The organism is Streptomyces sp. SD15, from assembly GCF_054462255.1.
On the sequence record NZ_JBTLMO010000007.1, the window covers coordinates 169832 to 263192 of the forward strand.

Sequence of the window (93361 nt, forward strand, 5' to 3'; positions counted from 1 at the left end):
CATGGCGTCACGGTAGGACGCACGGGTGACCCGGGGACGGACTCGCCGTGAATCACAGGGAGTTCAGCGCGTTCAGGGGTTCAGGGGGCCAGGGGAGTCAGCTCGCGAGGTCCTTGTGGATGGCCTTGGCGACGCCCTGGATCGTGGTGATGCCGTAGTTCATGGTGCTGTTGCCGTGGGTGAGCACGGTGATCATGTAGTCGTGGCCGCCGCCCTTGAAGGTGCCGACGCTGTGCACGCGCCAACCGTGTGTGGACCGCGACAGCCAGCCGTTCTTGACGTGTACGGAGACGCCGGAGGGCACCCCGGCCGGCGTACCCCAGCGCTGCGAGGAGATGACCTGGCCCATCAGCTTGAGGATGTACGCGCGGGAGTTGTCGCTCAGTACCGAGTTCTTGGCGGTGATGAGCTGGAGCAGCTTCTGCTCGTCGCGGACGGTGATCTGGGTGAGACCCCAGTAACCATTGGCTCCCGGCTTGGTCTGCGTCATCCCGGCGGCGGTGAGGAAACCCTTCACCTTGGTCACGCCGAGTTGCTTCCACAGCGTGCTGGTGGAGGCGTTGTCCGACTTGGTGATCATGGCCGTGGCGAGGCTCTGCTCGCGACTGGTCAGATACCGGTTGTGCTTCTTGGCGTCCCACAGCAGCGTGGCCAGAACGGTGACCTTGACAATGCTGGCGGAGTCGTAGGCCGTACTGCCGCGCAGACTGCAGCTCGTTTTCGTCGTACGGTCGTACAGGCCGACGGCGACCGTGCCCTTGCGGCTCTCGAGCGCCGCGGTGATGTCCTTCTGCAGCTTGGTGGCCAGGCCCGCCTTGCTCGACGTACAGCTGACCGTGGGCGTCGTGGCCGCGGCGGCGGGCGTGGCGGCGGCCACCAACGGCACGAGCACCCCGGCACCGAGGCCCGCCGCGAGCACCCGGGCGCGCCGGGGTATTCGGTGAGTCATGGAGGCTTCCCATCCCCTCGAAGCGATACGAATGCGCCAAGGGCGCACTCGCATCCCATGACTCGCCGCACTGGCCGAAAGTTGTACGTGTGTTCGCGAGACGGGGCTCAGGTTACGAAGCGACCTGGCCGCCGGGACGCCGGTGGTCGCCGACCCGCCGGCGAGCTGCCCGCCTGAGCAACTGTGCTCGGCCAGTATGGGGGGTACCTCCAACAAACCGTGAGCACTCCCACCCCCACCGTTCACATGCCACTCATTTGAGCGCTTGAATGACATTTCCCCCTCAACCGCTCACGCTTTTTTCCACCATAGGTGTCATGAGCCCGGGATACGCGTACGACCACCACCCGCACAGCACAGGCCAGGTGATCTCCACGGTGCGCACACTCATGCGCACCGACGGCCTGGACGTGTCCCTCACCGCCATCGCCCGAAGCTGTGGCACGTCACGCAACTTCCTCTACGACAACTGGAAATCCGCCTTCCGACTGTGCCTGCTCGCACTGAAGGCCGAACTCGGGCACGCCTTCGACACGGCGAACCGCACCTGCCCCAGCGACGGCTCCGTTCCAGGGATCAGCGACCACCTGACCCACGTCGTGCGCGGGATCCGCCGCCATCCGACCACGGCCGCCGTCGCGCGCTCCTCTCCCACGGCGTTCGCCACCGCGCACGCGGCGATCGAGGGTCCGCTGGTAGAGCTCGTGCTGGGGCGGATCAGTGATCTGCTTCACCCGCTCGTTCCTCACGGCGGCGTCTGGGGCGACCCCGCGCTGCACTCCAGGCCCTGGAAGATCCTCTGGATCGCCCGCCCCGCCGCCCTCTGCCCCGAAGCCGTGGGAGACCAGCACCGGGAGGACGCCCTGGACGGCGCCTTCACCGAGTTGCTGAGCGACCTGCTCGCCCCCTGGTCCACCTGAGCCCGGCCCCCTACCAGCCCCCTCCAAACCCCTCCCCGACTTGGGCCACAGCCGACCCGATACACAGCTCACGCCCAGCAAGACCACAGTGCGCACCCATCGCCCCCCGGCACGGTTCAGTGGTGACGTCTGCCACCGATCCGCATCCCCACGCCCCCGTGTCCCCCGCGGCCGATTCCGCCTCGCCGCCGCCCGAGCGGTCCGGGCCGCCGGAGAAAGCGCCCCACTGGTCACTGCCCGCCCTGATCGCGATCATGGTGCTGGCCACCGCGCTGTACTCCTGGAACCTGTCGTCCGACAGCCTGAACAGCTTCTACAGCGCCGCCGTGCTCAGTGGCACGGACAGCTGGAAGGCATGGTTCTTCGGCTCGTTGGACGCGGGAAACTTCATGACCGTCGACAAGCCGCCGTTCACGCTCATGGTCATGGGCCTGTCCTGCCGGATCTTCGGCTACGGCACCTGGCAGATGATGCTGCCGCTGATCGCCGCCGCGGTGGGCACGATCTGGATCCTGCACTCGTCGGTGAAGCGAGTGTTCGGACACGGCGCCGCCGCGATCGCGGCGCTCGTGCTCGCGCTGACCCCGATCACCGTCGCCATCAACCGCGACAACAACCCCGACTCCCTGCTGGTGCTGCTGATGGTCGGGGGCGCCGCCCTCGCGCTGCGCGCCGTCCACAACGGCAAGCTGCTGCCGCTGCTCGGCTCCGCGGTGTGCTTCGGGCTCGCCTTCAACACCAAGATGCTCCAGGGCTACATCGCGCTGCCCGCCGTCTTCGCGGTCTACCTGTACGCGACCCGCCTCGGCCTGGTGAAGCGGATCGTCAACCTGCTGCTCGGGGGCGTGGCCCTGGCCGTCGCCAGTTTCTGGTGGGCGGCGGCCGTGTCCCTGGTGCCCGCGTCGGAGCGGCCGTACATCGGCGGCTCGACGGACGGCACCGCGTGGAACCTGATCATGGGTTACAACGGCCTCGGCCGAGTCTTCGGCGGAGAGGGCAACGGCGGGGGCGGCGGCGGCAGCTTCGCCGGCACCGCCGGCATCGGCCGCATGTTCAACGACACCCTCGGCGGCCAGATCTCCTGGCTGCTGCCCTTCGCGGCGATCGCCCTCGTCGGCGGCCTGGTCCTGCGCGGCCGCGCCCCGCGTACCGACCTCACCCGCGCCGCGTTGATCCTCTGGGGCGGCTGGACCCTCTTCCACTACCTGACCTTCGCCATGGCCGAAGGCACGATGCACCCGTACTACACGACCGCGCTCGCCCCCGGGGTCGCGGCCCTGTGCGGAGGCGGCGGGGTGATGCTGCTGAAGGCGTTCCGGGCCGACAAGCGGTGGGTGTGGGTGCTGCCCGTCGCTCTGGGCGTCACCGGCATCTGGTCGATCGTGCTGCTGCGCCGAGCCTCCGGCTGGAACACCTGGCTGTGGCCGACGATCGCGGTGGTAATGGCGCTGGCGATCGCGGGCCTGATCGTCTTCCGCTCCGGCCGACGTATCCAGTTGCTCGCCGCTTCCGTGGCCGCCGCGATCGTGGCGGCCCTGGCCGGCCCGACCGCGTACGCCGCCTCGGTGCCCGCGGGCTCGGGCGGCGGCATGGGCGGCACCAACCCGACGGCCGGTCCCACGACCGGCGGCGGCATGGGCTTCGGCGGCGGTGGCGGCGGTGGCGGTGGCCGCGCGGGCGGCTTCCCCGGTGGCAACGCCGGGGGCGAGATGCCCGGTGGCCAGCAGCAGGGCGGCCAGACCGGCCAGGACGGCCAGGACGGCCAGGACGGCCAGATGGGTACGCCGCCGGGTGGTACCCCGAGCGGTGCCCCGAGCAGCGGGATGCCCGGCGGACAGCAGGGCGGAACCCAGCAGGAGGGCGCTCAGCAGGGCGGCGACATGGGTACGCCCCCGAGCGGTACCGGCACTGCCGGTACCCCGGGCGGCGGCACACAGGGCGGAGGCATGGGCGGCCGCGGCATGGGCGGCGGCGCCGACACCGAGCTGATCTCCTACCTGGAGAAGCACCAGGACGGCGCCAAGTGGCTGCTCGCGGTGTCCAGTTCGCAGAGCGCCGCGCAGCTGATCGTGAGCACCGGGAAGCCCGTCATCTCCATGTGGGGATGGTCCGGCACCGACAAGGCGATGACGCTCGCCAAGCTCAAGGAGCTCGTGAAGAAGGGCGAGTTGCACTACATCCAGCTCGGCGGCGGGGGCATGGGCGGCGGCATGGGCCAAGGCAACTCCGACAGCGTCAGCTCGGAGGTCACGGCCTGGGTGGAGAAGAACGCCACGGCCGTGAAGGAGAGCGCGTACAGCAAGAGCGCGACCTCCGAGTCGAGTTCGAGCACGGCCAACACCACCCAGTCGACGCTCTACCGCCTGGACCCGTCCGATCTGAACTGACGTCCACGCACACACCACACACGCACACGCGCGTCGCGGCCCCTGACCGGATTCCCGGTCAGGGGCCGCGACGCGTGTGGCAAGAGTTCCCAAGAACCGTCAAAAGCTGGGGACAACAACGACTTGCCCGTTCCCGACACACAACAGACACGTCACGTTCACTCAGTGAAACGCATGTCCATGCCACGCTCCGGGTTGTCCATTCATTCAACCCGCGTAGAACGGACGTCCCCACATGCCCGCCACGCAGATACGCCGCTGGAAGACGCTAGCGCTCGCCACGTCCGCCGTGCTCGTCGGCCTCACCCTGCCGACGGTGACCGCGAGCCCCGCCAGTGCCACGACGACCGCGTACGACACCACGTACTACAAGAACGCGATCGGCAAGACCGGCACCAGCCTGAAGTCCTCGCTGCACACGATCATCACCCCCCAGACCAAGCTCTCGTACTCCGCGGTCTGGGACGCGCTCAAGGTCACCGACCAGGACCCGAACAACAGCAGCAACGTGATCCTGCTGTACGGCGGCACCTCACGGTCCAAGTCCCTGAACGGCGGCGCCGTGGGCAACTGGAACCGTGAGCATGTCTGGGCCCAGTCCCACGGCGACTTCGGCACCTCGGCCGGGCCCGGCACCGACCTGCACCACCTGCGTCCCGAGGACGTGCAGGTCAACAGCACGCGTGGCAACAAGGACTTCGACAACGGCGGCAGCGCGGTCAGCGGCGCCCCCGGCAGCTACACGGACTCCAACTCCTTCGAGCCGCGCGACGCGGTCAAGGGCGACGTGGCACGCATGATCCTCTACATGGCGGTCCGCTACGAGGGCGACGACGGCTTCGCCAACCTCGAGCCCAACGACCTGGTCACCAACGGCAGCGTCCCGCTTCACGGCCGCCTCTCGGTCCTGAAGCAGTGGAACGAGCAGGACCCGCCGAACGCCTTCGAGGAGCGCCGCAACCAGGTCATCTACGACACCTACCAGCACAACCGCAACCCGTTCATCGACCACCCGGAGTGGGTCGAGGCGATCTGGTAGGCGACGGCCCGTTCCTGGCTGTCAGCTCCCGAGATGCGTAGGCGCGAACATCCGCAGTACCGCTGGGAGCAGCACCACCGAAGGCCCCGGTGTCGCCAGGGCCTTGGCCAGGTCCTCTTCGAGTGTCCCGGGGGTCGTACGGACCCCCGGGACGCCGAAGGACTCCGCGAGGGCCACGTAGTCCGGACGCGACAGCTCCGTGGCCGTCGCCTGGCCGAAGGCGTCCGTCATGTACTCGCGCAGGATGCCGTAGCCGCCGTCGTCGACGATCAGCCAAGTGACGTTCAGGCCGGACTGCTTGGCGGTGGCCAGTTCGGCGATTGAATACAACGCGCCACCGTCGCCGGAGACGGCGAGGACCGGGCGGGCGGGGTCGGCGGCCGCCGCGCCCAGCGCCGCCGGGAAGGCGTAGCCGAGGCCGCCGGCACCCTGGGCGGAGTGCATGAGGTTCGTCCCGCGCGGGTCGAAGGCCGACCATGCCCAGTAGGCCAGGATCGTCATGTCCCAGAAGGACGGGGAGGACGACGGGAGGGCTCGGCGGACGGACGCCAACACCTCCTGTTCCAGGGTGAGTTCCTGGCCGGCGATGCGCTCGGCGACCTTCGCCAGCAGGGTGCGTACGCGGTCTGCCGCCGTGGGGTCGGGGCGCTCCTCCACCGTCTCCAGGAGCGCGGAGAGCGCGAGCCGGGCGTCCGCGTGGATGCCCAGCGCCGGGTGGTTGGACTCCAGCTTGCCGAGGTCGGCCTCGATCTGGATGACCCGGCCGCGGGGCTTGAACGTGTGGTAGTTCGAGGAGAGTTCGCCGAGGCCCGAGCCGATCACGAGCAGGACGTCCGCGTCCTCCAGGAGGTCGGTCGTGTGGCGGTCCTCCAGCCAGGACTGGAGCGAGAGCGGGTGGTTCCAGGGGAAGGCACCCTTGCCGCCGAAGGTGGTGACGACGGGTGCGTTCAGCCGTTCGGCGAGTTGGCGCAGTTTGCCGGACGCGTCCGCTCGTACGACTCCGCCGCCCGCGATGATGGCGGGGCGGGCGGCGTGGGACAGCAGGTCGGCCGCGACCGCTGTCAGTTCGGGGCGCGGGACGACTTCCTCCGGTGTCGCGTCCATCGCCGTCACCACCGGCAGGTGCGTTTCGGCGAGAAGTACGTCCTGCGGGATCTCCACCCAGACCGGGCCGTGCGGCGCCGTCAGTGCCGACTCCCAGGCGGCCGCGATGGCGGACGGGATCTGGGACTGGCTGCGGACCGTGTGGACGGACTTCACCACGCCTCGGAACGACGCCTGCTGGTCCGGGAGTTCATGCAGATAGCCGTGGCGTCCGCCGCCCAGTCCCGCGGTGGGGATCTGGCTGCTGATCGCCAGCACGGGGGCGCTGGCCGCCGCGGCTTCCTGGAGCGCGGCGAGCGAGGTGAGCGCCCCGGGGCCCGTCGAGAGGAGCAGCGGAGCCGCCTCACCCGTGATCCGGCCGTACGCGTCCGCCGCGAAGCCCGCGTTGTTCTCCACCCGCAGCCCCACGTACTGGAGGGACGAGCGGCGCAGGGCGTCGAACATGCCCAGCGCGTGCTGGCCGGGCAGTCCGAAGACGGTGGTCGCGCCGAGACCGGAGAGGGTCTCCACGACCAGGTCTCCGCCGTTGCGGCCGGGGGGCGGGTTCAGCGCGGCCTCCGTCTGTGCGGCGGTGGGGCGGAGCACCAGGTCGTGGTCGTGAGTCACTTCGCTGCCTTCTCCTGCGCGATCTGGCGGGACATGATCGTGGTGAGTTCGTACGCCGTGTGGGACGCGGCCACCGCTGTGATCTCGGCGTGGTCGTACGCGGGGGCGACCTCGACGACGTCCGCGGAGACCAGGTTGCAGGAGGACAGTCCGCGCAGGATCTCCAGGAGTTCGCGCGAGGTCATGCCGCCGGCCTCCGGCGTCCCGGTGCCGGGCGCGTGCGCCGGGTCGAGGCAGTCGATGTCGATGGAGATGTACAGCGGGCGGTTGCCGATGCGCTGGCGCAGCTGGTCGGCGACCTCGTCGGCGCCGCGGCGGTAGATGTCCGCCGAGGTGACGATGCCGAAGCCCATCTTCTCGTCGTCGGTCAGGTCCTGCTTGCCGTACAGCGGGCCGCGGGTGCCGACGTGGGAGAGGGCCTCCGTGTCCAGAATGCCTTCCTCGACGGCGCGGCGGAACGGGGTGCCGTGCGTGTACTCGGCGCCGAAGTAGGTGTCCCAGGTGTCGAGGTGGGCGTCGAAGTGGAGCAGGGCGACGGGGCCGTGCTTCTTCGCGACGGAGCGCAGGAGGGGCAGGGCGATGGTGTGGTCGCCGCCGAGGGTCATGAGGCGGGCCCCCGTGCCGAGCAGCTCGTCGGCGGCGGCCTCCACCGTCTCGACGGCCTCGTTGATGTTGAACGGGTTGGCCGCGATGTCACCGGCGTCGGCGACCTGGGCGAGGGCGAAGGGGGAGGCGTCCTGGGCCGGGTTGTACGGGCGCAGCAGCCGGGAGGCCTCGCGGATCGCGTTGCCGCCGAAGCGGGCGCCGGGCCGGTACGAGACGCCGGAGTCGAACGGCACGCCGACCACGGCGACGTCGGCCGCGCCGACCTCGTCGAGGCGCGGCAGCCGGGCGAAGGTCGCGGGGCCCGCGTACCGCGGGATGCGGGACGAGTCGACGGGGCCGCGTGGCTGGTCGCCGCCTGCTGCCGGGTTCTCGGTGCTGCTCATCGTCGGACTCCTCCAGGTGGTGCGGGTACTGCGTCTTCCAGTGTCGCGGACCCCACGGACAGGGACCGCCCGGCCCGGCCGCCGTAAGGGTACGGACGGCCGGGTCGAAGTTGTTCGGGCGCGGGGCGCAGACACGTACGGCTGCGCCGCGTGGGCACAACCTGCCGCGGACTACCCGCCGCAGGTTGTGCACCGCGCCTGAAGCGGAGCGTTCACGCGCGCACGGCCGCCGTCTCCACCTCGGCCTCGGCCTCGGCGCTCGCGCCGCGCCCGGCCAGCCGCTCGCGCCAGGCGACCAGCACGGCCTCCTCGGTCGGCTTGGTGGCCAGGGACACCACCACGTAGGCGACCAGCGAGGACACCAGCCCGTAGTAGACGGGTTCGTTCGCGAGGATGCCGTACGTCGCCATGAGCCCGACGACCGCGAGCCCGCCGACGACGATGGAGGCGAGCGCTCCGGGCGCCGTGCCGCGCTTCCACAGCAGTCCGCCGAGGATCGGCACGAGCAGACCGCCGACCAGCAGGTTGTATGCGACGGTCAGCGCCTCGACGACGTTGTTGAGCGCGATCGCCGTACAGATCACCGCGATGCCCATGATGAGGATGAAGGCGCGGTTGCCCTTGACCTCGTCGTGGTCGTCGACGTCGCGCTTCACCGCACCGCGCACCCGCGACCAGATGTCGTTGTTGGCGACGGTGGCACAGGCGATGAGGGCGCCGGAGGAGGTCGACATCACGGCGGCGAGCGCCGCGGCGAGGACCAGCCCCCGCACTCCGACCGGGAGTTCGTCCTTGACGATGGTCGCGAAGGCGGTGTCGGCGCTGGGCAGCGTCGGGTAGAGGACCTTGGCCGCCGTACCGATGACGGCGCCGGCGACGGCGTACACCAGGCAGTACGTGCCCGCGACCGTGCCACCCCACTTCGCCGTGGTGTCGCTGCGGGCGGTGAACACGCGCTGCCAGATGTCCTGGCCGATGAGCATGCCGAACGTATAGATCAGGACGTACGTGAAGATCGTCTCGCCGCCGATGCCCAGCGGGTCGAAGTACTCGGTGGGCAGCTTGGCCTTCATCTCGCTGAACCCACCTGCCTTGACGACGGCGATGGGCAGGAGCAGGAGCAGCACGCCGACGGTCTTCACGACGAACTGCACCATGTCGGTGATGGTGATCGACCACATGCCGCCGAGCGTGGAGTACGCGACGACGATCGAGCCGCCGAGGACGATCGCGAGCGTCCGGTTCATGTCGAAGAGGACGTCGAAGATCGTGGCGTACGCGATGGTCGAGGTGACCGCGAGCATCAGGGTGTACGCCCACATGACAAGACCGGAGATGACGCCGGCCCGTCCGCCGTAGCGGAGGTCGAGCATCTCGGAGACGGTGTAGACCTTCAGGCGGGCGATGCGGGCGGAGAAGAAGACGGAGAGGGCGAGGAGGCCGAGGCCGATGGTGAAGACCATCCAGGCCCCGGACAGTCCGTACTGATACCCGAGCCCGACGCCGCCGATGGTGGACGCGCCGCCGAGGACGATCGCGGCCATGGTGCCGGAGTACATCGCGGGCCCGAGCCGCCGCCCGGCGACCAGGAACTCGCTCTTCGACTTGGCGCGGCGCATGCCCCACCAGCCCATGGCCAGCATGCCGAGCAAATAGACGACGATCACTGTGTAGTCGACGGCCATGGGTCTCCTCCGTGCGCTCGGTGGCGTGTCGTGCGGGTGGTATGGGGGGTGTCCGTGAGGACTGGCCGGTGGCTGATCGCGGGGACATCCGCCCGTACCCGCGGCTACCGGCGGTCACGACCCTAGGTGGCCGGAAGGCGACTCTGAAGTGTACGTTTCATCCACTGTCGCTGAACCGGATGGAGGGAATGTCCACCATGCCGGACCCGTCCGCGCCTCCTGTCCCGCCCACTCCCCCGGTACTGCTCAGCGCCCTCCTGGCCCGGGAGGACCTGGCCCTGCGCCAGATCGCGGGCCCTTCCACTCCGGACACGGTGATCCACTGGGCGCACACGTCCGAGATGGCGGACCCGTACCCGTACCTGCTGGGCGGCGAACTGCTGCTGACCGCCGGGGTGCACATCCCGGAGGCGGCGGGCTCGGGCACGTACTTCGACGACTACGTGTCCCGGATCGTGGCGGCGGGCGGCGCGGCGCTGGGCTTCGGCCTGGCGCCGGTGCACGACACGGTTCCGCGGGCGCTGGTGGCGGCCTGCGACGCGTACGGCCTTCCTCTCCTCGAAGTCCCGCCCCAGACCACTTTCTCGGGCGTGGCCCGCGCCGTCTGGCAGTTGATGGCCCAGGCCCGACTGGCCGAGCTGCGGCGTGTCACGGAGGCCCAGCAGAGCCTGGCGGCGGCCGCGGCCCGCCCGGACCCGGTACCGGCGGTACTGCGACAGCTGGCCCAGCGGGTGGGGGGCTGGGCGGTGCTGTACGGGCCGGACGGGGCGGAACTGGCCGAGGCGGGGAGGATGCCGGAGGGGACGGCCGCACGGCCCCCTGCCGCATCGCGCGCGCCGGAAGCGACCACCGTGCGCGCGCCGCTCGCGCCGGTCGCGCCGCTCGCGCCGGTCGTGGCCGTCGCGCGGGCGCCGGTCGCGGAGGCACTCGCCGAGCTGGCCGCCGTCGTGCGCCCCGGGGAGGCACGGGGCCCCGCCCCCTCCTCCGCGACCGACACCGTCAAAGGCGCCCACCTCGCCGCCTACGCACTCGGCGGCGGGCAGGGTTTCGTCCTCGGCGTCGCCGCGCCGCGCCGCGACCCCGGGGACCACACCATCGCTTCCGTCGCGGCCGTCCTGCTCGCGCTCCTCACCGGGGAGCAGCAGAGCGGGAGCGGCGCGGCGCGCTCGGCGGCGCTGGTGCGGCTGCTGCTGGGCGCCGCACCGGATGCGGTCGCGCCGCTGCTGGGCGGCGAGCGGTGGTTCGTCGTGCACGCGCGGCCCCTCGGCGACGGCCCCGCGCCGGACGCCGTCGCCGCGTCCGCGCTGGGTGCGGCGCTGGGCTCCGCGCTGGTCGACGCGGGCCGTGACGTCGTCCGTGTCCTCGTCCCCGGCGACCGCGAGCCCACCGCGCAGGCGGGCTGGACGTGCGGGGTCAGCGCGCCCGTCACCCCGCACGAGTGGGCGACCGCCGACACGCAGGCCGCCCGCGCGCTGGCCCGCGCCCGCGCGACCCGTACGCCCCTCGTGCGCCACGGCGAGCGCCCCGCCCTCGCGGACCTCGTCCCGCCGGCCGACGCCCAGGCCCACGCCCGCGCCCTCCTCGGGCCCATCGCCGCCACCCCCGCCCTCACCGAGACCCTCCGCACCTGGCTCTCTCTGCACGGCAGTTGGGACCGCACGGCGGTGGCCCTGTCCATCCACCGCAACACCGTCCGCCAACGCATCGCGCGGTGCGCGGCGTTGCTGGACGCGGACCTCGACGATGCCGACGTGCGGATGGAGTTGTGGTTCGCGCTGCGGGACGGGTGACGCACAGCTCCGGGCGGGGCGGCAGAACGCGAGTGACCCGTGTCCCAGGGCTCGGGACACGGGCGCCCCGGGCGGAGCGCCCCGGCACAATGGGAGGCATGCCGATACCCGGGACGCCCAGCCGCGCCGAACTTGTCGACCATCTCGTACGGACCCGTATCGCGGGCGACGTCGCCACGCCCCGCGAGAACAACCTTTCCCACTACCGCAAGCTGGCGAACGGTGAGCGCAACTGGTGGCTCGGTCTGGAGCTCGGTGACCGCTGGACCGACGAGCAGGACGTGCTCGCGGTGATGGCGGAGCGGTGCGGCGTGAACGACGACCCGGAGCACCGCTACGGACAGGACACCATCGACCCGGAGCTGACGGTCGACGCCCTGCACCGGATGGCGGCCCGGCTGCGCAAGGCGGCGGCGGGCAAGGAGCGCGTGCTGTTCGCCACCGGCCACCCCGGCGGGCTCCTGGACGTGCACCGCGCGACCGCCGCCGCCCTGCGCACCGCCGGCTGCGAGATCGTCGTCATCCCGGACGGGCTGCAGACGGACGAGGGGTACGTCATGCAGTTCTCGGACGTCGCGGTCCTCGAGCACGGGGCCACGCTGTGGCACACCCATTCGGGCGAGCCGATGCGCGCGATCCTCACCGGCCTGGAGCGCGAGGGCCGTCCGCTGCCCGACCTGGTCGTCGCCGACCACGGATGGGCGGGCTGCGCCGGTCAGCTCGGCATCGACTCCATGGGCTACGCCGACTGCAACGACCCGGCCCTGTTCATCGCCGAGGCCGAGGGCACCGTACAGGTGACGATCCCGCTCGACGACCACGTCACCAGCCCGCGATTCTACGACCCGATGACCGCCTACCTGCTCTCCGAGGCGGGCCTGGTGTAGTCACGGCCAGGAGTTCAGCCCCACCTCCCGGCGCTGGGCATACCCCGGCGCCGGGTCGTAAGGGGCACACGGGACCAGTGATCCGAGTCGTGCACTCTCCTACCGTGCACCCAGCGGCTCACCTCGGGACCCGGACCACGCCCTCCTGGATCACCGAAACGGCCAGCCGGCCGTCCTGGGTGTAGATGCGGGCCTGCCCGAGCCCGCGCCCGCCGGACGCCGACGGCGACTCCTGGTCGTACAGCAGCCATTCGTCGGCGCGGAACGGGCGGTGGAACCACATCGCGTGGTCCAGCGAGGCCCCGACGACGTCGCCGGTCACCCAGCCGCCGCGCCCGTGCGCGAGCAGGATGGAGTCGAGGAGCGTCATGTCGGAGACGTATGTGGCGAGGACGACGTGCAGGAGCGGGTCGTCGACCAGCTTGCCGTTGGTGCGGAACCACACCTGGGAGTGCGGTTCGCGGATCTCGCCGACGGTGCCGTAGGGCGGCGCGTCGACGTAGCGCAGGTCGACGGACTCGCGGGCTTCCAGGAGGCGCTCCACGACATCCGGGTCGGCGATGACGTCGGCGTACCGCGGCAGCAGCTCGGCGGCCGTGGGCAGCGTCTCCGGATCGGGCGCGGGCGGCATGTCGGCCTGGTGCTCCAGGCCCTCCTCGTACGTCTGGAAGGACGCGGAGAGATGGAAGATCGGCTGTCCGTGCTGGACCGCGACCACCCGTCGTGTGGTGAAGGAACGGCCGTCGCGGATGCGGTCCACCGAGTACACGATAGGTGCGCCGGGGTCCCCGGTACGCAGGAAGTACGCGTGCAGGGAGTGTGCGAACCGGTCCTCGGGGACCGTGCGCCCCGCGGCGACCAGCGCCTGTGCCGCGACCTGTCCGCCGAAGACGCGCGGGATGACAGCGGCCCGGGACTGGCCGCGGAAGATGTCCTGCTCGATCTGCTCAAGGTCGAGGAGATCGAGCAGGGACTGAAGTGCCTGACTCATGCAGTCATTTCTACTGGCCAGTAATTTCGGGAACCTTACAGGCCCATGTCCTTCGCGATGATCGACTTCATGATCTCGCTGGTTCCGCCGTAGATCCTGTTCACGCGGTTGTCGGCGTACAGGCGGGCGATCGGGTACTCGTTCATGAAGCCGTAGCCGCCGTGCAGCTGGAGGCAGCGGTCGATGACGCGGTGCGCGACCTCGGTGCAGAACAGCTTGGCGCTGGCGGCCTCGGCGGGGGTGAGCTCGTTCGCGTCGAGGGCTTCGAGCGCGCGGTCGACGACGGCCTCGGCCGCGTCCACCTCGGCCTGGCAGGCGGCCAGCTCGAACTTGGTGTTCTGGAAGTGGGCGACCGGCTTGCCGAAGACGGTGCGCTCCTGCACGTACTCCTTGGCGAACCGGACGGCAGCCTTGGCCTGCGCGTACGCGCCGAACGCGATGCCCCAGCGCTCGGAGGGCAGGTTGCCGCCGAGGTAGTAGAAGCCCTTGTTCTCCTCGCCGAGCAGATCCTCGACCGGCACCTTCACGTCGACGAACGCCAGCTCGGCGGTGTCGGAGGTCTTCAGGCCGAGCTTGTCCAGCTTGCGGCCGACGGAGTAGCCCTCGGACTTGGTGTCCACGGCGAACAGGGAGATGCCGAAGCGGCGGTCCTCGGCCGTCGGGGCGGACGTACGGGCGCAGACGATGACCTTGTCGGCGTGGACGCCACCCGTGATGAAGGTCTTGGCGCCGTTGAGGACGTAGTGCGTGCCGTCCTCGGAGAGCTTCGCGGTGGTCTTCATGCCCGCGAGGTCGGAGCCGGTGCCCGGCTCGGTCATCGCGAGGGCCCACATCTCCTCACCGGAGACGAACTTCGGCAGCCACTTCTTCTTCTGCTCATCCGTGGCGAGCATCTTGATGTAGGGCAGGCCCAGCAGCACGTGCACGCCGGAGCCGCCGAAGGAGACACCCGCGCGGGCGGTCTCCTCGTACATCACGGCCTCGAACTTGTACGAGTCGATGCCCGCGCCGCCGAACTCCTCGTCCACGCGGATGCCGAAGACGCCGAGCTCGGCGAGCTTGTAGTAGAAGTCGCGCGGCGCCTGGCCCGCGGCGAACCACTCGTCGTAGACGGGAACGACCTCGGCCTCTATGAAGGCCCGCAGGGTCTCCCGGAACGCCTCGTGATCCTCGTTGAACACCGTACGGCGCACCGCCGCACCTCCTTGCGCCTAAGCCGGCGCCGCTCTCGCGTATGTGGTTGCTCGCCGTTGGGGTTCCTCAATTGATGGTTGCAGCCCAACGACTAAGCGCTTGCTCAGACCAACCGTACCGGCGAGTACATACCGGCGTCCAGGGGGGTGGAGCCGTAACGCTCGTCACGTCGATTCCCGGAGATCCGCCGGATCCGGGGCGAGCGGCCTACTCCGTGCCGCCCGCCGCCGCGAAGGCCCCCCGGGCCATCCGGTGCAGCAGCGCCGCCGTCGCCCCGCGTCCCGGCACCGAACCCGGCCGCCCCAGGTGAGGCGTCGAATTCAGCAGCCCGAACACCGAGTGCACCGCCGAGCGGGCGGTGGGTTCGGCGAGCTCCGTGTACACCTCCCGGACCACCTCCACCCACAGCTCGACGTACTGCCGCTGGAGCTGCCGTACGAGCTTGCGGTCGCTGTCCCGGAGGCGGTCCAGCTCGCGGTCGTGCAGGGTGATCAGGGGGCGGTCGTCGAGCGCGAAGTCGATGTGCCCCTCGATGAGCGAGTCGAGGACCGCCTCAGGGTCACCGTCGGCCTCCGCCGCCCGGCGCCTGCCGCCCGTGAGGAGCTGCCCGCTGATCCCCACCAGCAACTCGGCGAGCATCGCGTCCTTGCCCGCGAAGTGCCGGTACAGACCGGGGCCGCTGATGCCGACGGCCGCCCCTATCTCGTCCACCCCGACGCCATGGAAGCCGCGCTCGGCGAAAAGCCGGGCGGCCTCCCTGAGGATCTGCTCGCGTCGGGTGGGGGCGTCGGTTCTCGTGGCCATGGAAGCAATTCTAGACAGGGGGGTTAGCGGTCGTTAACCTGGAGGACATGCGTTAACGCTCATTAACTCGGTTCATCGACTGCCGACAAGACCGCTGACCGGACTGCTGACGACTGGGTGAGGGGACCGCAGGATGCATGAGGCACTGGAGCTGACGAGCGCGGCCGATCCCGCGTCGGAGGCCTGGCGGGCCAACGAGGCGGCCCATCGCGCTCTCGGGGACGAGCTGCGCGGCAAGCTGGCCGCGGCCCGGGCGGGCGGTGGTGAGCGGGCGCGCGACCGGCACACCGCACGCGGGAAGCTGCTCCCGCGCGACCGGGTCGATGCGCTGCTGGACCCGGGGTCGCCCTTTCTGGAGCTGGCTCCCCTCGCCGCCGACGGGATGTACGACGGTCAGGCACCGGCGGCGGGCGTCATCGCCGGCATCGGCCGGGTCAGCGGGCGCGAGTGCGTGATCGTCGCCAATGACGCGACCGTCAAGGGCGGCACGTACTACCCGATGACCGTCAAGAAGCACCTGCGCGCCCAGGAGGTGGCCCTCGAAAACCGCCTCCCCTGTATCTACCTCGTCGACTCCGGGGGCGCCTTCCTGCCCATGCAGGACGAGGTCTTCCCCGACCGCGAGCACTTCGGGCGGATCTTCTACAACCAGGCGCGGATGTCGGGGGCGGGGATTGCGCAGATCGCGGCGGTGCTGGGCTCGTGCACGGCGGGCGGGGCGTATGTGCCCGCCATGAGCGACGAAGCCGTGATCGTGCGCAATCAGGGCACGATCTTCCTCGGCGGCCCGCCCCTGGTGAAGGCCGCGACGGGAGAGGTCGTCACGGCTGAGGAACTGGGCGGCGGCGAGGTCCACGCGCGCGTGTCGGGCGTGACCGACCACCTCGCGGAGGACGACGCGCACGCGCTGCGGATCGTACGGAACATCGCGGCCACGCTGCCCGCGCGCGGACCCCTGCCGTGGGCCGTCTCCGAGACGGTCGAGCCCAAGGTCGACCCGTACGGGCTGTACGGCGCGGTGCCGGTGGACTCCCGCACCCCCTACGACGTGCGCGAGGTCATCGCGCGCGTGGTGGACGGCTCGCGTTTCTCGGAGTTCAAGGCGGAGTTCGGGCAGACCCTCGTCACCGGCTTCGCCCAAATCCATGGCCACCCGGTCGGGATCGTCGCCAACAACGGCATCCTGTTCTCCGAGTCCGCCCAGAAGGGCGCCCACTTCATCGAGCTGTGCGACCAGCGCGGCATCCCGCTGGTGTTCCTGCAGAACATCTCCGGGTTCATGGTGGGTCGCCAGTACGAGGCGGGGGGCATCGCCAAGCACGGCGCCAAGATGGTGACGGCGGTGGCGTGCACGAGAGTCCCGAAGCTCACGGTCGTGATCGGCGGCTCGTACGGCGCGGGCAACTACTCGATGTGCGGCCGGGCCTACTCGCCGCGCTTCCTGTGGATGTGGCCGGGCGCCAAGATCTCCGTGATGGGCGGCGAGCAGGCCGCGTCCGTTCTCGCGACCGTCAAGCGCGACCAGTTGGAGGCGCGCGGCGAGTCCTGGCCCGCCGAGGACGAGGACGCCTTCAAGGCACCGATCCGCGCGCAGTACGAGCGGCAGGGCAGCGCCTACTACGCGACGGCCCGTCTCTGGGACGACGGCGTGATCGACCCGCTGGAGACCCGGCAGGTGCTGGGGCTTGCCTTGACCGCGTGCGCCAACGCGCCCCTGGGTGAACCCGGGTTCGGCGTCTTCCGGATGTGAGGGTGGGAATGTTCGAGACAGTCCTTGTCGCCAACCGGGGCGAGATCGCCGTCCGGATCATCCGTACGCTGCGGTCGCTCGGCGTGCGCTCCGTGGCCGTCTTCTCCGACGCCGACGCCGACGCCCGGCACGTACGCGAGGCGGACACGGCGGTACGGATCGGTCCGGCGCCGGCCGCCCAGAGCTATCTGTCCGTGGAGCGGCTCCTGGAGGCGGCGGCACGGACGGGCGCACAGGCGGTGCACCCGGGGTACGGCTTCCTCGCGGAGAACGCGTCCTTCGCGCGCGCGTGCGCCGAGGCGGGGCTGGTCTTCATCGGCCCGCCCGCCGAGGCGATCTCCCTGATGGGCGACAAGATCCGCGCGAAGGAGACGGTGCGGGCGGCCGGGGTCCCGGTCGTCCCCGGCTCCTTCGGCAGCGGGCTCACGGACGCGGAGTTGGCCGAGGCCGCCCGGGAGATCGGCATGCCGGTGCTGCTGAAGCCGTCGGCGGGCGGCGGCGGCAAGGGCATGCGGTTGGTGAGAGCTCCGGAGAAGCTGCCCGACGAGCTCGCCGCCGCCCGCCGCGAGGCCCGCGCCTCCTTCGGCGACGACACCCTCCTCGTCGAACGCTGGATCGACCGCCCCCGGCACATCGAGATCCAGGTCCTGGCGGACGGTCACGGCAATGTCGTCCACCTGGGCGAGCGCGAATGCTCCCTCCAGCGGCGCCACCAGAAGATCATCGAGGAGGCGCCGAGCGTGCTCCTCGACGCCGGCACGCGCGCCGCGATGGGCGAGGCGGCGGTCCAGGCGGCCCGCTCCTGCGGGTACGAGGGCGCGGGCACGGTCGAGTTCATCGTCCCCGGCCGCGACCCCTCCTCGTACTACTTCATGGAGATGAACACCCGCCTCCAGGTGGAGCACCCGGTCACCGAGCTGATCACCGGGCTCGACCTGGTGGAGTGGCAGCTGCGGGTGGCGGCGGGCGAGCGACTCCCGTACGGCCAGGAGGACATCTCGCTCACGGGGCACGCGGTGGAGGCGCGCATCTGTGCGGAGGACCCCTCCCGAGGCTTCCTTCCGTCCGGCGGCACGGTGGTGTCCCTGCGCGAACCGCAGGGCGACGGCGTGCGCACCGACTCGGGGCTGAGTGAGGGCACGGAGGTCGGCAGCCTGTACGACCCGATGCTGTCCAAGGTGATCGCGTACGGCCCGGATCGCGCGACCGCGCTGCGCAGGCTCCGGGCCGCCCTCGCGGAGACGGTCACGCTGGGGGTGCAGACGAACGCGGGGTTCCTGCGCCGACTGCTGGCCCATCCGGCGGTGGTGGCGGGCGAGTTGGACACGGGCCTGGTGGAGCGGGAGGCGGACAGGCTGGTCTCCGGTGCGGTGCCCGAGGAGGTGTACGAGGCTGCCGCGGCCGTACGGTTCGATGCGCTCGCGCCCCGGGGAGGGGGCTGGAGGGACCCGTTCTCCGTGCCCAGCGGATGGCGGCTCGGGGGCGAACCCAGGCCGGTCGGCTTCACCTTGCGGGTACCGGGGCTCGAACCGGTGGCGTACGTCCCCCGCGGCGCCCACTCCCTCACCGCTGACCGAGTGTCCGTCACCCTCGACGGCGTACGCCACACCTTCCACCGCGCCGGCGACTGGCTCGGCCGCGACGGCGATGCCTGGCACGTGCGCGACCACGACCCCGTGGCCGCCTCCCTCAGCGGCGCGGCGCACGCCGGTGCCGACTCGCTCACCGCGCCCATGCCCGGCACGGTGACCGTCGTGAAGGTGGCCGTCGGGGACGAGGTGACCGCCGGGCAGAGCCTGTTGGTGGTCGAGGCGATGAAGATGGAGCACGTCATCTCCGCCCCGCACGCCGGGACCGTCAGCGAACTGGACGTCACCCCGGGCACCACGGTCGCCATGGACCAGGTGCTGGCCGTGATCGCGCCGCACGAGGAGGCGGAATGACCGCGCAAAGGCTCCCCATGGTCGTACCGGCCCAGGATCTGCCCGCCCGGGTGCACATCCACGAGGTCGGCCCGCGCGACGGCCTGCAGAACGAGAAGGGCGCGGTCCCCACGGAGGTGAAGGCGGAGTTCATCAGCCGCCTCGCCGACGCGGGCCTGACCACCATCGAGGCCACCAGCTTCGTCCACCCCAAGTGGGTGCCCCAGCTCGCGGACGCGGAGCAGTTGTTCCCGCTCGTGCGGGAGCTGCCGGGCGTGCACCTTCCCGTCCTCGTACCGAACAGACGCGGTCTGGACCGGGCGCTGGCCCTCGGCGCCCGCCGCGTGGCCGTGTTCGCCAGTGCGACCGAGTCCTTCGCGAAGGCCAACCTCAACCGCGGCCTCGACGAGGCCCTGGCCATGTTCGACCCGGTGGTGTCCCGGGCCAAGGCGGACAAGGTGCACGTCCGCGGCTATCTCTCGATGTGCTTCGGCGACCCCTGGGAGGGCGCCGTCCCCATCCACCAGGTCGTGCGCGTCTGCAAGTCCCTGAGGGACATGGGCTGCGACGAGCTGAGCCTCGGCGACACGATCGGGGTCGCGACCCCGGGCCATGTCCAGGCCCTCCTCGCCGAGTTGAACGAGGAGGGTGTGCCGACGTCCGCGCTCGGCGTGCACTTCCACGACACCTACGGCCAGGCACTCGCCAACACCCTGGCCGCCCTCCAGCACGGAGTCACGACCGTCGACGCCTCCGCGGGCGGCCTCGGCGGCTGCCCCTACGCCAAGTCCGCCACCGGCAACCTCGCCACCGAAGACCTCGTGTGGATGCTCCAGGGCCTCGGCATCGACACCGGAGTCGACCTCGACCGCCTCACCGCCACCAGCGTGTGGATGGCCGAACAACTGGGCCGACCCAGCCCGTCCCGCACCGTCCGCGCCCTCTCCCACCAGGAGTGATCCCCATGCCCTTGGACCACCGCCTCTCCCCCGAACTCGAGGAACTCCGCCGCACGGTGGAGGAGTTCGCGCACGACGTCGTGGCGCCGAAGATCGGCGACCTCTACGAGCGGCACGAGTTCCCGTACGAGATCGTGCGGGAGATGGGCCGCATGGGCCTGTTCGGGCTGCCGTTCCCGGAGGAGTACGGCGGCATGGGCGGCGACTACTTGGCGCTCGGCCTGGCGCTGGAGGAACTCGCCCGTGTGGACTCCTCCGTGGCCATCACCCTGGAGGCGGGCGTCTCGCTCGGCGCGATGCCCATCCACCTCTTCGGCACGGAGGCGCAGAAGCAGGCGTGGCTGCCCCGCCTCTGTTCCGGCGAGATCCTCGGCGCGTTCGGCCTCACGGAACCGGACGGCGGCTCGGACGCGGGCGCGACGCGCACGACGGCCCGCCTCGACCCGGAGACCGACGAGTGGGTGATCAACGGCACCAAGTGCTTCATCACCAACTCCGGTACGGACGTGACGGGTCTGGTGACGGTCACCGCGGTGACGGACCGGACGCCCGACGGCAAGCCGCTGATCTCCGCGATCATCGTCCCGTCCGGCACACCGGGCTTCACGGTCGCCGCACCCTACTCCAAGGTGGGCTGGAACGCCTCGGACACCCGTGAACTCTCCTTCGCCGACGTCCGCGTCCCGGCCGCGAACCTGCTCGGCACCGAGGGCCGCGGCTACGCCCAGTTCCTCCGCATCCTGGACGAGGGCCGCATCGCGATCTCGGCCCTCGCGACCGGCCTCGCGCAGGGCTGCGTCGACGAGTCGGTGAAGTACGCCAAGGAACGCCACGCCTTCGGCCGCCCGATCGGCGCGAACCAGGCCATCCAGTTCAAGATCGCCGACATGGAGATGAAGGCCCACACCGCCCGCCTCGCCTGGCGCGACGCCGCGTCCCGTCTCGTCAGCGGCGAACCCTTCAAGAAGGAGGCGGCCCTGGCCAAGCTCTACTCCTCCACCATCGCCGTCGACAACGCCCGCGACGCCACCCAGATCCACGGCGGCTACGGCTTCATGAACGAGTACCCGGTGGCCCGCATGTGGCGCGACTCCAAGATCCTCGAAATCGGCGAGGGCACGAGCGAGGTCCAGCGGATGCTGATCGCGCGGGAGTTGGGGCTGGTGGGCTGAATCGTCCGGCTCGCAGGGGGTACGGCGGCCCTCGCCGGGCCGCCCCGCATCAGTGTGCCTCCGCGTGATGCTCCCGCAGTTCGACGTTGCAATCGGACACCCCGCTGTAGTCGCTCTTGGAACGCGCGTTCTGCCTGGCGACGACGAGAGGCAGGCAGACAGCGCAGCCCGGCACCGCGGCGGGTTCGACCGGCAGCTCGGTCAGGCGGTAGTCCTGCGGTTTCTGCATCTCCATGGGGGCCTCCTCGGCTGGTTCGCTCGGTGCAACGAACCTAGGAAGAGGGAGCGTTGCTGGTCCACGGTGTTGCATGGGATTGCATGGCAATCACCCGAGCGAGTCCATGGCCGCCGTGATCAGCGCACGGGCGCTCCCGCCGTAGACGGCCAGGTCGGCCAGCTCCGCGAAGGTGTCGGCGTACGCACTCACCTCGCTGGGCTGCGTGATCGTGAGATGGCCGGAGACCAACTCGACGTTGACCTGTTCCGTGTCGAAGATCCAGAAGCCCTCTACCGGCATCCTGGAACGATCCGGCCCCATGGGCACCACACCCAGGCTGACGTTGGGCATTGAGCCGACCGTGAGCAGGTGACCGAGCTGTCCGATCATCGCGTCTGCCCCGCAGAGTCCGTTGCGCAGGACCGATTCCTCGACGAGGAACGCGAACCGCCGGTCCCCCTCGTACAGCACACGCTGACGTTCCATGCGGACGACCACCGCCTCGGACACGTCATCCACCTCGACCCTGCGGCGCTGAACAGCCCGCAACACGGCTTCGGTGTAGCCGTACGTCTGGATCAGGCCCGGCACGAGCCAGGACGAGTACGAACGAAAACGGTGGGTGCGCTCGAACAACGGCAAGCGTGCTGCCTGCGCCTGCCTGAGCCCGGCGCGCTCCATACGCCGCCAGCCGACCCACATGCCCTCGGCTGTCCGCAGCGAGGCAATCAGATCGGCGGTCTGATCCTCCGCCCCGCACGCTCGGCACCATGCCCGGATGTCGTCCGCCGATGGGGGCGTACGGCCGTTCATGATCCGGGACGACTTGGACGGATGCCAGCCGCAGCGTTCCGCCACAGCACGCCCGGACAGCCCAGCGTCCCGGCACAGCTCAGCGAGGCGATCAGCCAGAGCCTGCCGGGCCTGCTGAGCGCTTGAGGAAGGGGAGACAGCCATGGTCGCGACAGGTCAGCGGGGCCGGTACTCCTCATGAGGGATCGCTCGTTGCCACACTGCCTCGAAGGCATCGGCGCACAGCTTCACCCGGGTGGGATCGTCCGCGTACTCCCGACCGTCCTCGTCCAACTGCCCATCCCCGGTGAAGTGGTGAAAGAGCGCCTGTGCGCCGTCGAACACCCAGAAGTCCGTACCGGGCAACGCAAGATCGGTCGCATCCCGCCTCGGCAGCCATCGCACCAGCTCACCCGCAGCGATGTTGGTGAACGTGCCGTCGTACTCGTACCGCACATAGTCACTGATCGGCTCAGAGATGATGCGGGCACGCCGGACCACTACGCCGCGGGTGACCGCATCGCGCACCGCGTCATGCCAGCCGCCCCACCACGAGGAGCGGTCACCGGGATCGAGGCGCTTGCCCTGCCGCCACGCGATGAACTCGGGGTCGTCCAGCATGTAGCTGTCGCGCAACTCAAGGTGCACGGCTGAGTGTCGGGCCTTCGCCAGGGCGTTACGCGCTGGTGGTTGCACTTGCCGTCTCTCCCTTGCCGTCGTCCGGGCGGGGGATGTACTTCAGCATGACCGCCGGAAGCCTGACGATCGTCTCGTGGTCCGGTACGTCCGTGGAGTGACCGGGGATCGAACCAACCTCCTGGCACTCCTTCACCTCCTCCTCGGTCGCCTTGTACGACTGGATCAGAAGATCTCCCGTCTCCTCGTGGAGCCAGATCGTCGGAGACTCGTCGGTCGGCGTGTTGGGGATGATGCCGAGGAACTTCAGGGCCATGGACGCTCCCGCTGTCGAGGTGGGTTGCACCGGCGTGCACGAGTCTCAACGTCTCGGTTCATCAGCGTCCAGTGAGCAAGTACGGCGCGTGGGAGCACGGGACGCTCGACCGCTCACTGTCGCTCGGCTTTGAAATGACGTATCAGGGCCAGCAAACCCCCGGGGGCCAGGGCGAGTACGTCGCCGGGCTCATCACTCTCACGGAGGAGGAGATGGGGTTCGCGGCGGGCGAGTTCGACGCAGTTTTCGGCATCCACTCCCGAGAAGGACGACTTCTGCCACTGCGTGGACATTCCAGGACTCCTCACAGTTCTCTCGCGATCTGGTGGATGTACTTCCGGGATTCCGGCTCGCTCAGCGCGACCTGCTCGGCGATGTCGAGCAGGCCGACGAACCTCTTGAGCTGAGCAGCCGCGGTGACGAAGAAACCGCCCACAGGGCCATCCATCTGAACCGTGTCGAGCTGTGGCACGACTCCGCCCGCGTACAGCAGGGGATACGTCGCCTCAATGAACTCCTCGCAGGTGAATGGAATGACCCGAACCGTCACCGCCGGCCGCTCTGAGGCTTCGAGCAGGTAGTCGAGTTGCCCCTTCGCAACCTTGCGCCCACCGAAGCGCGTGCGTAGTGCCGCTTCGTGGACGATGGCCTGAAACGGGGGCGGTACGTCCCGCTCGAAGATGTCCCGACGCTTCATCCGGAACTCCACCCGGACGTCCACCTCCTCGGCAGGCAGCGTCGGCGTGTAGCTGCGGTGGATCGCCCTCATGTAATCCTCGGTCTGAAGAACGCCCGGCACGTTCATCGCCTGGACGCCACGCAAGTACGTTGCGTGGTGCTCGAGTTCGGCGATATCCAGAAAGCCGGGTGAGAGCATGCCCCGGTACTCATCCCACCAGCCCTGGCCGCGCGATTCGCGGGCGATGGTGCACAGCGCCTCGATCAGATGCCGGTCATCGCACGCATAGAACACGGCCAGCCGCCGGATCCGTTCCTCGCTGATCCCGATGCGGCCCGCTTCTATGTGGCTGATCTTGGCCTGATCGGTAGAGAGCAGACCGGCAGCCTCACGGGCCGTCTTCCCCGCGAGCTCTCGCAATTTCCGCAGCTCAGTGCCCAGTCGGACCTGTCGGGCGGTTGGGTTGTCTCTTGGCGGCATGGTTCCTTCCCCTTCGGCATCCGAGTCTGCCGGGTCGCGCGTCGCGGGTCCACTCACTCGGGTGAACCCTGATCGACAACCTTGCCCCGTGGCAATCATGCCACTACCTTCGAAGCGCAAGGTGCGGTCCGCCAGTGAATCCGCAGAGCAGGCACCCCAAGGTGTCCGAGCCACGGTGACCGACCACACAACACACCGGCACACAAAGAGAGTTCACTCATGAACGGCACCACCCCCATCACCCCGGGGACCTACCACCTCACCACCCCCAACTCCCCCCTCACACCCAAGATCTGCCGCGACACCGTCGCCATACTCCTCGCCGCGAACGGCCACGCCCCCGCGCTCGCCGACACCGCCCGCACCCTCGTCTCCGAGGTCGTCACCAACGCCGTACTGCACACCACCTCCCCCACCATCGACATGGAGACCGCCGTCCTCCCCGACGGCGTACGGGTCGCGGTCTACGACGACAACCCGGCCGTCCACTTGACGCCGCTCGACACCACCTGGGAGGGCGAGTGCGGACGAGGGTTACTCCTGGTCCAAGTTCTGGCACAGGCGTGGGGCGTCACACCGGCCCCTCCCTACGGCCGAAAGCATGTCTGGTTCGAGCTCCGCAGCCACCACACCAGTGACTGACCTCCGCCCCCCGCGTCCCCGAGCCTTCGTCGGCACAGCAGCAGCACTCATCCGCCACCACCGCCCGAGCAGGTGAACAGCACCCGCCGCAAGGAACGCTGGACGAAGATGAGTCGCATGAACAAAGCCGCTGAGCACGAAGCCGCCGTGGCCCCTTTGTGGCAGGAACACCTGCACGCGGCTTTCCCCGCCGGACTGCGCGGTGCGGACCGGGCAGGCATCGACATGCTGCTGCTCGACGCCAGCGTCGCGATGGTCCGCGGCAAAGAAGCTGAGCTTCGTGCCCGCGGTGCCCGAAACCGCCGTACGGCACGCGATGATCTGACCGTTGGCCGCGTAGTACCGCGTGACCGACAGCGTCTTCGCCGTCCCCGTGACCGTCAGGTCCAGCGGATACTGATCGCACGGAAGTTGGGGCTGGTGAGCTGAGCACTCTACAGGTTGAGGCACTCGTGCATTCAGAACCTCACATGTCCACGGCCATACCCATACCCTGAAAGTGATGAAGCTGCGCGAGGAGGGCAAGGCCGTGAAGTCTTCTGACGCTACTCCAGACCCGTATGGCGATCCGCTGGTGTTCGGCCAGCGACTTCAGATCTTGCGCACACGCAAGGGGATGACCCGTGATCAACTGGGCGGTCTGTTGGGCAAGTCCGCGTCGTGGGTCAAAGGCGTCGAGACCGGACGCCTGAAGACACCGAAGCTCGACATGATCCTCCGTATCGCCGAACTCCTGCGTCTCCGAAATCTGTCCGACCTCACCGGAGACCAGACCGTGCACGTCGACCTCTTCGCCGGCCCGGGCCATCCGCGCCTCAGCGCGGTCAGGGCCGCCGTCGACGCCTTCCCTCTCACCACGCAACGCAAGGCTCCCCCGGCTGCCCATCTGTCCGCGCGGCTGGCGCGTGCATGGGCGGCGCGCCACTCCGCGCCGAACCATCGTGAGGTCATCGGTGCGCTGCTGCCAGACCTGATCCGGGACGCCCAGCTCGCCGTACGCCAAGCCGAGCGCGCCCCAGAACGCCGGGCAGCCCAAGCCGCGCTCGCCGAGGTCTACTCGCTGTCTCAATTCTTCGTGGCGTACCAACCGGACGCCGCCCTGCTGTGGCGTGTTGCCGAGCGGGGGCTCGTCGCCGCGCAGGAGAGCGAGGACCCGCACGCCATCGGTGTGGCCGCGTGGCTGACCACTCAGGCGCATCGCGACGCGGGACATGCTCACTTCGACGCCGCCGACGCGGTGAACCTCCAGACGCTGGCCTATCTCGAACCGATGCTGCCGGACGCGTCAGACGCCGTCCTCGCCATCGCGGGCGCGCTCACCTTCGAGGCCGGATACACAGCCGCTCGGCGCGGCGAGACCGGCACGGCTTGGCGCTACTGGGACCAGGCGCGCGCCATGGCCGATCACCTGCCCGCGGACTACTACCATCCCGTGACGTCGTTCTCACGCGCCATCATGGGCGCGCACGCTGTCACGGTCGCCGTCGAGTTGCATCAGGGCAGCGAGTCAGTGCGCCAGGCCGCCGCCGCCACGATTCCCTCCCGGCCGCGCCGGGCCCGGCACCGCATCGAAGAGGCTCGCGGCTACCACCTCGACGCACAGCCGGACGCGGCACTGGCCACGCTGAGCCAGGCGCATGAGGCCGCTCCGGAGACGATCAGGTACAACGGCTACGCGAAGCGGATCGTGCTGGAAGAAGCCGAGTCCAAGAGTCCGGCCCGGCGCCGTCGCGCATCCGAACTCGCCGTGAAGCTAGGCCTCTTGGCTGCATGACGGTAGGGGCACAATGTGTGCCCCTACAGCGCTCTCGGTGTACCTACGGTCATGGCTGCAAGAAGACCCCGGCGACCGCTGACACGGCCCCGGGGCGTGGCCAACGCTGCTGAGGAGCGTCAACATGCGACACGCTACAACCCACCCGCCAGCTACCGAAGACCGGGATTCCCGCCCGTTGGACGTGACGACAATGCGCGCCGGCGCAAGCCGTCTGCTCGCGCCGGACGCAGAGCCGCCTGACTTCGACGAGCTGGAAACGCTGACGCTCCGGCTCCGTGGACACATCATGGTCGCCATCCCCGAAGTCGAGGGTGCCGCGCAGAAGCTCCCCGAGGACGACGTGCCCCGCGCGTGCGCACTCGCCTGCGTCGGCGAGGCCCGTACGCGACTCGGCCTCAAGCCTGGCCACGGGTTGCCCGCAGGAATCGCGCACGCACAGCGACTCGCCCGATCCCTGAACGCCCTGTGCGACCACTACGAGAACCTCGACGGCGAGTGACCGCGCCCCCGCACGTGCGTCGCCGCCTCGATGGGCTGCTCGCCGACAAGGCGGGCGCCACCGCAGTCACAGGCGACCGACTCGAGGCCCGGCTGGATGGTGTGGAAACACCAGGCGCACGCGCACCTCGCACACCCCGACACTCGCCTGCTTGCCTTGACCTACAACGATCGGCTGCTCAGTTGACAACCTGAGCCGCCGATCTGGCGTATTACTCAGAGCTGCAATACCGACGGAACCTTCTCTGGGTTTCCGTAGGTCAGAACTCTACGTAGTCCACCGCGCAGGCTCTCCATATCAGACTCCGGCGCGATATAGCCGATGCTCGCGCTGACCGGCAAGGCCCGCCGCTGGCAACCCAGGAAGCTCCGCTTCCGCCTGTTCTCCGCCGCCGCCCAACTCGTCACCACCGGCCGCCGCCGCTGGCTCCGCATACCCGCACGATGGCCGTGGACCACCGTCATCAGCCACACGATCGACCGGCTCCATGCACTGCCGAACCCCGGCTGACCAGCCACATCGACCGTCCCGACAACCCGCACCACCACACCGGGAAAGTGGAACCCGGCGCCCACCCGACGCGAGAGCCGGGCCCTCAACCTGCCCCAGCCCCGAAAAGACCGCACCACACAAACGCAGAGTCCCCGTCAGCAAACCGACGAGGACTCATGAACGATCGAGGCTCACGGTCCCCGTCGGAGACGGCCAAAGGCAGAGCGACACGCATACGCCATTCAACCGCACCCGACGCCACTGTCCAAGAACTTCATTCACACGACATTAGATTCAGCCTCGGTAGTTTTTGCGGATTTCCGTATGTGAGGACGCGATGGAGTCCGGCCCTCAGCTCATTGAAGTCAGCCTTCGACGCAATCCCCAACGGAATGAGATTGGAGGGCAAGCTCAGCACCTTAACGGCTTCGTCGTCAAAGCTTAGAGTCAGGAGGCCAGGCAATAGAGATACTCCTTTAAGGCCGCCATAGTGAACACCTCCACTCTCATTTACGACACAGTAGCTATCCGTTCCATTCCTGACATTCTGCTCGTCCGGTTGCTCGTCCAGAAAACGCTGGAGGTCAAAGTAGTAACCGTTCGCCGCCGCGTCGTCTCCGTCACCAATGAAGACCGAGAAAGTCACACCGGGAACTTCTTCCCCGACCACCAGTGCCGCGATCTCCCAATAGGGGGAAATGCCACTCATCCACTCCAACTCCATTCCTTACCGCTGTTCTTGTACACAAAGGTCACTCCCATTTCCTGTGCCGCTTTCTGCATCTTTCCTTGACAGGAGGGGCACGGAGGGTTCAGCCCGTGAATGGTAACCGTGTCGCCTCGGTTGATGGGTGCCAGCTTCGAGTAGGGACCGCCGTTGATATCCATGCTGGTGGCCCCAGACATCCGGATGACACGGGCTTCGGTGTGGCTCGAAGACTGACTCTCTCCAGGGGTCATACTGCCGCTTTTTAGTTAGAGTCACCCCATTTCGCAACCAGCCTGGATTGCCGTGTCAGCCTCATAGTCAATCGCATGAGCCAACAGGGTCATTCCGCAACAGACTTCATTTGGATCAATTACTAGGTGGCGCCCTATTTACTAGTTTCATTACTGATGCCATTCCACCGCAGCCAGGCTTCAAACAGTTCTACTGCTAGCCAATGGCCGTTCACAAACGCCATATGGTGAGCCGACACGCCCCCTCCCCCATGTGAACGCCGCACAGGATCAGCACCTTTGGAGAGGAGTAGTGCAGTGGCGTCAACATGCAGGGGGTCACCCGTTTGCACATGCCCCTCTATCTCTCCATCAATAGCAGCATGAAGCAACGTAAATCCGTTGGTTTCTTCATGAACATCCCACCCGGCGTCCAGCAATCTCCGCAACTCCGGAAGGTCATCCTGCTCAAGGGCCAGCCTGGCCGGAGACATCTCCATCGCACTACTCCAGATTTCAGGTCAATTTTATTGACAGCCTAGCATGGCGACAATTACCCAGGCTCTGCCCGCCCGACGCAGGCGGACAGAGCCTGGGTAATGAATAATGTCACCCCTCGGTCACAACGATCCTAATGTTCGGGTAGTCACTCTGGAACGATCTCATTACACCGTCACACGAGTCGCACATGACCCTTTGAGAATGGAGCCCAATCGTCCCCGATGCGTAATCATTGGGTGGCCCTAGCTTGTCAGCAAGATAGTTGAAAATCTTCTGCTCGGAGTCAGAAGCCCGACCAACAGGTACGTATCGCTGCGGATATCCACCCACAGCATCAAGAGGGCTCGGAACCATCCCCTTTCGTGCTTCTCGACCGCTCGTTGCGACGAGGACCATGGGGCTGAGCCCTCTGACATCGACCGTGGCCGCAGCTACGTTCACCGCCTTCTTTATCCGACCAGTGGCCAGAAGAGCATCGACCACCGTCTTGGGATCAATTCCACGAACGTGACGCGCGCTTTTCCACGCTGTCTGAAGGCTGTCGAACTGCTTTCCCAGCTTGCCAAAGTCCCCAATGGGCAGGAGTCCGGAAGTACGCCACCAAGTCCGCCGACGCCTCCGGCGCCCTTGACCGCGCCCTGTTCTGCCGCCCCTGCCAGGGACGCGGCGCCACTGTCCTACCCCAAGGGACGCCGCTCCCGTGCACCGCCTGCGGCGGCACCGGGCAGGCCCGGCCGCTGCCCCGGCTCGCCGTCACCCGCCACGTCCGGCAGATGATCCGCACCTGCTGGGAGCTGGGCAATGCGTCGGCCGGCTTGCCGAGGAAGGCCTTGTCGTCGGGCCAGGTGGTCGCCTTCGTACCGCGCGATGCACCGAAGGGCGTGCTGTAGCGCTTCGTGATCGCGTACGTGCTCGCGTCCCAGGCAACGTTCGACGTGCCGTGGTGGTCCGTACGCGAGATCACGGCCTTCGGCACCGACGCCGAATTCACCGACCAGGCCGTGGCCGCCTACGTGGCGAATCGACGGCACTGACGCACGTCGGCGCTCGCGCGCGGCATGTAGTTGGATCCCGATACTAGGGGGCGGCTGCGACGCCTACGATGTCAAGCGCTCAGCCGACGACGGAGACAAACTCGGTTTAAGCTGCCGGAGTTCTCCCACCTCAAGCTCTGGAAGTGGGCACACATGCTCGGCTTCCGGGGCCACTTCTCCACCAAGTCCCGCAGCTGCTTCACCACCCTCGGCGCGCTGCGCGACGCCCGCCGCGCCTGGCGCACCGAACAGGCCCGCACCCACGCCGGACTGCCTGACATCGACCCGACCACCACTCTCGTCGTCGGGCACTGGGCCTACCACGGCTCGGGCTACAGCCCCGGCGCCGGAGTCCTCGCCGCCCACGTTTGGCACCGCAAAGAACTGGAACGGCAGTTCGCGGCCGAAGGGGGCTGCTGATGGCCTCGGCCCCTCTCGCCGTCCTCCACTCGGAAGCGGCACCGGTGCTGGATCTGCTCACGGTGCCGCAGGTGATGGCCCGTCTCCAGCTCGGCCGCTCGGCCGTCTACGACCTGCTCCGCTCCGGCCAGCTCGCCTCGATCACCCTCGGCCGCGCCCGCCGCATCCCCACCCACGCGCTCACCGACTTCATCCGCACCCGCCTCGAACAGGAAGCTTCCTAATGACACCCCGCCCCGCTCCGTCCCGCCGCTCCCGCACCCGCGAACGGAGACGGAACCGTCTACCAGCGCAAGGACGGACGCTGGGAAGCCGCCGTATACGTGCTGGCCCCCGGCAACACCCGCAAGCGCATCCGCGTCTACGGCACCACCCGCAAAGACGCGCTGTCCAAGCTCCCCGAGAAGATCGCCGCCAGCAACCGCGGCCTTCCCATCGCTGCGACCGACAGCACCGTGGGTGCCTACGTGACGTACTGGCTGGACAACGTCGCCGTCCATCACCTCCGGGAGAACACCCACACCCGCTACGCCGCCTGCATCCGCCTCCATCTCATCCCCGAACTCGGCGTCAAGAAGCTCGCCCGGCTCACCGCCCGCGACGTGCGCACCTTCCTTGACCGGCTCCGCACCACGTGCCAGTGCTGCGCCCAGGACCAGGACGCGAACCGACGGCTCTGCTGCGCCATCGACCAGTGCTGCGGCAAGTCGCTGTCGCCGTTGACCGTGACGTACGTTCACGCGGTCCTCAAGTCCGCCCTGGAGCACGCCGTCCGCGAGGACGAACTACCGCGCAACGTCGCCCGGAACGTCAAGACCGCCGCGCCCCGACCCAGACGCTTCCAGCCCCTCACGGCGGCCGAGGCCCGACAATTCCTGCAGACGGCCAGCCGTGACCGGCTGCACGCCCTGTACGAACTCGCCCTGCGCACCGGACTCCGCAAGGGCGAACTCCTCGGCCTCCACTGGGAAGACCTCGACCTCGACGGCGGCACCGCCACCATCCACCGCTCCCGCACTGGCGGCCTGACCACCCTGCACACCAAGACCCGCGCCTCCGAACGCCGCATCGCCCTCCCCACCGAATGCGTCCACTCCCTCAAGAACTACCAGGAACGCCAGCAGGAGGAACGTCGAGTCGCCGGGACTGCCTGGTCAGACAGCGGGCTCGTCTTCACCACCCCGACCGGCGGCCCTCTCGACCCCGCCAACCTCACCCGCCGCTTCGGCCGACTCCTCAACCGGGCCGGACTCCGCCGCATCCGCTTCCACGACCTCCGACACTCGACCGCGACCCTGCTCCTGGAACAGGGCGTCGACCTCGTCGTCATCAAAGAACTTCTTGGCCACGCCCACATCGGCGTCACCGCCGGCGTCTACGCCCACGTACGAATCCGCCTCCAACGCCAAGCCATCGACACCCTCAACGACGTACTCGGCACGGGCAACGACGACCGAGGAGACCCGCCCTCCACGACAACCATCCGCTGACGTTGCCGTCACCGTTGCCGTCAAACGACCGGGAGCCCCCACCAGGCACGCGCCTGGTGGGGGCTCCCATTTTGTACGCCGCCCCGAATTCAGGTAGACGTGGTGACCGGTACTTGATGGCGCTGCCGAGAGGCCGCAAGGCCCGCCGATCACTCCTACGTCAGGTTATGCCAAGCGTGGCTGCAACTTCCTCGACACTCCAGCTCTCTCCGCCGCGTATCCGCCACGACGAAAGTGGAAAGGAGAACACGAAACGCCTTCACATACTCAGCTTCAGGAAGATTAATAATTTTTCCCATTTGCTGGAGTAGCGGTTCCCTGACAATCAGAACAGCGGGATTTGCTGTCGGCTTCACTCCGGATCGCAAAACGCCCTCTCGGCCGTCCTCCGCCGTTGCGTGGGCCTGCATGGAGTAGCGAACCACTTCATGCAGTACCGCCTTTTGCTCGACCTGCTCCAGAGAAGAGAACCAGCTCACCCCCTCCTCCCAGTCAAGGAGTCCCTGGGCAACCTCGTTGATGATTCGTTCCGACGGTTTCAATTGATCACCGACTCCGGGGCTCGAATATGACATAGGGCTTACTCGGGTCCAATTCTGCATAGTCCGGACGACTTGGATTGTAGTTCTGCCAGAAGTCGCGCCCTCGGCCACTTCCTTCGCCATCCCCGGTCCCCCTTGGCAGGGAGCTCTGCTGACTATGCCGGGACCTCGACGGGCCAGACAAAATGTAATCCCAGTCCGATGCCGAGTTGGCGCTACCGTTCGCGCGGCTTCCAACTACGATGACCGGCTGCCCGGCCTTATCGGCAGCATTTTGGATACGCCGCGCGTCGTTCGGACTGATCCCGGCTTGTGATGCAGTTCTGAACCCCGGCGCGCGAAATCGAGGGCCTCCGGGCTTACCAGCATTCACAGATCCCGGGCGATGAGAAAAAATCGCCGCGAGAGCACTCGGAACCTGATACGCGTCGCTAGAAGTGTCATAGCCATAGCCAGCCACCCAGTTGTCGAACTGAGCGCCATAGTCGCAGCCCGGCGATCCGGGCCCACCGTTTCCTCGGCAGTCACCGTCGAAGATCCAGCCAGCGTATTCGGCCATATGCGGGGCGTTGCTTACTAGACCGTAGAACGATTCCCCAACGTCAGAGCAGAAGCTCGCAAAGAATCCCCACGATCCGCACCCCCCGGAATCTCCGGGGCCGGTTTTCGGACCGCCGCCACCACCACTGCTGGTGTGACCGGAACTGCCCGTGTGGGATGTTCCGCCACCGCCGCCACCGCCACCTCCAGAGGTCCCACATGCATCGGTCAACACGTAGTAGCAACCGCTACCGCCCACACCGCCGCTACCGCCCGGCTTGGTGGTGACGCCGCCGCAGGGGTCCGTGAGGACGAAGTAGCAGCCGGTGCCGTTCGAGCCACCGCTACCGCCCTGGTCAACGGGGTACTGCAGACCCGTGGGGTCGGATTGGGTTACGGGACTGTTTCCTGCGTAGCTATAGCCGTTGACCGACTGGTGCTGATCGATCGAGAGGATCGGGTCGACGCTGATGAACTGGCCGATTCCGGGGTCGTATTCGCGAGCGCCGACGTGCGTCAGTGCCGTCGATGCGTCGGCCGGCTTGCCGAGGAAGGCCTTGTCGTCGGGCCAGTTCGTCGCCTTCGTGCCCCGCGATCCGCCGAACGGCGTGCTGTAGCGCTTCGTGATCGCGTACGTACTCGCATCCCAGGCGACGTTCGATGTGCCGTGATGGTCCGCGGCAAGGAAGCTGAGCTTCGTGCCCGTGGTGCCCAAGACCGCGGTACGGCAGGCGATGGTCTGGCCGTTGGCCGCGTAGTACCGCGTGCCCGACAGGGTCTTCGTCGTCCCCTTGACCGTCAGCCGGACCTCGGTGCCACCGCCCAAGTAGAGGACTGTGTCCCCGTCGCCCTTGGCACGCCGAATCAGCAGTTCGCCGCCTGCGTCGTAGAGGTAGCTGGTCTCCTTCGTGTTCTCGGTGAGCCCCGCGAGCTTGCCCTCGGTGTTCCAGGCCAGCGTCTGCTGGGCTGTGGGGCCGGGGCGGGAGGTGGTGTTGCCCGTGCTGTCGTAGACGTAGTTGCCGGTCGTGGCGCCCGTCGTCTTGTCCAGCGTGTGGGGCTTGTTGTCCGTGGTGTCGTCGTACTTGTACGTGGTGGTCTTGTCACCCGATGACGTGTGCTGCGTCTCCGTCTGACGCTGACCGCCGCCGTTGTACGTGTACGACGTCCAGTACGGCGCCGCGCCGTCGATGTTGGTCATCGTGCGACCCGTCGCGGCACAGTCAGCGGTCTTGGGCGTCCAGGCCTCGGTCATGCGGCGGTAGCCGTCGTAGGCGAAGCACTGGTAGTCGGCCTTGGCGGTGCCGCCCTGGGTGGTGGTGTCGAAGATGGACGTGACGTTGCCCGCGTCGTCCTGGGTGAAGTTCAGGTCCTGGAGCGGGTAGCTGTGGACATCGTCCGTGACCTGGGCTCGGGTGAGGCGGCGGGTGCCGTCTTCGTAGAGCCACGTGGCGTAGGCCTTCTTCGCCGAACTGCTGCCGTCCATGCCCAGGGTGAGCTGGCGCAGGTCGCCCTGCGGGGAGAATTCCGCTCCCTGGAGGTAGCCCGTGGTTCCCTTCGAGGTGAGCTGCTGGCCGGTGGCGTTATAGGTGTAGGAGACCGTCTCCGCCGCGAGGCCGGCCACCGCCGGTGCGCTGGACTGGCTAACAGTGCCGTCCAGGTTGTAACCAGTAGTGAACGACAGGACCTTCGGTATGTCTGCGGTGAAATCGGTGTCGGGCAGGAGCAGCTGACTTCCGGTGACCTGGTAGAGGTTGTCGTACGACGTAACCTTCTGGGTGTACGCCTTGCCTGCGACCCCGCCGTCATAGCGCGTGGCGGTGTCTTGCTGGCCCTTGGCCAGGGCGTCGAAGCCCCAGGCCGCCAGCTTGTTGGCATCCGTCTTGTCGGTCTGCCACATGCCGGTCCTGCGGCCGAGATCGTCGTACTCATACAGCAGTGTGTTGTTCGACTTGTTGGCGTTGACGGTCTTCGTGACCTGGTCGAGAACGTTGTACTCGGTGGTAGCCCTGCCCTTGTCCGGATCTGCGGCCGCTGTCTGGCGTCCGAACAGGTCGTATTCGTAAGACCACTTGGACAGATCGGGGCCGGTGATCGTCTCCTGCTGGCCGGCCGGCCGGTAGGTGTAGCCGGTCGTGGTGTAGGCAGTACCGGTCGGCTTGGGGCCCGCGTACTCGCGGCGTTCCGTGGTCTGGCCCAGGGCGTTGGCGACCACCGTCGTCGCCTGACCGCCTGCCGGAGCGCTCGTGGACACCGTGTCACCGGTGTACGTGGTCTCGGTGGTCCATCGGGTCGCGCTGTGGACCTTGGTCACCGCCTTGATCGCACGCTCGGCGCCGTCGTAGGTGGTGTCCGTCTGGATCGGGGCCTGGCCCTCAGAGGTTTCCACCGGCGTGGACGCCGGCGTCGAGGTGCTGTCCCAAATGTCTGACTGCTGGGTGAACGCCAACCCGCGCGAGTCGTACAGGGCCAGGGAGATGAGCCGACCGCCCTCCGGGGTCGGGGACTGGGTCTGCCGGGTACGCAGCAGCGAGTCGTAGAAGGTGTAGCTGGTGTTGTACCCGGAGCCGTCGCCCTTGAGGGCGCCGGTGGACACCCAGGACATGGCCGAGCTTGTGATCTTGTAGTCGTAGACGTAATTCGGTGTCTTGCTCAGGGCCTTGGAGCGGTTGGGCAGCCACACCTTGGTGACGCGCCCGAGACTGTCGTACTCGGATTCCGTGACCTTGCTGTTGGGGTCCGTGGACTTCACCGTCGCACCGGTGGCGAAGTCCACAGCGGTGGTGGTCTTGTACCCCTTGAAATTGCTGGCGCTGGTGGCGGTCAGCGGTCCGCCGTCGGTCGGAACGTAGGTGGTGTCGGCGACGAGCTTGTCATTGGTGTCCTTGACCACGCGCAAGCGGCCCAGGCTGTCGTATGTACTCGTGGCGGTCTTCTGCCAGGTCGGAGCGTCGTCGCTGCCGTAGCCCTTGGCCCGGCCCGTCCACACCGCGTCGCCCGTTGTCGGCTTCTGGCTCGCGGACCAGGATGTGGCCGCGGTGTCGTCATAGATCGTGGCCGTGTCGGCAATGGCGTCGCCCGGACGCGACGAGTCCGCGGGCAGGTCGAGCGCCGAGTCGGCGGTACCACAGGTCTTGGCGACGGTACGGGTCCGGGAGACAAGGGAGTTGAGACCCTTGTCGTCGTTGCGGGCATACCAGGTGCGGGTGCACTTCTCGTCGCCACTGACCGCGTCGTCGCCCTGGTCCTCGACGGTGTCGGCCATGCCGTAGTCGTCGTAGGTGGTCTTCACCGTGCGCACCCGGTCGTACGGGGCGACCTTGCTGGTGATGTTCGTACGGGCGTGAGTGGCCCCCGTGCGCACGTAGTACGCCTCGGTGTCCGCGTACGACTTGTGCTGGGTCGCCGTCCGCTTCGACCAGGGGTCGCTGACCGCACCCGAGACCTCGGTGTCACCGTCATAGGTGGCCGATTCGCGGGTGAATCCCGCGTACTGGTCCGAGTCGGTGATGTCGGCGGCTTTGATGCCAGAGACCTTCACAGTCTTACGGGCGTCCGCGTCCGGAGTCTTCCCGTCCGAGCCCAGGACACGGTCACCGTTCATGCCACGCATGTACACGGTGACGGTCTTGCTCTGCGTGCGCCCGGAGATGCCGGTGAGGTGGGTGACCTTGCCGTAGCCGCGCCAGATGGACCAGGTGCGCTCCTTGGCCGGCGTCATCGGGTCCTCGTTGTAGTGCCAGGCGCCGCCACCGGAGTACTGGTAAGCGTGCTGCACGTCCTCGGAGCCGCCGTAGGTATCCGTGGAGGAAACCGCCGTGACCGGATACTTCTGGAACCAGTCGAGGATCGGGTCCTTCTCCCCGTTGGGGGACCAGTAGACGGGGTAACAGCGCTTGGTGTTCTCGTCGACCTTGGGCATGGTCTGACCCGCGACACAGTCGGCGTCCGCGTAGGTGACGATGGTCTTCGCGCCGGTCTCGGAGGTGACGGTCTTCAGCCGCGGCCTGTTGAGCGGCAGGATGTCGTCGGCCGCACCGTCGACGCGGTTGGGACGCATCTCGTGAGTGAACCTGACGGGGTCCAGAGAGAGATCGGTCCCGCGCTTACCAGTGTGCTTGATCTCATCGAGCCACAGCGACTGGTCGGTGGAGTCACCCGTGTCACCCGGGTCCAGGTACAACTGCTTGAGCGCCCAGACATCCACCGCCTCGAAGGCCGGCGTCGAGGCAGCCGCGTTCCAAGCGGAGGTGGTGATGGTGGTCAAACGCTTACGCGTGAAGAACGACGGGCCGACGTTGCCGGTGCACTTGTCGTCGTCCTTGCAGATGGTGTCGAACGGTACGTCGGGCCAGTTGTCCCGAGTGTCCGTCGTCAGCGCGTCGCAGCCGGTCCCGGAGGCCAGGCAGCGCTCGGAGTACGAGAACACGACCTTGTCGGACGCGGCGGGCGAGCCGGAGAACAGCGCGCTGGCGCGCTGGCCGTAGCGGATCTCCTTCAGATAGCCACCGCGGACGTAATCGGTGCCTGTGTTGTCGTCGCCGAGCTTGTCGTAGTTATTGTGCTCGGCCGTGTACCAGTACGACATCGCGTTGCCGTGGGTGTCCTCGACATAGTCGAGGTTCCAGCGCCAGGCCTGCTTCTTGTCCCGGCCGGAGAAGCTGGTGCCGTCGGAGTACCCGGGCTCCCCCTCGTCGTCCCCGAACACCGGTACGGTCCACACCGACTCGGTGCGGTCGTCGGCGCCCGCGCCATCGAGCTTGTTCAGGCCGAAGACGTACTTCGTGCCATCACCCGTGACGACCGTCCAGTACTCGCCGTTGTCGTCACCGTTGTCCGCGCTGGTGGAACGGGTGACCGTGGAGGCGTCGTCGTTCTTCAGCCGCCACTTGCCCGTGGTGTCGTCCTTGACCAGCTCAGTCGCCTTGCCGTTCAGGACCAAGGACGCGTTGTCGTACTTCCAGCACAGGTCGTACTTCTCGCTCTGCCCGTCGTCGTCGCACGAGCCGTACTTGCGCTCGATGAAGGACGAGGTCAGATCGAAACCCTCACCGATCTGGCTGCCCTGGTTGTTCGTGTTCGCGGTACGCCCGTCGACACTGCCGGAGTCGTACGAGATGGACAGGGCGGGCTCGGCTCCCGCTGCGGCGGGCGGCACTCGCAGCGGATACGACCACGTGAACGTGCCCGACGACCCCCCTGCCTCCCAGGTCGACGAAGCAGACAGCGGGGTCGCCTTGTAGTCACCGCTGCCCGACTTGGCGCCAGCTCCGGCCGCAAGAGCCACCATCATGGGTGCGCCGTTGGACGCGAGACTCAGCGGTGCCGAGATGCGGGCGTTCGCACGGTCGTTGCTGGAGTCGAGGCCGGTAGGCTTGCGGCACCCCGCCTTGGACGGATCGTCCAAGGCGCAGTCCGGCAGCCGAGAGAGTTGCAAGCGTCCGGCCCAGTCGCCGCCATAGGCAGAGGCAAAGGCCGAATAATCCAGGCCGAGGCGGGCCTTTCCGCCGCCTTTGGGGCCGGTGACTTTGAGGACCACACCCTTAACACCGAGCGACTGCGCCGCCTTCTGGTCCAGAACCTGCACCGTCAGAGACGTGGCCGCCTTGCCCTTGCCGGGCCTGGCCACCGTGACGGGCAGAGCACCCGGGGCCGCCTTGGCGGTGCCCTTCGCCGGAACCTTCAGGGACGTCCTGCCCGACGTGGGCCAAATGGTCCGCTGCTGCTGGTCATGGCGGGCTCGCGCTGACGCGGACTGATCCGCCTCGGCGGACTTCTTCACCGTGGCAGCGGCCCTTTTGTTCACCTCGGCCGTGAACGGACTGACCTTGGCTGCGCGTGGCGCCTTCAGTCCGGGGTTGCCCAGGGGATCAGCTTCCGCCGCGAAGGCAACGGGGGTGAGAAGGCCAGGAAGCAGGGCCAGGCCGCTAGCCGCAGCTATGTGGCGGGGCCAGCGTCTTCTGGTCCCGCCACCACGGCCCGATCCGGGCCGTGGCATGCCGAAGAGGTTCATGTGACTTCTTCCTACGCTCGGGCAGCCTCGTGCCCAGCGCATGCCGTTGAGTTGGGTGAGAGAAAAAAGAAGAGGGGCAGCGCACGCGCCACCGCCGCCAGGCGGCCGCGCTCACAGCGCGGGCCGCCCAGCTGTGGACGACAGGGGGCTCAGATGTTGTCGGGCGTGGCCAGGACCTGGGAGCGGACCTGATCGGCGGACATTGCCCCGGTCCAGATCCTCAGGTCCTGCAGACCACCGGGCAGATAGTTGCCCGTGCTACCGCCTGCGGTGCCGCGGCCGAGACTCAGCTCGCCGCTCCCTTGCTGCGGGGTGGTGAATCCAGCAACCCCCTCGGACGGCTGGTCGTACTCTCCGACATACATGTGGAGCTTTCCGTAGCGGGTTTCGGTGTTGGAGCCGTCGGACGGATCCGTCCATTCCCAGGACTCCTGGGCATCGAAGACACCCGTGAGCTGAACCCACGTGCCCGTCGCGGCCACATCCGCTGCTGGCACCTCCGCGCTCTGGGTGACCTTTCCGTCAGAGCCGACCGCGGTGCGCGTGAACTTCCACTGGTAGACACCGTCTGCGGGCTTGACCACCCAAAGGGCCCAGGACGACTCTCCACCCATGCGCTGCCCGGCGACCTGCGCTTGGTAGCCGACCGGCTTGGTGTTGAGCTTCTCTGCGTCCAATTGGACTGTCGCCGACGCGGTGAACGAGCCGTTCTCGTCGATCACCGGACCGGTGGTAGCGGCGTATCCAGCCGTGCCGTCGAGGAACAGTGCGTTGTCCTCCTGATCCAGCGTGCCGCCGGATGCCGACAGTTTCATCGACGGCAGGGGATACGCCGTTCCCTCAGGGATCTCAGCGCCCTTGGCGGACGTGGCGTCCCACTGTGCGACGAGCTCGTTGGCAGGCACACCGTCCTGCAACACCTGCGCCTCTTCGGCGACTTCTGCCGGATCGAGGAAGCGTTGCCACACTGCGACCTCGTCCAACAGACCGAAGTGGTAGTCGCCGTACTTGCCGCCCGCCTTGGACCGGCCGAACTGCAGGCCTCCAGTGGCAGCCCACGGCGTATACGTCGAGGCCGCCTTGGACAGGACCACCGGCTGGCCCTGGGGCCTGCCGTTGACGAACAGCTGGATGGTGTCGTTGGCCGGGTCGGAGTCCGGAAGGTTGTCGTCCCCCTCCGTCTTGAACACACCCGCCAGGTGCGTCCACACGTTCAGCGGCGGGTTCTCGTTGTCCGCAAGGGAGCGGACGTACACCGGGCTGGCCAGGTCCTTGTCCGTACGGTTGAAGATCCATTTCTTGTAGGAGGCGGAGTAATACAGTGCGAAAGAGCTGCTGTCCGTTCCGGGTGCGGACAGCACCACCCGGTTGGCCGAGGCATTGGACAGCTGAACCCAGGCAGAGACCGTGAACGAGCCCTGGGTGTTGATCGCAGGAGTAGAGGTCGCCGCGTATCCGGTCTGCTGCGCCGGATCCGTGGTGTCGTCGTTCAGACGAAGCGAGTAGTCGGCGTCCCCTCGCCGGGCCCGGCTCGACCAGCCGGTCCCCGCCTCCCCCACCAACGTCGCATCGTGACGGGCCCCGCCGGTGGTCGCGGTGTCCTTGGTCGTCATCACACCCGAACCCGGTCCACCGTCGAGGCGCCAGCGGCCCACCGCGCCCTGGGCGGGCTCCACCTTGAAGAGGAATTCCTGGTAAGCGCCCCACCGGTTGTAGACGTCCTTGGCCCGTACGGACAGCACCTGGGTGCCCGACAGCGGTGGCGTCACGTTCGGCACTGTGACTTTGGTACTGCCGGTGACCGCCTTGGCGGGAGTGGACAGCAACTTCCACTCATAGGACGTGACATCGGTATGGCCAGAGCTGTCAATGTCCGCGGTGTTCGGCTGGAAAGTAAAGCTGCCTGGCACTCCCGGACCCCCCTTGCCGTCGCAAATCGTGGCGCACTCGGTGTACGGGGAGCCAGCGGTGATCCTGGGCTCCTTCGGCGCCAATGAATCGATCTTGAAGTAGCACCAGGAGGTGTACGGGGACCAGAGCTCGCCACTCTTGCCCGCGTAGGACCAGTGCGACTGAGTCCGTGCCTTGTAGCGGTACAGACCGCCTTCGGCGCGGTTGGTGATGCGGAGCTTCTCCAGCGTGCCGTCTGGGTGCCAGCCGGTATCCGGCATGTGTCCGGTCCACACCTGGTGCCAAGCGGCGTCGTCACCACGCTCTACGACGTACTCGGCCTGCAAGGCCCCTTCCTCATCACCCTTGTGGGACTCGACCTGCGTCTGGATCCGAGCCTGCATCATCGGATCCTTGCGGGTGACGATGAGAGGATCGGACGAGGACTTCTTGCAGTACCCCGTCGTACCGTTGCCTGGAATGATGCCGACATCAGTCGCAATGCCGGGTTTGTAGGCGAAGGTGACCTGTAGTTCGGCGTTGTCGTCGAACCGCTTCCAGGCGCGCGGGTCCGACTCGTCCTTGGCTCGCAACATCAGCGTGAGGCGGTTGATCTTGCCGTCGGCGAAGGAGCGGACGGTGCTCTTCAGGTTCTCGTCCGACTCGTCGGGGTTGTCGTTGAACTCGACCCACTGGTCCGGCTGGTCCGGGCTGCACAGCGAGCCGCGACCCGCCGAGACATATCGATCGCCCATCTGGTCGATCTGCTTGGGCCCCGGCCAGCCGGTGCCCTCGGAGATGTTGTCGGTCCGCTCCAGATCCACCCAGTGCGGATCACAGTTGAACGACCACGTCTCACGCGCCCGGAACGTGGCATCGAGCACGTACTTGCCGGCGAGCTTGGTCGGCGCGAACTCGAAGTACATGCGGTCGACATAGCCGCCCCCGCAGTAATAGCCGTCCGCAGTACCGCACTTGCCGACGCCCTTATCCCCGTCGAACATCCAGAACTCGTCACCGTCGGAGGAGATCTTCGTGCGCTCCGAGACACCCAGGCCGACGGACGGGTCGATATAGACCGGGTAGACCGTGTTCTCGCCGCGTAGCAATGCCAGGTCAGGGTGCACGGCAACGGCGCCGTCATCCACCTTGACCGGCAGCACGGCACTGGCGTCCCCGTCACCGGGCTGCGAGGGGTCGTCCAGCGGTGCTCCACTTGCGGATAACGCTGCACCGGACGTCATGAGCTGAGTTCGCGGGCCGGCGTCGGCGTCACCGGCGGAGTCCCACATCTGTCCCGCGGGCCCGCGGAAGACCGCGTTCCCGTCCTCGTCGACAGCCCGAAGACCGCCACCGGCACCGGGCATCAGGGTCAGCCTATCCCCCGAAGCCGCGAGCTTGACCTGCTCCAACGCGGGGTTCTGCGCCGCCTCAGCCGTCTTGACGACGAGCACTTCGCGGTAGCCCTCCGCTGTGGCCGTCAGTTGGAGATCCACCCCGTCGAACACGTTGGCATAGGTGGCCGTTGCACCATCCAGTGTCGGCTGGGGCAGCGAACCGGACCACCCCAGAGTGATCGAGCGGCCATCGTCAGCGAGGTGGAGCATCTCCGAGCCTGGACCGCCGCCGGAGAAGGACAGGTCAACCACCGCGCCGGTAGGGGCGATACGACCATCAGGCCGCCGCTCCAGCGTGGGATCGACGGTGCCCCAAGTCCCGTCGCTGTTCTTCACGCGCTGGGGCGTGGTCGACTGCGTCAGCTTGAACGAACCCTCCGGATTGGCATGCGTCGTCGAGTACTCGGTACGGTCTGCCGTCACCTCCACCGGCTCGCCGGAAGCTTTCGCCTGGGCGAGCGCGGTCGACTCGTCCACCACGCCCGGTGCCACATCTGCTGCAGCCACGGACGCAACTGCCTCCACCGGCAGCGCGGGCAGAGCCGACAACACCAACGACGCGGCCACGCCCCCCAGAAGCACACCACGCGATCTTCGCGCCCTCCATACGGGCGCCACGAAGCCCCACCCCAATTTCACGGCTTCCACTCCACTCACAAGATCCTTACAGGACACGCAGAGTTGAATTGCCGTTACTTGAATTGGTCAACCTTTAGCGACGCAGGCCACGCCTTTGCCTGCCGAATATGCCCTGACCTGCCCCGATAGACGCCCTGCAATTGTCTTGTTCGACTCCGGTCATGGCTGAAATCAGCAAAAGGCATGCAGAGTTGGGCCCACCCACGCGACTTCCAGGCCGCACGCAGGGCAGAGCGATGGCGCGCGTGAGGCACAACGGGCGCTGATCAAGCGCGAGTTGAGGCTCGATCCATCGCCCGAGCGGTCGCGCAGGCGGCCCGCAACTTCAGGCACACCGCACCCGCCACCTGGACAAATAATGAGGTTAGGCTAACCTACCTTCGAACTTGTCCCGCGGGCGGCGCTCCGCCCCGTGCCGAAAGCAGCCACACCATGTCGAACGCCAGAGCCACCCACCTCACCCGTCGCGGCATCCTCGCCGCCGGCGGCGCCCTCGGCCTCGGTGCCGTGCTCACTGCCTGCGGCGACGACAGCGACTCGAAAAGCGGTGGCTCGGACTCGACGAAGGCCGCCACCGCCAAGTCCGGCCCCTGGACCTTCAAGGACGACCGCGGCACGACCGCGAAGCTGGACAAGACCCCGGCGAACATCGTCGCCTTCACCGGTGTCGCCGCCGCGTTGTACGACTACGGCATCGAGGTCAAGGGCGTTTTCGGCCCGACCACGACCGCCGACGGCAAGGCCGATGTCCAGGCCGGCGACATGGACGTCAGCAAGCTGACGGTCCTCGGCAACGCCTGGGGCCAGTTCAACATCGAGAAGTACGCGGCCCTCGCGCCCGACGTGCTGCTCTCCACCATGTTCGACGACGCGGGCACCCTCTGGTACGTCCCCGAGGAGTCCAAGGACAAGATCCTCAAGCTCGCCCCGAGTGTCGGCATCTCCGTCTACGACCGCCAGATGCCCGAGTCGCTGCAGCGCATGCTCGCGCTCGCCGAGTCGCTCGGCGCCGACGTGAAGTCCGCCGAGATCGTCGAGGCGAAGAAGAAGTTCGAGACGGCTGCCGAGCGGCTCCGGGCAGCGGCCAAGGCCCGCCCGGAGATCAAGGTCCTCGCCGGCTCCGCGAGCCAGGACATCTTCTACGTCTCCGGTTCGAACTTCTCCATCGACCTGGAGTACTTCAAGGCGCTCGGCGTGAACCTCGTCGAGCCCTCCGCCAAGGCCCTGAAGGCCAGCGGCGGCTGGTTCGAGAACCTGAGCTGGGAGAACGTCGACAAGTACCCGGCCGACATCATCATCATGGACGACCGCAGCGCGACCATCCAGCCGGCCGACATCACCGAGGCCACCTGGAAGAAGCTGCCCGCCGTGAAGGCCGGCCAGGTCATCGCCCGCTCCCCCGAGCCGATCGTGTCGTACGACAAGTGCACCCCGCTCCTCGACAACCTCGCCGAGGCCATCGAGAACGCGAAGAAGGTCGCCTGACCCAGTCCCGGCCGGGACTGCCGGGATCCCCTGACGACAACTCAGGAGCACTCATGACGACGGCCGTAGCCGCCCCGTTCCGTTTCTTCTCCCTCCAGGTCGTACGGACGAGGCGGCTCGGCCCGTCGTTGGTCCGGATCACCTTCGCCGGTTCCGACCTGGCGGACTTCGCCTCCCACGGCCGGGACCAGAGCCTGTCCCTGTTCCTGCCGCACCCCGGCCAGACCGAACCTGCCGTCCCCTACGAACTGGGCGACGGCTGGTGGCAGGGCTGGCGGGAACTCCCGGACGACGTACGGGCGGTGATGCGCTCGTACACCCTGCGCGCCCTGCGACGCGACCCCGACGAGATCGACATCGACTTCGTGCTGCACGGTGTGGAGCCGAGCACGGGTTCCGAGGCCGAGACCGCCGCCGGTCCGGAGGCCGACACCCCCGCCGGCCCCGCGTCCCGGTGGGCCTCCCGCGCGGCGGCCGGTGACCGTGTCGTGCTGCTCGGCCCGGCGATCGCGGACAACCGGGCGATCCGCTTCCGCCCGCCCGCCGACACCGACCTGGTCGTCCTGTGGGCGGACGAGACCGCTCTGCCCGCCGCCTCCGCGATCCTCGAGTCACTGCCGGCCGGTACCCGCGCCCGGGCCTGGCTGGAGGTCCAGCACGCCGGGGACGTCCAGGAACTGGTCACCGCGGCCGACGCGGACATCACGTGGCTCGTACGCGACGACGGCTCCCCCATGGCCGTCGACGCCGTACGAGCCGCCCAGCTGCCCCTCGCCGAGAACCCGTACGCCTGGATCGCGGGCGAGTCCGGGTGCGTGAAGGAGATGCGCCGCCACCTGGTGCGCGAACGCGGCATCGACCGCCGCCGGGTCACCTTCGTCGGCTACTGGCGGCGCGGGCTGACGGAGGAACAGCTGCGGGAGCAGGGGGAGTAGTTCGAAGGGGCGGGGCGCCTCACGCCGGCTCAAACAGAGGCGTACGTCACTGAAGACACCAGAGGGACGGGGTCGCGAGATCGACTTAGGTTAGGCTAGCCTAAGTTGAAGATCGGGACCCCGTCCCTCTCCTCGTCCCGGCCGCCCCCACCCTGTCTCCCGTCCCGCTCGGACTCTCCCGCACGGAGGACCCCCACATGCGCTCGCACCTGCTCAATGACACGACCGCGGATCGGTACCGCCGATCCGTGACCGAAGGAGTCGAGCGGGTGGCGGCCAAACTCGCCACCACCGAGCACCCGTTCACAGGTGTCACGGTCGACGCTCTCGCCCCCCGCATCGAGCAGATCGACCTGGACCGCCCGCTGCACGACACCACCGCGGCCCTCGACGAGCTGGAAGAGGTCTACCTCCGGGACGCGATCTACTTCCACCACCCGCGCTACCTCGCACACCTCAACTGCCCGGTCGTCATCCCGGCGGTGCTCGGCGAGGCCATCCTCTCCGCCGTCAACTCCTCCCTGGACACCTGGGACCAGTCGGCCGGCGGCACCCTCATCGAGCGCAAGCTCATCGACTGGACCAACGAGCGCATCGGCCTCGGCCCGGCCGCCGACGGCGTGTTCACCAGCGGCGGCAGCCAGTCCAACCTCCAGGCACTGCTGCTCGCCCGCGAGGAGGCCAAGTCCGACAGCCTCGGCAAGCTGCGGATCTTCGCCTCCGAGGTCAGCCACTTCAGCGTCAAGAAGTCGGCCAAACTCCTCGGCCTGAGCGCCGATGCGGTGGTCTCGATCCCGGTCGACCACGACAAGCGGATGCAGACACTCGCCCTCGCGCACGAGCTCGAGCGGTGCAAGCGTGACGGCCTCGTCCCCATGGCCGTCGTCGCCACCGCCGGCACCACCGACTTCGGCTCCATCGACCCGCTGTCCGAAATAGCCGAACTATGCGCCCAGTTCGGCACATGGATGCATGTGGACGCGGCCTACGGCTGCGGGCTGCTCACCTCGCTGAAGAACCGGGACCGCATCGACGGCGTCGAGCGCGCCGACTCGGTCACCGTCGACTACCACAAGTCCTTCTTCCAGCCCGTGAGCTCCTCCGCCGTGCTGGTCCGCGACGCCGCGACACTCCGCCACGCGACCTACCACGCGGAGTACCTCAATCCGGTCCGCTCGGTGCAGGAACGTATCCCCAACCAGGTCGACAAGTCCCTGCAGACCACCCGCCGCTTCGACGCGCTCAAGCTGTGGATGACGCTGCGCGTGATGGGCGCCGACGGCATCGGCGAACTCTTCGACGAGGTCTGCGACCTGGCGGAGGAGGGCTGGAAACTGCTCGCCGCCGACCCGCGCTTCGACGTGGTCGTGGAGCCGTCCCTGTCCACCCTCGTCTTCCGCTTCATCCCGGCCCACGTCACCGACCCGGCCGAGATCGACCGCGCCAACCTGTACGCCCGCAAAGCCCTGTTCGCCTCCGGTGACGCCGTCGTCGCGGGCACCAAGGTGGGCGGCCGCCACTACCTCAAGTTCACCCTGCTCAACCCCGAGACCACGGTCGACGACATCGCCGCCGTACTCGATCTGATCGCCGGCCACGCCGAGCAGTACCTGGGAGAGTCCCTTGACCGCGCTTCCTGAATCCACGAACAAGACCTACGACTTCGTGGGGATCGGGCTCGGCCCCTTCAACCTCGGCCTCGCCTGCCTCACCGAGCCGATCGCCGAACTGGACGGAGTCTTCCTCGACTCCAAGCCCCACTTCGAGTGGCACTCGGGGATGTTCCTGGAGGGCGCGCACCTCCAGACCCCGTTCATGTCGGACCTGGTGACCCTCGCCGACCCGACCTCCCCGTACTCCTTCCTCAACTACCTGAAGGAATCGGGCCGTCTGTACTCGTTCTACATCCGCGAGAACTTCTACCCGCTCCGGGTCGAATACGACGACTACTGCCGCTGGGCCGCGTCGAAACTGAGCAGCGTCCGCTTCAGCACGACGGTCACCGAGGTGACGTACGAGGACGAGAACGAGGTGTACGTCGTTCGGACGGACGCCGGTGATCTCTACCGCGCCCGCCACCTCGTCCTCGGCACCGGAACGCCGCCGCACATCCCCGAGGCCTGCGCCGGTCTCGGCGGCGACTTCATCCACAACTCCCGCTATCTCCAGCACAAGCAGGAACTCCAGAGCAAGGAGTCGATCACTCTGGTCGGCAGCGGTCAGTCCGCCGCCGAGATCTACTACGACCTCCTGAGCGAGATCGACGTCCACGGCTACCGGCTGAACTGGGTCACACGCTCCCCGCGCTTCTTCCCGCTCGAGTACACCAAGCTCACGCTGGAGATGACCTCCCCGGAGTACATCGACTACTTCCACGCGCTGCCCGAGAAGACCCGCTACCGCCTTCAGACGGAGCAGAAGGGCCTGTTCAAGGGCATCGACGGGGAGCTGATCGACGCCATCTTCGACCTGCTCTACCAGAAGAACATCGGCGGCCCGGTCCCCACCCGACTGCTCACCAACTCCGCCCTGAACAGCGCGCGACACGAGAACGGCACCTACACCCTGGGCCTGCGCCAGGAGGAACAGGGCAAGGACTACGAGCTGCAGTCCGAGGGTCTGATCCTGGCCACCGGCTACAAGTACGCCGAGCCCGAGTTCCTCGAGCCGGTGCGCGACCGGCTGCGCTACGACTCCCACGGCAACTTCGACCTGGCCCGCAACTACGCCATCGACACCACGGGGCGCGGGATCTTCCTGCAGAACGCGGGCGTCCACACGCACTCGATCACGTCGCCGGACCTGGGCATGGGCGCGTACCGCAACGCGTCCATCATCCGTGAGCTGCTCGGCACCGAGTACTACCCGGTCGAGAAGACCATCGCGTTCCAGGAGTTCGCCGTATGAGCACCAGCTTCAGCATCCGCCCGCTCGACCCTCTCCGGGACGCCGAACTGCTGCACGGCTGGGTCACCCACCCGAAGGCCGCGTTCTGGATGATGCAGAACGCGCAACTCCAGGACGTCGAGCGCGAGTACATGGCCATCGCGGCCCACGAGCACCACGACGCGTTCCTCGGCCTGCTGGACGGCGAACCCGTCTTCCTGATGGAGCGCTACGACCCCCGGTATGTCGAACTGGTCGGCCTGTACGAGCCCGAGCCCGGCGATGTCGGCATGCACTTCCTGGTCGCGCCGACGGACACGCCCGTGCACGGTTTCACTCGGGCCGTGATCACCGCGGTGATGGAGGAATTGTTCGCCGACCCGGCGACGCGGCGTGTCGTCGTGGAACCCGACGTGAGCAACAAGGCCGTGCACGCGCTCAACGAGGCCGTCGGCTTCGTGCCCGAGCGCGAGATCGAGAAGCCGGAGAAGCGCGCGCTGCTGAGCTTCTGTACCCGGGAGCAGTTCGCAGCAGCGGTACGAGGAGTAGCCGTATGACCCTGTCCGACGCCGTGGCTCACCTCTCCCCCGATCGCTGGGCGCAGGCCAACCGCCTCCTGATCCGCAAGGCCCTCGCCGAGTTCGCCCACGAGCGGCTGATCACCCCGGAGGCGCGGGAGGACGGCGAGTACGTCATCCGCAGCGACGACGGCCTCACCCGCTACCACTTCACCGCCGTCCGCCGCTCGCTCGACCACTGGCAGGTCGACGCCGAGTCGATCACCCGGCACCGCGACGGCGCCGAACTCCCGCTTGCCGCGCTCGAATTCTTCATCGAGCTGAAGAATTCGCTCGGCCTGAGCGACGAGGTACTGCCCGTCTATCTGGAGGAGATCTCCTCCACTGTCTCGGGCACCTGTTTCAAGCTCACCAAGCCGCAGATCCCGTCCGCCGAACTCGTGAAAAGCGGCTTCCAGGCCATCGAGACCGGTATGACCGAGGGCCACCCCTGCTTCGTCGCCAACAACGGACGGCTCGGCTTCGGCATCCACGAGTACCTGTCGTACGCGCCGGAGACCGCGAGCCCGGTCCGGCTGGTGTGGCTGGCCGCGCACCGCTCCCGGGCTGCCTTCACGGCGGGTGTGGGCATCGAGTACGAGTCCTTCGTACGCGCGGAGCTGGGCGCGGAGACGGTCGAGCGGTTCGCCGGGAAACTCACCGACCAGGGCCTCGACCCCGACGACTACCTCCTGATCCCCGTCCACCCCTGGCAGTGGTGGAACAAGCTCTCCGTGACCTTCGCGGCCGAGGTCGCCGAGCGCCGTCTGGTCTGCCTCGGCGAGGGCGACGACGAGTATCTGGCCCAGCAGTCGATCCGGACGTTCTTCAACAAGAGCGCCCCCGACAAGCACTACGTCAAGACGGCGCTGTCCGTCCTCAACATGGGCTTCATGCGCGGGCTTTCGGCCGCCTACATGGAGGCGACCCCGGCGATCAACGACTGGCTGGCCCAGCTCGTCGAGAACGACCCGGTGCTCAAGTCCACCGGACTGTCGGTCATCCGTGAACGCGCGGCGGTCGGCTACCGCCACCTGGAGTACGAGGCCGCGACGGACCGCTACTCCCCGTACCGCAAAATGCTCGCCGCCCTGTGGCGCGAGAGCCCGGTCGCCACACTCCAGGAGGGCGAGTCGCTGGCCACCATGGCCTCCCTGGTCCATGTCGACCACCAGGGCGCGTCCTTCGCCGGCGCGCTGATCGAGCAGTCGGGACTGGCTCCGGTGGAGTGGCTGCGCCGCTACCTCCACGCCTACTTCACGCCCTTGCTGCACAGCTTCTACGCCTACGACCTCGTCTACATGCCGCACGGCGAGAACGTCATTCTCGTCCTCAAGGACGGGGCCGTGCGGCGCGCGATCTACAAGGACATCGCCGAGGAGATCGCCGTCATGGACCCGCAGGCGGTACTGCCGCCCGCGGTCGAGCGGATCCGCGTCGAGGTCCCCGAGGACAAAAAACTCCTGTCCATCTTCACCGACGTCTTCGACTGCTTCTTCCGCTTCCTGGCGGCGAACCTCGCGGCCGAGGGCATCCTCGACGAGGACGACTTCTGGCGGACGGTCGCCGAGTCGGTGCGCGAGTACCAGGAGTCGACGCCCGAACTCGCCGACAAATTCCGGCAGTACGACATGTTCGCGCCCGAGTTCTCCCTGTCCTGCCTCAACCGCCTCCAACTGCGCAACAACAAGCAGATGGTGGACCTGGCGGACCCGTCCGGCGCGCTCCAGCTCGTCGGCAAGCTGAAGAACCCGATCGCGGGGCGGTAACAGCCCTCCCCTCACGTGCGGGCGCCCTGGAGCACGGTCCCTCCAGGGCGCGCGTACCGGATGCCAGAATCGCTGTATGGCGGAAATCATCCAGAAGGACGGAACCTGGACCTTCGACGGCGACGCGCTGCGGCTGACCCCCGGGCGCGACAAGAATGTGAGCCTGCTCCGCAAGAATTTGGGTGAACTGACCGTCCCGCTGGGTGCGTTGGCGGGAATCTCCTTCGAGCAGGGCAAGAAGGCCGGGCGGCTGCGGCTGAGGCTGCGCGACGGCGCCGATCCACTGCTCCAGGCCACCGGCGGCAAGCTCACCGAGCCGAACGACCCTTACCAACTCACCGTCGAGTCCAACCGCTACGGAGTCGCCGAGTACGTCGTGGACGAGGTCCGGGACGCGCTGCTCCTCGACCAGGTCCCGACCGGCCCCGCCGACGGCTATCTGCTCCCCGGTCCCTCCGTACCGCTGTCCGCCGCCGCCGGCGACGGCACCGCGAGCTTCGACGGGGAGCGCGTCCGCCTGGAGTGGAACTGGAAGACGGAGGACGCGAAGGCCGCCGCCGGGTCCCGTGACCTCGCCCTCTCCGGCATCACGGCCGTCGAGTGGCACCCCGCGGTCGGCCTGGAGAACGGCTACCTCCGCTTCATCGTCCGCGGCGCCGAGACCAAGGCCCCGCCGAAGTACGACCCCCACTCCGTGGAACTCTGGGGATTCAAGAAGGACCCGCTGATGGCACTGGTCGCGGCGGCGGTACAGGCACGCCTCCCCCACCCGACCGCCCAGCCCGCGGTAACGGACGAACCGCCAAAAAAGGAACTCCCCCCGACCGACCACGACGCCCTGCTTCGCCGCCTGCGCGAACTGGGCGATCTGCACCAGTCGGGGGTCCTGACGGAGGAGGAGTTCGCCATGGCCAAGCAGGCGGTCCTCAAGCGGATGTAGAGACCAGCTTGAGAACCGCCCGCGCCCCCACCGACCCGCAGTTAACGAACCCGCCGAGCCACAGTGAAGTGATCCACCGTCCCCCCGGCCTCGGCGATCCCCGTCACCTTCAACGTCGCCAACCGCCCCTTGGCCGCCGGCGTCACATCCACCCGCAGGAACGAGTAGTTCAGATACCGCACCCGGGACCAGGCGACCGTCTCGTTCTGCTTCGCCCCGTCCTTGAGGCACACATACGACGACACCGCCTCGTCGTCCTTCTCATGCCCCTCGTACGACTGGTCCGCACTGAACGCGTACAGACTCCGCCCCGCCGCCCCCGCCGTCACATACACCACACCATCCGTCTCGGGGTACGCCGTACCCCCGATCGGCAGCTTCTTGGCGACCTCGCCCGCCTTGATGACGTCGGTGCGCTCGTAGACGTGGTTGTGACCGTTGATGACAAGGTCGACGGTGTACTTCTCGAACAGCGGCACCCACTCCTGCCGCACGCCCCCCTCCGAGGCGTGCGCGGTGGAGGTGCAGTACGAGCAATGGTGGAAGAAGACGACGACGAAGTCGATGCCCTTGGCCGCCCGGTACTTCTTGAGCTGCGCCTCCAGCCATGTCGTCTGGGTACCACCCGAAATGCCGAGGTTCGCCGGAATCTCGAAGGACACGTCGTTGGCGTCCAACGAGATGATCGCCGTGTTGCCGTGCACGAAGGAGTACACGCCGGGCAGGTTCGCCTTGTCGGGCCCGTTCTCCGGCAGCTGCCAGCGGGCCTCCTCGCCGCCGTAGCCGTTGGGCGAGTACCAGGCCTCCATGTCGTGGTTGCCGTACGAGACCATCCACGGCACCTGCTTGGCGACCGACTCGGTCTGCGCGAGGAACTGGTCCCAGACGCGCGAGTCGAAGCCGGCGTCGGCACTCTTGCCCTGGCCCGCCGGGTCCGCGTACGCGATGTCGCCGGCGTGCAGGTGGAAGGCCGGGTTCTGGGCGAGGATCAGACTGTCGTTGGCGAGGCCGTGGTAGCTGACGCCCTGGTCGCCGAAGGCGGTGAAGGTGAACGGCTCGGCGCGGTCGGGCGCGGTGGTGAAGGTGCCGAGGGTGCCCGCGAGGTGTGCGGCCGCCGGGTCGAAGCCGTCGTGGCCGACGCCGTAGTAGTACGTCCTGCCGGGGCGCAGGTGAGTGAGCCTGGCGTGCAGGTAGTACTGCGTGTGGTCGCCGCTCGCGCCGACGCCGGCCGGCGTGTACAGCGTCCGGACCTCGGCCTCGATCTTGCGGGAGAGGTCCCAGGGGTGGGCGCCGATGCGGAGGTACGGCTTGCCGACCGCGACCGGGACCTGCCAGGAGACGGTCATCTCGGTGCACGGGTCGCCGCCGTAGGCGAGGTGGCGGCCGAAGGGGGCGACGAGCGCGCCGTCGACCTTCTCCGTGCTGTTCTGCGTGCGCTGGGTGGGAACCGCGGCCTGTGCGGTGGCGCCCGGTACGAAGGCACCGCCGGCGACGGCGCCCACGGTGACGGCGCCGCCTCTGATCATGGTGCGCCGCGAAAAACGGGCGCGGAGGTACTCGTGCTGCTCGGCCATGCTCATCCGCTCGGCGAGCTTCTCCGGTACGCCCATACGTGGAATGTCCATGGCCCCAGAAGTTGCTCCCGGCAATCAACAACACGCAGGCCACAGGATGGACAGCTCACAAACAGCCGTCCATAAGAGTTTCAACAGACACGTGCCCGAAATCGGGCAGGATTCTTGCGATTGCCGGCGCTTTACCTCAGGATCAACGCGTGCACGACGAACTTGTTGATCATCTGACGCGCTCCACGCCCCTGAACCGGGGCGAGGCGCTGCGGGTGGTCCAGGACGTGCTCGCCTACTTCGACGAGACGACCGAGGACTACGTCCGTCGCCGCCACCGCGAGCTCCAGGCCCAGGGCCTGGTCAACGCGACGATCTTCGAACGGATCGAGGCGGACCTGAAATACCGCGCGGTCGCGCCGCCGGAGCTCACGCTCAGGCAGCTGCGCCGCATCGTCTACGGCTGAGGAATCTCTCTGTATGTGTGGAATCGTCGGATACATCGGCAGGCGTGACGTGGCGCCGCTGCTGCTCGAAGGCCTGCAGCGCCTGGAGTACCGCGGCTACGACTCGGCGGGCATCGTCGTGACGACCCCGAAGACGGCCGGCCTGAAGATGGTCAAGGCCAAGGGCCGGGTCCGTGACCTGGAGGCCAAGGTCCCCGCGCGCTTCAAGGGCACCACCGGCATCGCCCACACCCGCTGGGCCACCCACGGCGCCCCGTCCGACGTGAACGCCCACCCGCACATGTCGGCCGACAACAAGGTCGCGGTCGTCCACAACGGCATCATCGACAACGCCTCCGACCTGCGCAAGAAGCTCGAGGCCGACGGCGTCGAGTTCCTCTCCGAGACCGACACCGAGGTCCTCACCCACCTCATCGCCCGCTCCCAGCAGGAGAAGCTCGAGGACAAGGTCCGCGACGCGATCCGGGTGATCGAGGGCACGTACGGCATCGCCGTCCTGCACGCGGACTTCCCCGAGCGCATCGTGGTGGCCCGCAACGGCTCCCCGGTCGTCCTGGGCATCGGCGAGAAGGAGATGTTCGTCGCCTCGGACATCGCCGCGCTGGTCACCCACACGCGGCAGATAGTGACTCTGGACGACGGCGAGATGGCCACCCTCAAGGCCGACGACTTCCGTACGTACACCACCGAGGGCACCCGTACGACGTCCGAGCCGACCACCGTGGAGTGGGAGGCCGCGTCGTACGACATGGGTGGCCACGACACGTACATGCACAAGGAGATCCACGAGCAGGCCGACGCCGTGGACCGCGTTCTGCGCGGCCGCATCGACGACCGGTTCTCCACCGTGCACCTGGGCGGCCTGAACCTGGACGCCCGCGAGGCGCGCCAGATCCGCCGCGTGAAGATCCTCGGCTGCGGCACCTCCTACCACGCGGGCATGATCGGCGCCCAGATGATCGAGGAGCTGGCCCGCATCCCCGCGGACGCCGAGCCCGCCTCCGAGTTCCGCTACCGCAACGCCGTCGTCGACCCCGACACGCTGTACGTCGCGGTCTCCCAGTCCGGTGAGACGTACGACGTACTGGCCGCCGTCCAGGAGCTGAAGCGCAAGGGCGCGCGAGTGCTGGGTGTGGTCAATGTCGTCGGCTCGGCGATCGCCCGCGAGGCGGACGGCGGCATGTACGTCCACGCCGGTCCCGAGGTCTGCGTCGTCTCGACGAAGTGCTTCACCAACACGACCGTCGCCTTCGCGCTCCTCGCCCTGCACCTGGGCCGTACCCGCGACCTGTCGGTCCGCGACGGCAAGCGGATCATCGACGGCCTGCGCAAGCTGCCCGCGCAGATCTCCGAGATCCTCGAGCAGGAGGACGAGATCAAGAAGCTGGCCGCGGAGTACGCCGAGGCCCGCTCGATGCTCTTCATCGGTCGCGTCCGGGGCTACCCGGTGGCCCGTGAGGCCTCGCTGAAGCTCAAGGAGGTCTCGTACATCCACGCCGAGGCGTACCCCGCCTCCGAGCTCAAGCACGGCCCGCTGGCGCTCATCGAGCCCGCGCTGCCGACGGTCGCGATCGTCCCCGACGACGACCTCCTGGAGAAGAACCGCGCCGCCCTGGAGGAGATCAAGGCCCGCAGCGGCAAGATCCTCGCGGTGGCGCACCAGCAGCAGGAGAAGGCCGACCAGACGATCATCGTCCCGAAGAACGAGGACGAGCTGGACCCGATCCTGATGGGCATCCCGCTGCAACTCCTCGCCTACCACACGGCGTTGGCCCTGGGCCGGGACATCGACAAGCCGCGCAACCTCGCCAAGTCCGTGACCGTGGAGTAAAACCGACGAGAGCGACCCCCTGTGTGAGCCACCTTCACACAGGGGGTCGTTCTTTCAAGGGCCAGGGCCGCCCAATACCCCGGCCCGCGCCAGGCTCAGCCGGTGGCCGTCACCCCCCGGCCGGCGGCGCGTCGGGGCAGTGTGGTGGGCCACTTGGCGAGCGCCGCCGTGGCTCCGTACCAGGCCAGCAGACCGCCGGCCGCCGCGAACCAGCCGCCCGCCTTGGCGAGCGAGCCGCTGTCGCCGAACTCGCCGATGGCCAGCAGGAGCAGGGACACGAAGAGCAGCGCGTACGTCCCGCGGACGAGCACGGAGGCGCCACTCGCCCCGGCGGTGAGGCTGAGCGCGACGAGCGCGAACAGGAGCAGGAACAGACCGGTCGCGTTGGCGGAGGCCTGCGCGTCGGCCGTGACGCCCCAGGTGAACCAGAGCGCGCCGAGTGCGGTGAAGGCCGTACCGGTGAAGGCGTCATGGTCGCGGAAGGCGAACAGGCCGGCGACGAAGAGCGCGATGCCACCGACATAGGTGGCGAGGGAGACGGAGTCGGCTGCTGTCACGCCGTCGATCACCTGGGTGTGACCGAGGCCGAAGAGCAACAGGGTGAGTCCGAGCGCGAGTTGGCCGAGGGTCGAGGTGGTGCTTCCCGCGGAGACGTCATTGTCCACGGCGGGCTCCCTTCATGCATGTGCAGTTGTGCTGCGTGGTACCGGCCGTGCGGTTGGTCCGGTGACCGGTATGTACCCTTCACAAGGGCACAAACCACCTCTACGCACGAGTAGATTTATGCCGAGTTCGGCACCCGTCAAAGGGAGTTGACGAACCGCCAGGGACTCCGTCCCGCTCATCTCACCTGGGACAAGGGCGAGTTACGGAATGACAACCACCGGGCGCCGCGCGCGCTTCGCCAGCCGTCCGGCGACCGAGCCGAAGATGCGGCCGACGATGCCGTGCGTGGAGCCGACGACGATCGCGTCCGCCTCGTACTCCCGTCCCACCTCTTCGAGTTCGTGGCAGATGTCGCCGCCGCGCTCGACAAGGATCCACGGCACCTCGGCGAGGTATTCCGCGCAGGCGAGCTCGAGTCCGAGCACCTCGGTGCGATGGTCGGGCACGTCGACGAAGACCGGTGGCTCACAGCCCGCCCACACCGTGGTGGGCAGCCGGTTGGCGACGTGCACGATGATCAGGCCCGAGCCGGAGCGGTGGGCCATGCCGATCGCGTACGCGAGGGCGCGCTCGCTGGACGTCGAGCCGTCGAAACCGACGACGACGCCATGCTTGAAGGCGGGATCGCAGGACTGGCGGAGTTCTTCCGCCGCCAGGGGCTCGGCCGCCGTGGGATCGGCGAGCGGGCGCTTGCGGTCTGCGGGATCGAAGAATTCGTGACCGGCCATGGGTATCTCGGCGTTTAGATCCTCGTGGTGGGACGACAACGTGCGGCAGAGCTGTGTCCGGGAATCATCTTCCCAACCCCATACCCCCAAGGGTACGGCGGCACGCCTCCTCTGCCCAGATCCCGCGCGCACTACGCGGCGTTCCCCGGAGCATGCATGAGAGGCGCCCGTAACGCAATGGTTGCTGCCCCGTACAGGCGGTTTGCACAGGGTTCACCCAGGAGCGATACCCACCGGGGCCACCCGTGGCCGGACAGTGACCGAGCGGTGACCGGGCAGTGACCGGCGGGTCGAACACGCGTTGAACCGGTGAGCCACCGCCATGGGAGTACTGGAGTACTAGGGAGCAGACCGTGCCCGGACCAGAGACCGCGTCCCGCCCCTCCCCCGGAGCGCGCCCCGCATCGCCCCCCGCGCCGGACACGGCGAGCGATGTGGTGCGCTGGGCGGCGTTCAGTTGTGTACTGGTCCCCGTCGTCCTCGTCTGGTTCGGCACCTCGCTCGCCGGGGCGGCCGGCACGGCGCTGGGCCTGGCGGCCGTGACCGGGGTCTGCCGGGTGCTGCTGAGGAAGTCCGAGCGGGGCGCGGCGCAGCTGCTCGCCGAGGAGCGGGCCCCACAGCGATCGCGGCACGGCACGCACGATGTGGCCGACTCGCACATCATGAGCGGCTTGCAGGGCAGAAGCGGCTTGCAGGGCAGGAGCGGCTTGCCAGGCAGGAGCGGCTCGGGGGCGCACAGGGGCGGGCGTCACGGCGAGGGAAAGAAGCCGGTCGACTGACCGGTTTCCGCGCACGCCCCCGCTTCTTTTCAGCCAACTTCGGCCTCCCGTGCATCCCTTGCTCGAACGACCCCCCAACCCGCGTCCGACCTGCGCGGAAAGGGCCCTGGAGGGCGCGCGCACCCTATGGGGATTGGCCACTGACACGAGGCGCACTTCCCTGCACGGCCCGCGAGTGCAACGCTTCGTGATCGAATGCTTCACGCCAAGTTGCCATGTCGACATTCTGTCGAATGCCGAACTGGTCACCTTGGCGCCACGGGACACAGTAGATTCGATCTTGACTGTCTTACGGCGGGGGACTCGTGCAGGACCGAGGGGAAACGTGCAGGAGCGACACAACCGAGGAGCCGCGACCACCGAGGGGGGCTTAGCAGTATGAGCCACGACTCCACTGCCGCGCCGGAAGCCGCTGCCCGGAAACTTTCCGGGCGACGCCGCAAGGAGATCGTCGCGGTGCTGCTGTTCAGCGGCGGCCCCATCTTCGAGAGTTCCATACCGCTGTCGGTGTTCGGGATTGACCGCCAGGACGCCGGCGTGCCGCGCTACCGACTACTGGTGTGCGGCGGCGAGGAAGGCCCACTGCGGACCACAGGGGGCCTGGAACTCACCGCGCCGCATGGCCTGGAGGCGATCTCGCGGGCGGGCACCGTCGTGGTGCCGGCCTGGCGGTCGATCACCTCCCCGCCACCGGGAGACGCGCTCGACGCGCTGCGCCGGGCGCACGAAGAGGGTGCCCGCATAGTCGGACTGTGCACCGGCGCCTTTGTGCTGGCCGCCGCCGGACTGCTGGACAGCCGTCCCGCGACCACCCACTGGATGTACGCACCGACGCTGGCCAAGCGCTACCCGTCGGTCCACGTCGATCCACGCGAGCTGTTCGTGGACGACGGCGACGTCCTCACATCAGCGGGCACCGCGGCCGGAATCGATCTCTGTCTCCACATCGTGCGGACGGACCACGGCAACGAGGCGGCCGGCGCGCTGGCCCGCCGGCTTGTCGTGCCCCCGCGTCGAAGCGGCGGCCAGGAGCGCTATCTCGATCGATCTTTACCGGAGGAGATCGGCGCCGACCCCCTCGCGGAGGTCGTCGCCTGGGCGCTGGAGCACCTCCACGAGCAGTTCGACGTCGAGACGCTGGCGGCACGCGCGTACATGAGCCGCCGCACCTTCGACCGCCGCTTCCGCTCGCTCACGGGAAGTGCTCCCCTGCAGTGGCTGATCACTCAGCGCGTGCTGCAGGCGCAGCGACTGCTCGAGACCTCCGACTACTCGGTCGACGAGGTCGCGGGCCGTTGCGGCTTCCGCTCGCCGGTCGCGCTGCGGGGTCACTTCCGGCGCCAGCTGGGCTCGTCCCCGGCCGCGTACCGGGCGGCGTACCGGGCGCGCAGGCCGCAGTCCGACCGGTCGTCGGACGTGGACAGCGCGCCGGGCCAGGCCGGAGGGCCACCGGCGCCGATCCAGGAGAACCCGGTGCCGATGCAGACCCGCCGTACGGCGGCCGCCAGCGCCCTGGGCCCGTCCACGTCGCTGTCGACGGCGACGGATCATGGCAAGTCGGGCGCGGACCTGTACGCGGCGGGGCGGCCGAGCCTGCCGGGGCAGCGCAGCGCGCCGTAACTCGAGGTACCGCCCGGACGGCGGCCTGGGACTTCCACGTCCCGGGCCGCCGTCCCACATCTGCCCGTGCGCCGGAGTGCGCCGTAGGGTAAGGCTCATGAACGATCGCATGGTGTGGATCGACTGCGAGATGACCGGGCTCTCGCTGTCGGAGGACGCACTCATCGAGGTGGCCGCGCTGGTCACCGACTCGGAGCTGAACGTACTCGGTGAAGGGGTGGACATCGTGATCCGCCCGCCGGACGCCGCGCTGGAGACGATGCCGGACGTGGTGCGCCAGATGCACACGGCCTCCGGCCTCCTCTCCGAGCTGGCCGCGGGCACGACATTGGCGGACGCCGAGGAGCAGGTCCTCTCCTACGTACGTGAGCACGTCAAGGAGCCCGGCAAGGCGCCGCTGTGCGGAAACTCGGTCGGTACGGACCGGGGCTTCCTGCTGCGCGACATGCCCACGCTGGAGGACTACCTCCACTACCGCATCGTGGACGTCTCCTCCATCAAGGAGCTGGCCCGCCGCTGGTACCCCCGGGCGTACTTCAACAGCCCGGCGAAGAACGGCAACCATCGCGCCCTGGCCGACATCCGCGATTCCATCGTGGAGCTGCGCTACTACCGCGAGGCGATCTTCGTTCCGCAGCCCGGCCCCGACTCGGACACCGCCCGCACCATCGCCGCGAAGCACGTCCTGCCCACGGAATGAGCCTTGCGGGAGCCTTGCGACGAGCCGCGTCCGGGGGCCTGCCGGACCCCTGACGGGCGCCGCGTAAAGGCGGGCGCGAGCACCCCTTTGGACCCTGTACACTTTTTCTCGGCCGGTCAGGGAAACCAAGACCGGACGTGGTGGGTGTAGCTCAGCTGGTAGAGCACCTGGTTGTGGTCCAGGATGTCGCGGGTTCAAGTCCCGTCACTCACCCTGTGAGAGGAAGCCCCTCACCTGCGCGAATGCAGGTGAGGGGCTTTTTCGTGGCCCGGCTTGGCCAAACGGCGGCCGAACGCGGCCGGATTTTCGATCTACCTCTCATCTTGGCCGGTGCTCCGCCCTTCAGCGGGGGTGAAGGCCATCCTTGGCCCAGCCACCGCGGTGGCCGGCTGGGGGAGGTCCTGGGTTTCGAGGGCCATGAGCTGGTCCGCGGTGGGGTCGGCCAGTTCCGCGACGCGCTGCGCCTGACGTTCGGTCATCTCCTGGAAGATCTGCCGCGCCGAGCGGCCGTTGCCGAAGCCCTCGCCGCGCGGCATGTGCGTGAAGAGGAGCGACAGCTCGTCGCGGGCGGCGGGGGTGAGCGCGTACTGGTGCTCCTCGGCCTGGTGCTCGACGATCGACACCAGCTCGGCGGCGCCGTAGTCCTCGAAGAGCAGGGTGCGGCCGAAGCGGGAGGCGAGGCCCGGGTTGGAGCTGATGAAGCGGTCCATGTCGGCCGGGTAGCCGGCGGCGATGACGACCACGTCGTCCCGGTGGTCCTCCATCAGCTTGACCAGGGTCGCCACGGACTCCGTGCCGAAGTCGTTGCCTGCGGCGAGCGGGGCCAGGCTGTACGCCTCGTCGATGAAGAGCACGCCGCCCAAGGACCGGTTGAACGCGGCGGTGGTCTTCGGGCCGGTGTGGCCCACGTACTCGCCGACGAGGGCCGTGCGGTCGACCTCGACCAGGTGGCCGTCGCGCAGCAGTCCCAGGGCCTTGAGGATCCTGCCGTACAGCCGGGCCACGGTGGTCTTGCCGGTTCCGGGGTTCCCCGCGAAGACCAGGTGGCGGCTGAGCGGCGGGGCGGGCAGACCGGCCTCCTCGCGGCGCCGGACCGTCTGCATCAGCTTCACCAGCGAACCGACGTCGTGCTTGACGCGGTCGAGACCGACGAGGGCGTTCAGCTCGCCGAGCAGGTCGTCCAGGTGTTCCTCGGGCGCCTCCTGGTCGTCGGCGGCCCCGTCCGGGCGCGGTGCCGGGGCGTGGGCGCCCGGCCCCCCGGAGGCGGCGGCCGCGGCCGATGCCGGCGCGCCGAGCGTCAGGGGAGTGCCGTCGACCGTGCAGTCCTCGAGTTCCGGGACCGCGCCCTCGTCCAGCCCGAGCGCGTCCGCGCACTCCCTGATCCGGCAGTTCCGAAGCGTCGGGTCGGCGGACGCTCCGACGTGCAGCGCGGGAAAGCCGGAACCGGTCACCTCCAGCGAGGTGAAGGTGCCGCCCGCGCCCTCGGCGAGGTCGCGGCACTCGTCGTGCCCTTCATGGCACAGATCGACCTGCTGCCCGACAAGGACGGCAAGAGTGACACGGTGGCGGTTGCCGCCCCCGACACCTCTGCGACCGCCACGCCGCCGGCATCGCCCGGGACGATCCGCGCCGGCGGCGGTTCACGCGGCTCCGGCAGCAACATTCCTCCTGCGACGGGGTCCAGGGGCCAGTTGACCGGCAGCGGCACGACGGGCGGTATCGGCACCGACGCGACCGGCGGTGCGTCCCTCGGCGGCGTACACGGAAGCGGCAGCGGTGCGGACACTCCCAGCGGTGCTCCGACCCGGTCCGGGACGCAGTCCGGTTCCAGGTCGGTCGACGCGCCCGCGCGGTCTACAGCCACGCCCAGGCCCGCGGCCACGCCCTCCGCCTCAACTCCGGTCGTCGCCCCGGGCGTGCGCATCCCCAGTTACGACAGCGGTCGTTGCATCGCGGTGAGCGGCGCCCAGCGCAGCACCGGCCGCGACGGCGCACGGCTGGAGATCCGGGACTGCGACAACGGCGCCTGGCAGAAGTGGGACGTGCGCTCCGACGGTACGATGCGCGCGTTCGGCCTGTGCATGGACCTGGCGGGGGCCTCGACCGGGAACGGCACGGCGATCCAGCTGGCCAGGTGCAACGGCGGCTGGGCCCAGAAGTTCGTGCTCAACAAAGCCCATGACCTGGTGAACTCGCACGCGGACAAATGCGTCGACGTCCTCGACGAGAAGACCGCGAACGGCACCAAGCTCCAGTTGTGGAGCTGCACCGGGACCAGCAACCAGAAGTGGTACACCTCCTGACCCTTGCGCGGTGCGGGCGGCTCCCCGCCCCGGTACAGGGCCGGGGAGTCGGCCGGACCACGAAGTAGCCCTCCGCGTCCGTCAGCCCCTCCGGCGAACACCCAGGGCTGACTCACACTTTTTGACACTGTATTGGTGTGGCCGGATGCACCGTGTGGTCCCTGTCGTCGAACCAGGCCGCGAACCCGGCCCGCACCGCGTCCATCACCGCCAGACCGACCGGCTCCCGCGCCCACCGCGGCACACCGCCATACAACGTCAGCGAGCGTCATCCCTGCGCATAGGTCAGCCCTTCGTCGTACTCCCACCCTGACGGTCTCTCAGCGAAGCCGCGGCGTTACTCCGTACGAGTGGCACAACCCCTGGCGCGGTCGTAGCGTCGAAGCAGAGACCGGAGACAGGGGGGCCGGGAGCGGAGATGCGCAGACAAAGGGTAAGGACAGCGGTCACGCTCTGTGCCGCCGCGACGCTCGTAGCGGCCATGGGAACGGCTTCCGCCGCCCCGGTGGCGCCACCATCGACCACGCACGCCGTGCAGCAGCAGCTCGGACGACCCGTGATCGTCGACTGCTTCTGGGACCCACAAGTGCTCCCCGACGAGTTCATACTCGCCTGCGGTGACGGCAACAGCCTCCTCGTCTCGCTCGACTGGTCGCACTGGGGCCACAACTCGGCGACGGCCGAGGGCCTCAACGTGGTGAACGACTGCAAGCCGTACTGCGCGGCGGGCAGGTTCCACGCCTACCCCGTCGTCGTGCGGCTCGACCATCCGGAGCCGTGGAAGAAGCACCCGCAGCTGCAGCACTACACCAGGATGAGCCTCGTCTACACCGACGGCAGGCCGGACGGGTACGCGCGCGTGGAGACATATCAGCTGTGGAACTGACCTCGCCGATGCGTTAGAGGCGCCGCGTCAATTCTCGAGACGCGCCGCCTCAGTTCTCGAGACGCGCCGCCTCAGTTCTCGCATATACCACCATAAACCGTGTGTTATTCGTTCATGCATATCCTTACGCGACGCACCTTGCTCGGTGCCTCGATCGTGGCCGCCGGCTCGGGAGTCCTGGCCGCCTGTTCCCGGTCCGGCTCCACCTCCGAGCCCGTCTCCCACTCGGTGGCCGACTCGAACCCGGTGAACGGCCCGCGTCCGGGGTCCGGCTCGCACTCGGCAGCCGGCTCACGCTCGGGGTCCGCGTCGGGCTCCGGAGGCCCCGCCGGCCATGGTTACGGCCACGACGGTGGGGGCTTCGTCCCCAAGGGACCCAAGGGATACGTGAACCCGTCCGATCCCGAGGTCCTCGCCGTCGAGAAGGAACGCGGACCCGGCCCTCTCCGCAGGTTCAAGTTCACCGCCACCGAGACGTCCCTCGACCTGGGCGGGCGGACCGTCAGGTCATGGGCGTACGGCGACACACTGCCCGGCAAGGAGGTCCGGATCACCGCGGGCGACATCCTCGATCTCACGGTCGCCAACCACCTGCCCGTGGCGACGACGCTGCACACGCACGGTGTTCGCATGCGCTGCGACATGGACGGCGTACCGGACCTGACCCAGTACTCCATCAAGCCCGGCGCGGAGTTCGGCTACCGCTTCGCGGTGACGCACCCGGGCACGTACTGGTTCCATTCTCACTCGGGTTTGCAGGTCGACCGCGGCCTGTACGCACCGCTGATCGTGGAGGACCCCCAGGAGCCTCTGTCCTACGACAAGGAGTGGGTCGTCGTCCTGGACGACTGGGTGGACGGCGTGAACGGCTCCACCCCGGACGGCGTGCTCGCGCAGTTGCTCGACGGCAAGGAATCGCCGATGAGCAGGGGGATGGAGGGGATGGAGACGGGAGGGGAGCACGCCGATCCGTCCGTCGGCCCCTCCCGCGTCCTGCACCACTCCCACAGCCGCATGCTGCACAGCGAGGGCGGCAATGTCGCCTACCCGTACTACCTCGTCAACGGCCGCCTCCCGCACGCTCCTTCGGTGTTCCGGGCCCGCCCCGGGGACCGCGTCCGGCTGCGGATCATCAACGCGGGGAGCGACACGGCCTTCCGGGTGGCGCTGGGCGGCCACGAGATGACCATCACGCACACGGACGGCTACCCGGTCGAGCACGCGAAGACGGACGCGCTGCTGATCGGCATGTCCGAGCGCTACGACGTACTGGTCACCGTCAAGGACGGGGTGTTCCCGCTGGTCGCGCTGGCCGAGGGGAAGAAGGGCAGGGCGCTGGCGGTGCTGCGCACCAGCCGTGGCACCGGCGGTCGCAGAACCGTTCCCGCGCCCTCCGCGCATCCACGGGAGCTGAACGGGATGGTCGTGCCGGCCAGGCGTCTCGTGCCGCACGAGTCCGTGGCCCTCTGCGATCGCGAGCCGGACCGCGAGATCCGCATCAGGTTGACCGGCGGCATGCGGAAGTTCGACTGGGGCTTCGACCACCGGCCCTACTCCCTCGAACAGCGCCACCCGGTCCGCCAGGGCGAACGGGTCCGGCTGACCCTCGTCAACGGCACGGACATGTGGCACCCCCTGCACCTGCACGGCCACACCTTCGCCATGACCGGCATCGACGCGGTCGGGCCTCGCAAGGACACGGCCCTGGTGCTGCCGCACCGCAAGCTGGTGGTCGACTTCAACGCCGACAACCCGGGCCTGTGGATGCTCCACTGCCACAACCAGTACCACTCCGAGTCCGGCATGATGACCGTCCTCGGCTACCGCAAGTGACGCCCGCCAGGGCCTCTCGGCGAGTCGGCGTCGCGCAGCCGGCCGAGCACCGGGAGGCCCTGTTGTCGCGGGTTCACGGACGCATACCGTGACGTCATGTCCGCTGACCGCCTCCGCGTCATCCACACCATGCGTCCCATCCGCACCACCCGCCTCGATCTCCTCCCCCTGCGCGTAGAGCACGCCGAGGAGATGGCCGAGGTGTTGTCGGACCCGGCGCTGCACACGTTCATCGGTGGTGCGCCCGCCACGGCCGAGGCCCTGCGCGCCCGCTACGAACGCCTCGTCGCGGGCTCCCCCGACCCCGCCGTCAGCTGGTGCAACTGGGTCGTGCGGCTGCGCGCGGGCGGGTGTCTGGTGGGTACGGTCCAGGCGACGGTCACGGAAGAGGCCGCGGAGATCGCTTGGGTGGTGGGCACTCCTTGGCAGGGGCGCGGATTCGCGACGGAGGCCGCCAGGGGGCTGGTCGACCGGCTCGGGCGGCAGCACCCCGCGCACACCGTCGTCGCCCACATCCACCCGGACCACCGGGCCTCCGCCGCCGTGGCCACCGCGGCCGGACTCACGCCGACCGGCGAGGAACAGGACGGCGAGGTCAGGTGGCGGCGGTCGGTGAGTCGGCGGTAGCGCTCCGCCACGCGGCGGCGAAGTCGTGGACGTGCCCGAAGCGGTCCTCCGGATCGGCGCGGGTGGCGCGGATGATGACCGCCTGCTGGGCCGGGGTGCCGCGCCAGGCCCGCTCCTCGTCACCGGCGTCCAGCAGCAGCCGGGCGGCGCGGCCCAGGGTGAACACGGTGGTCCGCGAGTCGATCACCGAGCCTCGTACGAACTCCTCGGGGGCCATGAACCGGCGGGAACCCGGCAGCCGTTCCTCCTCGACCACGAACGGACCGGGCCGGTACTCGTCGAGGTCGACCAGGTGTACGACGTCGGCCGTGAAGTCGTACAGCAGCGCGCCGTCGTAGAAGTCGACCGCGACCTGGCCGGCCACCTCCACCGCGAGATGGGCGTCGAGGATCCGGTCGAGGGCGCCGAGGACGCGGGCGGTCGGCAGGGCGCGGAAGCGGGCCAGGGGGCTGTCGGGGGCGGTGCGGTCGCGCGGGCCGCCCACCGTGGCGGGGTACAGCACCTCGCCGTTCCGCCAGGGCATCACCACCGCCCAGCGGTCCTCTACGGCGATCCGGTGGACCTGCGGGACGATCGCCCGATGCCGTACGGAGCGGTGGAAGGCCCAGCCGCGTTCGAGGGAGCGCCGCCCGCGGTCGGTGACCGCCTCCTTGACGAACCACCGTGCCCCGTCGAGCAGCCGCACCCCGTACGACACACACCCCGAGTCCTGCTCCCGGAACACCCGGAACACTTCGCCCACCCGGCCCAGGTAGGGCTCGACGGCGGTTACTTCATCGACTCCGAGCAAGGGATGGAGGACCATGGTCATCAGCCTGCCCTACCGAGCTCCTCCCGCGCGTCAGGACGAGGCCCGCGCCACCAGTTCGGTGGGCAGCACGACCTGTCGTTTCTCCAGCTCGCGCGAGACCGCCGGGCGCCGGTCCGCGATCTCCTCCAGCAGGAGGTCGATCATGGCGCGGCCCATCTCCACGATCGGCTGGCGGACGCTGGTCAGGGGCGGGTCCATGTGGCGGGCGATGGCGGAGTCGTCGTAGCCGACGAGGGCCACGTCGTCGGGGATACGGCGGCCCGCCTCGCGCAGGACCTGGCGGGCGCCGGCCGCCATCACGTCCGAGCCCGCGAAGACCGCGTCCAGGTCCGGGCAGCGGGCCAGCAGCTCGGTCATGGCGCGGCGGCCGCCCTCCTCCGTGAAGTCGCCGGGGACGATGAGGTCCTCGTCCACCTCGCGGCCCGCGGCGCGCAGGCCCTCGCGGTAGCCGTCGACGCGACGCTGGGCGCCGAAGACGTCGAGGCGGCCCGCCAGATGGACGATGCGGCGACGCCCCTTCGCGATCAGGTGTTCGACGGCCATGCGACCGCCGCCGAAGTTGTCGGAGTCCACCGACGGAAGGGTCTCGTCCGGCGCGCGGCGACCACTGATCACCGCCGGGATCTCGAGCTGGGAGAGAAGGTCGGGCAGCGGGTCGTCCGCGTGGACCGAGACCAGGAGTACGCCGTCCACGCGGTGCGCGGCCAGGTACTGGGCGAGGCGCTGCCGCTCCCGGTCGCTGCCCGCGAAGATCAGCAGCAGCTGCATCTCGGTCTCGGAGAGCTCGGCGCCCACGCCCCGCAGCATGTCGGAGAAGTACGGTTCCGCGAAGAAGCGGGTCTCCGGCTCGGGGACGACCAGGGCGATCGCGTCCGTGCGGTTGGCGGCGAGGGCGCGCGCCGCCGTGTTGGGGACGTAGCCCAGCTCCGCGACCGCCGCCTCGACGGCGGCGCGGGTCGCATCGCTGACCCGCGGCGAACCGTTGATCACCCGGGACACCGTGCCGCGGCCCACCCCGGCACGCGCGGCGACCTCCTCGAGGGTGGGCCGCCCGCCGCTCCGGCCCCGCGTTCCGTGGCCTGCCATTGGCTCCGCCCTTCCGCCGTCATCACCCTGGCCTGGAATCTAACAGTCCCGTTGGGGGCCGCGACCGCCCGCGGGGGCCGCCACCCCAGACCTCCGCTCCGGCCCGAACGGCCGCGCGCTCAGGCTCCGGATGAGCCGAACGCGCCTGGGCGGCTCCAAGAAGTGGAAGCCTCCGAGTTAGTTAACAGGCCGATAACTGAAGACATCTCTCCGTGTCTGCTCCCTTGACACCCCCGCAGGAACCGACGAACCTTCAACACATCACCTGTGGGAGCGCTCCCACGGTACCTGACACATACACATCCCGCACGTTCCCCGCCCGAGCCGCAGCGAGAACTAACGGGCCCAACAATGCAGTTGGCCGGGGGGTCGGCACGTCAGGGCAACAGGAGGACGCAATGCGAGCACGTACCCTCCCCCACTCTCGACTTCGCTCGAGCGGGGGGACCCCCATCGCCCGCCAGGCGGTGGTCATCGCGGCCGTCGCGTCGCTGGGCGCCGGGCTGCTGGCCGGCTGTGCCGACGACGGCGACGACAGCTCCGGCTCGTCGTCGGACGGCGGCGGCAAGGGCAAGACCACGATCACGCTGGGTCTTTTCGGTACTCAGGGCTTCAAGGAAGCCGGCCTCTACACCGAGTACGAGAAGCTCAACCCGGACATCAAGATCGCCGAGAACGTTGTCGAGCGGAACGAGAACTACTACCCGCCGCTCCTCAACCACCTCACCACCAACAGTGGCCTCCAGGACATCCAGGCCGTCGAGGTCGGCAACATCGCCGAGATCACGGAGACCCAGGCGTCGAAGCTGATGGACCTGTCCAAGGAGGCGGGCGTCGAGGAGAGCAACTGGCTGGACTGGAAGTGGAAGCAGGCCCTCTCCAAGGACGGCCAGACGGTCGGACTCGGCACCGATATCGGCCCGATGGCCATCTGCTACCGCAAGGACCTCTTCGAGAAGGCCGGTCTGCCCACCGACCGCGAGGAAGTGGGCGAGCTGTGGGCGGGCAGCTGGGAGAAGTTCGTCGAGGCGGGCGCGGACTACAAGAAGAAGGCCCCGGCGGGCACCACCTTCCTGGACTCGCCCGGCGGTCTGCTGAACGCCATCCTCGGCAGTGAGAGCGAGAAGTTCTACGACTCCTCCGGAGAGGTCATCTACAAGACGAACCCAGCCGTCAAAGCCGGCTTCGACCTGACCTCGAAAGCCGCGGAGGACGGACTGACCGGCAAGCAGACGCAGTTCCAGCCCGCCTGGAACACGACGATCGCCAACAGCAAGTTCGCCGCGATGTCCTGCCCGCCGTGGATGCTCGGCTACATCAAGGGCCAGTCGAAGCCCGAGGCCGCGGGCAAGTGGGACGTGGCCGCGTCCCCCAAGGCCGGCAACTGGGGCGGCACCTTCCTGACCGTGCCCAAGTCGGGCAAGAACACGAAGGAGGCCGCGAAGCTCGTCAAGTGGCTGACCGCGCCCGAGCAGCAGGCGAAGCTCTTCAGCGTGCAGGGCAGCTTCCCGAGCGCGCCGGGCGCGTACACGCTGCCGCTGGTCACCGACGCGAAGAACGACATGACGGGTGACGCCCCGATCGGCGCGGTCTTCGCCGAGGCGGCCAAGGAGATTCCGGCCCAGGTCATCGGCCCGAAGGACCAGATCATCCAGCAGGGTCTGACCGACAACGGCGTCATCCTGGTGACCCAGGGCAAGTCGCCCGAGGAAGCCTGGGAGACGGCCACCAAGACCATCGACAACAACCTGGAGAAGTGACCGGTATGACCGCCCGGCACGACACCGCCGCGCCCCCCGCGAAGGAGGGGGGCGCGGCCCCGGCCCATCCGCCCTCCGGCGAGCTCCCCGAGGCGGACAAGCGTCGCCGGGACCGGCTCTCCCGCCGGTGGCAGCGGGACATTCGCTGGAGTCCGTACGCGTTCGTCTCGCCGTTCTTTCTGCTCTTCGCCGCCTTTGGGCTCTTCCCGCTGATCTACACGGCCTGGGCGTCCCTGCACACGGTGGAGCTGACGGCGCCGACGGACATGGAGTGGGTGGGACTGCGCAACTACACGCGCATCTTCGACGACGAGTTCTTCTGGAACGCGGCGCAGAACACCCTGACCATCGGCATCATCTCGACGGTCCCGCAGCTGCTGATGGCGATGGGCCTGGCCCACATCCTCAACTACAAGCTGCGCGCCTCGAACTTCTACCGGGTCGCGATGCTCGCGCCGTACGCGACGTCGATCGCCGCGGCCTCCCTCGTCTTCGTGCTGCTCTTCGGTCGCGACTACGGCATGATCAACTGGGCGTTGAACTTCGTCGGCATCGACAACATCGACTGGCAGAACGACAAGTGGCCCTCGCAGTTCGCCGTCTCGACCATTGTCATCTGGCGCTGGACCGGCTACAACGCGCTGATCTACCTGGCCGCGATGCAGGCGATCCCGCAGGACCTGTACGAGTCCGCGGCCCTCGACGGCGCCTCGCGCTGGCGGCAGTTCATCCACGTGACGCTGCCCTCGCTGCGCCCGACGATCCTGTTCACCGTGGTCGTCTCGACCATCGGTGCGACCCAACTCTTCGGTGAGCCACTGCTGTTCGACCCGAACAAGGGTGCGTCCGGCGGACCCGAGCACGAGTTCCAGACGCTCGGGCTCTATCTGTACGAGCAGGGCTGGGTCAACCTGCACCTGGGCCGGGCCTCCGCCATCGCCTGGTCGATGTTCCTGATCCTCATCGTGATCGGAGTCATCAACTACGTCATCTCGCGCCGGCTGCGCGCCAGTAGTTAAGGAGAACCGGCCGTGACGACGACACTGACGAAGCCGCCCGCCCCACAGGACACGCCCCCCAAGCGGCGGCGCTCCATGGCCAAGCGGGCCGGCGGGCATATGCACGCCGGACCGATCGCGTACATCATTCTCGCCCTCTTCACCATCGGCTCGCTGTTCCCACTGGTGTGGACGGCGATCGCCGCCTCGCGCGACAACAACCGGCTCGCGCAGACCCCGCCGCCGTTCTGGTTCGGCGGCGGCCTGTTCGACAAGCTCGAACTCGCCTGGGAAAACGCCAACATGGGCGAGGCGATAATCAACACCACGCTGGTGGCCGGGACCTCAGCGGTCACCATCGTGGTCCTGTCCACGATCGCCGGGTTCGCCTTCGCCAAGCTGCGCTTCAGAGGGCGGGGCGCGCTGATGCTGATCGTGATCGGCACGATGATGGTGCCACCGCAGCTCATGATCATCCCGCTCTACATGATGGTCGCCGAGCTCGGCTGGACCGACCAGCTCCAGGCGGTGATCCTGCCGTCGCTGGTGAACGCCTTCGGGGTGTTCTTCATGCGGCAGTACCTGATCCAGGCCCTGCCCGACGAGATCATCGAGGCGGCCCGCGTCGACGGCGCGAGCAGCTGGCGCGTGATCTGGCACGTCGTGTTCCCGACGGCCCGGCCCGCGATGGCCGTGCTCGGCATGCTGATGTTCGTGCAGACCTGGAACGACTTCCTGTGGCCGTTCCTCGTCCTCACCCAGACCGGCAACCCGACCGTGCAGGTCGCAGTCGCGGGCCTCGGCCGCGGCTTCACCCCCGACCAGTCGCTGATAATGGCGGGCGCGCTGCTCGGCACGCTGCCGCTGCTGATCGTCTTCGCGATCTTCGGCAAGCAGATCGTCGGCGGCATCATGCAGGGCGCCGTCAAGGGCTGAGCCCCACCGCTCACGGGGGCCGGGTCACAGCCGCCTCGGCCCCCCGTATCCCTCCTCCCCCTCCTACCCGTCGGTCTCCACGACCCCCGGCCCCTATGGGAGCGCTTCCATGCCTGAGCCTGTGACCTTCCCGCCCGCCTTTCTCTGGGGTGCGGCGACCTCCGCGTACCAGATCGAGGGGGCGGTGCGGGAGGACGGCCGTACGCCCTCGATCTGGGACACCTTCAGTCATACGCCCGGAAAGACGGCCGGCGGCGAGAACGGTGACGTGGCCGTCGACCACTACCACCGCTACCGCGACGACGTGGCGCTGATGGCGGATCTGGGCCTGACCGCGTACCGCTTCTCGATCTCCTGGTCCCGGGTGCAGCCCACGGGCCGGGGACCGGCGGTGCAGCGGGGCCTGGACTTCTACCGCCGCCTGGTCGATGAACTGCTGGCCCACGACATCAAACCGGCCGTCACGCTCTACCACTGGGACCTCCCGCAGGAGCTGGAGGACGCGGGCGGCTGGCCGGAGCGCGACACGGCGCTGCGTTTCGCCGAGTACGCGCAGATCGTGGGCGAGGCGCTGGGCGACCGCGTCGAGCAGTGGATCACGCTCAACGAGCCCTGGTGCAGCGCGTTCCTGGGGTACGGCTCCGGAGTCCACGCCCCCGGCCGCACGGACCCGGAGGCCTCACTCAAGGCCGCCCATCACCTGAACCTGGCCCACGGTTTGGGCACTTCGGCGTTGCGGTCCGCGATGCCGGCCCGCAACACGGTCGCCGTCAGCCTCAACTCCTCGGTGGTCAGGCCGTTTTCGCAGGGACCCGCCGATCTGGCGGCGGTCCAGCGCATCGACGACCTCGCCAACGGCGTCTTCCACGGCCCGATGCTGCACGGCGCGTACCCGGAGAGCCTGATCTCGGCGACGTCGTCGGTCACGGACTGGTCGTACGTCCTGGGCGGCGACCTGGCGGCGATCAACCAGCCGCTCGACGCGCTGGGCCTCAACTACTACACCCCCGCGCTGGTGTCGGCCGCGGAGTCCACGCCGGACACCCCGCGCGCGGACGGCCACGGCGCAAGCTCCTACTCCCCCTGGCCGAGCGCGGACGACATCGCCTTCCACCAGACTCCCGGCGAGCGCACCGAGATGGGCTGGACGATCGACCCGACGGGCCTGCACGACCTGATCATGCGCTACACGAGGGAGGCGCCGGGTCTGCCGTTGTACGTGACCGAGAACGGAGCGGCGTACGACGACAAGCCGGACCCGGAGGGCCGCGTGCACGATCCCGAGCGGATCGCCTACCTGCACGGCCATCTGCGCGCGGTCCGTCGCGCGATCGCGGACGGCGCGGACGTCCGCGGCTACTACCTCTGGTCCCTCATGGACAACTTCGAGTGGGCCTACGGCTACGGCAAGCGCTTCGGCGCGGTGTATGTCGACTACGCGACCCTGATCCGCACGCCGAAGTCGAGCGCCCACTGGTACGGCCAGGCGGCGCGAACCGGCACACTGCCGCCGCTGTCGCCCGCGGTCGAGTAAGCCACCGCCCAGGGGGAGCGGGGGACGGGGCGCGGCACCTGAGGGGGGTGCCGCGCCCCGACGCTTCACCTTCGCTGTGAAAGGACCCGAGATGATCGGTGACGGGCTCCGCTGGATAGCCGAGGCGTATCCCCTCGGCTACAGCGTCATCCTCTGCGATGGCCTCACCCTCGAGCAGGTGCTCGCACGGCTCGGCGCGCGACCGGACTCCCTCTACCCGCTGACCCGGGGCGGCGCTGTCCTGTCGCCGGCCATAGGTACGAGTTCGCTCACTCCAGGTAGAGGGCGGCCAAGCGTGGCAGTCGGCGACTCATTTCACCTTGGTCGTCGAAGTCGAAGTCCCATCCGGGTTCCAGCGTTGGGTATCGGATAGTGAACGCGCCGTCAGGAAGCTGCTTGCCGGTTGCCGCTATGTGTGCGTTCCAGGCGATGCTCAGTACTTCCTCGCAGTCGAGATCGACTCCGTCTGCTGCCGAAGCTCGCACAACAGGCAGATCGGCGAGGGCGTCAGGATCGGCGATCACGCCCTCGAAGGCCTCACGCCCTTGCGCGATCAGCCAGCCGCGGAAGTAGTCGAAGCCGTCGTCCGAACATCCGCCGTTGATCACATAGGCAGCGGCCCACAGCGGATTCGTGTAGGAGTCGGACATCAGGTCCCACAGCACCTGCGCAGCGGCGACGATCTCCTCGACCGGGTGGGTGGCCAGCAGCGAGGTCGCCCGGCGGGCCACCGCCTCGCCGTCGTCCGGGCCGACCGTCTGGTTGCGAGCGGTTTCGATGAGCTGCCAGAACTGCTGTTTGTCCATGTCGGCCGAGCATGCCACCTGCCACTGACACAACGCTTCGGTGACCAGCACGCCCCGGCGCCTGGCAGGTGGGGTGCCGTGCCCCGACGCGTCATGCTTCGCACTGCCCGAGCTCGAACCAGGTCGCCTTTCCTGGCCCCGGTCCGTGTGTGCACACGCCCCACGCGTCGGCGCCGTACGAGATGAGCTGTATGCCGCGGCCGTTTTCCTCGTGGGGAGTGGGGATACGGCAGGTGGGCAGGCCCGGGGCCTCGTCGTGCACACAGGCGTTGATGGCGTTGGTGACCGCCTCGGAGGTCAGCAGGACGGCGGTGTCGGTGAGTTCGGGACGGTGGGACGCGGTGAGCAGGGTGCGGACGGTTTCGCGGGCGGCGCGGACCCAGACGGGGTGGGGCGGGAAGACGAGGGAGACATCGGTGGGGGTGGTGGTGCGGTGTGGGGGGTCCTCCATGGGAAGGGGCTCCTTCGGGTTGGGCGCGCGCACGCGGTGACCAGGTCCGGGTGTCCTCAACTCCGTTGAGGGTGGGGGTTCTTCCTCGGGGCGCGGGGTGGTTGGGTTGTCTGCGACGGTACGGTCACTTGTGATCCGAGTTCAATCGTGAACGCCACTTACGACCCTTGTGGGTGACCTCGGAAGCAACCGGTCGACGTCGCTGCCGCGATCGCGGCACACTGCGCACGGCCACAGGGAGGGAATGTGCCACCAAGGAACAGCCCCAGCGAACGCCAACGCCGCCTGGGCGCCGAACTGCGCAAACTCCGGCTGCGCGCGCGCATGTCGTCCGATGACGCGGCCGAAGTACTGGAGGGCGAGCGCTCACGCGTCAGCCACATCGAGGCCGGGCGGCTCGATGTTTCCCGCAACCGGCTCTACAGGTTGCTCCGCGCGTACGACTGCCCAGCCGGACCGTACTTCGACGAGCTCATGGGCATGGCCGCCGCAAGCGGGCGGGGTTGGTGGGACAGGTTCGACGACACGATCGGCCCCACCGCCCGGAACCTGGCAGAGCTGGAGTCACGGTCCGCCGTGCTGCGGACGCACGAACCGCTGTTCATCCCTGGCATGCTCCAGACCGAGGAGTACGCGCACGCCGTGCTCAGCGAGACCGAGGAGGACCCTCGACGGGCCGGCCGATACGTCGAGTTCCGCCTCGCCCGGCAGCGCGTCCTGGACGGCCACTCCCCCGTGACGTACCGGTCAGTCATCCATGAGGCCGCACTGCACGCACGGATCGGCGGTCCCCAGGTCATGCGTCGGCAACTCCTGCGGCTGATCGAAATCTCCCGGCTGCCCAACGTGACCGTGCAGATCTTCCCGTTCGAGGGCGGCGGCTACTCCGCCTACAGCCGCTCGTTCGCCCTTTTCGGCGGCGTGGCACCCGAATTGGACACGGTCTATCTGGAGCACCCCATGAAATCTCTCTTCCTCGACGAGGGAGAGCATCTCGATGAGTACGCCAAGATGTTCGAGCGGCTTTCCGAACTGGCCCTCGCCCCTGTCGACCCCGAGTCGGCACCGGAGACCCACGAGACCCGCGACTCACTGAGCCTGCTCCAGCACGTCATGTACGCCCTGTGAAAGGAACCCCCGAGATGCCTCAACCCACCTGGCAGAAATCCTCATTCAGCGGCGGCGGCGAAGGTGAGTGCATAGAGCTGGCGGCAGCGACCCCGGGCCACATCCACCTCCGCGAAAGCGACCACCCGTACGCCATCGCCACCACCACACCCCACGCCCTCGCGCACCTCCTCCGCACCCTCAAGTCCGGTCTCGCCACCGGAAGTTGACCGGTGTCAGCCCGTCAGGGCGGAGCCCGGTGTGATCAGCCCCGTCTCGTACGCGGCGATCACCGCCTGGGCGCGGTCGCGGAGCTGGAGCTTGGACAGGATGCGGGCCACGTGGGTCTTCACCGTGGCCTCGCTCAGATGGAAGCGGCGGGCCAGCTCCGCGTTGGTGTGGCCGCGGGCCAGGGCGGCGAGTACTTCCAGCTCTCTCGGGGTGAGCGCGGACAGGTCGCGGTGCAGGGAAGCCGTACGGGTGTCGGTCGTGGCGAAGCGCTCCACCAGGCGGCGGGTGATGGTGGGGGCGAGCAGCGCGTCGCCGGAGCGGACCAGGCGGACGGCGGCGGCAAGGTGCTCGGGGGGCACGTCCTTGAGGAGGAAGCCGCTGGCGCCGGCGGTCAGCGCGGCGTAGACGTACTGGTCGAGGTCGTACGTGGTGAGGATGATGACGCGGGGCGGGTCCTGGCTGCCGTCGAGGATGCGGCGGGTCGCCTCCAGGCCGTCGGTGCCCGGCATCCGGACGTCCATCAGGACGACGTCCGGGAGTGTGCGCCGTACCACCGCGACCGCCTGCTCGCCGTCGGAGGCCTCCCCGACCACCTCGATGCCGTCCGCCGCGAGGATCATCCGGAAGCCGGTGCGGACCAGGGCCTGGTCGTCGACGATCACCACGCGCGGCGCCTCGGTCACGGGTCCTCCACTGGGATCACGGCACCGACCCGGTAACCCCCGCGCGGGCGCCTGCCGTTGTGCAGCGTACCGCCGTACACCGCGAGCCGTTCCCGCAGGCCGATGAGGCCGCGGCCGTTGCCCTCGGCGGACGTCGGCACGCCGCCGGAGTCCTGTACGTCCACCCGCAGCTCGCCGGGCGCGTACGTGACGGCGACGGTCACGCTCGCCCCCGCCGCGTGCTTCACGGCGTTCGTGAGTGCTTCCTGTACGACGCGGTAGGCGGCCAGGTCCACTCCGGCGGGGAGTTCGCGCGGGGTGCCGGTGACGGTGAGCTCGATCGGTACGCCCGTGCCGCGCACCCGGGACACCAGTTCGTCCAGCCGGTCCAGGCCCGGCTGCGGCGCCAGGTCCACGTTCTCCGGTGAGCCGTCGGAGGCCATGGTGAGCAGGCCCATCACCTGCCGCAGCTCCGACATCGCGGTCCGCCCGGCCGCCTCCACCGCGAGCATCGCCTCGCGGGCCTGGTCCGGGGACACGTCCAGCACCTTGCGGGCCGCGCCGGCCTGGATCGTCATCATGCTCACGTTGTGGGTGACCACGTCGTGCAACTCGCGGGCGATGCGCTGCCGTTCCTCGTCCACGGCACGCCGGGTGGCGGCCTCCTGCTGCGCCTGCATGGCCCGGACCCGCTGGCGCCAGGCGTGGAGGCCATTGGCGGCCAGCGCGATCGGCGCCAGCACCAGCAGCGGGATGAGACTGCGGTCGACGTCCGGGACCAGCCCGTCGGCGGCGAGCAGGACGGCGCCGACCGCCAGGCTCGCCCCCGCGGCCTTGCGGTGCGGGCTGTACATCGCCGCGCTGTACGCCGCGATCAGCACCGAGGCGAACGTGACCGCCGTGGCGTCCCTGTTGACCTCGCTCAGATGGAACAGCGCCGTCGCCCCGAGCACCGCCCAGAACGCCGCCAGCGGATACCGCCTGCGCCACGCCAGCGGTACCGCGGTCAGCACCGCCAGCACCATCGCCCACCAGGTGAGGGGGCCCAGGGTGTGCTCGACGGCCGGGACGATGACGCGGGCTCCGACCGGAGGGACGGGCGGGACGGGCGGCACCCGCGGGTCCGGTACAAGCACCTTGGTGTCGTCCCCGTCCTGGGGCACATCGTCCACGTACGCCCGGTCCAGGTCGGCGCTGACCGTGCCGACGGCCAGCACCAGGGCAAGTACCGCGTCCGCGGCCCAGGCCCAGCGGGACAGCCGCGGCGGCACACCGACGAGGGGAAGCGCACGTTTCACCGGGCCAGTGTGCCAAGCCCTCCGGGACCTGGGGATCCGTCGTACGGCGCAGGCGCGTACCTCTCCGGCGTACATCGCGGGGATGACGCGGCCCCGGCTCCGCCCAGCACGGTACGGGTCTTCCCCACCGCGGCCGACGTGCCCGCCCGGCGCCCGCGCCTAGCTTCGGGGCCCGATGACGCCGAGCCGTGGAGGAACCATGACCGATCCCCTGATCGAGCTGCGCGAGGTGCGCAAGGCGTACGACGAGGGCCCACCGGCGCTCGCCGGGCTGACGCTGAGGGTGCGGGCCGGGGAGGCGCTCGCGGTGCTGGGTCCGTCCGGCAGCGGCAAGTCGACCCTGCTCAACCTGATCGCCGGTCTCGACCGGCCGAGCGAGGGCAGCGTCACCGTCGACGGGTTGCGGGTCGACGAGTTGAGCGAGAGCGCCTCGGCCCGCTACCGGCGCTCCCGGATCGGGATGGTGTTCCAGTTCTTCAACCTCCTCGACGATCTGACGGTCGCCGACAACGTGCTGCTGCCGGCCCAGCTGTCCGGCATGCCCCGGGCGAAGGCGGCCGCCCGAGCCGCCGAACTGCTGGCCTACCTCGGCATCGACCGGCACGCCCGCGCCTACCCCGGCCGGCTCTCCGGCGGCGAACGGCAACGCGTCGCCGTCGCCCGCGCGCTGATGAACCGGCCGCCGCTGTTGCTCGCCGACGAACCGACCGGGGCGCTGGACACGGCGTCCGGGGCGGAGGTCCGGGAACTGCTGCGCGAGCTCAACGCGGACGGGCAGACGATCGTGCTGGTCACGCACGATCTGGCGCTGGCCCATTCCTGCGCGACCCGGACGATCGAGCTGGTCGACGGGCGCATCGCGAGCGACGTTCCGGCGGTGGCGTCGTGAGCCGGGCGGACGTGCTGGGCAGCCGTCTCGGCGCCCTCGGGAAAGTGGTGCGCGCCGGGGTCGGCAAGCGACACGTGCAGACGACGGTGATCGTGCTGACGACGCTGCTGTCGGTGGCGGCGTCCGTGCTCGCGGTCGGGCTGCTGGTCGCGTCGCACGCACCGTTCGACAAGGCCTTCGCACGGCAGCACGGGGCGCATCTGACGGCGGAGTTCAAGGGGGTCCTGGCATCGCAGCTCACGAAGACCGCGTCCGTGAAGGGAATTGAGGCGACCGCGGGCCCCTTCCCGGTGACCTCCGCCCGGCTGCACGCGACCGAGGGCGAACCGCCCGGCGTCGCGCCCACGCCGCTCACCGTGGCCGGGCGGGCATCGGCCGACGGCGCCGTGGACGACGTCAGCCTCGTCAACGGCCGCTGGGTGAAGGCGCCGGGCGAGATCGTCGTGGAGGCGGGTTCCGTCAACCCGGCCATGCAGGTGGGTAACACGGTGAGCGCCGGGGACGTGGAGCTCACCGTGGTCGGGATCGCCGAGTCGGTGGGGGAGAGCGCCGACGCGTGGGTCGTACCGGCGCAGTTGACGGCGCTGGACGCGAAACCCTCGTACCAGATGCTCTACCGCCTCACCGACGCGGACAGCCGCGCCGATGTCGCCGCCGGCCTCAAGGCGGTCACCGCCGCCGTGCCGGATCGCACGCTCACCGGTTCCCAGTCCTATCTCGACGTCAAGCAGGCCGCCGACGCGGTCACGGGCGCGTACATCCCCTTCGTCACCGCCTTCGCGCTGCTGGGGCTCGCCATGTCGGTGCTGGTGATCGGGATCGTGGTGAGCGGTGCGGTGAGTGCCGCGACCCGGCGCATCGGGATCCTGAAGTCCCTCGGGCTCACCCCGTTCCAGGTGGGGCGGGCCTATGTGGCACAGGCGCTGATCCCGGCGGTGGTGGGTGCGGTACTGGGCGTGTTCCTGGGCGATCTGCTCGCCGTGCCGCTGATGGCGGACGTGGCCACGTCCTACGGGACGGGCAAGCTGCTGATCCCGCTGTGGGTGAACCTCGTGGTGCCCCTCGCCGTCCTCGCGGTCGTCGCCGTGACCGCGCTGGCCCCCGCGCTGCGGGCGGCCCGGCTGCGTACCGCGTCGGTGCTCGGTGTCGGCCGCGCGGCGACCTCCGCCCGGGGGCGTGGCGTACGGCATCTGCTGGGCCGGCTGCCGCTGCCCCGTGCGGTGAGCCTGGGGCTGGCGGGCCCGTTCGCGCGGCCCGCCCGTTCGGCGACGACGGCCGGGGCGGTGGCGTTCGGGGCGCTGGCGGTGACGTTCGCGATGGGCCTCGGAAGCACGCTGTTCGCGATCCAGAGCAACGGCGAACCGGACCGGGCGGCGGGAGCGGTGACGGTACGGACGATGGTGCGCGTGGAATTCGGTTCCGGGGCCGCCGGACCCGCCGATGCGGCGGCGGTCGCAGCGGTGATCGAGTCCCGCCCGGAGAAGGCCTCGTCCTACCGCACCGCCCGTGCCCAGGTACGCGTGCCGGGCCTCAAGGGTGCGGTGCCGATGCGGGCGTACGACGGGGACTTCGCGCACAGCCGCCGCACCATGGTGGAGGGCCGCTGGTTCGCGGCGCGCGGAGAGGCGGTGGCGGCCTCGCGCTTTCTGCAGGTGACGGGCAAGCGGCTCGGGGACACGGTGACGCTGTCCGAGCAGGGCCGCACGGTCCGGCTGAAGATCGTGGGAGAGGTCTTCGACCTGAGCGAGGAGGGGCTGACCCTCCGCACTTCCACCTCGTCACTGGCAGGACTCCCTATCGATTACCAGCCCAGCGAGTTCAGCGTGACGCTCGACTCGGGAGCGGACACGAGGAGCTACGTCGAGGCGCTCAACGCGGACCTGAAGGCGCTCGGCGCGGAGGCGTTCCGCACCGGGCAGGGCGAGTCGAGTGTCATCCTGGCCATGCAGGCACTGATCGCGACGCTCACCCTCATGCTGGTGGTGGTGGCCTGCCTGGGTGTCCTCAACACGGTGGTGCTCGACACCCGCGACCGCGTCCGTGACCTGGGCATCCTCAAGGCCCTCGGCATGTCACCACGCCAGACGGTCGCCCAGGTCCTCACCTCGGTGGCGGCCATCGGCTTGGGGGCCGGCGTGATCGGCGTCCCGCTGGGCGTGATCCTGCACGGGTACGTCATGCCTGCGATGGGAAACGCAGTCGGCACCCGGATCCCGGCGAGCCTCATCGACGTGTACGACGTCCTCACCCTGACCCTGCTGGCCCTGGCCGGGGTGGTGATCGCCGTGGCCGGTGCGCTGCTGCCGGCGGGGTGGGCCGCGCGGACCCGGGTGGCGCGGGCGCTGCGGGCGGAGTGAGGGCCTGGAGCCTTGGGGAGAGGTCGGCTGAACGGCGACAAGCCGCACCCTCCCACCGGGTTCACCCCGGCCCGGAGGGGAGGATCCGGCCGGGGCCAATAGCGACCACTTCGGCCCGACGGCCGGCGCGGATCAGCTCACACCCACGCCGCGCCTACGCCGCCGTACGGACCCCCTGTGACCTCGCCGAACCGGCGCCCGCCCGTCCAGCTGGATCCAGATCCGCACCTCGGTACCCCCCAGCACCGACGAGCCGATCCGCACATCCCCGCCCGTCGACTCCGCGAGCCGCCGCACGATGTCCAGGCCGAGCCCGGTCGAGCCGTCGCTCCCGGACCCGCGTCCCCGTGCCATCGCCGCCTCCGGGTCCACGATCCCCGGCCCCGCGTCCGACACCAGCACGATCACCGCGTCCTCGCCGTTGTGCACGTCGACCGCGAAGGCCGTGCCCTCCGGGGTGTGCCGGAAGACGTTGCCGAGGAGGGCGTCGAGCGCGGCCACGAGGTCGGCCCGGGCGACCGGTATGCGAACCGGCCGGTCCACGCCCGCGACCCGCACCTTGCGGCCCTCGTCCTCCGCGAGCGCCGACCAGAAGTCCATCCGCTCACGGACGACCTCGGACGCGTCGCAGCCGGCCCCGACACCTATCGCCGCCGTCTGCGGTTTGGCTTCCCGGGCCGTCCGGATGATCGTGTCGACCTCCCGCTCCAACTGCGCGACGGCGGCCCGGGTCTGCTCGGCGGCGGGCCCGTCCCCGAGCGAGGCGGTGTTCAGCCGCAGCACGGTCAGCGGGGTGCGCAGGCGGTGCGAGAGATCTGCCGCCAACTCCCGCTCGTTCGCCAGGAGTTGTACGACCTGATCGGCCATCGAGTTGAACGCGACCGCCGCCAGCCGCAGTTCGGTCGGGCCTTCCTCGGGCACCCGCGCCCCCAGCTTCCCCTCCCCCAACTCGTGCGCGCCCTCGACCAGCCGCTGCGCCGGCTGCACCATCCGCACGCCCAGCCGGTCGGCGACCGCGACCGAGCCGATGATGAGCGCGACGCCGACCGCGGCGAGCACCGCCCAGGCCGTACCCACGCCGTTGCTGACCTCGGACTCGGGGACGTACACCTCCACGACCGCGATCTCACCGGAGCTCAGCGCGGTGGGCTGGAGCAGGGTGGAGCCACCGGGGACCTCCGTGGTGGAGGCCCGGCCCAGCTTGCGCGTGGTGGCGATGTCCTCGGCGGCGGCGCGCCGGCGCCCGATGTCGACCGCCGCCTCGCCGTCACTCGCCGGTATGTGCACGGCCATCCCGTCGTCCGAGCCCGCGGAGGCGACGACCCGCGCCAACTCGTCCCGGTCGGTGGTGATGGAGAGCGCGGGCGCGATGGCCGCGGCCTCCCGCTCGGCATTCGAGAAGGCCCGGTCCCTCGCCATCTCCTTGATGACGAGCCCCAGCGGAACCGCGAAGGCCACCACGACCATCGCGGTCACCGCCACGCACACCTTGACCAGCGCCCACCTCATAGCGGCGGCACCGCCGTCGGTGGTTCCGTCCTCGGCGGCTCCAGCTTGACGCCGACGCCCCTCAACGTGTGCAGATAGCGCGGCCGCGCCGCCGTCTCGCCCAATTTCCGGCGCAGCCACGACAGATGGACGTCGATGGTCTGATCGTCCCCGTACGACTGCTGCCACACCTCCGCCAGCAGCTCCCGGCGCGCCACGACGACACCGGGCCGCCCGGCGAGAAAGGCGAGCAGGTCGAACTCGCGCCGGGTGAGATCCAGCCGGACGCCGTCCAATTCGGCCTGGCGGCGCAGGGGGTCGATGGCGAGGCCGCCGACCCGGATGACCGGCGACGCGGGTGTGTCCCCCGCCGCGCGCGAGCGGCGCAGGACGGCGGCCATCCGCGCGGACAGGTGCTCGACCGAGAACGGCTTGGTCAGATAGTCGTCCGCCCCGTCGTTCAACAACCGGACGATCTCCGTCTCGTCGTCCCGCGCGGTGGCGATGATCACCGGGACGTCGGTGATGCCGCGGAGCATCTTCAGCGCCTCGGCCCCGTCCAGATCGGGCAGGCCGAGGTCCAGGATGACGACGTCGAAGGAGAAATGGGCCACCTCGCGCAGCGCCTCAAGCGCGGTGCCGACGCTGCGCACCGTGTGCGAGGCGTCGGTCAGATGCCGGATGAGAGCGCTGCGTACGAACTGGTCGTCCTCGACCACGAGCACACTTGCCATGCGCCGCACCGTACGCCATCTGTGCGATGCCGGTCCGGCGCCTGTGGATAACTCCGACTGCGCACAGTCCATGAGACACCCGTGGGGCGCGTGGGGCAGTATGGCCGGCGATGCTCAGAGGACTGGTACACGTACTGGCATGGTCGCTCGCCACGGGCGCGGCGGTCACGTTGTCGTGGTGGGGTGTGCACACGGTCATGACGGGGACGGCCTACAATCCCCCGCGCGCCCTGCCCATCACGGCGGCCGACGCCGCCACGCAGGAGGCGAAGCCGCTCGCCTCGTCGACCGGTCGGTCCCCGGCGTCGCCCAGTCCCGCCGCCCCGAAACCGGAGACGAGCCGCAAGCCGACCACCACGCCGTCACCTTCGAAGTCGCCCTCCCCCAGCGCGAGCAGCCCGACGGCCTCCGGTCGCGTCAAGAGTTACGACACCGACGGCGGGCGGGCCGTCTTCGACCTCGACGAGACGTCCGCGACGCTCGTGTCCGCGACGCCGGGCTCCGGTTGGTCGATGCAGGTGTGGAAGACGGAGAGTTGGATCCGGGTGGAGTTCACCTCGGGGGCGGATCGGGTGTCGGTGTTCTGTACGTGGCATGACGGGCCGCCGAGGGTGGACATCGGAACCTACTAGCTCCTTCGGCCATCAGCGGAACACCGATGCCGGTGGCGCCGGGGACGCCACCGCTGCCGCGTCCGCCACCGGTAGCGCTCCTCCGGTGAAGTCGGCCAGCTGCTTGCCGTGTTCGACGCGGCCGGGGTGCGGGTCCGAGGCGGCGCGGCGGGTCAGTTCGGCCACGGGCAGGGGATGGTCGGAGGCGACGAGGACGGCGTTCCCGAAGCGTTTGCCGCGCAGTACTGTCGGGTCGGCGACGAGGGCCAGCTCGGGGAAGACGGTCGCGGCGGTGGCGATCTGGCCGCGCAGGTGGGCCAGCGGCGGTCCGTCCGCGAGGTTGGCGGCGTACAGGCCACCGGGCTTGACGACCCTGCGGACGTCGCCGAGGAATTCGACGGACGTGAGGTGGGCGGGCGTACGCGCTCCGCTGAACACATCGGCGATCACCAGGTCCGCCCAGCCGTCCGGCACTTTGGCGAGCCCGTCCCGGGCGTCCATGGAGCGCACCCGGATCCGGGCGTTCGGGTCCAACGGGAGTTCGCGGCGGACCAGTTGGACCAAAGGCGCGTCGCGTTCGACGATCTGCTGGGTGGAGCGGGGGCGGGTCGCGGCGGTGTAGCGGGCGAGGGTGAAGGCGCCGCCGCCGAGGTGCACGGCGTGCACGGGCTTGCCGGGCGGGGCGACGAGGTCGATGACGTGGCCGAGCCGGCGCTGGTACTCGAAGCTGAGGTACGCGGGGTCGTCGAGGTCCACATGCGACTGCGGGGCGCCGTCGATCAGCAGGGTCCAGGCGCGTGCGCGGTCACGGTCGGGTATCAGCTCGGCGAGCCCGCCGTCGACCGTCTCGACGATCGGCTCGACGCCCGCCCGGCCCCGGCGCGCGCCACGCCCCGCGTCCCGCCCGTCGTCGGAGCGCCCATCGTCGGACCGTTTGTTCCTCGACCTTCCCACCCCACCATTATCGGGGCGTACGAGGAGGTCGGCTCAGCGGCAGTTGTCCGCGGCCTCGATCAGTCGCGCCGCCTCGCCGAGCGCCGCCCGCAGCACGGCCGGATCGGTCGCGAGGTCCGCCTCCTCCGGCGGGAGCAGCCAGTCCGAGCCTTCGACCGGGGGCTCGGGGGCCAGCTGGAGGCCGCGGCCGTTGGTCTGGGTGCAGGTGCTGCCCGGCACGTCCCAGGCGTCGGCGGTGCCGGGCGGCACCAGGAAGCCGAGGGTGTCGCAGCCGTCGTCGTGCAGGACGGGCCCGACCGAGTCGCTGGAGCCGCGGCGGAGGATGTCGACCGCCTCCAGGCCCTGGCGTGCCGGAACGGTCACGAGGTCGCAGTCGGCGACCGGCTGTGGTGAGGCGCTGCACTCCGGGGACGGTCTGTGCTCGGCGGTCGACAGCGACGTACGGAACTCGGTGCTCTCCATCCCGGCCTCCAACACGGAACCCCTCCTCCTGCACGAGTGGGTCGGGAGTTCGGGTGCGCTCCCGGTCCATCGGGTTCAACGCGTCGGAACGTCAACGGCTACGGCGGAACACCGCCGCAAAGGATGGCAGTTCATGGCAGATCATGCATGAGATATCCGTTTTGTAGCTAAACGCTGCGTGGCGACGCCGTCACAGCAGGTACGTTCTTGCTCCGCCGGGACAGGGCACCACAGGCAGTACACGGACAACTCGCCTTGGCTCCGGCATGGTTCGACGGTTCGCAAGAGAGGGCCCGGCCATGACGTCGTCAACGGTGACCTCGTCCCAGTCCCCCCAGCCACCGCGGCCGAATCTCGCCTTCCGGCGGCTGCGCGGACAGCGCTCGCCGGGCGAGTTCGCCGCGGCGGTGCGGCGAGCCGCGCGCGAGATCGGCGAGCGGGTCAGCTGCGACGCGCGCTATGTCGGGCGGGTGGAGGCGGGCGAGATCCGCTGTCCCAACTACGCGTACGAGCGGGTGTTCCTGCACATGTTCCCCGGCCGCACGCTGACCGACCTGGGCTTCTCACCCCGCTCGTCCGTACGCGGCCGAGGGGCGCGCCCCACCGATGAGGCGCCCCCTCCTCGCACCACGAGCCTTCCGTACGCCCCGGATGAAACCGAGGGGGCGCACGAGCCGTATGACACCACGCAGGACCCGCACTTCCTGTACGAGCAAAATGATCAGAACCACGAGGAGAGCGACGTGCAGCGTCGCGCATTCATGACCGGAGGCACCGTCACCATGGCGGCGGCCTCACTGGGCCCCTTCGGGGTCACGTTCGGCTCCGCGGCCGCGGCCGCGGACCGCCGTGTCCACCGGGTGGGGGCGTCCGAGGCGGGCGCCCTCGAAGAGGCCGTACGCAAGATCCGGCTGCTCGACGACCGGCATGGGGCCGACGGCCTCTACCGGCGCGCCGCGGCACCGCTGCGGACCGCGTACGAGCTGCTCGACGCGGGCACCACCCGGCAGACCACCACCGACCGGCTGTACGCGGGGGCGGGCGAACTGGCCATCTCAGTAGGCTGGTTGGCGCACGACTCCGGGCGCTACGACGACGCGCGCTCGCACTACGCGGAGGCGCTCGCGACCGCCCGGATGTCCGGCGACCCGGGCCTGGAGGCGCACGCCTTCTGCAACACGGCCTTCCTCGCGCGCGACGCGGGCCGCCCACGCGAGGCGGTGCGCGCGGCGCAGGCGGCGCAGCGCGCGGCACGCCCCCTCGGCTCCCCGCGTCTGCTCTCGCTGCTCTCGCTGCGCGAGGCGGGCGGCTGGGCGGGGCTCGCCGACCGCCCCGGATGCGAGCAGGCGCTCGCCCGCGCGCAGACCCTCTTCGAGCGCGGGCCCTCGGAGACCGATCCCGAGTGGATGACCTTCTACGGGGAGGCCGAACTGGAGGGTCTCGAGGCGCAGTGCTGGTCGACGCTGGGCGACTGGCCCCGCGCGGCCCGGCACGCCCGGCGCGCCGCGCACCTCCAGGACCCGCACTTCACCCGCAACATCGCCCTCTACACGGCCGAACTCGCCGACGACCTCGCGCGCGGCGGCCGCCCGGACGAGGCCGCCCTCGCCGGCATGCGCGTCCTCGACCTGCTGGGCGAGGTCCAGTCGTCCCGCATCCAGACCATGCTGGCGGGCACCGCGCGTGTGCTGCTGCCGCACCGCAGGGCATCAGGGGTCTCGACGTTCCTGGAACGCCACGCGAGCCTGCCGCGAACGGCGTGAGCGGAGCCACCCGCGAAACCGGCAGATACCGGCAGATACCGGCGGATGCCGACAGATACCGGCGGACGCTTACGCGGTCAGGTGCCCGCAGTCGTTCCACGCCTCGATCGCGGGCTCCCCGTAGGCCCAGCCGAGCACCGACAGCGAGGTCGGGTTGAGGCGGATGCGGGCCGCGAAGTCGAGGGGGAGGCCGAGCCAGCGGGCGCCGATGGAGCGGAGGATGTGGCCGTGCGCGAAGACGAGAACGTCACGGTCCTCGGCGCGGGCCCAGGCGACGACCTCGTCCGCGCGCGCGGTGACCTGCTCCAGGGTCTCGCCCTCGGGGACGCCGTCGCGCCAGATGAACCAGCCCGGGCGTATCCCCTGTATCTCGGCCGGGGTCATGCCCTCGTAGGCGCCGTAGTCCCACTCCATGAGCGTGTCCCAGGTGGTCGCGCGCTCGCCGAAGCCGGCCAGTTCGCATGTCTCACGCGCGCGCGCCAGCGGACTGGTGCGCACCTCCACTCCACGGAGCCCGTCGAAGGGCGACCGGTGCAGTCGCTCGCCCAGGACCTTGGCGCCGCGTCGGCCCTCTTCCAGGAGCGGGATGTCGGTCCTGCCGGTGTGCTTGCCGGACAGCGACCATTCCGTCTGTCCGTGCCGGGCCAGCAGGATGCGCGGTGCCATGAAAAGGAGCCTTTCCGGTTCAGGTGACGAATGGGTCACTCCATCATCGCTCACCCGCGTATCGGGCAACCCGGCGGGCGATCTCTGCGTCTACGACAACCGGGGGCGCCTCCTCAGGTCGTTCACATACACCGTAAAATCGGGTGTGGCCGAGGATCGTCTCCATCACACTTACGGACAGTCGGGTCGCGTCCAGCAGGACTGCCAGGGCTGTCGGGTCACCGCAAGCAGATGGGGGAGGGCGATCGGATGCCGCAGACCGATGCACGGCGTAGCGAGGCGGCACCGCGCGCCTGGCTTCGCCGGTGGACCGAGCTGCGCACCACCGCCGCATCCCGCTCGCGCCTGCGCTGGTGGACCGAACTGCCGCTGATCCTGATGGTGTACGCCTCGTACTCGGCGGGCCGGCTGCTCGCCCGGGGCGACACCGCCAGTGCCGTCGACCACGGCCTGGAGATCCTGCGCATCGAGAAGGCGCTCCACCTCAACGCCGAGCACCCCCTGAACCGCCTGTTCACCCGCGAGGCGTGGCTCGGTATCCCCGCCGACTTCTGGTACGCGTCACTGCACTACCTGGTGACGCCCGCGATCCTCGTCTGGCTCTTCCGCTCCCGGGCCGTGCGCTATCGCGCCGCCCGCACCTGGCTGATGACGTCCACGGTGATCGGCCTGATCGGCTTCACCCTGCTGCCGACCTGCCCGCCCCGACTGCTCTCGGCCGGCTACGGCTTCGTCGACACGATGGCGCAGTACAGCTCGTACGGCTGGTGGGGCGGTCAGGCGAGCGCGCCGCGCGGGCTGGGCAGCATGACCAACCAGTACGCGGCGATGCCGAGCCTGCACGTGGGCTGGTCGCTGTGGTGCGGAGTGATGCTGTGGCGCTACGGCCGCACGCGCGTCGTCAGGCTCGCGGGCATCGCGTATCCGCTGATCACCACGATCGTCGTGATGGGCACCGCGAACCACTACTTCCTCGACGCGGTGGCGGGCGCCGCCGTGATGGGGGTCGGACTGCTGCTGACCCCGTACGTGATGCGGCTCGCGGGCCGGGTGAAGGCACTGCTGGACACTCGTTTCGCTCGCGCCGCGGGCGCCTCGCCCAGCGCACGTTCCTCGATTGTCAGTGGTGGATGCCAGACTTCGACGGGTGAGCGAATTCCCCGACAGCGCGAGTCCCGAACCGGGCCGGGGCCCGAGCAGGGCGCCGAGCCTGGAACCGAGCCGGGTGCCTTCCCCGCGGACGCAGGGGAAGGCGCTGCGGATTGGGGTCTCCCCTGCTCGAGCGAAGCCGAGAGTTTGGGGAAGGCTCGCTGAGCTGCGCGGTCCGGCCGTACCGCCCAAGGCGCTGGACGCGCGTGCCCTCGCGGCGCTCGCCGCGAACCCGGGGTGCGAGCGGCGCGCGCTGCTGGACGGCGCGGGCGTCGACAAGGCGAAGCTGGCCGGTGCGCTGGGTTCGCCCTCCGCCTTCGGGCAGTCGCAGTTCGCCTTCATGCGGGGCAACGCGTTCGAGGCGCGGGTCAAGGCCGACGGGGGCGCGGAGCTGCTGCGGCTCGTGCACGAGAAGCTGGACCCCGGCGCCGAGCCGCCCACGGCCGGTGTCGTCCCCGACCTGACCGCGGTCGGTCCCGAGGGGCGCGCGGCGCGTACGGCGCTCGCGCTGCGCGAGGCCACCGCCGCCGGCGTCTGGACCCTGCTCGACCACCCCATGCTCGCCCTCGACGTCGCGGGCTCCCCCGCCTTCCTGGAACCGGACGCCGTCGTCGTGCACCCCGACGGCTGCTGGACGGTCGTCGAGATCAAGTCCTTCCCGATGCTGGACGGCTCGGCGGACCCGGCGAAGGTGGGCGCGGCCGCCCGCCAGTCCGCGGTGTATGTCCTCGCCCTGGAGGAGGTCGCCGCGCGCCTCGGCGCGGAGCCGGAGGGGCCCGAGGCGCCCCGGGGGCGGAGCGCCCAAGACAGCGGCCCCGGCCCCGAGGTCCGCCACCGCATCCTCCTGGTCTGCCCCAAGGACTTCTCCAACCTCCCGACCGCGTCCGCCGTCGACATCCGCAAGCAGCGCGCGGTCACCCGCCGCCAGCTCGCCCGCCTCACCCGCGTCGAGGACATCGCGGACGCCCTTCCCGAGGGCACCTGCTTCGCCCCCGAGCTCCCCGCCGACCAGCTGTCGACCGCCGTCGAATCGGTCCCCGCGACCTACGCCCCCGAGTGCCTGGCCGCCTGCGAACTCGCCTTCCACTGCCGCGACCGTGCCCGCGCCGAGGGCGCCGTGACGGCCCTGGGGCGCTCACTGCGCGCGGAGCTGGGCGGGCTGACGACGGTCGGGGACGTGCTGGCCGCGGCCCACGGCGAGGCCGGGGACCCGGACGACCCGGCGGTCGCGGCCCTGCGCAGGGCCGCGCGGCTGCGCGCGGAGACCTTGGGAGGGCGCGAGACGCGCCCCGGCCGAACCGGTCAGGAAGAACTTTCGGAGGTGGCTCCTTGTCGCTGATCGCCACCCTCGCCCGGCTGGAAGCCGTCGAGAGCGGGCGGGCGCAGCCCGCCGCCACCGTGCGGCACCGGCATCTCGCCGAGCGGCCGCTCGTGTTCGTGCCACTGATCACCGCGGGTGAGGCCGGAGCCCCCCTCGGTGCGCTCGTCGGAACGGACCGGGACGCGCCGCGCCTGCTGGTCGTGCCGCAGCCCCGGGACCGGGACCTGCGGTTCGCGTTCCTCGCGGAGCTGGCCGACATCGTCCTGCCGTACGTCGACGGGTATGCGGAGGCCGTCGAGGCGGCCGAGCGCAGCGAGACCGATCCGGAGACCGGCAAGCGGGTCAAGGTCGAGGTCGAACTGTGCGCGGACGCACCACAGTTGATCGTGCCGAGCCGAGCGGGTGTGGAGTTCGTACGGCTGCTCGGGCGCTCCATGCGGTTTCGGCGCACCGCGGAGCAGGAGCCGGAGGCGCCCCATCCGGCGCCGCCCCGGGTGCCCTTGCTCGGGCGGTGGCTGACGCACTTCGGGGAGCGGGCCCGCGTGCCCGGCTCCGCCCTGCTGCTCGCCCTCACCGACGTACTGGCCCGGCATTGGACCACCGGCCAGAGCAGCCTGGAGGACCAGCACCTGGGCGCGCTGCTCGCCTGGATCGACCCCCCGGAGGGCGAGTCGGGCGCGGCGGCGGCGCTGCGCGCGGAGCTTGGGCGGGGCCCCGACGAGCAGCTCCTGTGCCCGCCCGCCGGGCCCGCCACCGACCCCGCCTTCGACAACAAGCTGCTGGCGCCCGCCATCGAGCGCTACGACCGCGCGCGGACGGCGCTCGCCGCCGCCGCGGACGGCATGGAGGCGGACGACCGGTTCGGTGAACTCGGCGCGGCCGAGGGGGAGATCCATGCCCTCGTCGAGCGCGTCACGCGGCCCACCTGGGATGCGGTGTGGCGCGGTCTGGATCTGCTGCGGACCCTGCCCGAGGGGGCGCACGCGGCCGACCGGTGGACCCGCGACCGCTGGTCGTTCACCGGCCACCGCGACCGGATCACCGCGGGCGAGCCCCCGCAGCCGCGCCGCGACGACGCGGTCACCGCGGCGAACAAGCTGGCCACGCGCGAGCGCGAACAGGCCCGTCTGGAAGCGCAGGAAGCCCTCGACGATCCGCTCGTCATGGCCGGCCGGCGCCTCGCCGGCGAGGCCTTCGCGGGCGAGGTCACGGACGTCGTCATGGCGTACAGCGAGGGCAAGCGGCCCAGCCCGCGCCCCCTGGTGACCGTCCGCACGGACGACCGGCCCTACCTCGGGGAGCGTACGAAGGTGTTCCGGTCGCTGGGCGGGAAACCTCAGGCGGCGGAGTTCGTCGGGTACGAGGAGTTCGTCGGGCGCGAGGGGGATGAGGTGAGTGAGGTGAGTGACGGTCTTGTGGTGCTGCGGATCGTCGACAAGATGGGGCGCGGCAAGGAACCCGAGGTCGGGTCCGTGCCGGTGAAGGGGGACCTCGTCTGCTTCACGCTCTTCGAGCACGAGCAGCGGGGCGGCGCGAAGCTGCCCGACCCGGAGGAGACACCGTGGACGCACGGCGGGCCTCCGGGCGAACCCGACGCCGTACCGCAGCCGGACCCGGTGACGGAGGACGACGTCCTGTGACCACCGTCTTCGACCCGGCGGCCGCGGCCACCCGCGCCACCGACGCGATCCTGCGCGACACCCTGCACGGCACCCACCGCGGAGTCGTGGTCGACTCCCCGCCCGGCGCCGGAAAGTCGACCCTCGTGGTGCGCGCGGCGCTCGAACTCGCCGCCGCCGGAAACCCGTTGATGATCATCGCGCAGACCAACGCCCAGGTCGACGACCTGGTGCTGCGGCTCGCCGAGAAGGACGCGGAGTTGCCCGTCGGGCGGTTGCACAGCAGCGATCCGGACCCGTACGACAAGGCGCTCGACCGCTTGGAGAACGTACGCAAGTCCACCAAGGCGGCCGACCTCGCGGGCCTCGACGTGGTCGTCTCGACCGCCGCCAAGTGGGCCCATGTCAAGGGCGTCGAGCCGTGGCGGCACGCGATCGTCGACGAGGCGTACCAGATGCGGTCGGATGCGCTGCTGGCCGTGGCGGGGCTCTTCGAGCGGGCGCTGTTCGTGGGCGATCCGGGGCAGTTGGACCCGTTCGCGATCGTGGGTTCGGAACAGTGGGCGGGGCTGTCGTACGACCCGTCGGCGTCGGCGGTGACGACGCTGCTCGCGCACAATCCGGAGCTGCCGCAGCACCGCCTGCCGGTGTCCTGGCGGCTGCCGGCGTCCGCGGCTCCGCTGGTCTCGAACGCGTTCTATCCGTATACGCCGTTCCGCAGCGGGACGGGACCCGGTGACCGGAGACTGAATTTCGGTGTGCCGTCGGACGGTTCGGGGCCCGATCGGGTCATCGACGAGGCGGCGGAGGCGGGTTGGGGGCTGCTGGAGCTGCCGGCCCGGCACACGCCTCGTACGGACCCCGAGGCGGTGCGGGCGGTGGCCCAGGTCGTACGGCGGCTGCTGGACCGGGGTGGTGCGGCCACGTCGGAGCGGTCGGCCGATCCGGTGCCGCTGACGGGCGACCGGATCGCCGTCGGCACGGCGCACCGGGATCAGGCGGCGGCCGTGCGGGCCGCGCTCGGTGACCTCGGTGTCACGGATGTCACCGTCGACACGGCGAACCGGCTCCAGGGGCGCGAGTTCGATGTGACGGTGGTGCTCCATCCGCTGTCCGGGCGGCCGGACGCGACCGCGTTCCATCTGGAGACGGGGCGATTGTGTGTGCTCACGTCCCGGCATCGGCACGCGTGCGTCGTGGTGAGCCGGACGGGGGTGACGGAGCTGCTGGACGACCATCCGTCCACCGAGCCTGTACAGCTGGGGGTCACGGTGAAATTCCCGGACGGGTGGGAGGCGATGATGTCCACGTGGGATCACCTCTCCGAACACCGGGTGACGTGGACGCCCTGATCGCCGCGCTGTCCGGGTCTTCCGGGCGTACTTGCGCGGGCGGGGGACAATGGACGGTGGGCCATCCATGAAGTGGGCCCCCGAACTGTACGAGGAGGAGAAGACATGGCGGAGCCCACGCCGCGTCGGAACGAACCGCGGCTACGCCCCGCGCCCCTGCTCTTCGAGCCCGCGGAGGCGGCCGGTGACCCGGAGCACTTCTTCGATCTCGAGTCGATCGACGATCCTCGGGAGTTGCTGTCGCGGGCGACGGAGCTGACGCTGGCGTTCCGGGCGGCGGCCGATCGGGCGCTCGAGTTCCAGGCGATCGCGGCCGCGCAGCTTGCCGATCCTCGCCGGTTCGACCGGCTTACGCCGGCTGCCATCGGGGAGCGGGCCGAGTGGACCGAGGACTACGCGAAGAAGATGGTCGAGTTCGGTCGTGATCTGCTTCGGGGGGCGGAGGAGAACGGGCACGGGCTCGGGCATGGGGTCGGCGACCACGCGTGAATCCGGGGCGGGTGCCGGGGTGGGTGCCGGGGTGGGGTTTTCGCCCCCGCCGCCCCTACCCGTCCCATCCGTACCTGGGGGCTCCGCCCCCAGACCCCCGCCAGGGGCGCTGCGCCCCCTGGACCCCCGCCAGGTATCCCAGCCCGTCCGGCGTTTGAGGACGAGGCCGT

Annotated in this window: 81 protein-coding genes, 1 tRNA gene and 3 pseudogenes (1 of these 85 only partly in view); 49 read left to right on the plus strand and 36 right to left on the minus strand. The window is 69.3% G+C overall.

From position 1 onward, the window contains the following. Together ACX28W_RS09750 and ACX28W_RS09755 are read right to left on the minus strand one after the other, a co-directional pair. Nucleotides 1-3, minus strand: the beginning of a protein-coding gene (locus ACX28W_RS09750) for an esterase-like activity of phytase family protein (RefSeq protein WP_458998405.1). Its footprint begins 1077 nt before the window's first position; the window shows 3 of its 1080 coding nt (coding positions 1-3); the start codon lies at nucleotides 1-3; the stop codon falls past the left edge of the window. Between the two features lie 94 nt (nucleotides 4-97). Then, a complete protein-coding gene (locus ACX28W_RS09755; protein ID WP_458998407.1) occupies nucleotides 98-949 on the minus strand; it encodes a serine hydrolase in 852 nt (283 codons plus the stop codon). A 317-nt stretch (nucleotides 950-1266) separates the two neighbouring features. Between ACX28W_RS09755 and ACX28W_RS09760 the strand changes: the two genes are divergently transcribed. The 3 genes from ACX28W_RS09760 (at nucleotide 1267) to ACX28W_RS09770 (ending at nucleotide 5295) form a co-directional block, all read left to right on the plus strand. Continuing rightward, nucleotides 1267-1869, plus strand: coding sequence for a hypothetical protein (locus tag ACX28W_RS09760; protein WP_458998409.1), 603 nt, complete (start codon nucleotides 1267-1269; stop codon nucleotides 1867-1869). A 122-nt stretch (nucleotides 1870-1991) separates the two neighbouring features. Continuing rightward, the gene (locus ACX28W_RS09765) at nucleotides 1992-4256 is read left to right on the plus strand and encodes an ArnT family glycosyltransferase (RefSeq protein ID WP_458998411.1); all 2265 of its coding nucleotides are present in this window, start codon (nucleotides 1992-1994) and stop codon (nucleotides 4254-4256) included. Nucleotides 4257-4491: 235 nt separating this feature from the next. Beyond that, nucleotides 4492-5295 carry an endonuclease I family protein gene (locus ACX28W_RS09770; RefSeq protein ID WP_458998412.1) on the plus strand — a complete coding sequence of 268 codons (804 nt, stop codon included), beginning with the start codon at nucleotides 4492-4494 and terminating at the stop codon, nucleotides 5293-5295. Nucleotides 5296-5316: 21 nt separating this feature from the next. Here ACX28W_RS09770 and ACX28W_RS09775 read toward each other — a convergent pair whose 3' ends face one another. From ACX28W_RS09775 to ACX28W_RS09785, 3 genes are all read right to left on the minus strand, one after another. Then, nucleotides 5317-7005 carry a thiamine pyrophosphate-binding protein gene (locus ACX28W_RS09775; RefSeq protein WP_458998414.1) on the minus strand — a complete coding sequence of 563 codons (1689 nt, stop codon included), beginning with the start codon at nucleotides 7003-7005 and terminating at the stop codon, nucleotides 5317-5319. Then, a complete protein-coding gene (gene speB, locus ACX28W_RS09780) occupies nucleotides 7002-7994 on the minus strand; it encodes an agmatinase (protein WP_458998416.1) in 993 nt (330 codons plus the stop codon). The genes ACX28W_RS09775 and speB overlap by 4 nt, the downstream gene beginning before the upstream one ends. Before the next feature lie 212 nt (nucleotides 7995-8206). After that, nucleotides 8207-9679 carry a sodium:solute symporter family protein gene (locus ACX28W_RS09785; protein ID WP_458998418.1) on the minus strand — a complete coding sequence of 491 codons (1473 nt, stop codon included), beginning with the start codon at nucleotides 9677-9679 and terminating at the stop codon, nucleotides 8207-8209. Between the two features lie 197 nt (nucleotides 9680-9876). Here ACX28W_RS09785 and ACX28W_RS09790 point away from each other — a divergent pair, with 197 nt between their 5' ends. Both ACX28W_RS09790 and ACX28W_RS09795 read left to right on the plus strand, forming a co-directional pair. Further along, nucleotides 9877-11469 carry a PucR family transcriptional regulator ligand-binding domain-containing protein gene (locus ACX28W_RS09790; RefSeq protein WP_458998549.1) on the plus strand — a complete coding sequence of 531 codons (1593 nt, stop codon included), beginning with the start codon at nucleotides 9877-9879 and terminating at the stop codon, nucleotides 11467-11469. Between the two features lie 98 nt (nucleotides 11470-11567). Then, nucleotides 11568-12356, plus strand: coding sequence for a phosphatase (locus tag ACX28W_RS09795; protein ID WP_362074311.1), 789 nt, complete (start codon nucleotides 11568-11570; stop codon nucleotides 12354-12356). 118 nt (nucleotides 12357-12474) lie between these two features. Here ACX28W_RS09795 and tesB read toward each other — a convergent pair whose 3' ends face one another. From tesB to ACX28W_RS09810, 3 genes are all read right to left on the minus strand, one after another. Then, nucleotides 12475-13347: an acyl-CoA thioesterase II gene (tesB, locus tag ACX28W_RS09800; RefSeq protein ID WP_458998420.1), complete on the minus strand. Its 873-nt coding sequence runs from the start codon at nucleotides 13345-13347 to the stop codon at nucleotides 12475-12477. Nucleotides 13348-13382: 35 nt separating this feature from the next. Then, nucleotides 13383-14540, minus strand: coding sequence for an acyl-CoA dehydrogenase family protein (locus ACX28W_RS09805; protein WP_458998422.1), 1158 nt, complete (start codon nucleotides 14538-14540; stop codon nucleotides 13383-13385). Nucleotides 14541-14748: 208 nt separating this feature from the next. Next, nucleotides 14749-15345 carry an SACE_7040 family transcriptional regulator gene (locus tag ACX28W_RS09810; RefSeq protein ID WP_458998424.1) on the minus strand — a complete coding sequence of 199 codons (597 nt, stop codon included), beginning with the start codon at nucleotides 15343-15345 and terminating at the stop codon, nucleotides 14749-14751. A gap of 133 nt (nucleotides 15346-15478) precedes the next feature. Here ACX28W_RS09810 and ACX28W_RS09815 point away from each other — a divergent pair, with 133 nt between their 5' ends. From ACX28W_RS09815 to ACX28W_RS09830, 4 genes are read left to right on the plus strand one after another with little or no spacing between them, the layout of a single operon-like run. Then, nucleotides 15479-17095: a carboxyl transferase domain-containing protein gene (locus ACX28W_RS09815; protein WP_458998426.1), complete on the plus strand. Its 1617-nt coding sequence runs from the start codon at nucleotides 15479-15481 to the stop codon at nucleotides 17093-17095. A gap of 8 nt (nucleotides 17096-17103) precedes the next feature. After that, a complete protein-coding gene (locus ACX28W_RS09820; protein WP_458998428.1) occupies nucleotides 17104-19038 on the plus strand; it encodes an acetyl/propionyl/methylcrotonyl-CoA carboxylase subunit alpha in 1935 nt (644 codons plus the stop codon). After that, nucleotides 19035-19976 carry a hydroxymethylglutaryl-CoA lyase gene (locus ACX28W_RS09825; protein ID WP_458998430.1) on the plus strand — a complete coding sequence of 314 codons (942 nt, stop codon included), beginning with the start codon at nucleotides 19035-19037 and terminating at the stop codon, nucleotides 19974-19976. The genes ACX28W_RS09820 and ACX28W_RS09825 overlap by 4 nt, the downstream gene beginning before the upstream one ends. Before the next feature lie 11 nt (nucleotides 19977-19987). Next, a complete protein-coding gene (locus tag ACX28W_RS09830) occupies nucleotides 19988-21148 on the plus strand; it encodes an acyl-CoA dehydrogenase family protein (protein WP_458998551.1) in 1161 nt (386 codons plus the stop codon). A gap of 49 nt (nucleotides 21149-21197) precedes the next feature. On the opposite strand, the gene ACX28W_RS09835 is transcribed toward ACX28W_RS09830, so the two are convergent. From ACX28W_RS09835 to ACX28W_RS09860, 6 genes are all read right to left on the minus strand, one after another. Then, on the minus strand, nucleotides 21198-21383 hold the full coding sequence (locus ACX28W_RS09835) for a hypothetical protein (protein ID WP_458998432.1): 186 nt from the start codon (nucleotides 21381-21383) through the stop codon (nucleotides 21198-21200). 90 nt (nucleotides 21384-21473) lie between these two features. After that, a complete protein-coding gene (locus tag ACX28W_RS09840; RefSeq protein WP_458998434.1) occupies nucleotides 21474-22322 on the minus strand; it encodes a helix-turn-helix domain-containing protein in 849 nt (282 codons plus the stop codon). Between the two features lie 12 nt (nucleotides 22323-22334). Then, complete coding sequence (locus tag ACX28W_RS09845; protein WP_458998436.1) at nucleotides 22335-22853, minus strand: DUF6879 family protein; 519 nt, start codon at nucleotides 22851-22853, stop codon at nucleotides 22335-22337. Further along, on the minus strand, nucleotides 22834-23109 hold the full coding sequence (locus tag ACX28W_RS09850) for a hypothetical protein (RefSeq protein WP_458998438.1): 276 nt from the start codon (nucleotides 23107-23109) through the stop codon (nucleotides 22834-22836). The genes ACX28W_RS09845 and ACX28W_RS09850 overlap by 20 nt, the downstream gene beginning before the upstream one ends. Nucleotides 23110-23222: 113 nt before the next feature. Continuing rightward, nucleotides 23223-23402 (minus strand): DUF397 domain-containing protein, encoded by a 180-nt coding sequence (locus tag ACX28W_RS09855; protein WP_458998440.1) that lies wholly within the window; start codon nucleotides 23400-23402, stop codon nucleotides 23223-23225. Between the two features lie 11 nt (nucleotides 23403-23413). Further along, nucleotides 23414-24268, minus strand: a complete 855-nt coding sequence (locus tag ACX28W_RS09860) for a helix-turn-helix domain-containing protein (protein ID WP_458998442.1) — start codon at nucleotides 24266-24268, stop codon at nucleotides 23414-23416. 219 nt (nucleotides 24269-24487) lie between these two features. On the opposite strand from ACX28W_RS09860, the gene ACX28W_RS09865 reads away from it, so the two are divergent. The 5 genes and pseudogenes from ACX28W_RS09865 to ACX28W_RS09885 form a co-directional block, all read left to right on the plus strand. Continuing rightward, nucleotides 24488-24910 (plus strand): ATP-binding protein, encoded by a 423-nt coding sequence (locus ACX28W_RS09865; RefSeq protein WP_458998444.1) that lies wholly within the window; start codon nucleotides 24488-24490, stop codon nucleotides 24908-24910. A gap of 72 nt (nucleotides 24911-24982) precedes the next feature. Continuing rightward, the gene (locus tag ACX28W_RS09870; RefSeq protein WP_458998446.1) at nucleotides 24983-25339 is read left to right on the plus strand and encodes a hypothetical protein; all 357 of its coding nucleotides are present in this window, start codon (nucleotides 24983-24985) and stop codon (nucleotides 25337-25339) included. A gap of 73 nt (nucleotides 25340-25412) precedes the next feature. Continuing rightward, nucleotides 25413-26684 carry a helix-turn-helix domain-containing protein gene (locus ACX28W_RS09875; protein WP_458998448.1) on the plus strand — a complete coding sequence of 424 codons (1272 nt, stop codon included), beginning with the start codon at nucleotides 25413-25415 and terminating at the stop codon, nucleotides 26682-26684. Nucleotides 26685-26877: 193 nt separating this feature from the next. Then, complete coding sequence (locus tag ACX28W_RS09880; protein WP_458998450.1) at nucleotides 26878-27186, plus strand: DUF6415 family natural product biosynthesis protein; 309 nt, start codon at nucleotides 26878-26880, stop codon at nucleotides 27184-27186. A gap of 318 nt (nucleotides 27187-27504) precedes the next feature. After that, nucleotides 27505-27696, plus strand: a pseudogene (locus ACX28W_RS09885) (transposase); the annotation flags it as partial. Between the two features lie 256 nt (nucleotides 27697-27952). Here ACX28W_RS09885 and ACX28W_RS09890 read toward each other — a convergent pair. From ACX28W_RS09890 to ACX28W_RS09905, 4 genes are all read right to left on the minus strand, one after another. After that, complete coding sequence (locus ACX28W_RS09890; protein WP_458998452.1) at nucleotides 27953-28387, minus strand: hypothetical protein; 435 nt, start codon at nucleotides 28385-28387, stop codon at nucleotides 27953-27955. Then, nucleotides 28384-28638: a hypothetical protein gene (locus tag ACX28W_RS09895; protein ID WP_458998454.1), complete on the minus strand. Its 255-nt coding sequence runs from the start codon at nucleotides 28636-28638 to the stop codon at nucleotides 28384-28386. The genes ACX28W_RS09890 and ACX28W_RS09895 overlap by 4 nt, the downstream gene beginning before the upstream one ends. A gap of 134 nt (nucleotides 28639-28772) precedes the next feature. Continuing rightward, the gene (locus tag ACX28W_RS09900; RefSeq protein ID WP_458998456.1) at nucleotides 28773-29117 is read right to left on the minus strand and encodes an ankyrin repeat domain-containing protein; all 345 of its coding nucleotides are present in this window, start codon (nucleotides 29115-29117) and stop codon (nucleotides 28773-28775) included. Nucleotides 29118-29226: 109 nt separating this feature from the next. Beyond that, entirely contained in the window at nucleotides 29227-29514 is a 288-nt protein-coding gene (locus tag ACX28W_RS09905) for a deaminase domain-containing protein (RefSeq protein WP_458998553.1), read from the minus strand. A 554-nt stretch (nucleotides 29515-30068) separates the two neighbouring features. Here ACX28W_RS09905 and ACX28W_RS09910 point away from each other — a divergent pair. The 3 genes and pseudogenes from ACX28W_RS09910 to ACX28W_RS09920 form a co-directional block, all read left to right on the plus strand. Continuing rightward, a pseudogene (locus ACX28W_RS09910) lies at nucleotides 30069-30572 on the plus strand (replication initiator); the annotation flags it as partial. Then, a complete protein-coding gene (locus ACX28W_RS09915) occupies nucleotides 30572-30796 on the plus strand; it encodes a helix-turn-helix domain-containing protein (protein WP_458998458.1) in 225 nt (74 codons plus the stop codon). The pseudogene ACX28W_RS09910 and the gene ACX28W_RS09915, both read left to right, overlap by 1 nt. A gap of 99 nt (nucleotides 30797-30895) precedes the next feature. Continuing rightward, nucleotides 30896-32062: a tyrosine-type recombinase/integrase gene (locus ACX28W_RS09920; protein ID WP_458998460.1), complete on the plus strand. Its 1167-nt coding sequence runs from the start codon at nucleotides 30896-30898 to the stop codon at nucleotides 32060-32062. Nucleotides 32063-32217: 155 nt separating this feature from the next. Here the strand turns inward: ACX28W_RS09920 and ACX28W_RS09925 are convergent, their stop codons facing one another. From ACX28W_RS09925 to ACX28W_RS09935, 3 genes are all read right to left on the minus strand, one after another. After that, on the minus strand, nucleotides 32218-32727 hold the full coding sequence (locus ACX28W_RS09925) for a DUF5958 family protein (RefSeq protein WP_458998462.1): 510 nt from the start codon (nucleotides 32725-32727) through the stop codon (nucleotides 32218-32220). Further along, nucleotides 32609-39154 (minus strand): RHS repeat-associated core domain-containing protein, encoded by a 6546-nt coding sequence (locus ACX28W_RS09930; protein WP_458998464.1) that lies wholly within the window; start codon nucleotides 39152-39154, stop codon nucleotides 32609-32611. Before ACX28W_RS09930 ends, ACX28W_RS09925 begins: the two co-directional genes overlap by 119 nt. 149 nt (nucleotides 39155-39303) lie before the next feature. Then, nucleotides 39304-42921: a laminin G domain-containing protein gene (locus tag ACX28W_RS09935; protein ID WP_458998555.1), complete on the minus strand. Its 3618-nt coding sequence runs from the start codon at nucleotides 42919-42921 to the stop codon at nucleotides 39304-39306. 591 nt (nucleotides 42922-43512) lie between these two features. Here ACX28W_RS09935 and ACX28W_RS09940 point away from each other — a divergent pair. The 7 genes from ACX28W_RS09940 to ACX28W_RS09970 all read left to right on the plus strand — a co-directional run bounded on the left by ACX28W_RS09940 (nucleotide 43513) and on the right by ACX28W_RS09970 (nucleotide 51652). Then, nucleotides 43513-44565 carry an ABC transporter substrate-binding protein gene (locus ACX28W_RS09940; protein WP_458998466.1) on the plus strand — a complete coding sequence of 351 codons (1053 nt, stop codon included), beginning with the start codon at nucleotides 43513-43515 and terminating at the stop codon, nucleotides 44563-44565. Between the two features lie 53 nt (nucleotides 44566-44618). Continuing rightward, nucleotides 44619-45500, plus strand: coding sequence for a siderophore-interacting protein (locus ACX28W_RS09945; RefSeq protein WP_458998468.1), 882 nt, complete (start codon nucleotides 44619-44621; stop codon nucleotides 45498-45500). Between the two features lie 197 nt (nucleotides 45501-45697). Then, nucleotides 45698-47140, plus strand: coding sequence for a lysine decarboxylase DesA (desA, locus tag ACX28W_RS09950; RefSeq protein WP_458998470.1), 1443 nt, complete (start codon nucleotides 45698-45700; stop codon nucleotides 47138-47140). Then, nucleotides 47124-48407, plus strand: a complete 1284-nt coding sequence (locus ACX28W_RS09955; protein ID WP_458998472.1) for a lysine N(6)-hydroxylase/L-ornithine N(5)-oxygenase family protein — start codon at nucleotides 47124-47126, stop codon at nucleotides 48405-48407. The genes desA and ACX28W_RS09955 overlap by 17 nt, the downstream gene beginning before the upstream one ends. Continuing rightward, on the plus strand, nucleotides 48404-48943 hold the full coding sequence (locus ACX28W_RS09960) for a GNAT family N-acetyltransferase (RefSeq protein ID WP_458998474.1): 540 nt from the start codon (nucleotides 48404-48406) through the stop codon (nucleotides 48941-48943). Before ACX28W_RS09955 ends, ACX28W_RS09960 begins: the two co-directional genes overlap by 4 nt. Next, nucleotides 48940-50712, plus strand: coding sequence for an IucA/IucC family protein (locus ACX28W_RS09965; protein WP_458998476.1), 1773 nt, complete (start codon nucleotides 48940-48942; stop codon nucleotides 50710-50712). Before ACX28W_RS09960 ends, ACX28W_RS09965 begins: the two co-directional genes overlap by 4 nt. 76 nt (nucleotides 50713-50788) lie before the next feature. Further along, on the plus strand, nucleotides 50789-51652 hold the full coding sequence (locus tag ACX28W_RS09970; protein ID WP_458998478.1) for a DUF4429 domain-containing protein: 864 nt from the start codon (nucleotides 50789-50791) through the stop codon (nucleotides 51650-51652). Between the two features lie 41 nt (nucleotides 51653-51693). Here ACX28W_RS09970 and ACX28W_RS09975 read toward each other — a convergent pair whose 3' ends face one another. Beyond that, the gene (locus ACX28W_RS09975) at nucleotides 51694-53262 is read right to left on the minus strand and encodes a purple acid phosphatase family protein (protein ID WP_458998556.1); all 1569 of its coding nucleotides are present in this window, start codon (nucleotides 53260-53262) and stop codon (nucleotides 51694-51696) included. Nucleotides 53263-53426: 164 nt separating this feature from the next. Here ACX28W_RS09975 and ACX28W_RS09980 point away from each other — a divergent pair, with 164 nt between their 5' ends. Both ACX28W_RS09980 and glmS read left to right on the plus strand, forming a co-directional pair. Next, nucleotides 53427-53684 carry a hypothetical protein gene (locus ACX28W_RS09980; protein WP_075029205.1) on the plus strand — a complete coding sequence of 86 codons (258 nt, stop codon included), beginning with the start codon at nucleotides 53427-53429 and terminating at the stop codon, nucleotides 53682-53684. A 13-nt stretch (nucleotides 53685-53697) separates the two neighbouring features. Further along, a complete protein-coding gene (gene glmS, locus ACX28W_RS09985; protein ID WP_458998480.1) occupies nucleotides 53698-55515 on the plus strand; it encodes a glutamine--fructose-6-phosphate transaminase (isomerizing) in 1818 nt (605 codons plus the stop codon). A 95-nt stretch (nucleotides 55516-55610) separates the two neighbouring features. Here the strand turns inward: glmS and ACX28W_RS09990 are convergent, their stop codons facing one another. Continuing rightward, complete coding sequence (locus ACX28W_RS09990) at nucleotides 55611-56180, minus strand: GPR1/FUN34/YaaH family transporter (RefSeq protein ID WP_458998482.1); 570 nt, start codon at nucleotides 56178-56180, stop codon at nucleotides 55611-55613. Nucleotides 56181-56381: 201 nt separating this feature from the next. Then, nucleotides 56382-56909: a universal stress protein gene (locus tag ACX28W_RS09995; RefSeq protein ID WP_458998484.1), complete on the minus strand. Its 528-nt coding sequence runs from the start codon at nucleotides 56907-56909 to the stop codon at nucleotides 56382-56384. A gap of 353 nt (nucleotides 56910-57262) precedes the next feature. On the opposite strand from ACX28W_RS09995, the gene ACX28W_RS10000 reads away from it, so the two are divergent. The 4 genes from ACX28W_RS10000 (at nucleotide 57263) to ACX28W_RS10015 (ending at nucleotide 60221) form a co-directional block, all read left to right on the plus strand. Continuing rightward, nucleotides 57263-57688, plus strand: a complete 426-nt coding sequence (locus ACX28W_RS10000; RefSeq protein ID WP_458998486.1) for a hypothetical protein — start codon at nucleotides 57263-57265, stop codon at nucleotides 57686-57688. 378 nt (nucleotides 57689-58066) lie between these two features. Continuing rightward, entirely contained in the window at nucleotides 58067-59308 is a 1242-nt protein-coding gene (locus ACX28W_RS10005; RefSeq protein ID WP_458998488.1) for a helix-turn-helix domain-containing protein, read from the plus strand. A 97-nt stretch (nucleotides 59309-59405) separates the two neighbouring features. Further along, on the plus strand, nucleotides 59406-60008 hold the full coding sequence (orn, locus tag ACX28W_RS10010) for an oligoribonuclease (RefSeq protein ID WP_458998490.1): 603 nt from the start codon (nucleotides 59406-59408) through the stop codon (nucleotides 60006-60008). Nucleotides 60009-60148: 140 nt separating this feature from the next. After that, nucleotides 60149-60221 (plus strand) — tRNA-His (locus ACX28W_RS10015). Nucleotides 60222-60319: 98 nt separating this feature from the next. Here ACX28W_RS10015 and ACX28W_RS10020 read toward each other — a convergent pair. Then, a pseudogene (locus tag ACX28W_RS10020) lies at nucleotides 60320-61498 on the minus strand (AAA family ATPase); the annotation flags it as partial. A gap of 24 nt (nucleotides 61499-61522) precedes the next feature. On the opposite strand from ACX28W_RS10020, the gene ACX28W_RS10025 reads away from it, so the two are divergent. The 4 genes from ACX28W_RS10025 to ACX28W_RS10040 all read left to right on the plus strand — a co-directional run bounded on the left by ACX28W_RS10025 (nucleotide 61523) and on the right by ACX28W_RS10040 (nucleotide 65657). After that, nucleotides 61523-62311: a ricin-type beta-trefoil lectin domain protein gene (locus tag ACX28W_RS10025; RefSeq protein WP_458998492.1), complete on the plus strand. Its 789-nt coding sequence runs from the start codon at nucleotides 61523-61525 to the stop codon at nucleotides 62309-62311. Between the two features lie 418 nt (nucleotides 62312-62729). After that, complete coding sequence (locus tag ACX28W_RS10030) at nucleotides 62730-63197, plus strand: hypothetical protein (protein ID WP_458998494.1); 468 nt, start codon at nucleotides 62730-62732, stop codon at nucleotides 63195-63197. Nucleotides 63198-63311: 114 nt separating this feature from the next. Further along, nucleotides 63312-65030, plus strand: a complete 1719-nt coding sequence (locus ACX28W_RS10035; RefSeq protein ID WP_458998496.1) for a multicopper oxidase family protein — start codon at nucleotides 63312-63314, stop codon at nucleotides 65028-65030. A gap of 96 nt (nucleotides 65031-65126) precedes the next feature. After that, a complete protein-coding gene (locus ACX28W_RS10040) occupies nucleotides 65127-65657 on the plus strand; it encodes a GNAT family N-acetyltransferase (RefSeq protein ID WP_458998498.1) in 531 nt (176 codons plus the stop codon). On the opposite strand, the gene ACX28W_RS10045 is transcribed toward ACX28W_RS10040, so the two are convergent. Together ACX28W_RS10045 and ACX28W_RS10050 are read right to left on the minus strand one after the other, a co-directional pair. Then, nucleotides 65626-66462, minus strand: a complete 837-nt coding sequence (locus ACX28W_RS10045; protein WP_458998500.1) for a serine/threonine protein kinase — start codon at nucleotides 66460-66462, stop codon at nucleotides 65626-65628. The two genes, ACX28W_RS10040 and ACX28W_RS10045, sit on opposite strands and share 32 nt — an antisense overlap. A gap of 36 nt (nucleotides 66463-66498) precedes the next feature. Beyond that, nucleotides 66499-67554 carry a LacI family DNA-binding transcriptional regulator gene (locus ACX28W_RS10050; protein WP_458998501.1) on the minus strand — a complete coding sequence of 352 codons (1056 nt, stop codon included), beginning with the start codon at nucleotides 67552-67554 and terminating at the stop codon, nucleotides 66499-66501. Nucleotides 67555-67952: 398 nt separating this feature from the next. Here ACX28W_RS10050 and ACX28W_RS10055 point away from each other — a divergent pair, with 398 nt between their 5' ends. From ACX28W_RS10055 to ACX28W_RS10070, 4 genes are all read left to right on the plus strand, one after another. Beyond that, a complete protein-coding gene (locus ACX28W_RS10055; RefSeq protein ID WP_458998503.1) occupies nucleotides 67953-69314 on the plus strand; it encodes an ABC transporter substrate-binding protein in 1362 nt (453 codons plus the stop codon). Nucleotides 69315-69319: 5 nt separating this feature from the next. Further along, a complete protein-coding gene (locus ACX28W_RS10060) occupies nucleotides 69320-70333 on the plus strand; it encodes a carbohydrate ABC transporter permease (protein ID WP_458998558.1) in 1014 nt (337 codons plus the stop codon). Nucleotides 70334-70345: 12 nt separating this feature from the next. Beyond that, nucleotides 70346-71248, plus strand: a complete 903-nt coding sequence (locus tag ACX28W_RS10065; RefSeq protein ID WP_458998505.1) for a carbohydrate ABC transporter permease — start codon at nucleotides 70346-70348, stop codon at nucleotides 71246-71248. A 109-nt stretch (nucleotides 71249-71357) separates the two neighbouring features. Beyond that, a complete protein-coding gene (locus ACX28W_RS10070; RefSeq protein ID WP_458998507.1) occupies nucleotides 71358-72782 on the plus strand; it encodes a GH1 family beta-glucosidase in 1425 nt (474 codons plus the stop codon). A 269-nt stretch (nucleotides 72783-73051) separates the two neighbouring features. Here the strand turns inward: ACX28W_RS10070 and ACX28W_RS10075 are convergent, their stop codons facing one another. Together ACX28W_RS10075 and ACX28W_RS10080 are read right to left on the minus strand one after the other, a co-directional pair. Next, on the minus strand, nucleotides 73052-73588 hold the full coding sequence (locus ACX28W_RS10075; protein ID WP_458998560.1) for a DUF4240 domain-containing protein: 537 nt from the start codon (nucleotides 73586-73588) through the stop codon (nucleotides 73052-73054). A gap of 91 nt (nucleotides 73589-73679) precedes the next feature. Beyond that, on the minus strand, nucleotides 73680-74039 hold the full coding sequence (locus tag ACX28W_RS10080; protein WP_458998509.1) for an ATP-binding protein: 360 nt from the start codon (nucleotides 74037-74039) through the stop codon (nucleotides 73680-73682). A 246-nt stretch (nucleotides 74040-74285) separates the two neighbouring features. Here ACX28W_RS10080 and ACX28W_RS10085 point away from each other — a divergent pair, with 246 nt between their 5' ends. Next, nucleotides 74286-75167: a helix-turn-helix domain-containing protein gene (locus tag ACX28W_RS10085; RefSeq protein WP_458998511.1), complete on the plus strand. Its 882-nt coding sequence runs from the start codon at nucleotides 74286-74288 to the stop codon at nucleotides 75165-75167. 14 nt (nucleotides 75168-75181) lie between these two features. Next, nucleotides 75182-75376 (plus strand): DUF397 domain-containing protein, encoded by a 195-nt coding sequence (locus ACX28W_RS10090; RefSeq protein WP_458998512.1) that lies wholly within the window; start codon nucleotides 75182-75184, stop codon nucleotides 75374-75376. A gap of 6 nt (nucleotides 75377-75382) precedes the next feature. On the opposite strand, the gene ACX28W_RS10095 is transcribed toward ACX28W_RS10090, so the two are convergent. Together ACX28W_RS10095 and ACX28W_RS10100 are read right to left on the minus strand one after the other, a co-directional pair. Continuing rightward, complete coding sequence (locus ACX28W_RS10095; RefSeq protein ID WP_458998514.1) at nucleotides 75383-76060, minus strand: response regulator; 678 nt, start codon at nucleotides 76058-76060, stop codon at nucleotides 75383-75385. Then, a complete protein-coding gene (locus tag ACX28W_RS10100; protein ID WP_458998516.1) occupies nucleotides 76057-77337 on the minus strand; it encodes a sensor histidine kinase in 1281 nt (426 codons plus the stop codon). The genes ACX28W_RS10095 and ACX28W_RS10100 overlap by 4 nt, the downstream gene beginning before the upstream one ends. 199 nt (nucleotides 77338-77536) lie before the next feature. Here ACX28W_RS10100 and ACX28W_RS10105 point away from each other — a divergent pair, with 199 nt between their 5' ends. Both ACX28W_RS10105 and ACX28W_RS10110 read left to right on the plus strand, forming a co-directional pair. Beyond that, complete coding sequence (locus ACX28W_RS10105) at nucleotides 77537-78226, plus strand: ABC transporter ATP-binding protein (protein WP_458998518.1); 690 nt, start codon at nucleotides 77537-77539, stop codon at nucleotides 78224-78226. Next, nucleotides 78223-80583 (plus strand): ABC transporter permease, encoded by a 2361-nt coding sequence (locus tag ACX28W_RS10110; protein WP_458998520.1) that lies wholly within the window; start codon nucleotides 78223-78225, stop codon nucleotides 80581-80583. The genes ACX28W_RS10105 and ACX28W_RS10110 overlap by 4 nt, the downstream gene beginning before the upstream one ends. A gap of 132 nt (nucleotides 80584-80715) precedes the next feature. On the opposite strand, the gene ACX28W_RS10115 is transcribed toward ACX28W_RS10110, so the two are convergent. Next, a complete protein-coding gene (locus ACX28W_RS10115) occupies nucleotides 80716-82092 on the minus strand; it encodes a sensor histidine kinase (RefSeq protein WP_458998522.1) in 1377 nt (458 codons plus the stop codon). Then, nucleotides 82089-82805 carry a response regulator transcription factor gene (locus ACX28W_RS10120; protein WP_458998524.1) on the minus strand — a complete coding sequence of 239 codons (717 nt, stop codon included), beginning with the start codon at nucleotides 82803-82805 and terminating at the stop codon, nucleotides 82089-82091. Before ACX28W_RS10120 ends, ACX28W_RS10115 begins: the two co-directional genes overlap by 4 nt. Before the next feature lie 110 nt (nucleotides 82806-82915). Between ACX28W_RS10120 and ACX28W_RS10125 the strand changes: the two genes are divergently transcribed. Further along, nucleotides 82916-83437 carry a hypothetical protein gene (locus ACX28W_RS10125; protein ID WP_458998526.1) on the plus strand — a complete coding sequence of 174 codons (522 nt, stop codon included), beginning with the start codon at nucleotides 82916-82918 and terminating at the stop codon, nucleotides 83435-83437. Between the two features lie 12 nt (nucleotides 83438-83449). On the opposite strand, the gene ACX28W_RS10130 is transcribed toward ACX28W_RS10125, so the two are convergent. Together ACX28W_RS10130 and ACX28W_RS10135 are read right to left on the minus strand one after the other, a co-directional pair. Beyond that, nucleotides 83450-84271: a spermidine synthase gene (locus ACX28W_RS10130; RefSeq protein WP_458998562.1), complete on the minus strand. Its 822-nt coding sequence runs from the start codon at nucleotides 84269-84271 to the stop codon at nucleotides 83450-83452. Nucleotides 84272-84403: 132 nt separating this feature from the next. Next, nucleotides 84404-84832, minus strand: a complete 429-nt coding sequence (locus ACX28W_RS10135) for a hypothetical protein (protein ID WP_458998528.1) — start codon at nucleotides 84830-84832, stop codon at nucleotides 84404-84406. Between the two features lie 299 nt (nucleotides 84833-85131). On the opposite strand from ACX28W_RS10135, the gene ACX28W_RS10140 reads away from it, so the two are divergent. Continuing rightward, on the plus strand, nucleotides 85132-86595 hold the full coding sequence (locus ACX28W_RS10140; protein ID WP_458998529.1) for a hypothetical protein: 1464 nt from the start codon (nucleotides 85132-85134) through the stop codon (nucleotides 86593-86595). A 69-nt stretch (nucleotides 86596-86664) separates the two neighbouring features. On the opposite strand, the gene ACX28W_RS10145 is transcribed toward ACX28W_RS10140, so the two are convergent. After that, nucleotides 86665-87261 carry a histidine phosphatase family protein gene (locus ACX28W_RS10145; protein WP_458998531.1) on the minus strand — a complete coding sequence of 199 codons (597 nt, stop codon included), beginning with the start codon at nucleotides 87259-87261 and terminating at the stop codon, nucleotides 86665-86667. 249 nt (nucleotides 87262-87510) lie between these two features. Between ACX28W_RS10145 and ACX28W_RS10150 the strand changes: the two genes are divergently transcribed. From ACX28W_RS10150 to ACX28W_RS10170, 5 genes are all read left to right on the plus strand, one after another. After that, nucleotides 87511-88575: a phosphatase PAP2 family protein gene (locus ACX28W_RS10150; RefSeq protein WP_458998533.1), complete on the plus strand. Its 1065-nt coding sequence runs from the start codon at nucleotides 87511-87513 to the stop codon at nucleotides 88573-88575. Beyond that, nucleotides 88487-89749 carry a hypothetical protein gene (locus ACX28W_RS10155; RefSeq protein WP_458998534.1) on the plus strand — a complete coding sequence of 421 codons (1263 nt, stop codon included), beginning with the start codon at nucleotides 88487-88489 and terminating at the stop codon, nucleotides 89747-89749. The genes ACX28W_RS10150 and ACX28W_RS10155 overlap by 89 nt, the downstream gene beginning before the upstream one ends. Further along, a complete protein-coding gene (locus ACX28W_RS10160) occupies nucleotides 89740-91371 on the plus strand; it encodes a hypothetical protein (RefSeq protein WP_458998536.1) in 1632 nt (543 codons plus the stop codon). The genes ACX28W_RS10155 and ACX28W_RS10160 overlap by 10 nt, the downstream gene beginning before the upstream one ends. Beyond that, nucleotides 91368-92702, plus strand: a complete 1335-nt coding sequence (locus tag ACX28W_RS10165) for an AAA domain-containing protein (protein WP_458998538.1) — start codon at nucleotides 91368-91370, stop codon at nucleotides 92700-92702. The genes ACX28W_RS10160 and ACX28W_RS10165 overlap by 4 nt, the downstream gene beginning before the upstream one ends. 105 nt (nucleotides 92703-92807) lie before the next feature. Beyond that, on the plus strand, nucleotides 92808-93191 hold the full coding sequence (locus ACX28W_RS10170; protein WP_458998540.1) for a hypothetical protein: 384 nt from the start codon (nucleotides 92808-92810) through the stop codon (nucleotides 93189-93191). Nucleotides 93192-93361 lie beyond the last annotated feature (170 nt).

Coding starts and splice junctions, on each gene's coding strand:
- ACX28W_RS10090 (WP_458998512.1), top strand. CDS start 75,182: ATGCCTCAACCCACCTGGCAGAAATCCTCATTCAGCGGCGGCGGCGAA.
- ACX28W_RS09890 (WP_458998452.1), bottom strand. CDS start 28,387: ATGAGTGGCATTTCCCCCTATTGGGAGATCGCGGCACTGGTGGTCGGG.
- ACX28W_RS10050 (WP_458998501.1), bottom strand. CDS start 67,554: ATGGCAGGCCACGGAACGCGGGGCCGGAGCGGCGGGCGGCCCACCCTC.
- ACX28W_RS09790 (WP_458998549.1), top strand. CDS start 9,877: ATGCCGGACCCGTCCGCGCCTCCTGTCCCGCCCACTCCCCCGGTACTG.
- ACX28W_RS09785 (WP_458998418.1), bottom strand. CDS start 9,679: ATGGCCGTCGACTACACAGTGATCGTCGTCTATTTGCTCGGCATGCTG.
- ACX28W_RS09770 (WP_458998412.1), top strand. CDS start 4,492: ATGCCCGCCACGCAGATACGCCGCTGGAAGACGCTAGCGCTCGCCACG.
- ACX28W_RS09925 (WP_458998462.1), bottom strand. CDS start 32,727: ATGGCGAAGGAAGTGGCCGAGGGCGCGACTTCTGGCAGAACTACAATC.
- ACX28W_RS09940 (WP_458998466.1), top strand. CDS start 43,513: ATGTCGAACGCCAGAGCCACCCACCTCACCCGTCGCGGCATCCTCGCC.
- ACX28W_RS09965 (WP_458998476.1), top strand. CDS start 48,940: ATGACCCTGTCCGACGCCGTGGCTCACCTCTCCCCCGATCGCTGGGCG.
- ACX28W_RS10025 (WP_458998492.1), top strand. CDS start 61,523: ATGGCACAGATCGACCTGCTGCCCGACAAGGACGGCAAGAGTGACACG.
- ACX28W_RS10070 (WP_458998507.1), top strand. CDS start 71,358: ATGCCTGAGCCTGTGACCTTCCCGCCCGCCTTTCTCTGGGGTGCGGCG.
- ACX28W_RS09755 (WP_458998407.1), bottom strand. CDS start 949: ATGACTCACCGAATACCCCGGCGCGCCCGGGTGCTCGCGGCGGGCCTC.
- ACX28W_RS10125 (WP_458998526.1), top strand. CDS start 82,916: ATGCTCAGAGGACTGGTACACGTACTGGCATGGTCGCTCGCCACGGGC.
- ACX28W_RS10170 (WP_458998540.1), top strand. CDS start 92,808: ATGGCGGAGCCCACGCCGCGTCGGAACGAACCGCGGCTACGCCCCGCG.
- ACX28W_RS09795 (WP_362074311.1), top strand. CDS start 11,568: ATGCCGATACCCGGGACGCCCAGCCGCGCCGAACTTGTCGACCATCTC.
- ACX28W_RS10150 (WP_458998533.1), top strand. CDS start 87,511: ATGCCGCAGACCGATGCACGGCGTAGCGAGGCGGCACCGCGCGCCTGG.
- ACX28W_RS10030 (WP_458998494.1), top strand. CDS start 62,730: ATGCGCAGACAAAGGGTAAGGACAGCGGTCACGCTCTGTGCCGCCGCG.
- ACX28W_RS09855 (WP_458998440.1), bottom strand. CDS start 23,402: ATGTCCACGCAGTGGCAGAAGTCGTCCTTCTCGGGAGTGGATGCCGAA.
- ACX28W_RS09850 (WP_458998438.1), bottom strand. CDS start 23,109: ATGGCCCTGAAGTTCCTCGGCATCATCCCCAACACGCCGACCGACGAG.
- ACX28W_RS10115 (WP_458998522.1), bottom strand. CDS start 82,092: ATGAGGTGGGCGCTGGTCAAGGTGTGCGTGGCGGTGACCGCGATGGTC.
- ACX28W_RS09840 (WP_458998434.1), bottom strand. CDS start 22,322: ATGGCTGTCTCCCCTTCCTCAAGCGCTCAGCAGGCCCGGCAGGCTCTG.
- speB (WP_458998416.1), bottom strand. CDS start 7,994: ATGAGCAGCACCGAGAACCCGGCAGCAGGCGGCGACCAGCCACGCGGC.
- ACX28W_RS09810 (WP_458998424.1), bottom strand. CDS start 15,345: ATGGCCACGAGAACCGACGCCCCCACCCGACGCGAGCAGATCCTCAGG.
- ACX28W_RS10140 (WP_458998529.1), top strand. CDS start 85,132: ATGACGTCGTCAACGGTGACCTCGTCCCAGTCCCCCCAGCCACCGCGG.
- desA (WP_458998470.1), top strand. CDS start 45,698: ATGCGCTCGCACCTGCTCAATGACACGACCGCGGATCGGTACCGCCGA.
- ACX28W_RS09875 (WP_458998448.1), top strand. CDS start 25,413: ATGAAGCTGCGCGAGGAGGGCAAGGCCGTGAAGTCTTCTGACGCTACT.
- ACX28W_RS09960 (WP_458998474.1), top strand. CDS start 48,404: ATGAGCACCAGCTTCAGCATCCGCCCGCTCGACCCTCTCCGGGACGCC.
- ACX28W_RS09860 (WP_458998442.1), bottom strand. CDS start 24,268: ATGCCGCCAAGAGACAACCCAACCGCCCGACAGGTCCGACTGGGCACT.
- ACX28W_RS09900 (WP_458998456.1), bottom strand. CDS start 29,117: ATGGAGATGTCTCCGGCCAGGCTGGCCCTTGAGCAGGATGACCTTCCG.
- ACX28W_RS09945 (WP_458998468.1), top strand. CDS start 44,619: ATGACGACGGCCGTAGCCGCCCCGTTCCGTTTCTTCTCCCTCCAGGTC.
- orn (WP_458998490.1), top strand. CDS start 59,406: ATGAACGATCGCATGGTGTGGATCGACTGCGAGATGACCGGGCTCTCG.
- ACX28W_RS09815 (WP_458998426.1), top strand. CDS start 15,479: ATGCATGAGGCACTGGAGCTGACGAGCGCGGCCGATCCCGCGTCGGAG.
- ACX28W_RS10060 (WP_458998558.1), top strand. CDS start 69,320: ATGACCGCCCGGCACGACACCGCCGCGCCCCCCGCGAAGGAGGGGGGC.
- ACX28W_RS09880 (WP_458998450.1), top strand. CDS start 26,878: ATGCGCGCCGGCGCAAGCCGTCTGCTCGCGCCGGACGCAGAGCCGCCT.
- ACX28W_RS09760 (WP_458998409.1), top strand. CDS start 1,267: ATGAGCCCGGGATACGCGTACGACCACCACCCGCACAGCACAGGCCAG.
- tesB (WP_458998420.1), bottom strand. CDS start 13,347: ATGAGTCAGGCACTTCAGTCCCTGCTCGATCTCCTCGACCTTGAGCAG.
- ACX28W_RS10120 (WP_458998524.1), bottom strand. CDS start 82,805: ATGGCAAGTGTGCTCGTGGTCGAGGACGACCAGTTCGTACGCAGCGCT.
- ACX28W_RS09820 (WP_458998428.1), top strand. CDS start 17,104: ATGTTCGAGACAGTCCTTGTCGCCAACCGGGGCGAGATCGCCGTCCGG.
- ACX28W_RS09865 (WP_458998444.1), top strand. CDS start 24,488: ATGAACGGCACCACCCCCATCACCCCGGGGACCTACCACCTCACCACC.
- ACX28W_RS10075 (WP_458998560.1), bottom strand. CDS start 73,588: ATGGACAAACAGCAGTTCTGGCAGCTCATCGAAACCGCTCGCAACCAG.
- ACX28W_RS09970 (WP_458998478.1), top strand. CDS start 50,789: ATGGCGGAAATCATCCAGAAGGACGGAACCTGGACCTTCGACGGCGAC.
- ACX28W_RS10005 (WP_458998488.1), top strand. CDS start 58,067: ATGAGCCACGACTCCACTGCCGCGCCGGAAGCCGCTGCCCGGAAACTT.
- ACX28W_RS09905 (WP_458998553.1), bottom strand. CDS start 29,514: ATGGTCCTCGTCGCAACGAGCGGTCGAGAAGCACGAAAGGGGATGGTT.
- ACX28W_RS10145 (WP_458998531.1), bottom strand. CDS start 87,261: ATGGCACCGCGCATCCTGCTGGCCCGGCACGGACAGACGGAATGGTCG.
- ACX28W_RS09975 (WP_458998556.1), bottom strand. CDS start 53,262: ATGGGCGTACCGGAGAAGCTCGCCGAGCGGATGAGCATGGCCGAGCAG.
- ACX28W_RS10040 (WP_458998498.1), top strand. CDS start 65,127: ATGTCCGCTGACCGCCTCCGCGTCATCCACACCATGCGTCCCATCCGC.
- ACX28W_RS10105 (WP_458998518.1), top strand. CDS start 77,537: ATGACCGATCCCCTGATCGAGCTGCGCGAGGTGCGCAAGGCGTACGAC.
- ACX28W_RS09825 (WP_458998430.1), top strand. CDS start 19,035: ATGACCGCGCAAAGGCTCCCCATGGTCGTACCGGCCCAGGATCTGCCC.
- ACX28W_RS09915 (WP_458998458.1), top strand. CDS start 30,572: ATGGCCTCGGCCCCTCTCGCCGTCCTCCACTCGGAAGCGGCACCGGTG.
- ACX28W_RS10135 (WP_458998528.1), bottom strand. CDS start 84,832: ATGGAGAGCACCGAGTTCCGTACGTCGCTGTCGACCGCCGAGCACAGA.
- ACX28W_RS10055 (WP_458998503.1), top strand. CDS start 67,953: ATGCGAGCACGTACCCTCCCCCACTCTCGACTTCGCTCGAGCGGGGGG.
- ACX28W_RS10080 (WP_458998509.1), bottom strand. CDS start 74,039: ATGGAGGACCCCCCACACCGCACCACCACCCCCACCGATGTCTCCCTC.
- glmS (WP_458998480.1), top strand. CDS start 53,698: ATGTGTGGAATCGTCGGATACATCGGCAGGCGTGACGTGGCGCCGCTG.
- ACX28W_RS09895 (WP_458998454.1), bottom strand. CDS start 28,638: ATGACCCCTGGAGAGAGTCAGTCTTCGAGCCACACCGAAGCCCGTGTC.
- ACX28W_RS09995 (WP_458998484.1), bottom strand. CDS start 56,909: ATGGCCGGTCACGAATTCTTCGATCCCGCAGACCGCAAGCGCCCGCTC.
- ACX28W_RS09930 (WP_458998464.1), bottom strand. CDS start 39,154: ATGAACCTCTTCGGCATGCCACGGCCCGGATCGGGCCGTGGTGGCGGG.
- ACX28W_RS10045 (WP_458998500.1), bottom strand. CDS start 66,462: ATGGTCCTCCATCCCTTGCTCGGAGTCGATGAAGTAACCGCCGTCGAG.
- ACX28W_RS09835 (WP_458998432.1), bottom strand. CDS start 21,383: ATGGAGATGCAGAAACCGCAGGACTACCGCCTGACCGAGCTGCCGGTC.
- ACX28W_RS10035 (WP_458998496.1), top strand. CDS start 63,312: ATGCATATCCTTACGCGACGCACCTTGCTCGGTGCCTCGATCGTGGCC.